We start from the raw sequence: 115,343 nt of genomic DNA, 5'->3' as shown, positions 1-115,343 counted from the left end.
TGGCAAACCTAATCATTGGTGATATTCATGGTTGTTATGATGAGTTTATGCGTTTGCTTGATAAAGCGAGTTTTTCATCATCTGATACTTTGTGGTTAACCGGTGATTTGGTTGCCAGAGGACCAAAATCGTTAGACGTGCTTAGATTTGTAAAAAATTTAAGTAGTCAAATTCGTTTAGTTTTAGGTAATCATGATTTACATTTATTATCGATTTATGCCAATGTAACATTAGCAAAAAAGAAAGATAATCTTGACAGTGTGATCAATGCGCCTGATTACGATGAATTAATGAATTGGTTACGTAAACAACCATTAGTTCAAATAGATGAAAAGTTAAAACTGATTATGACTCACGCGGGTATTTCACCTCAATGGGATCTTGATACATTAAAAAAATGTGCCAATGACTTAAATGTTATGTTATCGAGTGATTCATATCCACTTTTTCTCGACAAAATGTACGGTAATTTCCCTGATGAATGGTCTTGTGATTTACAAGGATTAGATCGGTTACGTTACATTGCTAATGCACTCACACGAATGCGGTTTTGTTATGAAGATGGCCGACTTGATTTTTATTTCAAAAAATCACCAGATCAAGCGCCTACAAAACTTAAACCTTGGTTTTTATTACCTTCAAAAATTCCAGCTCAATACAGTATCGCTTTTGGCCATTGGGCCGCTTTAAATGGTAAAGGTACTCCAGATAATATTTATGCTCTCGATACTGGCTGTTGTTGGGGCGGTAAATTAACATGCTTGCGTTTTGAAGATAAAAAATATTTCAAAAAACGAAATATAGAAGCGAAAAGCTAACATTACGACTAAAAGGGCTAATTATGATATCTGTATTATCAGTCATAAAATTAATTTGGAAAACCATCAACGTTTTTAGACAAATTTTTCTAAATATAATATTTTTTATTGCTATTATTCTTATTTTTAGTGGTATTGAACTGATAAAAGATTTGAAAAAACAGGATGTCGTTCCACAATATGGCACGCTTGTACTTGATTTAGAAGGTGTTATTGTTGATAGTACGCGATATGACGATGAGATTTATGCATTACAAAATAAAATATATGGCAAAAAAGTAAATACTTCTCGTGAAAATAGTTTATTTGAATTAACACAAAAAATAGCGCAAGCAACAACAGATCCTAATATTGATGGTATGGTTTTAAAATTGGATAATTTTGTTGGGGCAGATATGAGCTCATTACAATATGTGGGTAAATATTTATCCAAATTTAGAGAAGCCAATAAGCCAATTTATGCAATTGGTTCCAATTTTAATCAAAGCCAATATTATCTAGCCAGTTATGCCAATAAAATTTATTTAACACCATTAGGTGCAGTCAGTGTATACGGGTTATCAGCCAATAATCTGTATTATAAAACCTTATTAGATAACTTAAAAATTAATACTCATGTTTTCCGAGTAGGCACATACAAATCTGCAATTGAACCATTCATTCGAGACGATATGTCAGATGCAGCAAAAAGCAATACGACGCGCTGGCTTTCAGCCATGTGGGAAAATTATCTTAATGATATTTCAGCACAACGTAAAAAAGCCCCTAGTCAATTAGTTCCAAATCCTACTGATATGTTGTCAGAGTTAAAAGCAGCTAAAGGAAGTATGAGTCAATATGCTTTATCTACTGGTTTAGTTGACGTTGTTGCATCCAATTATCAATATGATCTCGATATTGTTCAGAATCAACATCAATTAAGTATTTATGACTATAAATTGACAGAAAAAGATGAACAAACTGACGATAAACCATTAATCGCTGTTGTTTTTGTCAATGGTACGATAACTGACAGTGAAAATAATACTGATATAGCGGGCAGCCAAGATATTGTTGAACAGCTTAGAAATATCCGTAACAACTTGGATAATCAAAATGTTCAAGCTGTTATATTACGAGTTAATAGTCCTGGCGGAAGTGTTGACGCCTCAGAGGCCATTCGCAGTGAATTAGAAGCACTACGCAGTTATCAAATTCCTGTAGTAGTTTCAATGGGCGGAATGGCCGCATCTGGTGGATATTGGATATCGACAGCATCAGACTACATTATTGCTAGTCCGAATACAATCACTGGCTCTATTGGTATTTTTGGTATCATTCCAACCTTTGAAAAATCATTATCTCACATTGGTGTTTACAATGATGGTGTAACAACATCACCACTTGCAAATAATAGTGTTACTCGAAATCTACCGGATGAAATGAGCCAACTAATACAAATGAATATTGATAATGGATACAATACCTTTATTTCATTGGTTGCTAAAGCAAGAAATATGTCAACAGAACAAGTGGATAAAATAGCTCAAGGTCAAGTTTGGTTAGGTTCAGAAGCAAGTAACATTGGTTTAGTTGATAAACTTGGTGATTTTGATGATGCTATCGAAACAGCCGCTACATTGGCCAATTTAACGGATTACAAAATTGACTGGCTTAAACCAGATGTCAGTTGGTTCAATAGTTTTTATTCTGAAATGCTAACAATGCTGCCAAAATCAACTGCCGAAATATTTTTTGATCAATTACCACAAGCAAAACAGTTAAAACAACAAGTGTCTTTATGGAATAAATTTCACGATAGCCAAAATCGCTATATTTATTGTTTAAACTGCGCTGATGTTCGTTAAGAATTCTTCTCTATCCTTTTAAATAAAAGGATAGAGAACTAACTAGTTCGAAGGTTGATAAAAATAACGCATATTGCCTATTGCCGCTTGGATATAGCTATAGTTAGGCGTTGCATCAATCTCATGATTGTGCGAATCCATATAATGACTAATACCTAGTCTGTTAACAAGATAAATATTATCCGGTGTGCGAACAGCATAGGAACTATAATTTGACATCAATAACCAGTTACGATTAGTGATTGGGTTAAATAAATCATACCCTGTTGAATAATCACTTATATCATTTTCCACATATAAATAATGTTTCATTAATGACGGTACTACATCTTCGTGACTAGTCAGTTTAGCGGCATTATCTTTTAACTGCTCTAAATTTTTAGCGCCAATAATGATAAACGGAACTTTGGTTTGAGCATCGGTATAATTACCATTGTGCCCCCAAAAACCAAGCTTATTATCATTCATTTCTTGACCATGGTCACCAGTAATAATAATTAACGTATTATCCAACGTTCCCGATCTAATTAGTTCATCATAAACATTTTGCAATAAATAATCATCATAATAGACGCTTTGTTTATAACGATTGAAAATTGGCACAGGATCAGTATTATTATTTAATGTCATATAATCAAGGTCACCAATTGGCTTAAATTTTACCTCAAAATCATCTGGAAAATCATAAGCGTGAGGTGCGTCATAAAATAAAAATGAGAAACTTGGTTTAGAGGTATCACGTTGTTTATACCATGCTAACCAATCGTTTGTGATCTGTTTATCGCGACTTGAAGCTGGGCCATCATGACTACTTATTCTTAAATTTTTAATTGTTGCAAATACGGTACGATCAAATTCAGGGGCAGTCACCTTAGCTGAGGTAAAAATACCAATATTAAAATTTTCTTTTTGTAATGTCGTAACGAACAAAGATGGAACACTATTACGCAAAAAGGCATCCCAGTAAGTACCAGGGATACCATAAAATAACCCAAAGATACCTGTCCGAGTAGCGTTACCCGTTGAATAATGATTATTGAAAATAACACCATTATTTTGTTGTGCAAAATGATAAGTATTAGGAGAAATTTGCTCACTAAATGTATCATAACGCCAAGAGTCTAATACAATAAACATAATATTTTGAGGTTTATTGTTATCAGAATTAATAATAAGCGTATGTTTAGGATAATGAATTCCTGTATGTTCATCATCTTTTTCATAAATAACTTTTCGTTGCCCTTGTTTATCAAAAAATTCCATTATTTTTTTTGATGTAAACGGACGATATAAGGGAATATATTCTTTTACTACCATAATTGGAGAATAAGCATAATAAAAAGCAATCATGTGCACAATATGGCTAATAAAAAAAGCAAAAATAAGAAAAATAGTAGATAAACGTAGAAATTTAGACTTAGTGTGTGCTATTGCAAATTTGTTATTAATCCAATAAAGAATAAAGCACTCTAGGCAAAGTGAAGCAATGATTAATGTCAACATCAAGCAATAAGTGAATAGCGAAAAATCCACCACTTGCCCAGAAAATACCATTGATATAACAGAGAGATTTATGTGAAATCGGTATTGTTGAAAAACAATAGTATCAATAAATAATCCAATTTGAAAAAAACCAAATAATACAATCAAAATGAGATTACGAAGACATGGTTTTATCCAAAGCAGCGGAATACAAATAATTAAAAGCAATAAATAAACTGAGAAAAAGTGTCCAGTTACTGCGAAAATTGAAAAGGTAATTCCGGCCCAATTAAATAACGCTCCAGGAACAACAAAATAACGAATGGCAATGATTGATGAAATAAAAATGTTTATTAGAACAAAGGAATATAATTTTTTCACAGTAATTCTCTAATATTGAACTTAATATTAAGTATATAAGAAATAAAAAACGATATTCTATATTAAAACACAGTATTTTCCGCGAAATTTTAATATAAAAGACTAAAAAACAAATTACTAATAAAAAACTAACAAAAAAGGCTCTTAATAGAGCCCTTTAAATCTATAAAAATACCATTATCGACGATCGCCAAAAATCCTTAGCAGCATAATGAACAAGTTAATGAAATCAAGATATAAAGTTAATGCACCTAAAATGACAAAGCGTCTAAATACATTTTGATCATCATAAGATATATTTTCGCCTAACTCTTTGAGTTTTTGATTATCATAAGCAGTTAATCCTGCAAAAACAAACACGCCAATGTAAGTTACAGCCCACATTAATGGCTCACTCTTTAAAAAGAGATTAACCAATGAGGCAATCACAATGCCAATTAGTCCCATAAATAAAAAGCGACCGAAGGCTGATAAATCACGTTTTGTGGTATAGCCATAAAAAGCCATCGCAGCAAACATGCCTGCTGTAATAAAAAATACACTCGCAATCGAAGACGAAGTATAAACTATAAAATAGATAGAAAACGTACAACCATTTAAAACAGAATAGAGCATAAACAATGTGGTTGCCGCTGCGCCAGATAAACGATTGATAAAACCAGAAATAACAAAAACTAGCCCTAGCTCAGCAATTAATAATACCCACATACCTCGATATAATAACTGTAATAATTGCAGATTAGTTGATGCATACCATGCAACTAAAGCTGTTAATAATAGTCCAACAGTCATCCAGCCGTAAACATGACTCATATAGGTTTGTACACGACTTGTCGATTTTTCGATTATTGAACTATTAGATGAATAATTTGCCATCCTTTACCTCTTATAAAATATTATGTAACATACTCAATCTATTATATATTAAATGGAGATTAAAGCCATTTTTTCAATGCTTGTATATCAGAATTTTTAGGCTCGACCCAATTATCCCCATTACCTGTACGTTCTTTTTTCCAAAAAGGCGCTTGTGTTTTTAATACATCCATTATAAATTCAGCCGCAGCAAAAGCATCCGCACGATGGGCACTACTGACTCCGACAAAAACGATTTGTTCATTATTACTTATTTCACCTACTCGGTGAATCACGGCCACACGACTTAATTGCCAACGCTCACGAGCTTGATTAACAATTTGACGTAGTACTTTTTCTGTCATGCCAGAATAGTGTTCTAAAAAAAGGCTAAGAGGCAGCTCGTCAACTGAACGAACTTTACCTATAAATGTTACAACCGCACCGTCTTGCGATAGTTCTGATAACCAAGCACTTAATTTGTTGGCATCTATTTGCTCATCACCAACTTGAATGATATCCATATTTTCAGCCGCCTGTCACAGGAGGAAAAAAAGCGATTTCATCATCAGGTTGTATTATATAATCAAAATCGACCAATGATTGATTAACAGCACATAATACAGTTTTCTCTGTTAATGCCATTGACCATTTATTGCCTCGCTGACTTAATTTTTGTAAAAGGTCAGAAATCGACAATTGACTAACATCTAATAAGATACTTTCAACACCAATGAGCTCTCTTATTTGAGCAAAAAAAATAATTCTATTCATACTTTGACTATTTTAGTATTAGATAGCAAAATCACCCGATTTACCACCCGTTTTAGTTAATAATCTTACTTGAGTGATAACCATGTCTTTTTGTACAGCTTTACACATATCATATATCGTTAAAGCCGCTACAGATGCAGCAACCAATGCTTCCATTTCAACACCTGTTTGACCTTGCAATCGACATACGGACTCAATTCTAACACAAGAATTAACAATATCAGCTTCAATATTAACTTCAACTTTACTCAGTAAAAGCGGATGACAAAGGGGAATAAGTTCCCAAGTTTTTTTAGCGGCTTGAATACCTGCAATTCTAGCAGTGGCAAAAACGTCACCTTTGTGATGTTTACCTTCAATAATCATGTTTAATGTTGCTGAGTTCATCATAACCTGTGACTCAGCTCTTGCTTCCCGTGCCGTTATTTGTTTATTGGACACATCAACCATATGTGCATCACCATTATGATTAATATGTGAAAAGTTTTCTGGCATTTTGTATTCCTTAAAAAATATCACTAATTCTAATCTGCCAAGATAACAAATTTTATAAAACGATACCATATTTCGATCAATGGGTTACCATTTAAATTTTAAAGTTTAATCGCAAACTTATTAGATAAAATCCATAAAAAACAAATGATGTCAGCTAGCTTTTGCGAGTTATATAAAAACTCAGTACAATATTGACCTTGATTAATTTTACTTGTGACACTTAATGCTGATCGCTCATGTAGCCTTACCGGTACCGCTTTACCAACTTTATGACTATTGCTTAACTTCACCTGCTCAAGTGGGTATGCGGGTAACAGTCCCTTTTGGTAAACGTTTTGCTATAGGTATTATTGTTAAAATAGATCAGCAAACCGACATTGAAATTGAACACTTAAAATCAATTGTCTCAATAATTGACGAGCAACCGTTGTTCACAAATTCAATTTGGAAATTATTAAATTGGGCAGCTAATTACTATCATTATCCCATTGGCGAAGTTTTGTTTCACGCTATGCCTATTTTGTTACGCCAAGGTCGCAAAGCTTGCCAAGATGAAATTAAACAATGGCAACTGACGCAATTAGGTCAACATATTGATTTAAATACATTATCAAGAGCACCAAAACAAAAATTGTTATTATCTTTATTTAGAAATAATCAGTTGCATGATTCAGATTTAAGCTTAACTGTATATCATCAGTTACAAAAAAAACAATTGATTACCCAAATCAGTCAACAACCAAATAACATTCCATGGCAATCTAGTTTTTCAACTAATCGCAATACTATTGTATTAAATAACGAACAAATCCAAGCTATTAATACCATCAATCAACAAAATGATCATTTTTCAGTATTTTTGTTAGAAGGGATCACTGGATCAGGTAAAACGGAAGTTTATTTAAATGTCCTTACTGGCATTTTAGCAAAAGGCAAGCAGGCTTTAGTATTAGTACCCGAAATTAGTTTAACGCCACAAACAATTAGACGTTTTGAACAACGCTTTAACGCACCGATTGATATTTTACATTCAGGATTAACCGATAAGCAACGGTTGAATGTTTGGTTAAGGAGTAAGAATGGTGAAAATGCCATTGTCGTTGGTACTCGCTCTTCAGTTTTTACACCGTTTAAAGACTTGGGCATAATTATTATTGATGAAGAACATGATAGCTCTTATAAACAACAAGAAGGATGGCGTTATAATGCAAGGGATTTAGCCATTATTCGTGCCAAATTCGATAATATCCCTATATTATTAGGTTCTGCAACACCGTCACTTGAAACCTTGAATAATGTCCAAAATCACCGTTATCAATTATTACAGTTAACTAAACGAGCAGGAAATGCACAACTAGCAAAACAATCTATCTTAGATATAAGAGGATTAGTCTTATCGGCTGGATTATCTCAGCCCCTTATTGAACAAATAAAAAAACATCTAAACAATAACAATCAAGTCATGTTATTCTTAAATCGACGAGGTTTTTCACCTTTATTGATATGCCATGATTGTGGTTGGATTGCTGAGTGCCCACGTTGTGATAGACCGTATACCTTTCACCAACAGCAAAATAAACTCAGTTGCCATTATTGCGATACCCCAAGAGGGCTACCTAAACAATGCCCTAAATGTGGTTCAACGCACTTAGTACCCGTTGGATTTGGTACCGAACAACTTGAAAAACAATTAGCAATATTATTTCCAGAAATAAAAATTAGCCGAATTGATCGTGATACTGTATCTAAAAAAGGTGCACTCGATACATATTTACAAACTATTGAGCAAGGTGGTGCTCACATTTTAGTTGGTACCCAAATTTTAGCTAAAGGCCATCACTTTCCGAATGTTACTTTAGTTGGTATTGTTGATGTTGATGGTGCATTGTTTTCAAGTGATTTTCGCGCAACAGAGCGATTTGCACAAATCTATACGCAAGTATCTGGTAGAGCAGGACGTGAGGCCAAAGCAGGTGAAGTCATTTTACAAACCTATCATCCAGATCATCCTTTATTAAATATTTTGCTTCATCAAGGATATCAAGAGTTTGCCAAACAGACGTTGCTAGAGCGTCAAAAAACCTTATTACCGCCATTTAGTTACCAGACATTAATTCGTGCAGCAGATCGTAATAATCAATATGCACCAGCATTTTTACAACGTATAGATGAGTGGTTAAAAATGCATTGTGACGATCCTGCTTTATGGTTACTTGGTCCAATGCCAGCAAATCAAGCCAAAAAAGCGGGGTACAACCGTTGGCAGTTATTAGTACAACATACTAATCGACAAAAGCTTCAAACTATTTTAGATCAATTAATTATAACAATAGAAAAATGGAATGAATCAAGCAAAGTTAGGTGGAGCATAGATGTTGATCCTATAGATAATTAATCGAAGCCATCTAGATAAACAGCCGACGAGGTTCTCAGTCGACTGCCTAATTACGTTATAATGCTATTTTACCAGCATTTTTATCCAATGTTGTTTGACCAATACCTGATACCTCTTTTAATTGTTCTACTGAAACAAAAGGCCCAAATTTTTCACGATACTCAACGATTTTTTTAGCTTTACTTGCACCTATTCCTGTTAATACTTTTGTGAGTTCCTCTGCCGAAGCGGTATTGATATTGACTTGAGTGATTTGTTGCTGATCTTGTTTAGCTACTTCATTAGGTAACTTATCAGCTAAACTTACATTAGAAAACGCTAGACTCGATAATAAAAGACAGATTAGGGAAAATAGTTTCATTTGATTAACCTCTTAAATATAGTTATGCAATTAATATGCTTTATTACTATGTCATTGAATAAAACTATATGGCGTTAATCATTTAAAAAATGAGAAAAGTCACCTAAGTGACTTTTCTAAATTAAACAAATTTTCTGTAATTTTACGAACTACATCACAAATTTGCATCCGGCATTATTTCGATTTTAGCTTTAGAACGGATATCTTCAGCTAAATAATAATAGGTATTATTCATGAATAATGGTAATAATTCTGATGATATATCTTTCGATTCGCTAGGGGTATTAACACCCGTTAACACAACAACTGTTGCGCTTTTATCATTCAAATATTCTACGCCATACACGCGTTTAGATGTTGTTGAAGGTACCAGATCAAACACCATATTTATAACACGCGCATCGAGATCATTGTCATTACGATGTAGGGTATAATTTTTGGAAAATTGCACATTTGCCGAACTACCTTTATTATTTAATTGTTCCATTGTGCTATTAACAGTAGCTTGAAAACGACTGTTAGCAATATCTTGATGTAATTTTTTATTAATTTCATCTTTAACTTCATCAAAAGGTGCAATACCTTCTGGTCGATAATCAACCACCTGAATGACAAAATCAGACAAATCTAAACCTTGTCCGACGGTTATCATTTCAGACACTTTACCTGTTACTTTACCATCAACTATCATTTCATCACTAAAAGCAACATCTCTAACTTCAGGATAACGTAAAATAGTTGATACATCATTAAAATAAGCCCAATCAGAATTAAATATTGGTAAATCAGATTCTTTAGCAATCAATTCTAATGAATTAGGATTTTTGTTAACTGCAGCTTGGATTTTCTGTTCTACAGTTTCAAATGCATTTTTTATTTTCGAATTCTTAAGTTTTGATTCGATAATAGACTTAGCATAATCAAAATCCATTGCTTTAGCGGGTTGAATATCATCTAATTTGACAATAAGATATCCTTCATCAACAGCAATAGGATTAGATATTTGCCCTATTGTATCCAAGTGTGCATCTTTAAATGCCTGTGGTAAAGAATCATCATCAACAAACCAACCTAATGAACCATTTTTACCATATGGAGATGCATTATCTTGATTAACAGTTTTAGCAATACTTTCAAAATTGCTACCTGATGCTAATTCATTAACAATATCATCAGCCTCATGTTTATCTTTGATATAAATTACACTATAAGATTTTTTTGCAGGAAAAGTATAATCTTTAATATTGTTATTAAATTCTTGTTTTACCTCATCACCACTGACATGAATTTTTTTATTATATTGATATTCTTCATTTAAAATATAATTAAATTTCACTCTCTCTTTTTTATAAAATTCACTTTGGTGTTCGTCATAATATTTTTGCTCATCCTCTAACGTAATTTTCACATCATCGAGATTAACAATATTGGGATTAATCTCTGCTGTATAAATGGTTCGAGTTTGCTCCTTCAATTTAGAAATTTCTGAGTCCACAGGTAAAACAAAACTCGAATTGATTAGAGCGTCTATGACTTGTTGTTGTTGTAAAGATGATCTTATACCTTCACCATAAGTATCTGGTGTGTAACCATTGGCAGCTAAGAGGTCTAAATATTTTTCATTACTAAATTTACCATTGTCAAAAAATACTCTTTGCTGTCTTATAAACTCTTTTACTTGGTCATTACTTATATTTGCACCAAGTTGTTGAGAAAATTTATAGGCTAAATAGTTGGTAATTTCAGAATAAAATACGTTCCGACGAAGTTGTTTAATAAATGCAGGATCACCCATTGACGTTGAGGTAACTTCTTTTGCGCGTGCTTCAAATTCAGCTCGACTAATACCTTCTCCATCAACTTTTGCAATATATAGTGTAGCATCGTTAGCTTTGTTACTACCACCAAACCCAAAAAAACCAATCCCTGTAAATATAAAAGATAAAATAATGATTGCAAAAATAATCTTAACGACAATATTATTTGCCGCTTTACGGATTGTATCCATCATTTCTTGCTTTTCTCCATACACCTTAAGTTTTAATTTGGCAAGTATAGCATATTTAGTTAAATTGGCTATTATCGGAATTATCCGAGATAAAAAAAAAGATCAACATCAGTTGATCTTTTTAATTTTAAGGATGATTAATTCAATCGGGCATGTGTAGGAATTTTAGTTTTCACTACTTTTGTAGCCTTTTTTGAAGAGGGTTTTAATTTAATGTTTTTTTTCAGTGGTTCAATACCAAATGGATTATTTTGTAATGCAATGGTGATCACGTCATCAATCCATTGAACAGGTCTAATATCAACTTCTGATTTTACATTATCAGGTATTTCCTCTAAATCTTTAACATTATCCTTTGGTATAATTACTGTTTTAATGCCACCGCGATGTGCTGCCAGTAATTTCTCTTTTAGTCCACCAATAGGTAACACTTCACCACGTAAAGTTATTTCACCTGTCATGGCAACATCTGACCGGACAGGGTTACCCGTTAGTGTCGAAATTAATGATGTACACATGGCAATACCAGCACTTGGTCCATCCTTTGGTGTCGCACCATCAGGAACATGTACATGTATATCGCGTTTTTCGTAAAAATCGCTATTAATACCTAATTTTTCTGCTCGAGAACGTACAACCGTCAATGCCGTTTGTATAGACTCTTGCATAACATCGCCTAACGAGCCTGTATATGTTAGTTTTCCTTTACCAGGGACACTTACCGATTCAATTGTCAATAAATCACCACCAACTTCTGTCCATGCGAGGCCAATAACTTGCCCTACGCGATTTTCATTGTCAGTTTTACCGTAATCAAACCGTTGAATACCTAAGAAATCTTTAAGGTTATCTTGAGTAATAGTTACTTTTTTCAACTTACTGTTTAAAGCTAGTTGCTTAACCACTTTACGGCAAATTTTTGCAATTTCTCGTTCTAAACTACGTACACCAGCCTCTCGAGTATAATAACGAATAATGCCGATAATCGCTGAATCATCAATCTCTATTTCTTTTGATTTTAATCCATTATTTTCAATCTGTTTCGAAATTAAATGCTGCTTTGCAATATTCAATTTTTCATCTTCGGTATAACCTGATAGACGAATGACTTCCATCCTATCTAATAAAGGAGCAGGAATATTCATTGAATTCGCCGTAGCAACAAACATCACATCCGATAAGTCATAATCAACTTCTAAGTAGTGATCACTAAATGCGTTATTTTGTTCTGGATCAAGCACTTCTAATAAAGCTGAAGCAGGATCGCCCCGCATATCTGATGCCATTTTATCAATTTCATCAAGTAAAAATAACGGATTTTTGACACCGACTTTAACCATACGTTGAATCAATTTACCTGGCATAGAACCAATATAAGTACGTCTATGACCACGAATCTCGGCTTCGTCACGAACACCACCAAGAGCCATACGTACATATTGACGACCTGTTGCTTTAGCAATAGATTGGCCTAACGATGTTTTACCTACCCCTGGAGGACCAACTAAACATAAAATTGGACCTTTGACTTTATTAACCCGTCCTTGTACGGCTAAGTACTCTAAAATACGGTCTTTAACTCGCTCTAAACCATAATGATCTTTATCCAAAACTTTCTGTGCAGCTTCAATATCTTTTTTGACTTTCGAACGTTTATGCCATGGAATTTGTATCATCCAATCAATATAACCACGGACCACTGTTGCCTCAGCAGACATTGCTGGCATCATTTTGAGTTTATTAAGCTCCGCTAATGCTTTTTCAGTCGCTTCTTGAGGCATCTTTGCCTTAGTAATTTTTTCTTTTAGTTCTTCATATTCATCAGGTTTATTATCGATATCACCTAATTCCTTATGAATTGCTTTGATTTGTTCGTTAAGATAATACTCTTTTTGCGCTTTTTCCATTTGTTGTTTAACGCGCTGGCGGATATTTTTTTCAACTTGCAATAAATCAATTTCCGCTTCCATCAATGAGATAAGCAATTCAAAACGCTTTTCTAAATTAGCGGTAACAAGTAACTCTTGTTTTTGTTCAACTTTCAAAAATAGCGTAGCTGCAATTGAATCAGCAAGTTGAGAAGGCTCTTTGATTAATCGAATTGAATCAACAACTTCTTGTGTGACTTTTTTATTCAGTTTTGCATAATCATCAAAATTAGAAAGTACTACCCGCATTAAAGCTTCATTCAAATCACTATCTTTATTTTTTTCATGCAATGGTTGAATACTAGCAACGAAAAAATCATCTTCTTTTTGTTCAACAATATCAACAATTTTTGCTCTTTCGACGCCTTCAACTAACACTTTTACAGTGCCATCAGGCAGTTGAAGTAATTGCAAAATATTTGCTACAGTACCAATTTCATATAAATCATCAATCTCAGGATCATCTTGTGAAGGATTTTTTTGGGTTACAAGAAAAACTTGTTTGTCCATTTCCATTGCACTTTCAAGACAACGTATTGATTTATTACGACCAACAAAGAGAGGGATTACCATATGTGGAAAAACAACGACATCACGTAATGGTAAAATAGGCATAATCATTTGGTTAGTTTGTTTTGTTTTCATTTTATTCTCTCTAATAGTACAAAACCTATTATATTGATATTGGGGTCGTTTTTAGATATTCAAGTCTATTATTTATGATTTAAATACATACTATTCCTGAAACATCTTGACAATATCTATACGATCTATACGTAATTATACCTAAACTATTTGAACTAATGCTTGTGAGTCAAAAACTAACAAGCATATCTAAAATTATGCTGAAAGCTCAACATTATCTCGGTATACTAAACTTGGCGTTTGAGACTGTTCAACTGTTTCTTTTTCAACTATCACTTTTTTAATATTTTTGTTTGATGGTAAGTCATACATAGTATCTAACAAAATATTTTCAACAATTGAACGCAAGCCTCGTGCTCCAGTTTTTCGTTTTAAAGCTTTAGTTGCAATAGCAGCTAATGCCTCTGGAGTAAATTCAAGTTCAACACCATCTAAATCAAAAAGTGTTTCAAACTGTTTTGTTAATGCATTTTTCGGTTCAGTCAATATACTAATTAAAGCCTCTTTATCCAGTTCAGACAATGTGCCAATCACTGGTAATCGTCCAATAAATTCTGGAATCAAACCAAATTTGACTAAATCTTCCGATTCGATTTGCGCCAATAATTCGGATTCTGTTGCTTTATTTTTAGTACTTTTAACATCAGCGCCAAAACCTATGCCGGTGTTAGTAGAAACTCGATTTTCGATAACTTTATCTAAACCACTAAATGCGCCACCACAAATGAATAAAATTTTAGAAGTATCAACTTGTAAAAATTCCTGCTGCGGATGTTTACGCCCACCTTTAGGTGGAACCGAAGCAATAGTTCCTTCAATAATTTTTAAAAGTGCTTGTTGAACGCCTTCACCAGATACATCTCGAGTGATAGATGGATTATCAGATTTTCGAGAAATCTTATCGATTTCATCAACATAAATAATTCCTCGTTGAGCTTTTTCAACATCATAGTCACAATTTTGTAATAACTTTTGAATGATATTTTCAACATCTTCACCGACATAACCAGCTTCAGTTAGCGTTGTTGCATCAGCCATAGCGAAAGGAACATCTAAAAAACGCGCTAACGTTTCAGCTAATAATGTTTTACCACTACCAGTTGGCCCGATTAATAGAATATTACTTTTACCTAATTCAACATCATTACGACTAGCATGATTACGTAAGCGCTTATAGTGATTATAAACAGCAACGGATAAAACCTTTTTCGCTCGATCTTGACCAATCACATATTCATCAAGATGTTTTCGAATTTCATGTGGAGTTGGTAAAGGTTTGCTAATAAACTCTTCATGAGAAAGGAAGCTTTTAGTTTCTTCTTTTAAGATATCATTACATAATCCTATGCATTCGTTACAAATATAAATAGATGATGGACCAGCAATTAATTTACGAACTTCATGTTCACTTTTCCCACAAAAAGTACAATAGAGTAATTTTTCAGAACTTTCTTTATTCACTTTTACCACCTAATTTATTTATTATGATCGTTTACTGTATATGGCATCAACTAATCCATATTCAACTGCTTTTTCGGCAGACATAAAGTTATCACGATCGGTATCTTTTTCTATCACGCTGATATCTTGACCGGTATGCTTGGCTAAAATACTATTCAACCGACTTTTTACCTGTAAAATTTCCTGAGCATGAATTTGAATATCAGAAGCTTGTCCTTGAAAACCACCTAATGGTTGATGAATCATAACCCGAGCATTAGGTAAGCAGTAACGTTTACCTTTAGTGCCAGCAGTCAGTAGTAGTGACCCCATTGAACATGCTTGTCCCAAACAAATAGTGCTTACATCTGGTTTGATAAATTGCATTGTATCGTAAATAGCCATGCCTGCTGTAACGACACCGCCAGGTGAATTAATATATAAATAAATATCTTTTTCGGGATTTTCAGCTTCTAGAAATAACATCTGAGCAATAATTAAATTCGCCATATTATCTTCAACTTGACCAGTTAAAAATATAACGCGTTCTTTCAATAATCGTGAGTATATGTCGTAAGCTCTTTCTCCTCGCGAGCTTTGTTCAACAACCATTGGAATAACGCTCATATATGGTTCTAAAGGCATTTTCATCTCCTAATTAAACAAAATAGCCCAAACAGACAATCCTTATTTGGGCTCTAAAGTGATCTTTTTGATTAAATGAAACAGATAATAAAAAAAATTAAGCTACTTGTTGATTCATTAATTCAGAAAATGAGTAATTTTTATCTGTTACTTTAGCGCTAGCTAATAATAAATCAACAACTTGATCTTCTAATGCTACAGAACGAAGGTTATCCATAGCTTTTTTATCTTTATGATAATATTCTATGACTTCTTTTGGATCTTCATAAGCTGTTGCAATTTCATCAATTAATGATTTCACTCGTGTTTCATCAGCTTTAAGTTTATTACTTTCAATGATTTCACCAAATAGTAATCCCACCGATACACGACGTTTCGCTTCTGCTTCAAAAAGTTCTTTAGGTAATTCCATTGCTTGTTTCACATTACCACCAAAGCGAGAGACTGCTTGTTGGCGTAATACATCAATTTCGCGCTCAATTAAGGCATTAGGAACATCAATTTCATTATTTTTAACTAAACCATCAATGACTTGAGCTTTTATTTTGTTACGAATAGTTGCATTAAGCTCACGTAACATATTTTTACGCACTTCTGCACGTAAACTTTCAACAGTACCATCAGCAATACCAAATCGTTTGATAACGTCTTTATTTAATTCAGGTAGTTCTAGCTCTTCAACTTTGTTTAAGGTCGCAGCAAAAACAGCCGGTTTACCTTTTAAGTTTTCAGCATGATAGTCTTGAGGGAAAGTGACGTTAATATCAAATTTATCACCAGCTTTATGACCAACAATTGCATCTTCAAAGCCAGGAATCATACGACCTTGACCTAAAACTAGAGTAAAATTATCCGCTTTTCCACCTTCAAATTCACTACCATCAACTTGACCAACAAAATCTAAAGTAACACGATTTTGTTCTTGTGCAGATTGATCTACCTCTTTCCAAGTGCCTTGTTGTTTACGTAAAGTCTCGATCATTGTATCAATATCAGCATCATTTACTTCAGCGACAGGTTTTTCAACTTCAATTTTATCTAAATCTTTAATTTTAACATCCGGATAAACTTCAAATTCAACCGTATAAGTATAATCTTGTCCTTCTTTAAACTGAGTAGGAGAATAAGTTGGTGCGCCAGCTGGATTGATTTTTTCTTGAATAATTGCATCAACAAAATTTCGTTGCATTAAATCACTTAATGCATCTTGTAAAATAGAAGCCCCATAACGCTGCTCAACAATTTTTAAAGGTACTTTTCCTTTACGAAAGCCATCAATACGTACTTTTTTTGCAGTATTAATGAGTTCTTTATCAACCGCTTTTTTAATGTCTTCTGCTTTAATTGTAATTGATAAACGTCGACCTAAACCTTGTGTTGTTTCTACCGAAACTTGCATCTTCATACCTCAAAATTATTAAATAATATCTGCTCAAAATTAGTTTAACTTAATAATTGAGCTAAAAAAATTGATAAAATAGGCAAGCATTATACCGACCGTAATCGCCTACGTCGAGACATTTAATAGTTTCTTCTCAAGCGCTTTCAAACGTTTATTCATTTCATCAATATGTAATACCAATGAAGCGGTTTTTCGCCATACTTTATTTTCTTGTAATGGGATCCCTGATGAGTAAACGCCAGGCTCTTTAATAGGGCGCATAACCATTCCCATTCCTGTTACGGTAACTTGATCACATATTTCCATATGCCCGTTAATGACGCTCGCTCCACCAATCATACAGTGACGACCAATAGTTAAACTTCCCGCCATAATAACGCCACCAGCGACCGCAGTATGATCACCGATTACATCATTATGCGCAATTTGGCATTGGTTATCGATAATCACGCCATCACCAATTACTGTATCATCGAGTGCGCCACGATCAATTGTTGTTGAAGCACCAATTTCTACATTGTTACCAATGATAACCCGACCTAATTGTGGGATTTTAATCCATTTACCGCGATCATTAGCGTATCCAAATCCATCTGCACCAATGACGGTACCGGATTGAATTAAACAATTATCACCAATTATACAATTATGATATACAGAGATATTAGCCCATAATTTCGTCCCTGAGCCAATCGTCGTATTTTTTCCTATAAAACAACCAGGACCAATAATGCAATTATCACCAAGTACAACACCACTTTCGATAACAGCATTTGCACCAATCGAAATATTAGTACCTAATTTTGCTGTTGGATCTATTACAGCAGTCGTTGCTATACCTTCAGCGGGTACAGGTGTACTGTCAAGTAACTGAGCTAATTTTGCATAAGCGAGATAGGGATTTTTGACAATTAGAGCAGCACCCTTCCAATATTCAAGACTATCCTCTGTCATCACAACAGCAGAAGCTTTACATTCTAATAAGTTACTTTGCAATTTTTTATCAGACAAAAAAGTAATTTGTCCTGATTTTGCACTTTGCATTGAAGCAATACCGGTGATGGATAATTCACCATCACCATGTAACTTCGCATCAAGCTGTTGAGCTAGTTGTTTTAAACAAAAAGCTGACATTATTTACTAACCTTTTCCAATACTTTATTTGTGATATCTACAGCATCTGATGCTGATAATGTCGCTTCAGCTTTTAAAATGATATCGTACTTTTCAGTAGTAACAATGTCTTTAACCGCTTCTTGAATTTTAGTTAATAATTTGCCGGCTTCTTCTGTTTCACGTTTACGATAATCAGCTGAAAATGCTTTAGCTTTGTTTTCAAAATCAGAAATTGTTTTGTTTAATTTAGTTTTTTCAGAAGCAGATAAAGTCAGACCATCTTTTTTGAGACGAGCAGCAGCATCTCCTGCTTTCTTTTCTTCGTCTTGCAGAGATTTAGCTCTTGCTTCAAATTCCTTATCTAATGCTTTACCTACTGTTTCTCGTTGTGGCATTTTTTGTAAAACTGACATAACATCAACCACACCAATTTTCACTTCTGCATTTGCCATACCTGTAAACAATAATGCAGCACTTATACCTAGAACTGAAATAATTTTTTTCACTTTTATCACCTATGTCTATTTATTAATTTTGACATGGCATTACCATGTCGATCCTATATTAAACTGGAACTGTTGAGCCGAGTCTCCATTATATTTTTTAAACGGCTGTGCATAAGAAAAGACTAATGGTCCTAAAGGGGACATCCATTGCACAGCTAAACCTGCTGACATTCTTATATCAGATGGAGAGCTATAATCCGGAATATTATGTCCTTTAAAGTCCCATTCAGTATCCCATACTGTACCAGCATCAAAAAATACAGAGGTACGAACATTATCTACATATTTTTCACCAATGAATGGTGTTGGCACTATTAATTCAGTACTAGCAAAAGCAATAGCATTACCACCAACCGCATCTTTAGACCTTGTACATGTACTTGTATCATCTAAACCGCTACAGCCTTTACTGTTATTAAAATATACAGCCTTAGGACCAACAGTATTTGATTTAAAACCACGAAGTACTGTTGAACCACCAGCATAGAAGTTCTCATAAAATGGTAATTCTTTACCGCCAAGACCATTACCATAACCTAAACGGCCACGAGTTAAAAAGACCCAATGATGTTCAGAATCAAATGGTAAATAATACGATGCATCAGTAACTAGCTTGTAAAAACGGTTATCAAATACTGGCGCAGAAATTTTAGCATTAGAGGTTATTTTTAAACCATCAGTCGGGAAGAAACCACGATCTAACGAATTATAAGTCCAATATGCATTTAATAATAAGTCATTGGTATCAAACGATATAGAGTGTTTATCTTTTGTTTTTTCGCCCATTTTATCAAAATATCGCCACATACCATATTGGGCTTTCATATCTGATAGTTTATGATTTGCGTATTCGGTACCAAAACGAACAAAATTATTCTCACTAATTGGAAAACCTAAATTAGCTGAGGCCCCCCATGTTTTACTCGAATATTCTGATTCATCTTTATCATCATCAGCTTTATAAGTATTATAATAAATACTTCCACCTAAACTGACACCATCCACCGTAAAATACGGGTCAACAATTGAGATAGATGCAGTTTTGTCAGTATCTGTAGTATTCACATCAAACGATACACTGTTACCTGTACCTAACCAGTTATCTTGTGAAATACCAGCATTGAAACTTATTCCACTATCTGAGCCAATACCAACACCAAATTTAATACTACCCGTATTGCGTTCACTCACTTTATAAATGATATCAACTTGATCATCAACGCCCGGAACGCGTTCAGTGTTTGCTTCGACTGTATCAAAAAAGCCAAGTCGATTTAATCGATCTTTACCTAGTTCCACTAAACCGTTACTTAACCAAGCCCCTTCCATTTGACGAAGTTCACGACGAACAACACTCTCACTAGTAACAGTGTTACCAACGATTTTAATATTACGAACATAATAACGTTGGCCTACATCAACCATGACAGTTAATTTGACCTGATGGTTGGCATCATCCATCTCTGGTTGGATAGCCACTCGAGGATAGGCATAACCAAAATTAGCAAGTAAACGTTTAATATTATCTTCAACATCGGTAATTTTTTTGCCGTTATACAGCTCACCAATTGTTACGTTTTCTTTTGCTATTTTAGCAATAGCATCTTTATGACCAGCGAAATTGCCTTTAAAATCAAGGCCTGATAGTTTGTACTGCTCACCTTCATGAATATTAATGGTGACGTAAATGCCTTTTTTATCTGGCGTTAAACTTACTTGAGTTGATTCAATATTAAATCGAGCATATCCACGATTGAGGTAAAAACTTTGTAATTCATCTAGATCGTTAGCTAATTTTTGTTTTTGATATTTACGATCACCAAGCATATTCCACCAAGGAACTTCATCTCGCAAAGAAAAACGGGCAATAAGCTCTTCAGAAGAAAAAGCTTTCGCACCGACAATATTGATTTGATCGATTAATGCGGATTTTCCTTCTGCAATAACTAATTTCAGATCAACACGATTTCGAGATAATGGTGTAACAACAGCTTTGATTTTTGCGTTATATTTACCGACACTATAATAAAAATCTTCTAGCCCTTTTTCTATTCCTGAAAGCATTGTACGATCCAACGCTTCACCTTCTCGAATTCCAGAACTATCTAAATTCTTTTTTAACATGTCATCTTTGACTGATTTATTACCAGAAAAAGTAATACTTGCAATAGTTGGCCGTTCTTGAACATGAACAATTAATCGATCACCATCACGAGAAACACTAATGTTTTCAAAATTGCCACTCGCATAAAGTGATTTGATGATACGCCCTAGATCGGCCTCATTCACATAATCACCAACTTGAACAGGCATTTCAAGCAATGCCGCTCCCGGAGTAACCCGTTGTAATCCTTCGAATTTAATATCCTTTACCACAAAATCATCAACACAAAATGCGTTAGAACTGTATACCGCTGTGGTACTAAACAGCAAAGATGCTATAAGTAATTTATTTATTTTCATTGTAAATGTTTATAACCTCATCCCATCACAATCGTAAAACATCATTAAATAGTGCAATTCCCATTATTACCATTAATAATAAAAACCCTATACGAAATAATCGTTCCTGAGTTATATTAGATAAAGCTTTTCCCTTAATCTTTTCACATAATAGTAAGACAAGGTGACCGCCATCTAGCATTGGTAATGGAACAAGATTGATAACCCCCAAACTTACACTGATAAAAGCAAGAAAGTATAAGTAAGGTGTGAAACCATAACTTGCTGTTTGCCCTGCGCTTTTTGCTATCGTTATTGGTCCAGATAAATGCTTAAGCCCAATAACACCTGTCACTAGCTGATAAAGTGAACCTACAGTTAATTTTGTTGTTAATACTGTTTGCTCAATGCCTTTACCTAATCCTTCAAAAAAACCATACTGCTTAACTACCGCGTTTGAAGAAGGATATAAACCCGCTACACCTTCTCCATTTTTTTGAATGGTCGGTGTAAGAAGCAGTTCAACATCATGATTCTTCCGTTCGACCTTCAATGTTAGTTTATTTGCTTTTTTTATCTCAGCTGAAAAATCATCCCAATTAGTATAAAGTTTATTATTATAACTGATAATTTTATCACCAATTTGTAATCCTGCTTTTTCTGCTGCAGATTCTGGCACAATTTTACTCACAATTGGATAAATTTCCAACGCTTTAGGAATAAAACCAAATGTTGTAATTGCTGATTCTTTCTCTACATCAAATCGCCAATGGCTAATATCGACAGTTTTTCTAATTTCGTCTGTACTATTTTTGGTTGATACTAAGTAAGTTAAAGACACATTATGTTGCCCCATAACCGACATCAGAGCTAGATTTACATCATTCCAACTGTCTATCTGAATATCATTTACTTTTTTCAACTCTGCATCGACCGGTAGATTTATTGTCGATGCTGGCGTATTGGGTATCGTTTCTTTAATTTTGACAGGATAAACTGTCACACCAAGTAAAAAAATACCCCAATAAATTACTGCCGCTAGAACAAAATTAGCTATAGGACCTGCAAATACGATTGCAGCTCTTTGCCATAGTTTTTTATTATCAAAAGCCGAGCTTTTATCAATGGTTGCTAATTCTTTCGATCTTCCATCTAGCATTCTAACATAACCACCAAGAGGAATCATAGCAATAACCAATTCAGTTCCACTTGAAAATTTATGCGACCATATTTTTTTTCCAAATCCAATGGAAAAACATTCAACACGAACTCCACATAAACGAGCTACAAAAAAGTGGCCGAATTCATGTATAGTCACTAATATACTGATAGTAATGATAAATAACAACAGTGACCAAAGCAAAATCTATAACCTTTTTATAGTAAATGCAAAGATAATACAGTAAAAATAGGCACCGCAGCTGTTAAACTATCTATTCGATCTAAAAGACCACCATGACCAGGTATCAGATTGCCACTATCTTTTATACCTGCTTCTCGTTTAAACATACTTTCAGTGAGATCACCTAATACTGAAACCAAAATTGCCAATAATGAACTAATAAAAAATACATTAAATTTAATATTAATAAGATTCGAAAAATAAGCAAGAACACTAATAACCACTGCCAGACTTACTCCACCAATAAATCCTTCTACTGTTTTACCGGGTGAAACTTTTGGTGCCAATTTTCTTTTTCCAAAACTTCGTCCAGCAAAATATGCGCCTGTATCGGTAGCCCATACAAGAACAAATACATATAACAACAAAGTCGCTCCTGTATAACAATTTGAACTATAATTGACAGACCTTAACCCCACCATACCAAGGAAAAAAGGCACTAATGTAAAAAAAGCAAACAGTAATTTTAATGTAATTGAATTGAACCAATAATGTGCAGTTTTGGGATAAGTCATAACTAAAATCAGTGCAATTAACCACCAAATAATGGATAATGATAATATTACGCTATAGAGTGTTATTTTTAATTCAATTGGAATTGGAATAAAATAAAGTACAGCCAATATCACTACAATTAGAAGAGCAAATAACAATTTATTTTGTTGGTTAGTAATATGTAAGAATTGAGCCCACTCCCATGCAGCGATACCACCAATTATCATCATAATAACAACAAAAACGGATAATGGAGCAAAAAAAAGTATAATTAACACAAGTGGAATGAGCGCAATTGCAGCCAATAATCGTTGAATTAACATGAATGTTCCTCTGCTTGAATACCACCAAAACGTCGTTCTCGGGTATTAAAAACATCAATTGCTTTATCAAATAAAGCTTGATCAAAATCCGGCCATAAAACATCAGTAAAATAAAATTCTGAATATGCTATTTGCCATAACAAAAAATTACTAATTCGATACTCACCGCCAGTGCGAATAACGAGATCGACATCGGGTAATTCGTTCATACTTATTTGTGAAGCAAAGTATGTTTCGGTAATATCATCTAAAGTGATTTTTCCATCTAAAACATGTTTAACCATTTTTTTCGTTGATTGAATAATATCCCATCGCCCACCATAATTAGCTGCAATATTCAATACTAACCCAGAATTGTCTTTTGTTAGTTGTTCCGCTTTAATGATCATAGTTTGCAATCGTTCATTAAATTGCGAAATATCACCAATAATATTTAACTTCACATTATTATTATGCAGACTTTTCATTTCACGATTTAACGCGTAAATAAAAAGTGAAAGTAATGCTGAAACTTCATTTTGAGGACGCTTCCAATTTTCACTACTAAATGCATATAAAGTCAAAGCTCTAACACCTAAGGTTGATGCATAACTGACAATTTTACGAACAGCTTTTAAACCAGCCCTATGCCCAACTGCGCGTAACTGCTCTCGTTGTTGGGCCCAACGACCATTACCGTCCATAATAATTGCTACATGATTGGGAATAGATCTTTGTTGAATCATGAGACATGCCAATCCATATATAGCTTTTTATAAATGTTTTGATCAAATATAGCCATCATCAATTAACGGGTTCCATAAACCACAATGGTTTTACCATGTGCTGAAATTAAATGTTGGTCTTCTAGCATTTTTAAAATTCGACCAACAGTTTCACGCGAACAGCCAACAATTTGACCTATTTCTTGACGGGTAATTTTGATTTGCATACCATCGGGATGAGTCATTGCATCGGGTTGTTTGGCTAGATTTAATAGCGTTTGCGCAATGCGACCAGCAACATCTAGAAAGGCTAAATTACTCACTTTTTCTGATGTTACTTGTAAACGGCTTGCCATTTGACTTGCAAGTCGCATTAAAATATCAGGATTGACTTGAACAAGTTGCTTAAATTTTTTGTAAGAAATTTCGGCCACTTCACAACTTGTTTTAGCTTTAACCCAAGCGCTTCGTTCTGTACCTTCTTCAAACAAGCCTAATTCGCCCAAAAATTGATTTTGATTCAAATAAGATAAAATCATCTCATTGCCTTCATCATCTTTAATTAATACCGCAACAGAGCCTTTTACAATGTAATAGAGAGTTTCTGCTTTTTCGCCTTGATGAATGAGAGTGCTTTTAGCGGGATACTTATGAATATGACAATGCGATAAAAACCATTCTAATGTTGTATCCGTGTGCTGTTTACCAATCATTATTCCTTCCTCTCAATCCAATTTCCAATTTACACACTATAACAAAGTTGAGCGATAAATTATATACTAAGCTATAAGGAATTTAGTGATTATTTAACAAGCTTGATGTCGATCGTTTGGTGCAGTTCAGACCAAAAAATTGCTGCTTTTCCCGCAATCAATTGAGATTTAACATTATCTACTTTTTCTATAAGTGATATTTCTTGCAAACCGTAATCCGTACCTTCACGTAACACAAAATATTCAATTAAATTATTCAGCGTATTTGAATCTAGTTCTTGCCAAGGAATGATCATAATATTATCAAATAAGTGATTGTGATATTTATTCTATAATAGAAATAGCATGCTATAAAGATAGTAACTTACAAAAAACTAATAAAAAAACCACTCATAAGAGTGGTTTTTAATCTGTTAAAAAACAGAACTATATTAATTCAATACGAATAATATTATCTGTCTGTTGCAACTTTCAACAAGTAACCTTGCGCACCAGCTTTGTATTTAGTGTTATAAAGCTCATTATTATTCTTGGCACCGTCTTCACTACCTAAATAGATTGTATCATTCGTACCTGTTGTAGTAGTGGTTCCGGTTAAAGCTTCAGTAGTTACAGCATCCTGATAATCAGCTGTTGCTGCTGGATCATTAGATAGCGTCCAAGTGTATGTATACGAAGATGTTTTCACTAACTCACCTGCATCAGGAATATTGTTTTTGTTTGCGTCGTCCCATACTACAGCACCATATTTTTCGCCATATTTAGGTGTTGGTGCATCGCCTGTCGCAGGTTTAACTGTATAGTTAACAGTTAAATCTAAACTACCGTCAGTACCATATTTGAAAATACCAACTCTATAGCCATCATCGATAATAGGACCTTTACTAGGAGGGGTATCACCAGGACCATGTTTTTCCTCTGAAGGTTTTGTTGGCTGATTATTATCAACTTCAGGTGGCACTTTTGACCAGATATCAGATACGTTCAACCATTTATTCGTATTTGGTAAACCAAATTCTGTCTGTTCTTGTAAGGTGAAACCAATTTCATCAGCACCACTAAATTCACTATTGATCTTGAATATAATTGTACCTTCAGACACACCATTTACATTTTTTGTTGCTGTTGATGTTAAACCTTCAAGTGTATTGATTTTTTTCCAATCACCAAAATTACCAGTAGCATCTTTTTGTCTGACGAAAAAAGTAACTGTTTTTTCAATGTTTTTATTATCAACATCACCATCTTTATCTTTCAAATTATATGAAATTTTAAAATACTGACCAACTTTAACCTGATCTGTATCTGCAATTGGTGTTAGACCTGCGGCATCAGTTGTAATTGTTAAGGACACAGTATGATCTACATCCGCACTTGTCTTTGAAAGTATTGGCGCATTACCGTGAATTGGCGCTGATGTCTCTGCTGTTAGTACAGCAGCAAATGCACTACTTGAAGCATAACCAGCTAATAATAAGCCGAATGCGACTTTTTTTAACGTTAAATTTTTCATGTTTAACTTCCTATTTTATTTCTAAATTAACATGTTGTATTTATATAAATACACCACTTTGGTTGGTGTTCCCAGTAATAGGCTGCCGATTAACTTCGACAACCTAAAATCTATTATTAATTAACAACGACTTGCAATTTAAACCCTTGATCCCCAGCACAAGCTAATGGCGATGCATTAAGTGTTGCTAAATTCAAATAAGTCGGCGCTCCTTCACTCTTTTCAATACTCATTCCAGAAGACGCATAACTTTGTGTTCTTAAACTTCTTAATGTGTAATGAGCATCAACACCCATAGCGACATTAAACCAAGGTCCATTAGGGTTCTTCACAAAATCTGGTAATGCACTTGTTGCCTTACTACCAGGACATGCAAGCTCATTTGAACCCACTAATGACCAAATTATAAATGGATTTTTAATTTCATGCGCTTCATCTTCGTAACCCATAGGATAAGCTTTTACATAATATTCAGAATCAACTTTCCACTCATTTGGACCGCTTGGATCAAATTGAAGAAGATGACCTTCGCTTCTTGCTACTAATACACCATCACTACGATAAACTTTTACTATTCCTGCTTTACCGCCAGAGAAATCTACGATCGCTTTATTGAACGATGTCCCAAACTGATCAATTGTGATAGAAAACTCAACAACACCTTCAATGTTAGAAGCAACATCTAAAAGATAACTATCACCTATGACCTCTGTACCTGCTGCTGTTGCTGACTTGGAAGAAGCTTTTTGTCCCATTTTTACTTTTTCAAACCCTTTAACAATAATACAAGGTTCTTGTGTCGGACAAGAGTTAACATTACCAGAAACACCATTAATTAAACTAATTTTTTTACCATTACTAGTCGCTGTCCAGCCTTTTAATACTGCATCAAAAGTTTCTGGAATACGATTCATTAAATCATCATCACTAAAACCTATTACATCTTGTGCAGAGGTAATTGAACCATTAATAACCTTTGGTTTAACTAACGTTGCTAATACGGTTATTGCACTTTGCCCATCTGCTGGATTCATTGCTAAAGCAGTTTTATTCCCACCTTTATCTACAGCCCAAACTCCAATTTTGCGCATTGAAGGATTAGGCAAAACTTCGAAAGTAACAGAGTTAGATGTCGCCGATTTACCTTTACCATCAGTCACTGTAACAGATAAAGTATATTTACCATTAGTACTGATTGGGTGACGCTGACCGTTTGCATCAACATAATTCGGCGCGACAATCTTCCAATTATTTGTATCAGCAGGAGGCGTCATCCAACTAGAAGCTGTACATATTCCAACAGTAGAGCATAGAAAGCCGCCTCCAGCATCAATTTCCATCATGTCACCAGACCATGAAAGGCTATTTAAACCTTTAGCATTATGTACACCAATAGTAACGCCGTAAGACTCACCTTCAAGTAACTGAAGTGCTTCAAGTCCTAGATCGACGCTCATTTTTTTATCTTTATATTCAAGTACAATATAGTTATTACGATCGACAAGATCATAACGGCTACCTTTAACTGAACGAGCAGCCTGAACCATATCAGGATCCAACTGATCTTTTAAAGGTGTACCAATACGATAGTTCATCGTCAATTCAGCTTTAGTTGCCTTTTTATTATCTTGTCCACGCTTATGTTCAGCTTTGATCGTAAAAAGCGGAACTGGCGTATAATCAATACTAGCCGTGATTGCTCTTGGGTCTTTTTGCAAATTATCTTTTCCAAACAATGCGACTTTATCACCATAGTATTGTTCATACATTAAAGAACCACCAAGATGTGGATATTGAGGTAAATAGCCTTGGAAACGGATATCAAATCCTCTAGCTGCACGTTCTAAATAATCATCAAAGTCTTTAGATTCTTTCCAATCTGATAATGGATGATAATAGTTAACAGCAAACTTCATGTAATCGGTCCAAGCTTCAGCACCTACCCCTAAACGGTTATGAGATCGTTGAAAATCATGGTCGAAAAATACGTTATAACCCAATAACCACTTTTTATCTGCTACATCCCAACGTTGACCTATACCAAAGTTACCAATACGCCGATTATGTTCATATTCTTGAAACGAAAGTTGAGTAAATATCAACGTATCTTCTGTATCCAACCAAGGGCTAAACAATTTAAGATTGACGTTATTAAACGTACCTTTATCGCTTAAATCGAATTGCAATTGCGCAGTACCAAAACGACCTAAAAAGTCTTGTGCTGCACTTTTGATTGGATCAACAACTTGGTTTCTAACACCACCGCGGACATAATCCTCAGCATAATCTTTAGCTTTACTCTTTATATGACCTGACAAACCACCATTATCTGGAGAGGTTATCTGTTTCCAATCTTGACTTGCTAAAGTTTGAATTGTTGATGCAACTTGGCTGGCTAAAGCACTTCTATCCACTTTAGGATCATATGTGTCATCGGATCCTAATTTAGGCAGATTAGCATATTTATTTTGGCTATCAGGATCCACTTTCTTTATTGCTGGTAATAATGGCGAATTTTCAGGAAGAACCAATCGTTCGCCAATCTCAACCACATCTTTCTTGTCATAACGACCAGCGTTCATTGCTCTTAATTCAGCAATAGATATACTACTTAGTAAAGCAATTTGATATAAGCTGCGTTGTTGGTTATTCACCATTTCACGAACTTTAGTACCATCTTTTAACTCAATTATCTTATTGCTATCAACAGCAGTTACTGGGCTAGAAGTGTTACTACCCGTAGCCCATGTTGTTTGACAACCTAGAGCTATAACAATTAGTGCAGAGATAACTTTTAAATTAAGATTGTTTCTCATCTTAATTATTCCTTATATTTCACCGGCAACATTGCTACAAAGTAACAAGTTATTTTTATTCTAAATAAGCATAGTTATAATTAAACCTTGTACACTTACAGTTCAAATTTATTGTTTTTCTATACTTAAATTTATTTAAAGATTGTGGATTTTTTTACAAAACCTCTTATTGGGTAGGATCATATTACAAAACTGTCATTTATCAAAATGATTTTATAATTTTTTTTTGATTTTTTTTTGTAAAAATATTAAATATTGTTTTTTTTCAAGTAATTAATATTATTTAATTATTAAAAGGCTCTTTTACATAAAATTATAATCAATTGATTTATATAAATATTATTTTTATGACTTTTTTGTTATTGAAAAAAATCGAGAGGGAATAATAGAAAATAAATAAAAAAAACAGACAAATTAGCAAAAATTTATCTGTTTTTGAGATGTCTTCAACTGATCAATTATACGATTGATCTTCATTATAAATTTCTAAATTTTCCGATTCCTTTTGGCAAAACACTTTTTTATCATCGTTGCGTTTTTTTTCTAAAAGTGACAAATAAGTATCATTTATACCTTGAGTAATATACTTGCCATCAAAGACCGAACATTCAAAATGAGTAATGTTAGGATTTAATTCTCGTATCGCAGCAATTAAATCATTAAGGTTTTGGAAAATAAGTTTATCTGCACCAATATCTTTAGCGATTTGATCAACGTTACGATTATAAGCAATAAGTTCTCTGGCAACGGGCATATCGATGCCATAAACATTAGGGTGTCTTATTTCTGGTGCAGCCGAAGCCAAATACACTTTTTTAGCACCACAAGAGCGTACCATTTGAAGTATCTTTTCTGACGTAGTGCCTCGTACAATTGAATCATCTACCAGAAGAACATTTTTTCCTTCAAATTCTATACGATTGGCGTTGAGCTTTCTTCTTACTGAAAGTTTACGTGCACTTTGCCCTGGCATAATAAATGTACGACCAATATAACGATTTTTAACAAATCCTTGTCGATAAGGTTTATTTAAAATGCGTGCAATTTCGAGCGCAGCATCACATGAGGTTTCAGGAATGGGAATAACGACATCAATATCGATATCTTTCCATTCTCTCGCTATTTTTTGACCTAACTTTTGCCCCATTAAAATGCGAGATTGATAAACAGATACCCCATTCATTAGCGAATCAGGTCGGGCAAAATAGACATATTCAAAAATACATGGATAATATTGGGGGTTATCTGCACATTGTTGTGCATAAAATTGGCCATCTTGGGTGATATAAATAGCTTCCCCTGGTTCAACATCACGCATCAATTCAAAATCAAGAATATCTAATGCAACGCTTTCTGACGCAACCATATATTCAGTTTTACCATTATCAAGTACGCGTTTTCCTATCACTAAAGGACGAATACCATATGGATCACGAAAAGCAACAAGTCCATGTCCAATAATCATAGCAACACAGGCATAAGCACCCTGAATAATATTATGTACTTGATGAACAGCCTGAAAGATATTATCAGCCGTTAACGGGTAAGTTGGAAATTTATCCAGTTCATTAGCTAAAATATTTAATAAGACTTCTGAATCCGAATTAGTATTGATATGGCGGCGTGCAAGTTCAAATACTTTATGGCGTAATTGGTCGGTATTAGTCAAATTTCCATTGTGCGCAAGCGCAATACCGTAAGGTGAATTAACATAAAAGGGTTGAGCTTCGGATGGACTAGAACTACCTGCTGTAGGGTAACGAATATGACCTATACCCAGTTTGCCTTGAAGTCGTTGCATATGATGTTCTTGAAAAACATCTTTAACCAAACCATTAGCCTTACGTAGACGAAAGCGATTTTGCTCATCAATAGTAACGATTCCGGCCGCATCTTGCCCTCGATGTTGTAACACCGTTAGAGCATCATAAATTGATTGATTAACTGTACTACATCCTACAATACCAACTACACCACACATATAACAATTACCTCAAATCTAATGCGCTAAAAAAGAAGACGAATTTTGGATATAATCAAAAAACCAACGAATAATAAAATGAAAATGTGGAATAAGCTGAGACTGAGTCCAATATTGAGATTGTGATAAAGGAGTAAAAGTATCAATAAAGAAAAGTACTGCAGCAACGACTAAAATACCACGTAACACACCAAAACAAATTCCTAAAACGCGGTCTGTACCTGATAACCCCGTTTTTTGAACCAATTGACCAATAATATAAGACACTATAGTACAAACTAATAATGTAGCAATAAACAAAATAGCAATAGCAACCGCAATTTTAACCACATCACTATCAAAATAGGTCAAATACTGGGTAATATGAGAATAAAATCGGCTAGCAATAAAAAAAGCAAGTATCCAACTGATAAGGGATAACGCTTCTCGAACAAAACCTCGAACAATGCTAATTAATGCAGAAAAAACAATGACCCCAATAATCGTAAAATCAACCCAATTCATCATCATAATCACTCACAATCTTATGTTAAGAATTTATTTTATTATAGTTACTGTATTTAGTTAGCCACTATAATACCTTTAAGTTTTGTCAAAGTATCTAGATCAACAATAACTTGTTCTGCTTGTTCTCTTTTAGCGTAAGGCCCAATCTGCAATTTAATAAGCTGGTTGGGTTCAGGATTTTTGGGAATTAGCCTAACGTTATAGTTATTTAATCGTAATAAAGCTACAAGCTCTTCTATTTTTTGTCTATTTTTTAACGCAGTAAGTTGAATCATGTAAGGTTTAGTTTCTTGACTTGATACAACTGACTTATTATTTACTGATGAAACACTATCATCACTTGTTGAAATATTATTTGAAGATAACGTATTTGAATTTTGCTCATCTTCCGGAATATAAGGAATATCAGCAACCTCATTATTTGGATTACCAAGTTGGCTTCCAGATTCAGTTGGTGATGTCATAACTTGATTTTGCTGGTTAACAATTTCAGGTTGTAAAATAGGCGTTGAAGAAATGGGTAAATTGGATTTATCGGTTAAAATCGATGGCGCTACTGCTGCTAAAATTAACAATAAAGTAGCAAAACCGACCCATCGATTTCGAACCCTATTTGGAGTGCTATTATTATTTTTTTTATTTTCCATAAAATTAATCATCAATTTCAGCTAAGACTGCAGATACCGTATGAAAAGATCCACATACCACAATAATATCATTTTTTTGAGCATCTTGAAGTGCTGCTCGGTAAGCATCACAAACATGATCAAATGTTAAAACGTTTTGGGCATTATTCTCGACTAAATATTGTTTTAATACATCACAACCACATCCTCGATCGCCATAAAGTGATGCACAATACCAAGCATCTCCATTTAATAACGACAATGTACCTTTGATATCCTTATCTTTCAACATGCCAATTACAAACAGGACTCGACCAATATCCTTATTTTCGGTTTTTAAAGAATTTAACTGATTAGCTAAATAATGAGCAGCATGAGGATTATGTGCAACGTCTAAAATAACAAGTGGATGAGTTTTTACAATTTGAAATCGTCCCGTTAGGCTTGCTTTACCTAATCCTTCATTTATTTGTTGCTCAGCAATCTTAAATGATGAATAATTTAGGGCTGCAATAGCAGTGGCTGCATTTGCTAACGGCACATGAGGAGTCACTAAAGATGAATATTGACATTTGTCAGAATAAAATTCCCAAACATTTTTATCTTTTTGCTCATAAGACCAATTTTGGTTTACCGCATATAAAGGACAATCGACAGCATTTGCCACATCAAAAATTGATTGAGGAATGTCTGGCTCCCCAACAATAGCAATACTTTTAGGCTTAAATATACCTGCTTTTTCTCGACCAATGCTTTCACGAGTATTACCTAAATAATCGACATGATCTATAGCTATCGAAGTAATAATAGCCACATCAGCATCAACAATATTAGTCGCATCAAAACGCCCACCTAACCCGACTTCTAAAATAACAACATCTAAATTGGCTTGCTTAAATTGATATAAAGCCGCAAGTGTTGCAAATTCAAAATAAGTCAGTGATATATCACCTCGAGCATTTTCAATTTCAATAAATGCATTTATTGTTTCTGTCTCGGTCGATTCTTGATTATTGATTCGTACGCGTTCAGTAAAACGTAAAAGGTGAGGAGAACTATACACACCTACTTGCATATTTGCTGCAAGCAATATCATTTCAAGTGTTTTACACGTTGTGCCTTTACCATTTGTTCCTGCAACAGTAAATACATAAGGAGCTGGCTGTAATAAGTTAAGCCTTTGAGCAACGGCTCTAACACGATCTAACCCCAAATCAATGGTCAATGGGTGTAGTTGCTCTAAATAACTAAGCCATGATTGTAAATCAGACTTAGCATTAGGTTTCGTATATTGTATGCTCACTTAATTTGTCTCGTTATTGGTGACATCATAAAAAGGGCTTGGTAATTTCATTAATTTAGCTAATAAACTGGCAATTTTAGAACGCATGTCTTTACGATGAATGATCATATCTAACGCGCCTTTTTCAAGTAAAAATTCGCTACGCTGAAAACCTTCAGGTAAGGTTTCACGTACAGTTTGCTGAATGACTCTGGGACCAGCAAAGCCAATTAATGCCTTAGGTTCAGCAATATTAATATCACCTAGCATAGCTAAACTTGCTGATACGCCGCCCATAGTAGGATCGGTCATCACCGAAATATAAGGTAAACCTTCATCTTGCATTTTAGCTAAAATTGCACTTGTTTTTGCCATTTGCATGAGTGAAAAAAGTGCTTCTTGCATGCGAGCACCACCACTAGTTGAAAAACAAATTAATGGGCATTTATCAGCAATGGCTTGTTCTGCTGCACGTGTAAATAAAGCTCCTACAACAGAAGACATTGACCCACCAATAAAAGCAAATTCAAAACAAGCTACCACAACAGGAATTCCCAATAAAGTGCCTTTCATTACAACCATAGCTTCTTTTTCGTGCGTTTCTTTTTGAGCCGCTAATAAGCGATCTTTATACTTTTTAGTATCTTTAAATTTTAGAATATCTTTAGGCGCTAATTCAGATCCAATTTCAACATCAGAACCTTCATCTAAAAACCGATATAATCTTACACGTGCAGGAATATGCATATGATGATCGCATTTAGGACATACCTCTAAGTTACGATCTAATTCAGCTTGATAAATAATTTGCTCACAGTTACTACATTTGGTCCAAACACCACCAGGAATATTCGCTTTTTTATGATCTGACGATATATTATTTTTACTTAGAATTTTCTCAATCCAGCTCATTATGATTCTCTCATTTGATACGCTTTTAGAAATATCGGGGTATTGTATAATATTTTGGAATAATTCTTAATAGTTGTTTTAACTTTTATCTTTTTAATCAATTTTTTTCGAAAATTATCTGCATTTAAATATAAAAATAATCAAAATAAAAGCTATAAAAAATAAATATATCTATAACAGCATAATGACGAAATAAAATCACCATACCATCGTGATAACATTAAAAATATAATTAATATGATCTTGAAAAATTATTAGTATATAATTGCCTTTAATATATTTTTCCATTTTTTTGAAATAAGGGGTTACAGATGGACAAGGAAAAAGCAAGCGCACCATCGTTTCAAGATGTTTTAGAGTACATTCGTCTATCACGTCGATTAAATAAATTAAAACGTGAAATAGCAGACAACGAGAAAAAGATTCGTGACAACCAAAAACGCGTTCTATTACTTGAAAACTTAAGTGAATATATTAAGCCTGATATGACATACGAAGAGCTTCAAGCGATTATTGCTAACATGAAAAGTGACTATGATGATCGTGTTGATGATTATATTATCAAAAATGCTGAAATTTCTAAAGAACGCCGTGATATTAGCAAAAAAATGCGAACATATCGCTCAAATTAATTGCAATTAAATAACTCCCACAATGGGAGTTATTTTTTTAGCTAATAACGTTAACCACCTGCTAGTTTTACCTTAAAACCTTTTTCTTCTAACAATGTTTTCAGTAAATCTCGTTTATCACCTTGAATCTCGATGATTTCATCTTTGATAGACCCGCCACAACCACAGCGTTTTTTAAGTTCTGCTGCTAACTTTGATAATTGGGCATCATCCAAATCAAAACCCGAAATCACACAAACACCCTTGCCTTTACGCCCCGAAGTTTGCCGTTGAATACGAATAATACCATCACCTTTATCACGAGATAATTGTGTCTCTTTCGGTTTTATTCGACCTTTATCGGTTGAATATACAACTAGATTATCAGACATGCTTTGCTTAGCTCTTAGTTAAATCAAGTGTAGTTAAAATAGACTGTAATGCCTTAGCAGGATCTTCAGCTTGAGTAATTGGTCGACCAATGACAAGATAATCAGCACCTGCAGCTTGAGCTCGTTGAGGCGTCATGATACGACGTTGATCATCTGGCGTCGAACCGGCTGGACGAATACCTGGAGTAACTAATTTAAAATCACTGCCAAGCCGAGTTCTAAAACTTTGAACTTCTTTCGCCGAACATACGACGCCATCAAGCCCACAATTCTTAGCTAGTATAGCTAATTTTGTCGCCTGTTCTAAAGGTGAAACATGAATACCAATTTCTTGAAGATCAGAAGACTCCATACTCGTCAATACTGTCACTGCAATTAATATTGGTGCTTGTTTACCATAAGGATAAAGTGCATCTTTTGCTGCTTGCATCATGCGAGCACCACCACTTGCGTGTACATTAGTCATCCAAACCCCTAAATCGGCAGCGGCAGAGACGGCTTTAGCTACCGTATTTGGAATATCATGAAATTTAAGATCTAAAAAAATATCAAAGCCTTTATTCATAATTTGTTTAATAAATTCAGGCCCGGCATGGGTAAATAACTCTTTGCCAATTTTAAGACGGCAATCTTTTGGATCAACACGATCAATAAAATTCCATGCTGATTTAACATCAGCAAAATCAACAGCAACAATAATTGGAGATGACATAACTTAGTTATTCCTTTTTAGTCTTAAATTTTGTCTATTTTTTTTGTACAAAGTCATTCAAATCAGCATAAAACATTCGAGCACTCTCTTTATAACCTTGTAATGTTTGATGAACTAAATCTGCACGAGCCAGTCCCCGCTGTCGCCACTCTTTAACTGCAAATTTACCCCCCATTGCCAGTTGCCAATCCCAAAATAATGTCTTTTCGGATTTAGCGACTTGTCTTTGAATATTTTTAATTGTTGAAAAAGATTTCGGGGTATCTTTTTCATTCGCCATGGTATCTGGAGGTGACATTAATAAAATCGTTGCATCAGGCAAAGATTTACGAATTTGTCTTATACTATTCACTAAATTTTTGCGATAAGCAGTAGGATCTAACGTTTCATCAAAACTCTCATTTGTTCCATATTCAAGAATCACTAAATCAGTTTTTGATAAAGCTAATTCTTTAAACCAATTAGGGCTCCATTTTTGCCATATGGTTTGCTTAGCGCCATTAGTGGCTATAGCCGATACAACTACGCCAGGTTGTTGATAACGCGTTAACCATATTCCACCGAGTTCAACATCATTTTGCCCTTTTATCATTAAAGGCATTTTCGACACAATAGAAGCCGTTTGCCACACATTCGCTTGAGGCACATAATTAAAATTAATCTTTTTATTATTAACATCATAAATTCCAAATACATTAGGCGTATTTTTTGATGTTTTAAAAGTGAATTTTACTTGCCAATCTTTATTGGCTAATGATTTTGGTGAAATTTGTATTACAGCAGAATCCTTCAACGGTTTGGCAATAAACCCCCCCATAGGAAAATCTAAATTGCTTAGTGTTCTACTACTTAATACATCCCAATTTTTATTTTTCCAGGTAACCGCTGCATGGCTTTGTCCTTTAATTGCAACAGGCGTTATCCAGCCAATACCCGCATCACCATATTTGCCTTGCATTAACGTTCTAAATTCACCAGTGAAAAAATCTGCTGCGGTATGCGAATCACCAAATTGGGTTATATTAACAACATCATCGCTATTTCTGTTCGCTGCTAACGATTTTAACCGTGTTGCAAATTGTTTAGCGTTGGGATCGCCAAAATCAATAATCCCCGATACAGTTGTTGTGGTCGTACTTTCTGCTACACTACATCCAACAGTGAATGTCACCGCAATAATAGCTAGAATATACTTTAAAAACTTAATCACTATGGGTACCCTCTAATTCTTTAAAAATTATTTTTTCCATAATGGCCTTTGCCAGAATTTTTTGGCCAGTTGGTGTAAAATGAACCCCATCATCCACCCTTACTTTTATTTTTTCATTATTTGTTTCAATAAAACTATTGAATTTTTCGTATGTACAACCAAGTAACTCATTGGTTGTTAAAAAATGCTGTTGCGTTTTGTCAATCTCAGATTTATATAATGTATTAAGGTAAACCATGCCATCATTTAATTTAGGTTTACGCATACATGGTGCAGCTAGCCAAAGCACTTGTATATGATGTTCACGAGCATTACTCAAAATATTGGCGATACGTAAACGGTATTGTTCTTCCCATAATTCAGATTTGAATTTCGCGTATTTAGCGTATCCTTTAACGGGAAAATCCCAAGGGTCATTAGGCCCTAAAAAAACCACAAGCAGCTTTATTGTAGGATCGTCGGCTAGTGTATCACTAATAGTTTTTGGCCAATCAAAAGCATTGGGATAAGCAAGTCCGGTGCTTTGTTTACTCAAATCTATACTTTCTATTTTATACTGTTTGAATAACATTTTTTTAACATATGGTGCAACACCTTGCATTAATGAGTCACCCGCAAAAAAAACCTTATCATTTTCAGTTAAAACAATTGGCAACGGTTGATGAATCAACGGGACATCATGTATTTGAACTTTTGGTAATTCATCTTTTTCTTTTGCTGGTAATAACGTTGGCGCTTTGTTAGATTTTTCAAGTGGTTTTTTAATACTACTTTCAACCTGTTTATTTTTATCTGATAATGATTTATCTTTTGGTAAGATTTCATCTTTAATCTTATCTTTACTTAATCGTTTAATCGCATCAGGTTGAATAATTATAGGTTTAACAGGATGGCTTTGCTCTATTGGATTTACATTTTTATCAACTTGTGGTTCATGTTTACTATCTTTTGTTATAGTTGAATCTTGGGTTTGAGCTATAGCATCTTCACTCGATTCTTCACCTTGTTCTTCTGGAAAAGAGTCTTGTATTAAAGTATTAGAATGAAATAGATCAGAATGGTAAGTTTGCTGCCAATAAATCAGTATTGATTTATAATAAAGCACCATTAAAGCTATTCCAGTTACAAACAATAAAATAAAAATATATCTTGCTGATAAACAAGTATTGATATTTACCGCAACATCTCTCTTTTTATAAGACTTATTAGCTACTTCTTTTTTATTGATCGTATTATGACGTCGCCGTTTCACATTCGATCTGTTTTTTTTCTTATTTTTAGAAAACGATTTCTTATATAGCATAATGAATTAACATCATAATTAAAAGTTAGCATAAATAAAGTTTGGCACACCTGATGGTGCAATATATATAGTAACCCACAATATCAAAATAAAAATGAAAGGCAAATACCATGGTTTTATTTTACCTAATTGCAAAGTAAACCAATCAGGAATATTTTTAAACAATGGATAAGTAAAAAATATAATACATATAAATAAAAAAGCACCAATATAATTGGGTTCAATAAAGAAGTTATGTGTTAATGCAGTTAAATAATCGATGGCATCAGGCAAACTTTCACTATTAAAAAATAGCCATGTAAAGCAGACATAATGCCAAGTAATTAACCTTGCTATTATTGGTGAACGTGCAGTTATCCAATTTCGACCGAAATAACGATCACCAATATTAAGGACAATAATACCTATGCCATGACACGCACCCCAAATGATAAAGTTAATGCCTGCTCCATGCCATAACCCAGATAATAACATCGCTAACAAGACATTTATTTGTGTGCGAATAAATCCTTTTCGACTACCACCTAGTGGTATATAAATATAATCACGAATCCAATGCGATAAACTGATGTGCCAACGATCCCAAAATTCACGTAAATTCAGAGCTAAATAAGGAAAGTTGAAGTTGATTGGTAAACGAAAACCTAATAATAAAGCTATTGCTGTCACTAAATCAGTATAACCAGAAAAATTCAAATAGATTTGCATTGCATAACCATAAAGACCCACTAACAAATCAATAACATTAAATTCCAATGGATTAGCAAAAATTGGTTTTACCCAGTTTTCACTAACTAAACCACCTAAACAATACACTTTAATCACGGCTAAAATTATTAAAGTAAAAGCTCGAAACGGTTGTAATATTTCACGAGGTTGACTCACCGCAATTTGAGGCAGGAAATCTTTAGCACGATTAATTGGACCGGCAATAATACTAGGAAAAAAAGACAAAAACAGAGCAAAATCCCAAAATTTAGCTACAGGTAACGCTTTTTTTTGCACCGATACTAAGTAACTTACAGAATGAAAAGTATAAAATGAAATTCCGATTGGAATCAGTACGGTGATAACGGGTAATAAAATAGGTAAATGGCAAAAATTCAGTAATGCTTGTAATTCATATCGGAAAAAATCAAAATATTTAAATAAAGCTAAATTAATTATCGATACACACAAAGCCAAAATTAGCCATCGCTTTGCATGACGTTGTGATGAGGCAATAGCAAGTGAAAATAGATAAATAATGCAGGTGTAAACAAGCAAAATTAGCGCGAACTGCCAACTATAACTAGCAACAATCAAATAGCTTGCTATTAATAGTAATTTATTTTGTAAATTAGGTGAAAAACAGCATCCCCAATACAAAGCAAAGAAAGCAATAAAAAGTAGGCCAAATTCAATAGATAAATAACTCACAGTTATCCTTTTAACTTAAACATACATCAAACTAAAATGTAGTTACAAAATATAATTAGCTTATCATTGACTAATTAATTCCGATTGAGCAAGCACATTATAAACCATTAATTCTTTATTCAAACCTGTAACCGATAATAATAATATTCTTGCCTGCAACCATAAATCATAAAGAGCTAGAATTTTTTCATTATCCATTCTCGCCAATAACCTTACCAATGGCACCTGATCGCGATTAATAATAAAACGTCCCGCTTTTTGCTGTGCTTTTAAAGCATCACTTAACAAACTTGAAAACCAGATTATATATTCAATCACTTGCTCATTATTAAGTGTTTTGGCCAATTGCCAATAATTATTTTGTGGTAAAACGTTTAATAACTGCTCACAAAAAAGTTTTCGTTGTTGCCATTTTTCAGGCGCTAATAACGCTTCAGCTGTTATTGGTGCATTTTCGCTCAATAACAATGCACAGGCAAGTTCATTATCATTATACGGCTGAATGTGTTGTTTTTTTAACCACAAAACAGATTGTTCTAATTCAGGAACAGGTAAAAAATAACGAAAACACCGACTATGTATAGTCGGTAATAAATGACTATTATGCTCACTACTTAAAATAAAATAAGTATTTTCAGGGGGTTCTTCTAGCGTTTTTAATAATGCATTTGCTGCGGCCTCTGTCATTAATGCCGCATTCTTAATCCAAATAACTTTATTACCACCCTGTTGCGATTTTTCATAAATTTTAGTGGTAAGCGTTCGTATTTGATCGATACCGATGGATTGCTTACCTTGCTCATTAGTGACTATATAAAAATCAGGATGATGCTGCGATAAAAATAATCGACAACTGTGACAGTTTAAACATGGTTCTAACTGATGTGACGATTGACACAACAAACGATTAGCAAGCAAACTAACAAACTTATCTTCGCCACTGCCTTGTACATAATTGATTAACCAAGCATGATGAGCTCGCTGATGTAAAATACTATCAGCTAATTGTTGATAAGGTAAAGAAAGCCAAGGATAATCATTAAAAATCATATATATATCAAACCTGTGTTGACAACCATTGAGTTAATACTGTTTCAATCTGTTTAGTCACTACTTCAATTGATTGTGAAGCATCAATTGTTACAATAGTATTATCTTGTGCCGCAAGTGTTAAATAACGCTCGCGTATTCTATCAAAAAAAGATAAAGACTGTTGTTCAATCCGATCGAGTTCACCTCTCGATCTTGCTCGTAATAAACCAATTTTAGGTTCAATATCCAAATATAGCGTCAAATCCGGTTTAAAATTGCCAAGCACCTGATCTTTTAATGTTTTAATAAAAACATCATCTAATTGACGACCACCACCTTGATAGGCTTGCGTCGACAAATCATGTCGATCACCTATCACCCAATTCCCCAATTTAAGTGCAGGCTTAATCACATTTTCAATAAGTTGAATGCGAGCAGCATATAACATCAATAATTCGGCTTTATCTGTCAAAGGTTCATTATCTAAACCATTTTTAATAATATTACGTAGTGCTTCTGCAATTGGCGTTCCACCAGGCTCACGAGTAAATTGAATATCGCCAACGTTATGCTGACTTAAAATATGAGCAACAGTATCAATTGCAGTGGTTTTACCTGCCCCTTCCAGTCCCTCGATGACAATAAATTTACCTGTCATATTCATTTCCTACTATATTAATGAACGTTTATTGAATAATGACTATTGTACGCTATTTTTTAATTTTCGTTGAATTCAATTATGATCGGTATCGGGTATGGCATCTGCAATATCCAGATCAGTTGTAATTCCCAACTGTGATTGCTCAATAAGTTGTTTTAACGTTTCACAGTCTGATTCATACTCGTTAGCAATCATTGGCACAAATTCAACTAATGTTAATGTTGGATCGATATCAAACATTTCAGCATCAGAGGTAAATTTCATTTTAATAAAAGAGTAAATAGCCAGCATTGGGCGATTGATAAAATTGACATCAACATTTCGTAATGTACGTTCAACAATAACATATAAACTATCTCCTCGTTGATCTTTTATTGAAGGATAGCGTGATGACAAATTCACTAAATTTTGTTGCTCCATTCTAGTTGCAATTAATTGTACATATTGTTCAACGTGCATGTCGACTTTAAAACCAATATTTAAATCGATACGAAAAACTTTATATGGTACTAAAACTTCAACTTGATACTCAAATTTATAGGGTTCATCCATGCGATTAATTGAAACAAACCAATATGTATCAGCACGTTTAGGTTTCCGTTCAAATAACGAGTAAGTGATTTTACTTTCAACTGCATGTAACCCTTGTGCTCGGGTTAAGTAAAAAAGATGGGTTGCGGTTTTATCAATAGTTTTATCATGGCTAATTGCTACAATTTTAGCTAAATATTCAGCATCTAATTTGACAAATGAATTATGCTCACGTTTCAAACGACGCCCAGTAAACCATGAGTACATAATAATAAATATAAAACCAGCAATTAAAATAGAGGCAAACCCACCATGGAAGAATTTTTGGATATTAGCGACAAAAAAACCAATTTCAATTACCATAAAAAATAATGTCAATGGGACACTATACCAAAGTGGCTTATTATTTTTCATAAAATAGAAGAATAACAATACAGTGGTCATCAACATGCTAAGAGTAATGGCTAATCCATAAGCCGCTTCTAAATTAATTGAGGATTGGAAGCTTATTACCATCAATGCAGAAAGGGTAAACAATATATAATTAATTGATCTTATATACATCTGGCCTTTAATCAAAGTTGGATATTTTACCCGCACATTTGGCCATAAATCCAATGAAATAGCTTCGCTAATTATGGTAAAGGCACCGCTGATTAAAGCTTGACACGCAATAAACGCAGCCAATGCCGACATAATAATTCCCGTTAATCTAAACCACTCTGGCATCATCATAAAAAATGGATTGACTTCAGGACCAATTATTTGCGGATGAGAAATCACCCACGCCGCTTGCCCCAAATAATTGATAATCAAGCAGCTCTTTACATATCCCCAAGAAATACGAATATTTTTCAGTCCGCAGTGGCCTAAATCAGAATAAAGTGCTTCAGCCCCTGTTGTGCACATAAAAATAGCACCTAAGATAACTAGTGCATCGGGCGCTTCAATAATAAATCTTATCGCATACATAGGATTAAAAGCGGCTAACACATTCAAATGCGGCAATAATCGATACAGTCCTAAAATACCCAATGTTGAAAACCAAATCAGCATGCCAACGCCAAAAAATCGTCCTAAGGAGCCCGTGCCAAAAGGTTGGATAAAAAATAGTACTGCAATTAAAAGTAAGGTGACTGGAATGATTGGAATACTAGAATAAATAACATTTAGTCCTTCAATTGCAGTGATAATGGTAATAGCAGGTGTGATAGCGCCATCGGCTAGTAACGCTGCTGCCCCAATAATTGCAATAATAAATGTCCACTGGTAACGCCGTCGAATTAAAGCATATAAGGATAAAATTCCTCCTTCACCTTTATTATCAGCTCGCAATGTGATAATCACATATTTTAAGGTAGTTTGAATAGTCAATGTCCAAATTACACAAGACACGGCGCCCAAAATATAGAAAGGGTTTGCCCATTGATTATTAGGTAAACCATGAATGATAGACTTTAGCACATATAGCGGCGATGTACCGATATCCCCATAGACAATACCAATGGCACTAATAATACCCACAATTCCGACCGGAATTTTATGACTTGAGTTGTTCATTTTCGTTTAAATCAAAACATCCTTGTTATAACTAGCATAATATCGAGGATGCAAATAATATCGCGTTAGTAAGTTTTGTTGCTATATTATTCAATTATCCAAAAAATACAAATAATAATTAACCGTTGCATAAAATTTGTGACAGTTAATACTAAATTACATCTATCCTTAAAATAATTAACTATATCTTTATGAAAATATTTGATATTTTCTAAATTATTAATTCTAATAATCATCATTAATACAGATATTTTATTGGTGCAACTATATGAATAATAATGGTTGTTTTTTTTACCTCTATTATATCTGTTTAGGAAAAAATTAAGTAAATCGAAATAGTTTAGTATTCTGCTCTGTGTCATCTGACAAGATGTTTTCCATCTAGCTTTTATCAAATGAATAAAAGAATCTGTGTTTTTAATAACACAAGGTAAACGCACGATTCAATAACTTGTATTTGCGGCACGATATGCAAAGCCTAATTATCGTGAAAATCGCTATGATAAATAAGCTTAAATTAACGACATGAATTGGATTTACGATTATAATGAATAATCCAACTTCAAATTACACCAACATAATAAATTACCTAATTTAAAATAGGCAATGTAAAAAAATTTATGAATAAAAAAAATAACAATCAATATCCTATAGAAAGTTATCTTAATAATCTATCACCAAAACCGAATTGGCTATTATCTATCATACAAAAATTGGTCCCCTTTTCTATGATTTGGGTAAGTCTTGTATTAATGTACGGGGTCATTTGTATGTACACCAATATGATGGGGCAAGATGAGTTTTATCGTTTTATCTTTTTTTTACAAAGTCCTTTTGTGATTGTACTTAATTGTATTGCCTTGCTAGGAGCAATTTACCATTCAATACACTGGTTTAATTTAGCCCCAAATGTAGTTTTTTCGGCTAATTCAACTAAAACAACCAAGTGTTACCTACTTACAGCAGGTTTATGGTTCGTTTCGATCATCATTACAATTTGCTTACTGTTATTTATTTTAAGATAAACGGTCTTTACATCATGAAAAATCAACAAATCCAAACACAGCACTTAGAACAAAAAAAGCAAGGAAAAGTAGCAAAAGGATTGTTTGCTTTAGGGGGAATATGGGCAGCAATTTTTTCGCCAGTGATTATTATCATAATGGCTTATATTATTCCTTTTGGTGATGCAACAACGCGTTCTTATATCTTAAAAATAGCAAATACAGAAGTAGGAAAACTATTCTTATTTTTGATGATATCTCTACCTATTTGGTGTGGATTACAACAGATATTAACGATATTACATCAATTTAATATTTACCCTAAACGTGAAAAAATACTAACTTATGGGCTAGCTCTTGCCTGGACTTTACATGCAATTTATATTCTTTTTATACGAATATAAATCAAATAAAAAAAAGGGTTATTTAATAAATAACCCTCAGTTAGAACGGTAAAGATCAGTAATAACTAATTTGCCTACTAATTTGAGTTTGTTTATCACTTTGATCGACTTTTACTTTACTGGCTGTAAGCCAATCGTTTTTATCATTAAACGTTAAAAAATGAGTCATATAATTTGCAACATTCTTACCACTTGACCAATAAGAAGTTTGTATTGAGCTTAAACGGTGATTATTATCAAACTGATATAAAAAATCATTTTCATTTTTCATATTGTTACTAAATTGATACAAAACTTTAGCCAATTGCTGTTGCTGGTAAGCAAAAGTATAAGATGAACCACCATTTTGATCTACACCAGTAAATTTTCCTTTTTCATCAACACCTTTAACTTTCCATTGTACATTTTTACTAATTAGACAATTATTCGCATCATACTGATAGCTGTCAGTTTCAATAAAGATAAAATCAACTGCTTTTTTGGCTTGTTGCGATTCAACAATTTTACCTTGGCTATCGGTTTTAAATTGAATGATACTATTTGTTCTATCTTCCACATCTTCAATAATATTTTCCCATCCAACATTGGTTTTTTGCAGATGTTCTGAATAAACGCGTTGATTTTCGTTTGAAAACAGCTCATATTGACTCTGTGTTATCAGTCCATTCGAGTCATAATCTAAGGTATGCTTAGCAGTAGAACTAATACTATTTCCCTTATCAAGTTTAGTTGCTATAGTGCGTATTTCTTGCTTAATACCTTTGGTTGGCAAATCAATATAATCTAAAATTTGAAAAATATAGTTATTGGCTGAAACCAAATTCTCAGCAGGATTATCGTTACAAGTCAAAGCGGTGGCATTTAACGAAATCAACGATAAGCATGGTGTGAATAAAAAAGGTAAAATATATTTATGCATGATTATCCTATAAAATGAATTAATTTATTAATCGTGTTATCAACTTGAAGTAATTTAATTATCGACATAGCGATGACTTTTTCCCATTAATAAAGCATCGGTCCAATCGACTTGTTCTTCTACTTTTGCCTCATTTTTATCTTTATTATTTACCATATCTGCATGAATAAATGTTTTATTTTTAGGTTTAAGTGGTTTATCTAAAAACGAAAGTAACGTTTTGGTATATTCATTTTGCGCAGAATAAAAGATCTTCTCTCGCGAGCCTTGCTCGACAATTTTACCCTCTTTCATCACAACCACTTGATGACACATTGAATAAACTAAGGCTAAATCATGACTAATAAATAGATAACTAAGCTGGTGCTTTTGCTGTAATGATTTGAGTAAATGAATTATTTGTTTTTGAATCGTATGATCTAAAGATGACGTAGGCTCATCTAGAATTAACAATTCAGGTTTTAAGATTAAAGCTCGCGCAATCGCTATTCGTTGACGTTGTCCCCCAGAAAACTCCGTTGGATAGCGGTATCGCATATTAGGATCAAGCCCGACTTCTTGCATTATATCGATTAATGCCTGCTCTTGTTCTGCTTTAGTCAATTTTTTATGAGTCGTTAAACCTTCACAAATAATCTGTTCTATATTAAAACGAGGATTGAGTGACGAAAATGGATCTTGGAATACCACTTGGATTCTGCTACGAAATGGCAGTAATTTTTTTCCCGTCAAATGTTGTATTGGATAACTATCAAATAAGATATCACCGTGTGATTTTATCAAACGCAACACCGCTAATGCGGTAGTTGTTTTACCCGAACCTGACTCCCCAACAATGCCAACTGTTTCACCTTGATGCACAGTAAAACCAACATTGTCGACAATTTTCTTTTTCTGGCTACTTAAAAGTCGTTTTTTAGTAGTCACTTCAACATCAAGATGATTAACATTCAATAATATTCCGGGTGTATCAGGTAATGGAACAGGATCGCCACTCGGTTCTGAATTAAGTAATGTTTGCGTATATGCATGTTCCGGCCGTAAAAAAATACGCTGCTTATTATTATATTCAACAATGTCACCTTGCTGCATAACAGCAACTTTATCGGCTAATTTTTTGACAATACCTAAATTATGAGAAATGAATAACATACTCATGTTTAACTCATTTTTTAGCTCTTTAAGTAACTGAATAATCTGTGCTTGTACTGATACATCTAATGCGGTTGTAGGTTCATCAGCAATCAATAATTTAGGATGAGTCAAAATTGCCATCGCAATCATCACTCGCTGCCGTTCGCCGCCAGACAATTGGTGGGGAAGAGCTGACAATTTATTTTTTGGATCTTTTATTCCAACTCGATCAAGGTATTGTAAAATTTCGCTTCGAGCAGCATTAGCGCGCATACCCCGGTGCAAAGATAACACTTCGTACAACTGTTTTTCTACCGTGTGTAGTGGGTTAAGCGATACCATGGGTTCTTGGAAAATCATACTGATTTGATTGCCGCGAATCTGACGAAGTACTTTATCAGGTGCATGTAGTAAAGATTGATCTTCAAACACAATATCACCGGTAGGGTAAGACACTAAGCTTTTAGGTAGCAAACGCAAAATAGACAAAGCGGTCACACTTTTACCCGAACCTGACTCACCGACTAATGCTAGGGTTTCTTGCTCGTGAATATCAAAACTTATATTATTTACCACTTGCAATAATGTGTTACTTTCATGTTTAAAAGCAATACTTAAATCCTCAACAGATAGTAAAGGAGAACTCATCGATACCCTCCTTTGTTAGGATCGAATGCATCTCTAACTGCTTCTCCAATAAAAATAAGCAGCGAAAGCAAAGTAGCAATAATCAAAAATGAACTAATACCAAGCCATGGAGCCTGCAAGTTATTTTTTCCTTGTAACAATAAACGCCCAAGTGAAGGGGAATCAATAGGCAAACCAAATCCCAAAAAATCAAGCGAGGTTAAAGTAGTAATTGAACCACATAAAATAAAAGGTAAAAATGTCAATGTTGCTACCATTGCATTCGGTAGAATATGACGAAACATAATTTTAACATCACCGACTCCCATGGCTTTAGCTGCACGTACATAGTCAAAATTACGTGTTCGTAAAAATTCAGTTCGTACAATACCCGATAAAGCCATCCAACCAAATAGTACCGTGATGGCCAATAACCACCAAAAATCAAGGGGCAAAATACTGGCAAGAAGAATAATGACAAACAACTCTGGTAATCCACACCAAATTTCAATAAAGCGTTGTCCGATTAAATCAATTTTACCACCGTAATAACCTTGTATAGCCCCAATAATTACCGCAATAATTGTGGTAAAAACGGTCAGTAAAATGGCAAAAAACATCGAAATACGAAAACCATATAAAATATTAGCAAGCACATCAAAACCTGCATCAGTTGTCCCTAACCAATGCGACGCTGAAGGTGGGGTTGGAAACGTCGTTGGCGTATCATAAATTAACGTATTATAACTATAGCGAAAAGGTGCCCATAAAATCCAACCATTAGATTCTATTTTTTGTTGTACTTTTGGATCTAAATAATTTGTTTGAGTGCTAAATTGTCCACCAAATTCAGTTTCGGGATAAAAGTGAAAAATAGGCGAATAATAGTTATCTTGGTATTTGATAAAAATCGGTCTATCATTGGCGATAAAATCAGAAAACAAGCTAATAACAAACAACAAAGAAAACAGCCAAAGCGAATAGTATCCACGTCGATTATGTGTAAATCGTTGCCAACGTTGCTGATTAATAGAATAATGGCTGTTCATCAGTTGCGTGCCTCAAAGTCAATGCGTGGATCGATTATCATATAAGATAAATCAGATAACAGTTTGGCAATTAGCCCAATTAACGTAAATATATATAGTGATCCAAAAATGACTGGGTAATCACGTTGAATAATGGCTTCATAACCTAATAGCCCAAGCCCATTGAGTGAAAAAATAATTTCGATCAATAACGAACCGGTAAATAAAATGCCAACAAAGGCAGCAGGAAAACCTGACACAATTAATAGTGTCGCATTACGAAACACATGTTTATATAAAATTTGTCGTTCACTTAAACCTTTTGCTCTTGCGGTAATCACATATTGTTTACGAATTTCATCTAAAAATGAATTCTTAGTTAGCATAGTCAATGAAGCAAAACCACTAATAACCATCGCAATAGTCGGTAGGCAAATATGCCATGCGTAATCTTTTACTTTTCCCCAAAAATCGAGTTGCTCAAAATGCGTTGAAACTAACCCACGCAATGGAAAAATATCCCAATAACTACCGCCCGCAAATAATATTATTAACAATACAGCGAGTAAAAAAGCAGGTATTGCATATCCTATAATGATTAATGTACTTGACCAAAAATCAAATACCGAGCCATCTTTAACAGCTTTTTTGATACCTAAAGGAATTGAAATAAGGTAAACAATCAACGTGCTCCAAAGACCAAGCGAAATCGAAACCGGTAAACTTTTAGCAATTAAACCTAATACCGATTCACTTTTAAAAAAGCTGTCACCAAAATCAAATAACACGTATTTTTTTAAAGTATCAAAATAACGTTCAATAATGGGTTTATCAAAGCCATACTGTTTTTCAATCATTGCAACAATTTGTGGATCAAGCCCGCGCGCCCCACGATAATTAGACTCATTTTTATGCTGTGATAATTTTACCGCTGCATTATCACCCCCCGGTAATAATGCTTGACCAGAATCTGGACCATTTTCAATCATCGCTAGTGCTTGATCGACCGGACCACCAGGTGCAATTTGTACAATAAAAAAGTTGATCGTTAAAATCACAAACAACGTTGGAATAATCAATAATAAACGACGAATAAGATAATTGAGCATATTAATGTTTCCGATTCTTTGTCAGGTTAGCTGCTTTGTCAGCATCGTACCACCAACTATCGACACCAATAGCGTAAGTTGGCTGAATCGCTGGCTGCCCAAATTTGTTCCAATAAGCATAATAGGTTTTACTGTTATACCACATTGGAATCATAGGATACTCTTGCGTTAAGATGCGATCTAGCGCTCGACCAAGCGAAATTAACTCAGCTTGATTACCAACATTCTTAGTTATTTCATCAATAATACTATCGATTGCTTGGTTATGTAGTCCTGAACCATTCCATGATGAATTGAGATACTCACTACCCCATAAAATCATCAAATCTGATGTTGGATAATTAAACGCATTATAAGTCCGTGGCATCATATCGTAATCGCGTTCACGTAAGCGACGAGTCACTTGAGTGTAATCAAGTGAAACAATCTTCATGGTAATACCTAAACGGGCTAAATTTTGCTGAAAAGGAATAGCATATTTAATATCATCGCCAAGATAGGTAACCAATTCAAACTCAAAAGGCTGATTGGTTGTTGTATTCACTAGTTGACCATTTTTGATAATCCATCCCGCTTGTTTTAATAATTCAGCTGCAGTTAATAAATTATTGCGATTAAAACCCTGACCATCACTTTTAGGCACATAATAAGCATCACCAAACACAGCATCGGGAATAATGTTTTTATACGGCATTAACCACTTTAATTCTTGTTCGCTTGGCTTACCAATCGCTGCATAAATGGTATTTTCGAAAAAACTATAAGGCCTTTTATAACTATCGTAATAAAAAGCGTGATTTAACCATTCAAAATCAAATGCCAGCGTAATGGCTTTACGTACATTAATATCTTTAAACAGATCTTTTTGCAAGTTAAACGCTAACCATTTGCTATCGGTTGCTGTTTGTACAGATTTTTCTTGTTTGATAATATCCTTGGCATCAAAATACTGCCCCTGATATTGGGTAAACCAATTTTTGGGTTGGCCTTCTCCACGAAAATCATACTCACCGGCTTTAAATGCTTCTAACGAAACACTGCTATCCATATAATACTCAATACGTTTTTCATCAAAATTATTCATTCCCCTATTTACCGGTAAATCCACAGCCCAATAATTAGGGTTACGTTTATACACAACAAATTGCCCCATTTTATAATCGCTAATAAAATAAGGACCACTGCCAACTGGAGGAATAGTTAATGGTTCTGAAAAATTACGATCTTGCCAAAAATGTTTTGGAATAACCGGCAGATTACCAACGAAGGATAGCAATTTTTCACGATCGCTTGCTGGTAGCTCAACGCGCAAATGATAATTATCAATAGCGTTAACACTAATGCCCTGATTATATACTCGATACTGTGGAACACCTTCTGTCATAAATTTATGAAAGGTAAATTCAACATCTTGTGCGGTTATAGGTTTTCCATCTTGAAAACGTGCCTTGGGGTTAATTGAAACTTCAGCCCAACGATATTTGTCGGAATAAGTAATCGAGGTAGCAATAAGCGGATAAAAACTTGTAATATCATCAGCTAAATTTGTGAACAAAGTATCATATAATGATCCTGAGTTTTTTTCGGGGGCTCCTCGACTAGCATAACGATTAAAATTATCAAAAGTACCAATTTCTGCTAATTTAATTATGCCACCTTTTGGCGCATAAGGATTAACGTAATTAACATATTGAAAACCATCGTGATATTTAGGTTCACCTAATAGCGAAAAAACAGTTTGGTGATAAATTTTTTCAGTTACTGGCTTTGGACCAACAAAATCTATTAAGTTATTGTCATTAGATTCATTTATTGAAAGTACATTCGGTGCAGCGTTGCTTTGGGGTATATTTTGTTGATTTTCTTGAGCATTAACCGCTAACGAACACATGACCAACCCACTCATACAACTTGATACAAGTATTGTAGATAATTTTTGTTTGATTTGGTTGATCATCCTAATGCTATTCCTATTCAATTAGCTTAATAAATAGTTTTAAGCTTAACACTTTTATCAAAATTATAGAGTTAATAGACTATTGATAATAATGTTATCTATTTTGCCAAACTTCCATTAAATGAGCAAAATTAAATTATTCAATTTAATCATAAATGCCGACAATAACATCAATCAATTTTCGTTATCATGATAACGTCGCTATATTAAGTTTATTTAGTAAACACTAAAATTAAATAGGGTGTTATATCTTGTGCTATAGCAGTATTTAAATCTCATTATCCATGATCAACCGTAATAATTGATAAAGTTAGCCATAGTACATAATAATTAAAATAACATTTGAAATTAAATAATATTATGGATACAGGTGAAAAGAGTATGTATTTGCCGGAGTCTATTTAGATTGTTAACAATATCAATTGAAATATGTTAATAAGAATAGACGAATCTTTAGTGCGCAAATAACAATAACATTTTGTGCAGTTATTTAACACTAATTTAGTGAGCAACCACAACAATGATAAAAATGATAAGATATTCTATGCAGCTAGATGCGTTATAAAATTTAACAATATGATCAAATACTCAATATAAAAAATTTTGATATCAAAAAATTTCGCGTAAGTTAATATAATTAAAGATTAAAAAATTAGATTTATTAAATTTCATCTACATTATATTAACTTAGCGACCAACCAATAAAATGAACCGGTAATATTATTAATAAAGACTTAAATCAGATTGCCAAAGAATATAAGGATCATAATCATCATCACCATTCGGTAAAGCACCTGTCAGTGGCGTTTGTAAAAAGTCAGTTTCATTTAATTGATTATTATCAATATATTCAATCTTCCATATCAGTAAATCTTTTCTATTTTCGGGTTTATCTAAATTACTTGTGATATGAGATAAAGCGTTGTGATAAATGATTTGCCGCCAACACTCATCAGTATTTTTAATACAATATTTAATACTAATTGGTTGGTATTTTTTACCCTCTTTGATTAAAACAGGAACCGCTTTTTGTTCTTGATCATCAACAAAAAAAGACAAAAATAAATCATTAGCTAATTGAGCTTTATATTCAGTAAATTTAGGATTACTGGAGGATGAAGGCTGTTTTTTAAAACTTTCTTGTAGTGAATCAGCATAACTATAACTAATACATGTCATAAACAAGAAAAATACTGATATGAATTTTTTCATAAGATATTCCTTTTGTTAGATTAGTAAAATAATTGAAGGTCAGCGAATAGATAATTAATGTCGTGAAATTATAACATAATTACACTTTACCAAGATTAAAATTTAAAAAGGTAGTTCACTAATTATAATCATTATAGAAAAACGACTAAATAATTTTTAAGCATTGTCCACTAAAATAAGCATTAAAATTTCACAAAATAATGAGCAACAAGATTAAATGCTATGAAATTGCTCGTGTACTGACTCTATGAATAAATCTACTCGCAAAAAAATAATTTTATCGAATAAGCTTTAATTTTTTTGATCCCAAAATAGGATTGAACGGTTACCGGTTAATTTCAAGCATACAACAATACATTCAATTCTATATAAATAACATTAAATATTTTATAACGTTATTTACTAAAATTAGTTATTGCAAATTCTTTTAAAAAAAGTAATTATTTACTTGGTTTAGATAATCACTATCGAATAATACTTAATAATAAGTGTATAAAAGGACCCAAAAATGGCGAACAAATTATTCCCACTTATCAATCAACTTGGTGAAGGGTTATTGAATGAATTAACGGGAGAGGTGAGCCACAATCGCTACACCTTAACGGTGGATAACCTAATTTCGCCTATTTCTGTTTTACGCGTTCAAGGGAATGAACAGCTTAATCAACCATGGCATTACACCATTGAATTCACTAGCATTGATAAAACCTTATCACCCGATACGTTACTTAACCAAAATGCGTCATTTTCTTTTAATCCTGCTATTAAAAACATGCTGGGAACAGCAATTCGTTCCTTAAGTGAGCTACCTGTTCAAAGTGACTTACGTAAAATTTATGGTGTTATTACCCTTTTTAGTTTGTTATCGGTAAGTAAAGAACAGGCACATTATCAGATAGTGTTGTCTCCCCGTTTAGCAAAATTAGCACTGAATCGTAATAATGCGATATACCAAAACCAAAGTGTGATTAGTGTGGTTGAAGAAGTGCTACACAGTCACGGTTTTACTGGCATTGATTATCGGCTAGAATTAAACAATCGCTATCCTGAACGTGAATTTATTACTCAATGGCAAGAGAGTGATTTAAGCTTTATACAACGTCTGTTAGCCGATGTTGGTGTTTGGTTTCGTTTTGAAACCCATGCCGAACACAATTGTGATGTGATAGTTATCGGTGATTACGAACAAGGTTATGAGCAAGTCAACAACATTGATTATCGATTACCCAATGGCACATTAGATGGCGGAACAGAAAGTATCTGGGATATTCAGTTACGCAGTCGGGTTGTGGAGTCATCGGTTAAGGTTCAAGATTACAACTACCGTGACGCCAAAGCCAATTTACTGGGTTATGTCAATACTCAACCCAATGACAGCACCACTTATGGAATTGATTACCGTTATGGTGAGCACTACAAAGGGTCAAGCCCGAATATTCAAGAAGATAAACAACGTGGCGATAAAGATAACGTCAAAAACCAAATCGAACAACACTATTTTATTGAAAGCGGGCAATGGTATGCCCAAATTCGACATGAACAGGCAATTAGTCAAAAAATAGTAATTAGCGGAAAAAGCAATCGTGCCAATTTGACACCGGGACAACGTATTCAGATTAACGGCAGTCCGCTAGTTGATATTGATGATGGTGTAATTATTTTAAGCGTGGAAGGTAAAGGCAATCGCACAGATGCTTACGAACTAAGTTTTACCGCCATACCATATCAGGTATTAAAACCATACCGCCCTGCGCCCTTAATGTGGCCACAAATCATGGGCTCTTTACCTGCACGGGTGACCAGCCCAGACAATGATACTTACGGCTGTATTGATACCCAAGGACGGTATCGGGTTAAATTTAATTATGACCTAAAAGAGTGGAAAAAAGGTTGCGAAAGTTTATGGGTCAGACTGGCAAAACCGTATGCAGGTGGCACCTATGGTTTCCACTTTCCGCTAATAGACGGCACGGAAGTTGCCATTGCGTTTATGGACGGTAATCCAGACCGCCCGTATATTGCCCATGCCATGCATGACAGTACGCACCCCGACCATGTAACTACCATAAACAAACATCGCAATGTGATTCGTACACCAACCAATAATAAATTACGCATGGATGACAAACGAGGGCAAGAGCATATCAAGCTGGCGACCGAATACGGCAAAACACAACTCAATATTGGACATCTTGTTAACAATAACAAAGAACAACGGGGTGAAGGGTTTGAGCTACGTACCGATGAATGGGGGGCAATTGCGGCGAACCGAGGATTGTATCTGACCAGTCAAACCGAGCCGAAAGCACACGGCAATCAACTAGACATGCAAGGTGCGATCACCCAACTAGAAAACGCCTTATCGATAGCCAAAGCACTGCAAAATGCTGCCAATCAATCCCAAGCACACGGTGCAGACACCGACAGTCAAGACCAGCTCAAGGCAAATTTAACCAACTTAACCCTCAGTGGCATTCTCGCATATGCACAAGAAGGCATTGCGTTAACTAGTCCAGAAAATATTCAATTATCGACGGATAACAGTGTGACGGTCACGACAGAAAACCAAACCGACATCACGGCATTAAAAAACATCACATTATCATCGGGTGAAGCGATAGGATTATTTGCCCACAAATCGGGGATGAAAGTATTTGCTAATCAAGGCGATATTAACGTACAAGCCCAAAATGCCAATCTAAATATGGCGGCTAAACAAGATATTAAAATTGATAGTGTTGACGGTAATGTTGAGTTTACAGCAACACAAGAAATGACATTAATTTGCGGTGGTTCGTACATAAAAATCAACGAAGCAGGTATTGAGTTAGGTTCGCCAGCTAATGCCTATTTTAAATGCAATGCGATGCAAAAAATGTCGCCAAATAGCATCAGTCACTCAAGTAAGTTAAGTGATTCAGTCAATTGCCAAGTGAAACAAACGCAACAAGTAAAAGATCAAAACGGTTGTTTCAATTTGGATTAATCAAAACAAAAGGATGTTATGAAAATGCTAAAGTGTGGACAAACACCGATTGATTTAACAGCAATATCAGATCAAGCGATTAATATTGCACAGCAACTGATAGATATTTCACTGGATTATAAAAACCGTTGCTTATTCATACTAGATCCATTTTTAAACTCGATTAACGAAGCATTTATGCAATATTATCAATTTCGAGTTCGTTTATTTCAAATTCCAATCTATCATCAAGCCGTTTTGCCAAAGAGGTATCCTTGGTTAATTGAACTTGATCTTTCCGATAAATATGAACACGCCGTATTAACATATATGGTAGATAAGGCATTAAAGCAGCTAACTCCTCAGTCTATTGCAGCGGGTCAAGGTCAACAATATTGTGCTTGGTTATTTAGTGCAGAAAGAACAAAATCCATAGTACATCAATTAAGTAACATGACTTTGCAACGAAATAACAAAATATTGTTACGTTATTACGATCCTGCTGTGTTTTTTCAGTTGTTACATCTACTCAATCCTGCTCAAAAAAGCCGGTTATTCGGCATCATAGAGATGTGGGCAGTATTAAATCGGCAGGGCGAATTAAACATTCACCAAAATGAAGGCCAAATTCATTCTAACTATAACGGCGAACTGCTTATTACCCATGAACAGTATCAACAACTACAATGTATTGGAATTAATAACATGCTTATCCAAGCAGAAAAGTTAACTGATCCTCAAAAAAATACAGATGAAATTGAAAATCTACAAACTATTATGCCTTGTCTGCTCCGCTTGAAGACAAAAAAAATTGAGGATAATGACTTTCATTTGGAGTGGGCAAAATTAGCGCTAAAATTTGGGAAGGATTTTGATATCGCTTCACACATTGATGAAATAATTAAAGATTTATCAACGGTAAGTGAATATATTCCAATATTAAAAAAATTACACGCTATAAGTCCTCAAGATTGGCAAACATTAGCGTTAAAAAACAAGGAAGAAAATGTATGACAGATTCGAATAAAACATCAAATTGTGGATGCCAAACACAGGGGATTGCAATATTACCGGTTAGATACACCGTTGTGCCTAAATACCTAAAAAGTACCCAACCCCATTGGGCAAACTCATCAAATGTAATCAATTTACCCTTAACTGAAGGTTATCAATATCATGTAAGAACATTGCGTGAAGGTTTTTTATACCTTTACATACCCGACAAACTGGGTAGTAAATGGCAAATCTATTCGATTGATAGTAAAGGACATATAATTAAACAGCCATCCAATAATACCGCTCAACCGATTGCTGATTCAGAACAAAATGCGGATTATCATTGTCCTACAATAACATCCAATCCGTGCCATGATGCGTTTATCACCTTAGCTTATCCTGAACACTTAACCAAAGTCTATTTTGCTTTTAGTGAAAACAGATGGTCTGAAAATACAATACAAAAATACGAAAAAAATCCCGAACAACGCATGCAAATGATTGATCTTTCACACTGGGAAGGTAACGCCGAAAGTGCAACCACGGCTAACCTTAGCAATATTCGAAGTATATTAGACTTTGATCCTAACGTGGACAGAGAACAACTTCCTTATGATGAAAATCGACAGCTCATTTTCAGCAAAGATAATAAAAATGGACAAAATGGGGTAAAATTTAATGATACATTTAGCCAAAATCGAGATAAACAATACCAATTTGACAAAACACTATTAGATAAAAATAGCACATGTGAACCGTGGGGACGATTAACATCGGATTCAAGCGAACACTTAGCAAAAACGCTAGCCAAATATAGCCCAAGCAAAAAACCCATGATTATTGCTATTGAAGATCCCATTGGCATCACAACCGAACTCAATGGTTATTATAACGACTCTTATGTAAGGGTTTTACAATTTCAACAAGAACGCCGACTAGAATATGAAGCTTTAGCCTGCATTGAACATGGAAAATATTTAGCAGGGTTAAAAAAATTTTCCGACGATTATTCTTTTCCACCTGAAGAATATTATCATATAAAACATATCCTGAAATCAGGAAAAATAGACGATAACCCTGATAGACCCATGACCAATACCCGTAATGGATTGGTAGCATTAATTCGTAATGAACTATACGGTAAAGCAGGGAGCTATGATTATTTCCATAAATTTGAAAGTTTTTGTGAGGCAAATTTAGATACCCCTTATCCCGAACTGACTATTTATGACATATATGTTAATAGAGAAGGACTTAATGCTTCAAGGGGACAGCAAGTCCCCCCAATACTAAGTGAAACTGAAAAAATCAAAGTACTTCAATCAAATTTAGTACAAAAGTACACAAACACCCTTAAAGACTTTTATAACCAAGAATCAGCGTTGAAAGCAAAACGCGAAAAAGATACCCAACAATATTTAAAAAAATATGACGAATTGGTCAATACTAAACCTTTTGAAGACAGGCAAAAAGAGTTACTCGAATTAGTCGACAAAAAATACCAAAGCCGTTCAAAACAGCTGATTACTTGGATTAAAGATAGCAATTTTTATTCCACCGTCTACCATGATCTTGACGGCAATCAACTCTATGACTTGGACGAAGATTTTCATCCTAAAATCAAAGAGTATAAACAAACATTTGAAAGCGTCCTTCAAGAATCCCTTAAGCACAAAGAAATTACACCAGACGATTTAGAAGAGCTTAGAAAAGTAAATATTGAAGGTATAATATTTTTTGTGACTATTACTCATGTTACTCAAGGGCTAGAATTATGTGAACAGGGTAAAACATTTTTAGATGCATTTAAAAATTTTGATTATGCCAAAACGACGAATGACAATATCAACGGCATGTTATGGCGTATGTTTGCTTATCATAATGATGACATGCAAAGCATGATCAACCAAGTTTTAGACGAAGCCGCTAAGCCAGAAAACAAATCCACTATTGAAACTCAAATTTATAAATTGATGGCTAAGCTAGATAACTTACCTTTTAATAAAATAGCCTTAAAATTTAAAAGAGTACAGGATGTACTTTTAACATTGGACGAACTTCGCCGTAATGATCCATTGGGTCGAATAAAAGAAAACTTGTTTTCAGTTAAACTGTTGGGTATTCCCATCACCCTTAAAATCAAAGGGTTGACTTTCGGTGAATCAAAATTGCTTGAAGCAACTAAACTACTGCAACCAATTTTTGACCGCATTGCTAACTCATTATACCATGCCAGTACCGTAATATATAAAGTATTATCATTAACTACCGCTGGAGTATTAAAAACGACCGCAAAAACTTACTTACATTTAGAATTTCAACTTATTGCCGCATTGATTAATTTAGACCCTGGGCCTAACTTTGGCACGGCAAAAATACCGCTGTATCATCCACGTTGGAAGCTTGCCACCCGGATGGCGGTGAACAAAGCCCGTACACTATTAAATGATGCTATCGTTAATTTAGATAGGCGTGTTAATATAACATTTAATCGCACGCTGTCACAAACTAAAGCCAACAAAGTGTTTCATTTTATTTTTAAAGCCAGCGATGCCGACCTAGGGATATCAAAAAACCTATCAACGTCACTTAAATCAATGCGCATGTCAGCCGTAGTTGCCATGTTCGAACTGTATAATTTTAATTCGATCAGTAAAACCAATCCTAATCTGGAAAAGGATGAATTTTATAGTAACTTAAAAACTTCAGCCGGTTTTGCCTTAGCGGCGGCTTCGGTTGAACTTATGGCAATGATCACCGCCGTGACGAAAGGCATGCGCAATGTATTTTTTAGTCTAGGTAAAGCATTATCAGGGGTATTAGGGGGGATTGCATCTTTTTTAATGATCCCAATAGCTTCTAATAAATTAAGTGAAAGTGAGAAAATATCTTTAACCACTTTATACTCTTTTAAAATATTCTTGCTGATTTTAATAGGCGGAGCTACTTTACTCATTGGATTATCTTATCGTTTTGTCTGGTGTCGAAGTTTTTTGACCTCAAAAATGATGTTAGCTATTTTTGAGAAGGTTGGAAAACATATCGGTGTTAAAAAAGTGGCTTCGATTGTCGCTGTACAATTGGTCTTGATGCGATCAGCGGGTTGGTTAGGACTGGCGCTTATGGTCTTTGATTTTGCCATTGATTATTTTAGCGATGATAATTTTGAAACCTGGTTAAAACGCTGTGCCCTGCGCACCGATAAATATTTAATGCCACATAATAAATTCAAAATTTATCAAACGCCCGAACAACAAAGCTCAGCTTATCAAAATGATGTATTAAAGGATATGTTTAATATTGACGATAAGCCACCAACTGATAACAATCAAGCCAATAAAGACAACACCAACAGTATTGATGTTGACGAAGCATTAGCACTAATAGAACAAGATTTACAGAAAAGGGGGTTTATACATGTCGAAACGGTATAGCCTGTTAAAAGGCACAGTCAGCCAGCTACAAATTATTGATGACCCAAAAGAGATTGGCTCGAATAATGTCGGCTTAATCGCCATGATTTTGGCGCTAATTACTGGGGCGTTTGGCGTGGCGGCCGCCTTATTGACCACGCTGTCAGTGGGCAGCATTACCTTAGAAGGCAAAAAATTCAGTTGCTATGTCGGGCGTAAATTTGTCGAAGGCAAATTAACCCATATTAGATTTAAAAATGGGGATTATGTGGAAATGGTCGTGGATAAAAGCGATGATGATAACAATTATCAATCTTATGCGGTTCGAATACCGAAAACCCATGCTTTATATTTTCCTCACGAAGTGGATACACCGGCTTTGCTTCGATTAAAATATTGTGCTATAGGGAGTGGCGTATTATGTTTATTAACTTATCTGATTGGTGTGGTTATTGTTTATTTTAGTATGGATAGCGAATTTTTTCAATTTCTATTATTTTATACTTTTACCGCTTTTTTTATGTTTTTTGTTCTTTTAATTATGTTTTTTTTACTAGCGGGTGGTCGTTACTCTTTTATCGGTAATCGCATTTTTGCCATATTAGGCTACCCCAAACCTTGGTCTCATGATACGTCAGCTGAACATGAGCGTTTTAAAAAATTAAACCGCTCGGGCGATCCTGAACTGTATGACGATCCACAAACCCCCGAATTTGAACGAATCAAAATACGAGACGCCAAAGCTACTTATTACTGCCGAACGCCAATCTTACCGGACTGGGTCGAAGTCATTGATGAACGGGGTTTTACGCCTGATATTGATAATCAACCGCCCAAATTAAATCACACAGAACAATAAAAGTATGGCTAAACGATATAGCTTATTAAAAGGCGCAGTCAGCCAGCTACAAATCATTGATGACACAAAAGAGCTAGGCTCTGATAATAATGTCGGCTTAATTGCCATGATCGGTCTGATAAATGTCGGGTCATTTGAAGTGGTTGCAGCCTTATTGATCACGCTGTCAGTAGGTAGTATTACCCTAGTCTTTTAAACTTATGATTTGATTTGATGTGTTTTGCTGGGTTTAAAAAGAATATTTCGAAATATTGAATTGGTGGAGCCAAGGGGGATCGAACCCCTGACCTCAACGCTGCCAGCGTTGCGCTCTCCCAGCTGAGCTATGGCCCCATATAGAAAGGGATAAAAACTGGTGGTAATGATATGCAACTAGACCATAGGTGTCAATCTATTTGATGTTAATTGTTAAAAAAACAATCAAATAAAGCCCTTTCACTATGTGAAAGAGCTTTATATAACTAACGTAAAATCGATGGTTGATCTGCGCCTTCAACTTCCACTTTTGGTGGCATAAAATGTTCGCGTTTTATACCTAATTTAAGTGACATATAAGCAGCAACATAAATTGATGAAATTGTCCCTAAAATAATACCAACGCCTAATGTTTCAGAAAAACCTTTTAACATTGAACCGCCAAAAATATACAGGATAATCACAACTGCAAGCGTTGTTCCTGAAGTCATCAGAGTGCGGTGTAAAGTCTGGGTTAACGAAATATTAATGACATCATAAGGAGAAGCTCGACGAATTTTTCTAAAGTTTTCACGAATTCGGTCAAATACAACAATGGTATCGTTAAGAGAATAGCCAATGATGGATAACATTGCAGCAATAATCGTTAGATCTAATTCACGTTGAAATAACGATAAATAACCAGCAGTTATCACAACATCATGCGCTAATGCAACTACTGCACCCGTACCAAATCGCCATTCAAAACGAAACGCGATATAGATCAAGATACAAATTAACGCAGCGCAAATCGCTAAGATACCATCTTGTGCTAATTCAGCACCAACAGTCGGACCTACAAATTCAATACGTTTAATCTGCGCATCAGCATCAATATCTTTATGGATTAAATTAGAAATTTTACTGCCTAACGCATTATCAATAACAGATGATACCGTACCGTTTTCTTGTTTAGCCGCAGCCAATCGAATGATAATATCTTTACTGCTACCATAGTATTGCACGACGGGCTCATGATAACCGGCGTCCCGTAAACTATTACGCAGATCATCAAGATTAACTGCTTTTGTCACCGTAATTTCAACGGTTGTACCGCCGGTGAAATCTTGTCCAAGATTAAAACCCTTAACAAAGATAACGACAACTGAAGCGACTACGAGTAGCATTGAAATCACAAAAGCGATAAAACCAAATTTTAAAAAGTCGAGCACTCTGCGTCCATGATTTAGTTCTCTAACATCATGATTTTCTTTTTTATCAACAGTCACAATAAACCTCTAAATTGATAACTTATTAACGCGACGACCGCCATAAATCAAATTAGCTAATGCTCGAGTACCTACGATCGATGTAAACATCGATGTTACAATACCGATACCCAAGGTGATAGCAAATCCTTTAATCGAGCCAGTACCCACAGCATAAAGAATAACCGCGGTAATTAATGTGGTAATATTCGCATCGAAAATACTACTCCAAGCCCCAGCATAACCTTCATTAATGGCATGTTGTACACCGCGACCATTACTGAGCTCTTCTTTAATTCGTTCATTGATAAGAACGTTAGCATCAACGGCCATACCTACTGTTAATACAATCCCTGCAATACCTGGCATACTTAATGTTGCGCCTGGTAATAATGACATAGCGCCCACAATTAGTATTAAGTTGGCAACCAACGCAAGGCTAGCAAACACACCAAATAGACGATAAACAATGAGCATAAAGAAGACAGAAATGAGTAGTCCCCAAACACAAGACTCTAAACCTTGTGTGATATTCTCTTGTCCCATTGATGGTCCAACTGTACGCTCTTCAATAATTTGAATCGGTGCAATTAAGGCGCCAGCTCGTAATAGTAGGGATAGATTTTTAGCTTCATCAACACTACTTATCCCTGTCACCTGAAAACGATCACTAAAAATACCTTGAATTGTCGCAACATTGATTACCCGCTCTTGTTTTTCAAGAATAGGTTTATCATTTTCGTCACGTTTTCCTGTATCTTTATATTCGACAAATAACGTTGCCATCGATTTTTTGAGATTTTTCTGAGTAAAATCTAGCATCGTTTTACCACCAGAACTATCAAGCGTAATAGCAACTTCTGGTTGGCTATATTCATTGACTCGGAATGAAGAATCAGTAATGTGATCACCAGTTAGTACTACACGTTTATAGAGCAAAACAGGGCGCCCGTTTTCCATATATTTGATTTCAGAACCATATGGTACGCGCATATCGCCTTTGATAATAGCGGGTAAATTAGGGGTATTATCTTCATTTACTTGTCTAAACTCAAGGGTGGCTGTTGCCCCCAAAATACGTTTAGCTAAAGCAGTATCTTGAATACCTGGTAATTCCACCACAATGCGATCTGAACCTTGACGCTGCACAATAGGCTCAGCAACACCTAATTGATTTACACGATTACGTAAAATAGTGGTATTTTGTTGAACAGCATCATTTTTGGCTTGTTGTAAACGCTGTTCACTGATATTGATAGTAATACTATTTTCAGTTTGTGAGGTAAGTTTGTAATCTGGTAAACCATTAATTTTAGTGATAGCTTTATTACGATCTTCAATATTCGCAAATTGCACAACAATTTGTTGATTGCCCTCTTTATTGATGGCTGCATAATTTAATTTGCTATTTGTTAACTCAAATTTTAAATTTTCAGTCGATTGTTCAATGAGCTTACTGAGTGCTGTTGTCATATCAACTTCCATTAAGAAGTGAACACCACCACGTAAATCAAGACCAAGTTTCATTGGTTCGGCACCTAAAGCCGTTAACCAAGCTGGAGTTGCTGGTGCTAAATTGAGTGCAACAATATAATCATTCCCTAACTCTTGTGAAATTAACTCTTTGGCTTTGAGCTGAGTATCATTATCACCTACACGAATTAAAATAGATTTATTTTCAAAGACAAATGATTTAGGTTCTATATGATTATCAGTCAAGAGTTTTTTAATTTTATCTTGGGTAGCAACATTAATTTCAGCAGTATTTGAACCGGAAATTTGTATAGCGGGATCTTCACCATAAATATTTGGAAGTGCATAAAGTAGGCCGGCGAGAATAACGACGACCAACATAATGTACTTCCACAAAGGATAGCGATTTAACACGACATATTCTCTTGTGGAATTAGCTAATTAACACAATGAACTATAACAGCTTTTGCTATTATAGTGACTTCATTGTCCCTTTTGGTAAAACAGATGTGATAAAGTCACGTTTGATAACAACCTCTGTTGTATCATTTAACTCTAACGCAATATAACCATTGTCGTTAACTTTAGATACACGACCAATAAGTCCACCATTGGTTAACACTTCGTCACCTTTTGAAATCGAAGCCATAAGTTCACGATGGGCTTTAGCACGTTTTTGTTGTGGGCGCATAATCATAAAATAGAAAAACAGACCAAACACAACCAACATGATAGGTAAAAAATAAGGATTGCTTTCAGCCGCAGCCCCTTCAGTTGCATAAGCATTAGAAATTAAAAAGTCCATATAGGTCCTCTTGATTCAAATAAAATATTAAAGGTCGGAATTATAACACAATAACTAAATCTATTATTAACTATTTCTTGTCAAAATGTTTAAGGTAACAGATATTTTCTAATATAAAAAAGACCCAAGTACATTTTTCAAATCAATTTCAATCTAACTGTAAAAACTTTTTAAGGCGAAAAACGCTTATTAAGTCGTCAGATATTGCGCCATACTCACTAAATTAAATAGCCATTTAGGATAAATACCACAAATGAGAATTAATAAGGCAGACAACGCAATAATGAGTTCGCTTATTTTAATATCCTGCCATTTTAGTTTGATAATAGCACTATTTAATATCTGATCGTCTCGACAAGAAGGCCTAATATAAAGATTAATAATTAAGCGTGCATAAAAATATAAACCTAGAGCGCTACCAATTACCACTGCAGCAATTAACCACCATAATTCAGCAGTTACCCCCAACAGTACTAATAGAAAACGACCAACAAACCCTGCTGTAAGGGGGACTCCAGCTAACGATAATAATCCAACGGCCATCGTTAATGCTAAGATAGGTCTACGCCAGAATAATCCCGATAAATCCACTTCGTTTTCATGATCTTGCAATTCATCAGAATGTGATTCTAAACTAATCACGCCTAATATGCAGATATTGGCTAAAATATAGCTAATTAAGTATACCCCAATTGTTTCTAAAGCTAATACTTGATATTGCACAGCAATTAAGGCAATGAGTAAATAACCAAAATGTGCAATGGAGGAATACGCTAATAGCCGTTTTAGACTACTTTGCATTAAAGCAATTAAATTTCCCCATAGTATTGATAATAGTGCCATGATAACAAGTATCATTCGAATGGTTTCATTATTAACAATCGGTGCCAATAAAAACAACCTTGCAATAGCACAAAATAGTGCGACCTTTCCTACTGTTGATAATAATAGAGCAACAACTGTCGGTGCACCTTGATAAACATCGGGCAACCATAACTGAAAAGGCACTAATGAAAGTTTAAAACCAATCCCAACTAACATTAAACAAACGCCCATTAGTAATAAATTACTTGGGTAAGACATAGTTGAAAGTTGGTAACTTAACCCGCTAAAAGTTAGCTCGCCAGTTGTTGCATAATAAAAGGCAATGCCCATCAATAAAAACACACTAGCCACAGCGGATAAAATCATATATTTAACGGCAGCTTCTAAGGAGTGAGTTTGTATATATTGATAGCCAATTAACCCAACAAATGGAATTGAAAGTAATTCAATGCCAACAAAAAAAGAGATCAAATGGCTAGCATAGACTAGTGTAACGCCGCCTAATGTCATAAAGAGTAAAATAACATAAAACAAACCATGAGCAATTCTTTCATGGACAAACCAACGATAGGCTAAGCAAGATACTGTAATTGCAATGATTAAAATTAAACTGGTATAAAGCAATCCATAACCATCACAAGTAAATAAGGCAGTAATTTGATGCGCTTTCCATTCTTCCATTGAAGGATCTGTGTTCGATTTATCTTCAATATTTCCATTATTAGTATCTGAGGTTGTGTTGGAATTAACATCAGTTTGATTGTTTTGTTGAGCGTTATCATCAGCCTTTGTTTCGGGCTCAGTGGGCACAGCATCAACAGCAATCGTTTCCTCATTATTTGGTACAGAGTCTGCTTTGGTTGTTACATCCGAATTTAAAGATATTTGCATATTATCGCTGCTTATATCTGTTATCATCTGAGTATTGAACGATATTTTGTAACCAATCATAGAAGAACATAGCAATGCACAAACTAAACCACACACGGTTAAAAAAGCACACCCTTTTGTGTTTATTTTCAGAAAAAATAGGGCAATAAGCAAAACAATGATAGTAAAGCTTAAAACAAATATCGGCGATAAGGCTATCATAAGTTATTACTCTCCCGCGCGCTCTGCTGTAATGTATTGTTGGGTTTGGTTGACAACAGAATATGACATATCCAACACTATTTGTGGGTATAAGCCAATAAAAACTAATACCATTAATACACTAGTTAATAATGAAATATCTTTTCTACTAAGGTGATATTTAGCTGAATGATTTCTTTCTACAACACCATAAAAAATTGGTTGCATGCGAATAATCAATGAAATTGACAATAAGAGTAAACCAATCACTAACAAAATAGTGTAATAAGAGAATGATGTATAGCTACCAAGTAACATCATATAGTTGCCAACAAAATTAGCAGTACCTGGAATACCTAAAATAGCCAAGATAAAAAATAAGGTAAATGTAGAAAGATAACGAACTTTCTGTTTAAGACCTGTAAATTGATTAATATTACGGGTTGAGTAACATTCAACTAACAGTCCACTAATTATAAACATGCCAACGATAACTAAATTAATGGCAATCATTTGTATCACAATACCTTGATAAGCAATCACTGAACCACTGTAGATAATTGCTGTCATATAGCCCATTAAAGCAATATGTACATAAGCAATTAACTTTTTGATATCAGTTTGATTAAACGCTAATAGCGCTGCATAAACCAAAGTAAATAATGCTAATATTAAGATTAATGGCATAATCATAACTGAAGCATTTGGAAACAGAGGAATCACAATTCTAAATAGCCCAAAAGTAGCTGTTGTCAGAAGTAAACCACTAATCATCATTGACCCCGAAGTGGATGATTCAATATGGGCATCAATAAACCAGCGATGAAATGGTACAAAAGGGATGCGTACAATAAAAGCGGCTAAAAAACCGAGCATTAGTAAAAATTCAGTATAGCTAGAAATGGGGGTTTTGGTTAAAACTTGATAATCAAAAGTCCAATGACCCGTTAAATTCCAATTAATTAACGCTAATGACACAATGGATATTAACATTAACAAACTACTAATTTGAGTATAAATCAAAAATTTGCTCGCACCATTAAAACGCAATTGGGAACTTGAGTCGCGACGCCCCCATAAAGAAATGATAAAATAAATAGGAATTGCTACCGCTTCCCAAAAAAAGAACATCAAAAACAGATCGGTGATAACAAATAACATCATAATAGCTGATGTCATAAATAAAATGCATAAATAAAACAAACCAAAATTATTCAAACTTTCTTTACTGGAATAAACAATTGTCAGTAATACAATAAAAAGTGTGGAAGCAATTATCACCAACGATAAGCCATCTAATACCAAATGGAAATGAATATTTAGCAAAGGAATCCATTCAATATTCACTTCTTCAAGCCAGTTATTACCTTGTTGTAATACCGTTAATCCATCTAACCATAAGATTAAAGCAAGCATTAACGTAATTAAAATTGTCAGAAATGCAATGACCATTGGTAACTTATACCAACGCGATGGTAGATAAGAAGTTCTAACAATTCGCAATAAAAAAACATGGCATAACCAACTAATAAATCCGCCTATTACAGGTAAGAATACAAGCGATAACAACATGAAAGATTACACCTTTATTAAATAAAAACGAGTAACATTAATATAATAATGCTTCCCATGACAATTGAAACCATATACCACCTTATATGCCCATTTTCTAAGCTGACAATATATGAGTTAACTTTCTTTATCCCTAACATTATCCAATTATCCCATAATGCTAAAGGATCTTGTTTAAGTAGGTTAGCTAAAAATAGATAAGGTTTAACAAATAGGTAACTGACAACATAATCAAAGCGCCAATCGCCATTACATAATCGCGCAAAGAATTTAATCATTGGTGTATTAAGTATTTCTTGCACTTCACTATTCGGATGTGCGTACAAAATATAGGCGATAAGAAAACTCAATAATGTTACAGCAGCGAGTAGTAATTGAAACGATAACTGACCGTTAGTATCAAGTTCAGCAATAGGAATAAGCCCTTGAACAGGTAGCGGGAAATAGATAAAAATTGCTGTTGTAAAAATCAATAGGATAAAGGCTGGACAATAACTTATCCACATAGTTCTATTAAAGTCAAAAATCTTTGGTTTATGATAAAATGCGGTAAAAATTAGTCGCCAAATACTTAAACTAGATAACAAAATACCTAATAAACCAATAGTACCAGCCATGAGATGATCTTTAGCCATTAGCCCCCAAATAATATCACCTTTGATATAAAAAGAGGCGGAGATCCAAGGCATGGCACTTAATGACAACATAACAAGCAAAAATATGGCATACAACATTGGGAATGATTTGACTAATCCACCAAGCTTGTTGATATCACGCTCACCATGACATTTTTTAATTAAAATCGCAGAGGCAAAAATGAGTAAAGAGCTGGTTACCGCATAATTGATTAAACAATTGAGTGATAAATTCCAACTTTGTGTGGAAAACGCATAAAATAAGTAACTAAGCTGAGCAAGGTTAGTAAAAGTGATTATACGCTTAATATCACTTTGAACTAGAGCAATTGAACTAGCAAATAATACGGTTAACGAAGAAATAATTGTCATAATGGCTAACGTATCACTCGACATCATAAACAAATTACTTAAACGTAGAACCAAATATACCCCTGCTAAAATAACCGTAGATGATTGCAGCAAAGCCACTGCTGGCATAGGTGCTAATGTTGTTTCAACAAACCATGAGTGCATAGGAAATAGTGCAGATTTACTTATTGCCCCTAAAAATAACATCAATGTTATCCAAAAAATAACATCTGAATCGATAGCTAGATTATCATGAGCTTGAGTTAAAATGTCACGAATATTTAACGTATCTAAAGTTTGATACAGTAAAAAAATACCAATAATAAGAAAGATATCGGTTAAATGCATGATAACAAAGGCTTTAACAGCAGCATAACCATTACGCACCTGCTTATAATAAATACCAATAAGTAAGTAAGTACTTAAACTTACCCCCTCCCAACCAATTAACATAACTAAGAGATTATCAACAAGTACAATAGTTAGCATACTAGCAATTAATAAATTACTATACGCATAAAAATTATAAATATCTTTTTTTGAGGTTAAATAACAGGCTGCAAAAAAATAAATTAACAGACCAAAAAAGGCAATTAACACCAGAAAAGTAAGCGATAAACCATCTAGCGTTAAAGATAAAGGAACAACAAAATCACCGACTGAAAACCAATTCCAAAGTGGTCGGCTATAGACTAACGTCATATCAGGTACAGTATTTTTACTAAAATCAATACATGAAAATAGCGTAATAAGAGCAACAATTAGCATTGTGCTAAAACCAATAATCATGACATTAATTGACCGAATATGTCTCCCTAGACAAACTAATAATAAAAAAGAGACTAAAGGAACAATAATAGTTAAATAAAGTAAGTTCATCCTTTCATTTCACTCAATGAGTCAATATTAAATATTTTACGGCGGTATATTAATTTCATCAGCAACGCAAGCCCAACACACGCTTGCGCTAATACAGTAATGACAGCTAAAATAGCCAGAATTTGTCCTTCTGGCTGTTGCCAATAACTACTAGCAGCAACCACAGCGACGATAGCGCCATTATTCATAATCATAAGGCTTAATAGTAGAAAGTAAAAATTACGTCGAATCATCACCCCTAATAAGCCAATTACAAATAATACAGACGCAAGAATAAGACAATGCATTAAAGGAATCATATTATTTCTCCGACAATAGCCGATGCATAAAATGATAAGCAATAACAACTGCACCTAACAACAAAAAAACAGCCAATTCAGACATTAAAATGTAAGCATATACTGACATTTCATGCATTAACTCATGTGACTCTTTAATCTGAGTATAGTCAGTACTCACTACTCCATAAATCAGTACGACTAATAAAATAAAAGCTAAAACTAATGGGCCTAGCCAAATTTTAGGACTGATGCCTCGCTTTTTATTCTCAACATTGTCGACACGAATTCGTAGAATAGTTGCAACAGATAAAAATAACATCACTGTGCCACCAATAAATAAAATAATGTATAAAACAGCAGAAAAATACGTATCGAGTAAAATAAATATTAAAGCTGAAGCGAAAAGCGCAATAATAAGGTATAAAATGGCTTTATCAACACGTAAGCAACTAATCACTTTTATACTGGCAATAACAGTAATAATCGACGCAATATAGAAAACAATAAGCATCAAATAACAATCCAATATACATTAATCATTGCCTTAGTATATACCCAAATCCTATTAAGATACAGTTTACAGACAATCTGTTAACAGAAAACAAGCATTTAAAAACATAATCTGACTAAAAAATACGCTTAATTAATTTTTTTATCTATTTAGATAATGATGAGAATATAATTAAAACAATTAAAACAATAAAGAATATAAAATTTTATGATTTAAATTCAATGTGGTATTGTTATAAAGTATATATCTTAAACAAATTAGCAATGACTTATATCTTAGCCTTTAAATTGTAATAATCGTTTTACAGTTTAAAGTTTAGTTAGCCATAATTATGAAAATGAGAACAGAATGAACAGTGAATATTCCTCAATGAGAAGCAACGTCAATATGCTAGGGACTTTACTCGGTGATGCAATTAAACGCGCCACTGGTAATGAAACATTTGATTTAGTGGAAGAAATAAGACAATTATCGAAATCAGCACAGCAAGGTAATAAACAAGCCCATAATGAATTACTTAAATTGATTGAAAATTTAAATGATGAAGATTTGTTACATGTTGCTCGAGCATTTAATCAATTTTTAAATTTGGTTAATACTGCCGCCGAATATTATGGTATTTCTCCTCATGGCGAAGCATCGAGCAGCCCTAAAAAAATGACGGAATTATTTAGTACATTAAAAAAACTCAATTTTTCAAATCAAACCATAACACAAGCTATTAATGATCTATCGATTGAACTCGTATTAACTGCTCATCCAACCGAAATTAACCGCAGAACAATGATCAATACCTATACGGCTATTAATAATTGTTTATCTCAATTAGATCATAGTGATTTAGCTGATTACGAAATAGAACGGATCATGCGCCGTCTTAAACAACTTGTCTGCCAAGCATGGTACACCGATGAAATCCGTAAAAAACGCCCTACACCGCTTGATGAAGCAAAATGGGGATTTTCAGTCATTGAAGATAGTTTATGGGAAGGGGTGCCACTGTTTTTACGTGAATTTAATGATCAATTAGTTGATGCATTTAACGAACAATTATCGGTTGATCATGTTCCAATTAAATTTACCTCATGGATGGGGGGCGACCGTGATGGCAACCCAAATGTAACAGCTAAAGTGACAGAAAAGGTCATGTTACAAGCTAGGTTAAAAGCAATTGAGTTATTTTTAGCTGACATTCAAATACTGGTTCGTGAATTATCGATGAGTGAATGTAGCCAAGCGGTTATCAACTTGTTAGATGAAAATAATAAATCTGCCTCTGAACCTTATCGAGCAGTGATGAAACAGTTACGAGCTCGACTAGTGAAAACCCATAGTTATATTGTTTCATTACTGAATAATGAACAAGTCATCCCGCCTACAGATATCTTAATTAAAAATGAACAACTGTGGACACCACTTTATACCTGCTATGAATCATTAATTGAAAATGGCATGTCAACAATAGCACATGGTCCACTACTTGATACGTTACGACGTATAAAAAGCTTCGGTTTACAATTAGTCAGGTTAGATATTCGCCAAGATAGCGCTGTCCATACTGAAGCACTAGATGCATTAACTAAAGAGCTGAACCTAGGCAGTTATGCCCAGTGGTCTGAAGATGAAAAACAGGCATTTTTATTAACAGAATTGCAATCAAATCGCCCTTTATTACCTTACCGCTGGCAACCACCAGAAATGGTACAAGAAGTTTTAGATACTTGCCGTGTTATCAAAAAGGCAGGACAAGAATCGATTGCATCTTATGTTATATCAATGGCCAAAGCGCCTTCAGATATTTTAGCGGTTTACCTACTCTTAAAAATGGTCGACTGTCAAAAAAATATCCCTGTTGCTCCATTATTTGAAACCTTAGATGATTTAAATAATGCCAAATCTGTCATGCAAAAACTTCTGGATATTCCTTGGTACCGTGAAAAGATTCAAGGTAAACAGATGGTCATGATTGGTTATTCTGACTCTGCTAAAGATGCAGGTACGCTCGCTGCATCGTGGGCACAATATCGTTCACAAGAAGAGTTGGTTCACCTATTTGAAAAATATAATATCAATCTTGTGCTCTTTCATGGGCGAGGTGGATCGATAGGTCGAGGCGGTGCACCCGCACATGCGGCATTACTTTCACAACCACCAGGATCGTTAAAAGGTGGTCTTCGCGTGACAGAACAAGGTGAAATGATCCGCTTTAAACTGGGTTTACCGGAAGTAGCTCTAAGCAGTTTGATGCTATACGCATCAGCCATTTTACAAGCTAACTTATTACCTCCACCAGAGCCTAAACAAGCATGGCGTGATATTATGGACGAAATGTCTGATATATCATGTCGTTGCTATCGAAGTTATGTACGTGAACGTGCCGAATTTGTCGATTATTTTAGAGCAGTAACGCCAGAAGCAGAACTTGGACGATTACCACTTGGTTCTCGTCCACAAAAACGACGAACAGGTGGCGGTATTGAAAGTTTACGCGCCATTCCGTGGATTTTTGCTTGGACACAAAACCGTTTGATGGTGCCATCTTGGTTAGGTGCCGGTAGTGCACTTAAACAAGTGATTGAAGAAGGAAAAAAAGATTTACTTAAAGACATGTATCATAATTGGCCGTTTTTTAATGCACGTTTAGGTATGTTAGAAATGGTATATGCTAAAGCTGCGCCAAATATTCATGAATATTATGAGCAAAGACTTGTCGATCCGATTTTATGGCCGTTAGGTGAAGAATTAAGAAATTTATTAACTCAAGACATTAACACCGTACTAACTATCACCGATGATATTAGCTTAATGGCTGACTTGCCTTGGATTGCTGAATCGGTTGCATTACGTAATACATATATCGAACCGTTAAACTTATTACAAGCTGAATTATTGAGACGTTCGCGTAATCGCAGTGAAGAAGAAAATACAACGGTTGAACAAGGATTAATGATTACTATATCCGGAATTGCTGCTGGTATGCGTAATTCAGGGTAACGGACCATCAAAAAATAAAAAGAGCAATTTGCTCTTTTTATTTTCCCGATAATAACTGATCTAAATAAGCTTTAGCATCTTTGTCACCTTGCTCGCTTGCTTTAGTAAACCAATAAATCGCCCGATTGGTATTTTTTTCAGTCCCTTCGCCTTCAAGGTACTTTATACCTAAATTATATTGCGCATCAACACTACCTTGTTCTGCGGCTTTAATGTACCATTCTACAGCCTTCTTGGTATCTTTTGGCACGCCGCCACCAACTTCATACATCACGCCAATATTGTATTGTGCATCAGCATTACCCGCTTCGGCCGCTTTAGTAAACCAGTATGCAGCTTTGGAATTATCAGATTTTGTGCCAGTTCCTGTTGCATACATAATGCCCAAGTTATACATCGCCAGTACATGCCCTCGTTCTGCGGCTTGAGTATAAAAATAAGTAGCAGCGACATAATCTTTAGTTAAACCATCACCATGTTCTGACATCAAACCTAAATAGTATTGCGCTTCTGGATTATTATCTTTAGCGGCCTTACTAAACCAATCTGCTGCAACCATTTTATCTTCTTTAACACCATCGCCAAAAAAATACATGATACCTAAATTAAGGTAAGCATCTAAAACACCTTGCTCGCCAGCTTGAGTAAAATAATCAATTGCACTTAACGTATTTTTAGTTGTCCCTTCACCATTTTTATACATTAACGCCAAATTATATTTAGCTAAGGCATAATTTTGGTCTGCTGCGCGTTTATAATATTGAAATGCCTGCACAAGATCAGCTGTGGTACCCAAACCATTTTGATACATATAAGCCAGATTATTTTGCGCTTTAGCTAATCCTTGATCCGCTGCTTTTTTATACCAAAAAAAAGCTCGAATATCACTAACATCAACACCTAAGCCTTGCTTATAAATAGTTCCCAATGAGAATTGAGCTTGGGCATCACCTTTTTCAGCTGAAACCCGTAAAGAAGGGATTAATGAACCAGGATCTGCAACCTTCAGTTCAGTATCTGCCTGAGTTTTCGTTTCACTTGCCAAGACACCATAAGAAAACCAAAACATAAGCGCCAATAAAATTCGAAATTTTTTCATAATTATTTAATTGCCATAACATGGGTAATAATTATACATAAATGCATAAAAAGGTGATAGTTTTTGTTTATTTTAAGTAAATTTATGTAAAAGATATTGTTTATCAAGCATGGTTATCAACTGGCTACACGCCAAGTTTATCCCAAATCTCATCAATATAAGCAACGACCTTAGGATCTTTTTTAATTATTTTGCCCCACTCTCGGTTAGTTTCTCCCGGCCATTTATTTGTGGCATCCAATCCCATTTTAGATCCTAAGCCCGAAACCGGAGAAGCAAAATCTAAATAATCAATCGGAGTATTATCAATGAATGTGGTGTCTCGATGAGGATCCATACGTGTTGAAATCGCCCACATAACATCTTTCCAATCGCGTGCATTAATATCATCATCACAAACAATGACAAACTTGGTATACATAAACTGTCGTAAGTAGGACCAAACCCCCATCATGATACGTTTAGCATGCCCAGGGTACTGCTTTTTGATAGTCACAACAGCTATTCGATATGAACATCCTTCTGGCGGTAAATAAAAGTCTACAATCTCGGGAAACTGCTTTTGTAAAATAGGAATAAATACCTCATTTAACGCGAGTCCCATAATAGCCGGTTCATCGGGTGGCCGTCCAGTATAAGTTGAATGATAAATAGCATCTTTGCGATGAGTTAAATGGGTCACAGTAAAAACAGCAAAATGTTCAACTTCATTATAATAACCGGTATGATCACCATAAGGTCCTTCCGGTACCACTTCATTCGGATCAATATAACCTTCTAAAATAATTTCTGCTGTGGCTGGTAAATCTAAGTCATTAGACAATGCTTTAACTACCTCGGTTCGACCTTGCCTTAATAACCCTGCAAATGCGTATTCTGGTAAAGTATCGGGTACGGGTGTAACTGCGGCTAAAATTGTTGCAGGATCTGCACCAATAGCCACTGCCACTGGAAATTTTTCGTGAGGATGAGCTTGTTGCCATTCGGCAAAATCAAGCGCACCACCTCGATGTGATAACCAGCGCATCACTAATTTATTTTTAGCTAATAATTGCAATCGATAAATACCCACATTTTGCCTTTCTTTATAAGGACCTTTAGTAATAGTTAATCCCCAAGAAAGTAACGGAGCTACATCCTCTGGCCAGCAATGCATAATAGGCAATTGTGTTAAATCAACGTGTTCATCTTTTAATACTACTTCTTGACAAGGGGCCGATGATCGGCGCTTGACCGGCATATTCAATATCTGCTTATATTTCGGTAAAACATTAAAAAATTGTCGAATACCTTTTGGCGGTTCAGGTTCACGTAAAAAAGCTAAAAGCTGCCCAATTTCACGTAATGCCGAGGGATCGTCTTGCCCCATTGCCATTGCAACTCGTTTTGTTGTACCAAATAAATTACATAGTACAGGCATCGTATAACCAATAGGGTTTTCAAATAATAATGCGGGACCTTGTGCACGTAAAACTCTATCGGCAATTTCGGTCATTTCAAGATAAGGACTAACAGGATAAGTAATGCGTTTTAATTCACCTTGTTGCTCAAGATAAGTTAAAAAATCACGAAAATTAGAAAAATTCATTCACTATTACTCCCTGTTACTTTGATACCCAATCCAAAGGGGTTTTGTTTATTAAATGAGGTTTGGCTTCTGTCTTGGATTAATCTTCATCAAAATTTTCACTATAAATGGGCGTTTGTTTATTCTGATTGCATTCAATAATTTTAGGTAATAAGGTTTGAAATTGTTTTTGATCAACTTCTATAAACTTTTCTGGTTCAACTTGAAAGAATAAATATTGCGTCGTGTTATCGTCAAATTGAAAAGAAGCTAACCAGTAATTTCGATTTTCACTATTATCATTAGCAAATATTTTAATAATACTACTTGCTCGTTTTTCAGGTTGATCATGTAATTTATAATCAATTATCTTCTCTGCAATTTGAGTATCATATTCATCAAAAATCATGTATTGATTTTGGTTAATCTGACACTTTGGTATGTTTATTTCAGCATAACTGTTTAGGGTAAAAAAAGATAAACAAATTGACATAATATAACGATTTAATTTCATGCCTGACCTCTTAACTGAATTTTAATAATTTACAATCTTCTTGATTGCCTCTCGATTATTAGGCGATAAGGTCAAATTAGCCGCATCTTGAATTGACATCCATTGATAGGCTAAATGTTCACTCAACATAGGTTTTACCTCTGTGGTCAGAGGCAGATAAAACCAATGTTCTTTATTTATCTTAACCTGTGGTGCATATCGATGTCTAAACTGTGGAAAAATTTCAAATTCAACAACATGTTTAGCATCGATTAACGACAAATTACTACCAACAATATCAATACCTGTTTCTTCATTCACTTCACGAATTGCCGTTTCAATTGGCAATTCGTTATTCTCTAAACTGCCTGTTACTGACTGCCAAAAATTAGGATCATCTTTGCGTTGCATCATCAAACAACGCAAAGTGATTTGGCAGTAAATAACAACTAACACCGATTCAGGTTTTTTAAATGTTTGCATTTAACATTTCGCTATTTTTTGCAAACTTCGATTCCTAGTTCTACTAATGCTGCTGGATTTGCCGGGCTCGGTGCATCAGTCAATAAACAGGTAGCAGCTGTGGTTTTCGGAAATGCAATCACATCTCGAATATTATCCGTGCCTGTTAATAGCATAGTTAAGCGATCTAATCCGAATGCCAGTCCAGCATGAGGCGGGGTTCCATATTTTAAGGCATCAAGTAAAAAACCAAATTTTTCACGTTGATCATGTTCATTAATACCTAAAATTGAAAATACCGCTTGTTGCATTTCACTGCGATGAATACGCACTGAGCCGCCCCCTACTTCATAACCATTAATGACCATATCATAGGCATTAGCAACCGCTGTTTCAGGACTGTCCATTAGCTGCTGAGGGGTAAAATCTTTTGGAGAGGTGAATGGATGGTGCATGGCACTAAGTCCTTCATCTGTTTCTTCAAACATTGGAAAATCCACAACCCAAAGAACAGCCCATCTATTTTCATCGGTTAAGGCTAAATCCTTACCAACTTTTAAGCGTAATGCACCTAGCGCATCACTAACAACTTTGTAGCTATCAGCACCAAATAATAATATATCGCCATCTTTAGCATTAGCTCGATTAAGTAATGCTTCCATTTGTGCCTGATTAAAGAATTTTGCAACAGGGCTTTGTACACCATCTAGTCCTTTGCTACGTTCATTAACTTTGATCCAAGCCATACCCTTGGCACCATAAACTGAAATAAATTGCGTATAATCATCGAGCTGTTTTCGGGTTAATTGCGCGCCATTAGGCACACAAAGTAATGCAACACGCCCTTTTGGATCATTAGCAGGCGTTGAAAATACTTTGAAATCGACATCTTTAACCAAATCCGCTACATCAATAATTTCAAGCGGATTACGTAAATCCGGCTTATCACTACCAAAACGTCGCATTGCTTCTGCAAAGGTCATAACAGGGAACTTGCCTAAATCAACATTTTTAACATGCAACCAAAGTTCACGAATCATTTGCTCCATGATTTCACGCACTTGCTCTGCTGTCATAAATGAAGTTTCAACATCAATTTGGGTAAATTCAGGTTGGCGATCTGCGCGTAAATCCTCATCACGAAAGCATTTAACAATTTGATAGTATCGGTCAAATCCTGACATCATTAAGAGTTGTTTAAATAGTTGTGGAGACTGAGGTAAAGCATAAAATTCACCGTTATGAATTCGGCTAGGCACTAAATAATCACGCGCACCTTCTGGTGTGGCTTTAGTTAACATAGGTGTTTCGATGTCTAAAAAACCATGTTCATTCATAAACGAACGCACAAAAGCAGTCACTTTAGCGCGTGTTTTGAAAATTGCCGTCATCTCCTGACGACGAAGATCAATGTATCGATATTTTAAACGCTGCTCTTCACTATTATTTTGATTAAAGTCTAATGGTAAAACATCACTTCGATTAAAAATAACAAGTTCAGTTGCTAAAACTTCAACTTCACCAGTTGCCATATCTTTATTGATTTGGCCTTCTGGTCTAGCCCTTACTTTACCTTTAATTTGAATACAAAACTCATTGCGTAGTTCACCCGCTAACTGATACGCCTGCAAATAATCAGGATCAAAAAAGACCTGTACAATTCCTTCGCGATCACGCATATCAATAAAAATCATACCACCTAAATCTCGGCGTTTATTAACCCAACCACATAAGGTAACTTCTTGATTAATATGAGATGAGTTTAACTGACCACAATAAATCGAACGCATAAAATATCCTGTTAAAATTTCAAGCTATAAAAATTGTCTGTATTATAAATCAAATAAAGGGCTTATAAAGGCATTTATTGATATTTATTATTGAATTGTTTTAATCAGCTCATCAAAAAGGTAATCTTAAGTATGATTTCAAATTAACAACAGTTGTTTATTGACGGTAATAATCAAGGTTATGTATATTAAATATGCAATGCAAATACTGACTATGATTCTAGATATCATGGATAGTGATTATTGATAAAAACTATTAGAGGTTTATAAGGATGGAAATTATTAAAGACTATAGAGTGCATTTGTTAGCACTGATAGTCGTTCTGATCTGTGAGTTTATTGGTAAACAATCTATTTGGATTATTACTTTATACCCCATGCTATATGCTATGATTATTGGCGGAATCATAAGCCTTCCTAAGCTCAAAATATTAAACATAAAAAATATGAATCATGCAAGTGCCGTTATGATTGTCACATTAATGCTACTTGTTGCCAAATTGGGCGTTGCCGTTGGTCCTAAAATCGATATGATTTTAAAAGATGCAAAATTGGCACTCATTTTTCAAGAACTCGGTCACTTTGCCGGTACCATTTTATTAGGATTACCTTTAGCAATGATGTTAGGTATGAAACGTGAAGCGGTTGGCGCCACTTACTCAGTTGCACGTGAACCTAATATTGCCATTGTTGCAGATAAATACGGTTTAGATTCAGCCGAAGGACGCGGTGTGATGGCTATGTACGTTTGCGGCACACTTTATGGTGCGATTTGGATGAGCATCTTAGCGAGTATTATGGCTAAATTAGATATTCTTCATCCCTATGCTTTAGCGATGGGCGCGGGTGTTGGTAGCGGAAGTATGATGGCTGCGTCACTAGCACCAATTAGCGATCTGTATCCAGATCTGGCAAGTGAAATTAAAGCCTATGCAACAACAGCAAATCTAATGTCCAGTATAGTTGGTATCTACATTTATACACTATTTTCATTACCTTTTGCTTCTTTTTTATATAACACTTTTGCTCGTTTTCGTCGTAATTAAGGAAGGATTGTTGTAATGAAAAGTTTAGAAACGCTATTTTTACTCATTTTAGTCGCTATCATTATGGCAGCAGGTAACACTGTCGGCTATAAAGTTGATTTTATGTTATCGTTACAAGCATTAGCCATTTTAGTGGTTATATCAATTGTTGGATACTTTGTTGGCAAAGTACCTTTACTCAATAAATTTCCAGTAATTTTATGGGTGTCAGTAGTTGCAGCCGTTGCCTCATCCCCTATATTTCCTTTCCACGAACAAGTTGTTTCAATTACGGACAATGTATCATTACTTGCAGTTTGTACACCGGTACTTGCCTACGCAGGGCTTGCTATTGGCAAAGATTTAGCATTATTTAAAAGTATCTCTTGGCGAATTATCCCTGTTTCGCTAGCGGTGTTTTCAGGTACGTTTATTTTTGCCGCAATCATTGCACAAATTACGTTACATTGGGAAGGTGTTATTTAACTGGAGTAGGAATTAACTCATGAATAAAGAAGAACTTAAACAACAGGTTTGCCTTGCTATTGCAAACCGAAAAGCAGACATAAAAGCCATTGCTGAAGCTATTTGGGCTGAACCCGAACTTGGTTACAAAGAACACAAAACCGCAAAAAAAGTAGAGCAAACATTTGAAAAATTGGGCGTACCCTATAAAAATAAATTAGCGTTAACCGGTGTTAAAGGCCGGTTAAAAGGCGGAAAAGGCAGTAAATATAGCATCGCAGTTATTGGTGAACTTGATGCCATAATTTGTGCAGATCACCCTGCTGCTGATGAAACCTCTGGCGCAGCTCATTGCTGTGGGCATAATGCACAAATTGCGAATATGATGGCTGTGACGATGGGACTAATCGATTCTGGCGCAATGCAATATTTAGCGGGTGATGTGGTTCCTTTTGCAGTACCAGCTGAAGAATATGTGGAAATCACTTATCGAAATCGGCTTATTGAAGAAGGTAAAATCAAATACATCGGGGGTAAGCCTGAACTCATTTCCCGAGGTGAATTTGATGATGTCGATATGGCGCTGCAAATCCACTTAACTAGTGTACCAAATGAACGTAAAGATGGTTTTATTGAAATATCAACAACCAGCAATGGATTTATTGGAAAACTAATCAAATATAAAGGTGAAGCAGCTCACGCAGCAGCAGCCCCACATGCAGGCGTTAACGCATTAAATGCAGCTATGATGGGATTGATGGGTGTTAATGCAATTCGTGACACATTTCAAGAAAAAGATTATATCCGATTCCACCCAATAATTACTCAAGGTGGCGATTTGGTCAACGTCGTACCCAGTGATGTAAGAATGGAAAGTTATGTGCGCGCAGGTAACGTTCCTGCAATGATTAAAGCCAATGAACGGATTAATCAAGCCTTACAAGCGGGGGCGATGGCTGTTGGGGCTAGTTGTGAAATCAAAGATTTACCAGGTTATCTACCTTTACATAATAATGCCACGTTAAATGAACTTTTGAAGCATAACGCTGAAAAATTAATTGGTGAAGAAAATGTTTCAGTTGCGCCACATATGACTGGTAGTACTGATACAGGTGATTTGTCGCACATTATGCCAGTAAGTCACCCATGGATCGGATCTGTGAGAGGCGTGTTGCATGGAAAAGATTATGTCGTATTTGATGAAGAAATGGCTTATATTCGCCCTGCACAAATGATGGCGTGTACAATTATCGATTTACTTTTTGATGATGCAAAATCAGCACAAACCCTCATATCAAATTACAAACCACTCATGACCAAAGAAGAATATCTCACCTTTTTATCTGGTTTTGACAAATAATCTTAACAGCTTGGCGCCGTAAGGCGTCAAGTGTCTGCTATAATATAGCAATTTACGATGAACAATTATCTATTATGCAAGCGCTAACTGATCAAGAATTATTTCGTTACGATAGGCAAATAACTTTGCATGGTTTTGATATTGAAAAACAGCAAGTGTTAAAAAATAGTGCGGCACTAATTATTGGTTTAGGCGGACTTGGCTGTGCAGCTTCGCTTTACCTCACAGCGGCTGGCGTTGGAAAGTTAACCTTAGTTGATTTTGATACCGTGACAAAATCAAATTTAAACCGGCAAATTTTATATACAGAAAAAACAATCAATCAATATAAAGTTGAAGTTGCAAAACACACGCTAAGTAAACGCAATGCAGATACTATCATAAATACAGTGAATCAAAAACTGGATGATAGTCGCTTACTTTCACTTATCAAACATCATCAAATTGTGATTGATTGTAGCGACAATCTAACCACTCGAGAACAAATTAATCGTTGCTGTTTTCAAACTAAAACACCACTAGTCTCTGGTGCAGCCATTCGTATGGAAGGTTTATTAACTGTATTTACTTATCAGCATGATGAACCTTGTTACCATTGCCTGAGTCGTTTATTTGGCGACGATCAATTGAGTTGCGTTGAAACTGGGGTAATGGCCCCTTTAGTGGGAATGTTTGGCTCAATGCAAGCATTAGAAGCAATAAAAGTGCTTACTCATTATGGCACACCGTTATCGGGTCGACTACTAATGGTTGATACAATGAGCATGCAATTTAATCAAGTTAAGCTGACAAAACAACCTAACTGCTCAATCTGTGGTAATGAACAAAATAAGCAGGCACGACAATGAAATTCAATCGTATCATCTTAGCACCGATGGAAGGCGTGTTAGATTATAATGTGAGAAAAATCTTAACTCAAATTAATCAATTTGATTATTGTGTGACAGAATTTGTCAGAGTGACTCATCATAAATTATCTAACCGAACATTTTACCGTCTATGCCCTGAACTTTACCATGATGGAAAAACAGCGTCCGGTACGCCTGTGCGTGTGCAAATTTTAGGGCAATCACCACAATGGATGGCAGAAAATGCGGTTAAAGCTATTGAGTTGGGTTCGTATGGAATAGATATCAATTTTGGTTGTCCTGCTAAAACAGTCGTGGGCAGCCACGGCGGCGCTTACTTATTACAATACCCAGAACAAATATTTAATATTGTTGAACAAACAAGACTCGCCATTGGCACAACGGCAAAACTATCAGCCAAAATTCGTTTAGGGTGGACAGACAAATCTTACTGTTTAGACATTGCTAACGCGATTGAACAGGCAGGAGCAAATGAAATTGTCATTCATGGAAGAACAAAAACTGACGGTTATCAAGCTGACAAAATCGATTGGCAAACAATAGGAAAAATTAAACAAAAATTAAATATTCCAGTTATTGCTAATGGCGAAATTTTTTCCGTTAAAGATGCGCAAAACTGTCTTATCCAAAGTCAAAGCCAAGACATTATGCTTGGACGTGGTATTTTAACGATCCCAAACTTAGCCAATATGATTCGTTTTAATGATGCAGAGTTACAGTGGCAACAAATTTTAGAAATTTTAATCAATTACGCTACAACAACTATCGAAGAGGTTAAACCGCTTTATCATTCAGCGCGCATCAAACAATGGCTAGCTTACTTAAAATCGCACTATTTTCAAGCGGCACAAGTATTACAAAATATTCGAACATTAAAAACACAACAGCACATTGCCGATTCACTTAAGCAACAACAAACAACACTATTATAACGTTAAGCTATACCCAGTGTTTCGATAAAAATAGTACTGGGTAACTTTACGCACAATCAAACAAGATAAAATAAACGAGATAGTTGCTAGTGCTATTTTTAATACTAACGCAGTGTAATCATGTAAAGTGATTTGGCTAACAGTCAAGTCAAATAAGCTTTCAGCAATGCTAAAAAGAGTAAAATTAAACACAAAAATAAACAGATTCGAATAAACCACACTTTTCACAATTCTATCAATCTGTAATACCATAAATACTTGAGTAAACATGTTTTTGCAAACAACTATAACAACACAGAAAGTCAACACATAACAGATAAAAGGGAAGGCAATATGGCGGCCAATCGAAATAAGATAGTGATCTTGTTGGATCAAAATATCTAAAATAAAAGACGGGAAACCAATCAAAGTAAAAAAGAAAAAGACTAAAAATAAAATAAAATGAATTTTACAGCTATTAAGCGTATTAAGTTCAAAAACTAACGCACTCTTTTCAAACTGATTATTTAATCCCCTAATGCAATAATAAGTCAGTAAACCTGCACACAAATAAAATAGACTATCAGGAATAATACTTAGCACTAAAATAAATAACCATGAATCAACATCGATATAATTGATGAATATTTCATCAAACATTAAATCGGCTATAACACTTAATAAATAACCAATAGCACAAACAATCAGTACATTTATTATAATAAGAATAATATTTTTTAAGGTCACTAAATGAACGTTAATTCGATAAAATGCAATTGCAGATACCCCAAATAACAATAGACATTCGGGAATTGAACGTAGCAATTGATAAGGGGTAAGTTTATACAGTGAAGACCATAAATTTTTATAGTCATGAAAAGTAGCAAGAAAAGTTATACCAAATCTAATGTTGAAAATAAAAGCACTTGAAATAAGAAATAGTGTTATAAAAATAAAGGGCAACTTAAAAAAGGATAATTTGTACATTAGTCTATCTAAAACCTGTTAATTCTCTATTTTTTTATAAAAATTTTAATGATAACAAATAGATGGTAAGTTAATTTAACAGATTAATTTGCACGTTAAACAAGCAATGATATCAAATTTGCAAAATCACCAAAATATTTGCACAAAATACCACAAGGTGGCGCCATTACCAACTAGAATATCATTCATCACAAGGTGAATCACAAAAATAAAATGAGAAAAGTGATTAAACCATAATTTAATATAGTTTCATTTTTTCAATAGGTTATATTTTTAAAAAATGCCTCATCACCCAAAAGGTGATGAGTTAAACATAAAATATCAATAGCGTTTTGATTTTAATCAAGTGAAGAAAAAAGCGGAAAATCAGCCTGCTGAGCAATAGCCTTTAATCGTTGCTGTGCTAGGATGATATTATCTTTCCAATGATCATCATTAGCCCACATTTCGATAACCAGTGGCGCACAATAATTCATTAATTTCAATGTGTTAAATACTGCAGCAAAATCAACTTCACCCTCACCAATAACTAAATCCCTAAATTGCCCGGCATAATTGGGTTTAACTTTATAGGTATCTTTTAGGTGTATTTGAACAATATGATTGCGACTGAGTAAAAGCTCAGTACTAATATCAAAGTTCCATCCCGATATATTACCCACATCAGGATAAGCCATAAAATAAGGTGAGTTGATTTCTGCCTTTAGGATTTCAAATTTACTTAACGAGTTAAGATAATTAGTATCCATAATTTCTACAGCTAACATCACGCCTGCTTTTTCTGCTTGTTTCGCGCACCATTGCATACCCGCAATAAATCGTTGATGGGTTTGTAAGTCAGCAGGTTCATAATACACATCATAACCCGCTAATTGAATTACTCTTACACCTAATTTATAAGCAAATGAAATTGCTTTAAGCATAATCATTTTGGCTTGTTCGCGGATCGTTGGATCCGCTGATCCAAACGGATACTTACGATGTGCACTTAGGCATATCGAATGAAAAAAAATGCCATTTTTTTCACATAAATGTCGTAAGGCATAAATGTCATCGTCACACCAATCTAGCCTTGCTTGACGCTCTTGAGATTCATCAATAGACAGTTCAATAAAATCAAAACCTAAAGACTTTGCTTCAGTCATTTTTTGTTGCCATGAAAGTTGATTAGGCAACGCTTTTTCATAAATACCAATACTAGGCGCGTGTTTAACAAAATTTATTGTTTGTTCAGTCATAATTTATGATCCAATAACATGAGGAAAAACAAAAACAGTCGATTACTCGACTGCAATGTAAAATTACCAATATTTAGCAATTTGCTCCCTCAACGCTTGGGCTGTTTGCTGTCCATTTTCATTGGCTAACGCACGACCAGCAATAAAAGCTTTAGTTTTTATTCCAGCAAACAGATGAATATCTTCAGGAACAATGCCGCCAGTGATGGAAAGTTCTAAACCTAAATCAGAAAGTTGACGCATTTTAATCAAATCTTCTTCACCCCAACCAACTCCAGCTAATTCGGCATCACGAGAACGATGATAGATAGCTTGTTTAATACCTAATTTACGCCATGCTTTAGCATCATCGAAAGTCCAATGACCATATAGTTCAATTTGAATTTCACCCCCAAATTCATCAGCCACTTTTTTACACGCCTCAATGGTGGCAATATGCGCTGCTGCCGATACTGTCAGCCAATCGGCGCCTGCTGAAAACGCCATCTTAGCTAAAATTGCACCGCCATCAGTGGTTTTTAAATCACACACTAAGATATGATTTGGATGCTTCTCTCGTAAAGTTTTTACCCCGTTAATTCCGGCACCAAAAGCCAAGATGGTACCCACTTCAATGATATCAACAAATCCAGCAACATTATTGGCGACAGCTAAAGCGGGTTGCAATTCAGTTTGATCTAATGCGATTTGTAGTTTTGGTTTTGTCATTTTATTTTCCTCTTATAAGAACTATTTTTGCCCATAATAAGCATTTGCACCATGCTTACGGAAATAGTGTTTATCTGACAACGCTTGTTGAATTTTAATTGTTTTATTGAGTTGACGAGTGGCAATAGCCATCATGGCGACTTCTTCAAGGACAACCGCATTATGTACAGCATCAAAAGCATTTTTACCCCAACAAAATGGAGCATGACCTGAAATCACAGCACCAGGCATTGCCATTGGATCGAGTCCTCGACGTTTAAACTCTTCAATAATAACCAGACCGGTATTTTTTTCGTAATCAGAGGTAATTTCGCTATCAGTAAGTCGACGGGTACACGGAACATCACCATAAAAGTAATCAGCATGAGTGGTCCCTAACGCTGGCACATCTAACTCAGCTTGAGCCCAGACGGTGGCATAACGAGAATGGGTATGGACAATACCACCAATATGTTCAAACGCTTTGTAAAGCTCAATATGTGTTGCAGTATCACTAGAAGGATTTAACTTACCTTCCACTGTTTCACCGGTTAATGACACCACCACAATATCCTCAACTGTCATATTGTGATATTCAACCCCAGAAGGTTTAATAGCAATGACACCTTTTGCTCGATCAATTTCTGAAACATTACCCCAAGTAAAGGTCACCAAATGATATTTGGGTAATGCTAAATTGGCCTGTAATACTCTCTCTTTTAAAGCTTGATACATAGAATTAACCTCCCAATAAAGCTTTATCAATCACAGCATAAACATCTTCTTTATTGTTACATGCTCGTAACTTATCTAGATCGATGCCGGTTGGGCTATTTTCATCTTCTAAAATTTGGGTGACCTCCATTAAGCCTTGCATATGTTCATCAGAAGTACTGCCTGCTAAGGTCACTAATACATCGACAGGTTCTTCTTCCCCTTGAAAATAGACTGGTTTATTTAGTGTGACTAATGCAAAAGCAGTTCGGTTAACCCCATCTTCAGGTCTGGCATGAGGCATAGCAAAATTAGGGGCAATAATGATGTAAGGTCCCATAGTGTTCACACAGCGAATAATCGCATCATAATAAGAGGGTTGAATTGCTTTAGATGCGACCAACATATCAGTACCTAATTTAACAGCTTCTTGCCAGGTTGCGGCATTTGCGTTAAGTAAAATAGAGTTGTTTTCTATCAATGATTCTTTCAAAGCCATGTTGTACTCCCTTTTTATTCAATAAATTATTTAGCAAGCACTTTGTTAATCAGTTCAATAAGTTCATCACCAAATGTTTGCGGATTTAACATATTTTGTACCCCCAAAGCGTGCTGACCTTCATTAACCTCAATTTCATTAATTAAGTGTTTAGAAGCCACAATAATGTCAACATTCGGCAATCGTGATTTGTAATCAGTTACCGCACACGAATCCATAACATTAGCAATGCCTTTTTTATCAAGATAATTGGCAATTTTCATTTTCATCATCATCGATGAACCTTGACCACTACCACATACCGCAAGAATACGTATTGGACGTCCTTCGCTAATTGCTACCTCATCCATTTTTTCAACGACTTGTTCATTAAAATCTTGCTGGGTATCATTTGTGTCGGCTTGTATTTTTTGATTGGCTTCATCGCGTCGTAATTGTTTAGCAGCAAAGAACATATACACTAAAGCCAAAGCAATAATGAGATAGATAAATAAGTGAGAAATTGATAGACCTTGTAAAATAGGTGGGAATAAAATTGCCCAGTCAGCCATGCCCATCCAAGAATCGATTGGCGTGCCATTTTGTGCAAAAATATGAATAACCCAAGCTGAACCAAATACTTCAACCATGCCCATGGCAAAACAAATCTTCATTACCGCTTTCCAACCGCCAAAGTGGTTTGCAAACACCCCAATAGTGGCATTAGAAAAGAACATCGGAATAAAACCTGGAATAATCATAATCGGCGATTTAAATACCAGTAATAAAGCAATTGCTAAAAATTGCCCTAATGCACCCCAAATAAAACCAAACACCATTGCATTAGGTGAAAAAGCATAAATTGCCGCACAATCGATCGCTAATACTGCATTAGGAATAAGTTTTTCAGATATTCCTTTAAACGCTTCAGACAATTCAGCAACAAACATTCTTACGCCACCAACAATAACTTGGATTGCTACCGCGAATTTAAGCCCTGTTTCTAAAATATAGATTGTCCAATGCGTTGAACCGGCCATGGTTTGTAAGTTATCTAAACCAAATGACAGTAAAATAATGCCAAAAAAGAAGGTCATCACAATAGCTGTAGCCGCGATACTATCGTGAAAAATATGTAACCATTTTGGTAATTTTAAATTATCAACAGAATCATTTTTATCCCCAAGCTTAGGGGCTAATTTAACGGCAATCCAAGAGCCTAACTGTTGCTGATGACCAATAGAAAACCCTGCCCCACCTGTTACTGCTTCAGTTGGCTTAAACATCATGTTGGAAAATATTCCCCAATATAAAGCGGTAATAATTGCGGAGTAGATGATGGTTTCCCACATACCGTAACCAAACAGAAAATAAAATAAGGTAATAAGTCCTACTTGTTGGAACATAATATGACCGGTTAACATAATGGTTCGAATACCGGTAATACGTCGAAAAATAACCAAAAGGATATTGATAGCCAGTGCCAGTAATACCGCATATCCGACCCAAGAGTAATGTTCTCCCATACCATTTTCAACAGCAACCATCGAAGCATAAGTATCAATAATCGATCCTTTAATGCCATGATATTCCGCTAACTTGGCAATAACGGGTTTAAATGTTGAAACCAATACACCCGAACCGACTTGCAATAACATAAAGCCGACAATTGTTTTGATGGTTCCTTTTAAAATTGTGGTAACGTCTTTACCTAATAGGCAGTACCCCAGCATCGTTACTAACCCTAGTAATAAAGGTGCTTTGGTCATGACTTGACTATAAAAAATATAAAATACGTTATAGATTACTTCCATATGCCCCTCTCATTGATTATGGGCATTTTTTAAATTGAAAGTTGATACTACGCTTACAATTTATAGATAAACTTTATCCTAATGCCCTTTATATGGTTGTTCACTATTAAGTGAATCTTTGAGCTTAATTAATACGGTACGTTGTTAATCAAATTTATTTAATTAACGCTTGCTATATTCCATAATCATAATGAATCACACAATGATTATTTATGATTATTTTGATTGAGATCACTTTTCCCAATAACCAACAGCAATATCTGTGATCAACTTCACATTACAATGAAAAATAATGACAATAAATTAAATCTATATCTATACTTATCAATATTAAATTTAGATTTAAACAAATAAATCAATGAAGATAATTGACAAGTTTTGCAATGATAATTATTATCAAAGTAATCAAATTTGATCAAATCATTAAGGAACATAAATGAATGAAATAACGCGACATAACGAAATCGTCGCTTTAGTTAATGAAAAAGGTGAAGTGAAAGTGACAGAATTAATTGATCACTTCGGTATATCACCGGCAACAGCTAGACGAGATATCACCAAGTTAGATCAGGAAGGTCGAGTTAAAAAAGTACGTAATGGTATTATGCGTTTAGAGGAGCAAAAGCCTATCTGGGCACCAATAGCCAACAACAATACTGATCATTATCACGAAAAAGCGCGAATTGCTATTCGAGCAGCCAAATTATGTGGTAACGATGAAAATGTCGTGATTAATTGTGGTTCAACCGCATTTTTATTAGGTCGGGAATTATGTGGAAAAAATGTCTCTATCATCACGAATTACTTTCCACTCGCTTGTTACTTAATAGAACATGATCATGAAAATGTCATTATTATGGGCGGTTTATATAACAAAACCCAAAACATTATTCTTAATCCAATCGCAAGCATTACCGATTCTTATGCAGCTAAATGGATGTTTACTAGCGGTAAAACATTAACACCCACCGGTCTTTACAAAAATGAAATTTTAAGTGCAGTAGCCGAGCAACAAATATTAGAAAAAGCCGAAAAATTAGTGGTTGTCGTTGATAGTTCAAAAATCGATACCAAAGCAAACTCTGGCATGCTTTTTTGCCCAGTAAACAAGATTGATATTTTAATTACAGGCACACAAGCGAATAAGGAAGTGATTGAATGCATTAAGAAGCAAGGAGTTGAAGTGATATTAGTCTAACTATTAAATAAGGAACATAGTATGAGTAAAGTAAACGAAATTACCCGTGACTCTTGGATTTTAAATACCTTCCCTGAATGGGGAACTTGGCTCAATGAAGAGATCGAAGCGACCGAAGTTAAGCCCAATACCTTTACCATGTGGTGGCTTGCCTGTACAGGAATTTGGTTAAAATCAGCAGGTAATACCAATATTTGTATCGATTTTTGGTGCGGTACGGGTAAAAAAACCCATGCTAATCCATTGATGAATAAGCAACATCAAATGATGCGAATGGGGGGAGTACGTGAATTACAACCTAACTTAAGAACCAGCCCATTTGTGTTGGATCCTTTTGCAATTAAAGAAATCGATGCAGTTATGGCAACGCATGATCATGCTGATCATATTGATGTTAATGTTGCAGCAGCCGTGATTCAAAATTGCTCACCTAAAGTTAAATTTATTGGGCCTAAAGCTTGTGTTGAGTTATGGAAAAGCTGGGGCGTGCCAGAAGATCGTTGTATTGTGGCTAAAGTGGGTGACACAATCACTGTAGGTGACATCACCATTAAAATACTAGATTCTTTTGATAGAACTTCACTTGTTACTCTTCCTAAGGGTGTTTCATCAACAGATAAAGCCATTTTAGATGGTATGAACGATCGCGCAGTTAACTACCTATTTGAAACATCAGGGGGCTCACTTTATCACTCTGGTGATTCACACTACTCTAACTATTATGCTAAACATGGTAATGATCATAAAATTGATGTTGCCTTACTCTCGTATGGTGAAAATCCTCGTGGTGTTACTGATAAGATGACATCTGCTGATATTTTACGTGCAGCAGAATCGCTTAACACCAAAGTTGTGATTCCTTTTCATCATGATATTTGGTCAAACTTCCAAAGTGATCCGCGAGAAATTGAAGTGCTTTGGCAAATGAAAAAAGATCGACTTGAATATCAATTTACACCATTCTTTTGGCAAGTTGGTGGTAAATATACTTACCCGACCGATAAAAATAAAATGCATTATCAACACTATCGTGGATTTAGGGATATCTTTACTGATGAACCAGAATTACCTTATCGTTCCTTCTTATAAGCAAGGTAATTTAAAATTATAGTTATTACGATTATAACTAAAAAAATTTTTAATTAGTTTTTAGGTTGGACGTTTAGTGATTTATAACTTCTGTTTTGCCACACTGACGTCCAAATTTTTTAAAATTGATTATTCATATTGCTCAAATAACTATTTAGCAAACAAATAAAATCGATATTTAATGCTGTGTATACCTGATTTGTTGTGGTTATTTACTACGTCTAAATTCGTAAAATCTATCCAGATAAAGCCAATTTAATTCCCAGCTTAATTTACTTTGTCAACCTACTGTATAAATAACAATCAAAAGTAAAATTGGCATAAATACGATTAAGAATTTAGCCCAAATCACAACATCATAGGCTAAATTCTAAATAATGATGATGAAAGTATAACGGCATTTAGCTCATGTTCACGCAATATTTAAAGCTAACTTCGCCGATAATAGTTTATGTTCAACGACTAATATAATTTAGTAAATTATCTTTTATTAATCAGTCAATACGTTTAATAAAATGCTTTAATTTAAAACCCATTGCAATAAGTGATGCAAAATAGACAAAAACGCCAACAATAACCAGTAAAAATAACCGTGCCAAACGCAGTAGCATTGAACCCGTTGACCAATCTGGTAATAGTTGTGCGCCAAGCCATAATACTATAGACATAAAAATGACTGCGATAATAACTTTAGTTAAAAATTTATACCATCCTGGTTGTGGTTGATATAGTTGTTTTTTACGTAACTGCCAGAACAGTAATCCTGCATTAAAACATGCCGCTAAACCAATTGATAACGATAAACCAGCATGTTGTAGTGGACCAATAAACACTAAATTCATCAACTGCGTTAAGATAAGCGTAATAATGGCTATTTTAACTGGCGTTTTAATATCTTGTCTGGAATAGAATGCGGGGGCTAACACTTTAATTAAAATTAGACCAAGTAAACCAATGGAATAAGCAACTAATGCACGTTGTGTCATTAACGTATCATTTAAAGTAAATTGTCCATATTCAAAGAGTGTTGAAATCAACGGTCGTGAAATAACCCCAAGCGCCACAGTACTTGGCAATGCCAATAAAAAACATAATCTTAATCCCCAATCCAACAATTCTGAATATTGTTGATGATGACCTTTCGAAAAGCTTTTAGCTAATGAAGGTAACAAAATTGTACCAAGAGCAACGCCAAGTACACCTGCTGGAAATTCCATTAAGCGGTCAGCATAATACATCCAAGAAACCGAACCAGAAATTAAAAATGAGGCGAAAATAGTATTAATAATTAACGAAATTTGTCCAACAGAAACCCCTAAAATTGCCGGCCCCATTTGTTTTAATACACGCCAAACACCGCTATCTTTAAAATTAATACGCGGTAAAACTAGCATGCCAATTTTTTTTAAAGCAGGAAGTTGATAAAGTAATTGTAAGATGCCACCAACGACTACCGATACAGCTAATGCTAACACCGGTGGATTAAAATAAGGCGTTAAAAATAGCGTAAATATGATCATGCTAACATTGAGTAAAGTTGGCACAAAAGCGGGGACAGAAAAGCGATTCCAAGTATTAAGTATTGCACCAACAAGTGACGCAAGCGAAATAAAAAAGATATAAGGGAAAGTAATTTGTAATAAGCTGGTGGCCAGTTCAAATTTTTCGGTAGATTCTTGCATAAAACCAGGTGCGGTTAACATAATGACAAAAGGTGCAGTTACTATGCCGATTAATGTCACTATAGCTAATACTAATGTTAGTAATCCTGCAACATAAGCAACAAATGTACGAGTAGCGTCAACACCTTGTTGGTTTTTATATTCAGCTAAAATTGGTACAAAAGCTTGTGAAAAAGCACCTTCAGCAAAAATACGTCGAAGTAAATTAGGCAATTTGAAAGCAACAAAAAACGCATCGGTTGCCATTCCTGCCCCAAAATAACGGGCAATAATAGCATCACGTACAAATCCTAATACACGCGATACCATTGTCATAGAGCTTACTGCAGCTAAAGATTTTAAAAGATTCATATTCGATTTATATACAAAGTATATAACTTAACACTGACAATGAAACATAGTCTACAAACTATTCGTTTAAAGCACCATGCTTTTTTCAATAAACTTAGTTTTGAAGAAAATGCTATTTTTGCAAACAATGACGAAGTTAATTTATAAAAAAGTCGAAGTAACATCATACTTATGTAAAAGTGATTAAGGTTAACATAATGTTTAAGTATAAAAACCATACGTTTTTGCTTATTTGCCTGCACTATAAATATGTGATAAATTGACGCCCCGAACAACATTTACACTAATTTTTTTATGAATCAAACAACAAATCCGTCACCTATAAAAACGGGCGGCTTTTTAAATACTATTGAACGAATAGGCAACAAAATCCCCGATGTAACAACACTTTTCTTTTATGCTTTAATTATCTGCTTTATTGCCTCTTTATTACTTTCTTTTGTCAGTTTCGATTACATCAACCCTGTTACCAAAGAAAAACTAGTTGTCGCTAATATGCTAGCACCCGATCATTTAGTAACTTTTTTTACTAAAATGGTCCCAAATTTTGTTAGCTTTCCACCTCTTGGTATTACTATCGTTGCCACATTAGGTATTGGTATTGCTGAAAGTAGCGGCTATATTCATGTGTTACTCAAAAAGTTATTGGCAGTTACACCTAAAAAATTGGTCACTCCATCAGTCATTTTTGTTAGCATGGTTTGTCATATTGCGTCAGACTCAGCTTATGTTATTTTAATGCCGGTATCAGCCATGATGTTTTATGCCACTGGTCGTCATCCTCTTGCGGGCATTGCTGCCGCTTTTGCAGGATTAGCCGGTGGTTTTAGCTCTAGTTATACACCCTCAATTATCGATCCTATCATGCAAGGCTTTACCCAAAGTGCTGCACAGATCATCGATCCATCTTATCAAGTTAATGTGCTTTGTAACTATTTTTTAAGTTTTGGCGGTACTTTTTTTGTTCTACTAGCTTGTTGGTTTGTTACCGATAAAATCGTTGAGCCCCGCTTAAAGGCCAATATGCCTATAAATACTGATTTACAGTTAGATAACCTTGCTGACTCACCAGCAATCACCCCTATTGAAAATCGAGCATTTAAAGTTGCATCAATCGTATTTTTAGTCATCGCTGCTGGTTTGGTACTTTTATTATTACCACAAGACTCTTTATTACGTGCACCTGATGGCAGCTTAACAAGTAATAAAGCACCAATTATGCAAATTATTGTGCCATTATTATTTGTGTTTTTTGCAATTCCGGGCTTGATTCACGGCTTTATTACTGGGGCATTTAAGTCTTCTCGCGATATTGTTAAATCGATGGAAAATATCACTAAATCACTTATTCCTTTTATTGTTTTTGCTTTCTTTTGTGCGCAATTTTTATATGTGTTTTCCAATTCTCAAATAGGCACATTGATTGCAATTGGTGGCGCTGAGTTTTTGAAAGCGTTACATTTACCTTCGGTGGTAACAATATTTGGTGTGATCATTTTAACCAGTATGTTAAATGTGTTAATTACCTCTGCTTCATCTAAATGGGCTATTTTGGCACCAATTTTTGTGCCTATGTTAATGTCTGTGGGTATTTCGCCTGAATTAACGCAAGCCGCTTACCGTATCAGTTCGGCAGTGAACGTAAGCACACCTATGTTTGCGTTTTACCCGCTAATTATTGCCTATTGCCAGCAATACTGCAAAAACACAGGAGTGGGCACATTAAGTTCTATGATGATTCCTTATACTGCCGCGCTGCTTATTGCATTAACTGTAAACTTGTTACTCTTTTGGTTCTTAGGTCTACCAATTGGGTTTGATAGTGGTTACGTTTATCCACCAGTAAATAATTAGTACCAATAAGAGGTCATTTTATTATGAATATTACTGAACAATTAGTTGAACGTTTTTTGCGTTATGTTAGTGTTCCAAGTCAAAGTGTAGTTGGATCTGCGCAAGTACCTTCTACTCCTGGACAAACCGAATTAGCTAAATTACTTAAGCAAGAATTGATTGAACTGAATTTGCAAGATGTACATCTTGATGAGCACAGTATTGTTACGGCTAAATTACCGGGCAATAATCCACATGCCCCTAACATTGGTTATGTTGCTCATTTAGATACGGTGGATGTAGCCTTATCAGATAAAATTCACCCTCAACGCGTTACCTTTAATGGTGAGGATATTTTATTAAATAAAGATAAAGACATCTGGTTTAAAGTTAATGAACACCCTGAATTAAATAAATACCTTAATCAAGAGTTGATTGTCACTGATGGCACAAGTGTTCTAGGTGCAGATAACAAAGCCGCAATTGCAATAGTTATGACGATGTTAGATCAGTTACAAAAGCAAAATTGTACTCATGGTGATATCTATGTGGCTTTTGTACCTGATGAAGAAGTCGGTTTAAATGGCGCTAAAAAACTTGATTTGAACCGTTTCAAACCTGACTTTGCTTATACTATTGATTGTTGTGAGTTGGGTGAAGTGGTGTACGAAACATTTAATGCTGGTTCAGCAATCATTGATATTACAGGGGTATCTGCCCACCCAATGTCAGCTAAAAATGTATTAATCAATCCTATACGCGTTGCAAATGATATTATTAATTGTTTTGATAGTTTCGAAACGCCTGAACACACAGAAGGTAAAGAAGGCTATTTTTGGTTTAATGATATCGTTGGTAACCAAAGTACTACGACACTAAAAATGAGTATTCGTGACTTTGATTTAGCAAAATATCAAGCTCGTAAAGCATATATTCAAGACGTAGTAGACTTTATTAGTCGTAAATATCCAAGAGCTAAAATTGAATGTAAAATTACAGATACTTACAGTAATATTGCCAACTATTTAGGTGATGATCGTCGCTGTATCGATTTAATTTATCAATCATTTGAACAATTGAATATTGAGCCTAATACTATTGCTATGCGTGGTGGTACTGATGGTTCGGCACTATCAGCAAGAGGATTAACCACACCTAATTATTTTACAGGTGCTCATAACTTTCACTCTTGCTTTGAATTTTTACCATTATCATCGTTCCTTAAATCGTTTGAAGTAACAATGAAAATCATCGAATTAGCAAATAAAGTTTGATCATCTAATGAAAGAGGGAAATTATTCCCTCTATTTAAATTATACATTGTATCAATGAGTTACAGCTTTCTGCTTTCAACTTTAATTTGAATTGAAATCTATCATACATTTAGCAAGCTACGGCACTCTAGATTTATAACTTACCGTCATAACAAAGGTGCACGGCTTACCAGACATACGACTTCACCGCCAATATTCTTTATATAACAAATTAGTTAAAGCAAACAAGGCTTATAAAAATTGCGATAAATAAATCTACCACTCTCATTTTACACTGTAAATCCAGAGCATTTAGATTGATTATTATCATTTTTATTTATCAATCTTTATTATTAATTTCTAATTCTGTAAACCAATTGGCATGAGCTAGATAACAAATACCAAAGTAACCTCAATTTTTAGTGACATCAAATAAGTATTTATCTTTATTAATAGTTTTTTATCGTTATAAAGATGAATTAAGATCATAGAAAAATAGGTCATGAGGTTTAGTTAGGTGATTACTCAAAAAATACTATTTTTAGTAATTTTTTAGCTTGCAGGATAATTTCATTAAATAAAAATGTTTGCTTTAGCTATTCAAGTCTAATACTAAGTAAAGTTGAAATCTATTCTAAACTAATTAATATCGAACTAACTTACTTGAGTTTAATATCTTTTAAATTGGTCTGTTTTGATATTTGAAATATGAAGATAAGGATGGTGGGTCGTGAGCGATTCGAACGCTCGACAAACGGATTAAAAGTCCGCTGCTCTACCGACTGAGCTAACAACCCATTTTAGATAAGAATTGCAATGTCCTTAAGAATTAAAGTTACAAGCAATTTCGGGTTGCTATATTACTTACTATTATCAAGCAGTGCAACCCTTTTCTTGCTTTTTGCATCCAATAGCTGGTTATTTATACATTTTACTAAAGTGATGCTAATTTTTTATTAGCAAGATCAACGGTATTTTTATCTTTAGGATATTTACTGACAACTTGTTGAAAAACGGTTTTAGCAGTTTTTTTATCGCCTTTGTCCAATAAGATTATACCAACCTTATAAAGGCTGTCTGCTGCTTTAGGAGAAGCTGAAAAATCTTTTACGACTGTCGCATAATAAAACGATGCTTTATCTTTTTTCCCTTCTTTATAGTAAAGTTGACCTAGCCAATAATTTGCATTAGCTAGGTAACTTGACTTTGGGTAAGCTTCAATGAACTTTTGAAAAGCAGCGATAGAATCACTGTTTTGTTTACCCTCAGAGACATGCTGCATGATAAAGTTATAATCTGCTTTATCGTTACCTGATGTTGTCCAACTTGATAAGTCTGAAGATGGCGTAGCTGATTGAGAATCAGTAGATGGAGCAGGTGCAGGTGAAGACGAATTATCTTGTGAAGAATTAGTATTTGATGAGAATCCTGAACCACCAACCATTTGTTGAAGAATCATCTTTTGACGTTCTATAGTTTGGTTGAGTTGGTATTTAGTTTCTTCCAATTGACCACGAAGTGTATCCAAATCTGATTGTAAATCACTAATTTGTTGCTGATTTTGTATTAATAATTGACCTTGAGCTTGAACTGTTCTATCGAGCTCAGAACTACCAGCGGCACAACCATAACCGGTAAACAAAAGAAATAAGAACAATATGAGTGTTTTTTTATACATATTATATACTCGGCGTGAACTTTAAAATAAAACGGCTGAATTATCAGCCGTTATCACAAGCTATTAATAACCAGGGTAGGTTACTACAGCACGACGGTTTTTAGCATAAGCTGCTTCGTCATGACCTAATACAGCTGGTTTTTCTTTACCATATGATACTACTTGTACTTGTGAGCCAGAAACACCATTACCTTGTAGGTATGATTTAACTGCGTCAGCACGACGTTCACCTAAAGCGATATTGTATTCTGGTGTACCACGTTCATCGGCATGACCTTCAACAACTACGTTTACAGAAGAATTTGCACGCATAAATTCTGCATGTGCATTTAATAATGTAGTATATTCAGATTTAACATTATATTTATCAAAATCAAAATATACAGTATTAGTTTGTTGTAATCTGTGAAGTTGTTCTAAAGCTTCTTTTGACAAAGAACCGTTTGCACTACCGCCAGCATTGCTGCTTTTGCTTGATGAACATGCAGTAAGTGCGATTAATGGTAAAGCAACCGCAGCTACTTTAAGAAATTTAGAAAATTGCATTGTATTAACTCCTTTGTGTTTGAATAAATTATTATTTATATTTTATTTATCTGACTACTCAGTAACAATTATTACTAATTAGTCAGATTAGCGCTATATATTATAACGACCTAACATTTTGTACAATTTTAATATTCATAATATCGATTAAATTTTAATCTCTTCTTATAAATAAGGTGACCAAGCAGGGAATTTCACCTGTCCGTCAGTCGCTGGTAATTTAGCTTTGAAGTTACCATCAGTTGAAACTAAATTCAAAATTGTACCTAATCCTTGTGTTGAACTATAGATGATCATAGTACCATTTGGTGCAATACTTGGTGTTTCATCTAAGAATGTATCGGTTAAACGTTGATAAGTACTTGTTGACATATCATAACGAGTAATATGTTGTTCACCATTGTTAGTTGAAATCATTGCAATGAAAGAACCATCTGGTGCAACGCGCGCATTTTGATTTTGGGTATTATCCCATGTTAAGCGTTGTGATGTTCCACCATTAATATTGATACTATAAAGTTGAGGTCTACCTGCCTGATCTGATGTATAAACAATAGTTTGGCTATCTGGCATCCATGATGGTTCAGTATCATTACTGCGACCTGATGTAATTTGTGTGATTTTTTTAGAGCCCAAATTCATAACATACAAATTCAAACTCCCATCTTTAGATAAGGCGAACGCTAATTTACTACCATCAGGAGAAAATGCAGGCGCACCGTTATGTTTAGGGAAAGAAGCAACAGTTTCAGAAGCTCCACTATCTAGCGTTCTGATTACTAATGATGAATGACCACCCTCAAAAGTTACATACGCTAATTTTTTTCCATCTGGTGACCAAGCTGGTGACATTAATGGTTCCTTAGAACGATGTACTGTCATTTGATCAAAGCCATCATAATCAGATACTCGCAATTCGTGAGTAAACGGTCCTTTAGTTGTTTTTACAACATAAGCTATACGCGTTCTAAATGCACCTTTGATACCAGTTAGTGATTCGAAAATTTCATCACTAGCTGTATGTGCAGCATAACGTAACCAACGTTTTTCGATAGCGTATTGATTTTGAGCTAATACCGCACCCGGGCGAGTTACGGTATCGATTAATTGGTAACTGATAAGATATTTTCCAGAGGCATCAGGTTGAATAGTGCCCACAACGACAGCAGAAACACCTAGTTTACTCCATAATGCAGGGTTAACTTCTGAAGGTGATGTTGGTCTTTGTGGCATGCTGCTCACATCAATAGGATTAAATTTACCACTATTACGCAAATCTGAAGCAACGATGTCTTCTATAAATTGTGGAGGCTCGCCCGAACCCGTCCATTTAAAAGGCACCACAGCTATTGGTTTAGCAGTACTAACACCATCGGTAATAATAATGCGAACTTCTGCATTCGCAATCATTGTATAAAATAACACAAAAAAAGTTATCAAAAAGCGAGAAGCAAATTTGATCATCTTAGATTCCTTAATAAAAACAAAATAAATTGCGTTAAAAATAAATGCAAATAAGAAATAACGCGCAAGAAAAATCCGTGATTTTTTAATATATTACAATCATTTAGTACTATATATTAAACTTTATAAAAGATTAAAACTTTTACAGTCAGAAAGATAGCCGATATCGCGTAACAAGTCCATACTCTTCAAAATAAAAAGATTTTCAAAATATTAACTTTTTACCTACTCGCTATTATCAATACATTTAAGATTAACAATTATGACTAAGTGATTAGTTGTATATACTAATCCGATTTTATTAAGGTTGAAAGAGGAATAATATACAATATTTAGACAAAATTATTTGATTATCCAGTACAAATATATCAGTTGTTACATACAAACAACAAAAACATAACATTATGATTTATTTTTATAAAATTATTATTTTTGGCATATCTCACAATAAAATGTATTACGTTGCCCTATTTTTTGTGATTTTATTTCGGTTTGGCAAAGATAACATTTTTCGCCATCTCGACCATACACTTGCAGTTTTTGAGCAAAATAGCCAGGTTTACCATCTGATTGAAGAAAATCTTTAAGGGTTGTACCACCTTGTTCAATCGATTTAGCCAAAACATGTTTAATAGCTATCACTAACTGTTCAAATTCGAATAAAGATAAAGTATTTACTTTACGATTAGGGTTTATTTTTGCCATAAACAGTGATTCTGATGCATAAATGTTACCAACCCCCACTACTATAGGGTTATCCATAATGAACGTTTTAATTGGCACATGACGATTTTGAGCTTTTGAGAATAAATATTTGGCAGTCAATTCATCACTTAATGGTTCAGGCCCTAGATGCTGTAACTGAGTAACGTGGTCAAGGTTTTTTGCCCAAAGCCAAGAACCAAAACGCCTTGGATCGGTATAACGTAATATCACACCATTTTCAAGAATTAAGTCTACGTGATCATGTTTAGCGGCTTGTTGAGGATTTAATAATACCCTTAAACTACCAGACATACCTAAATGAATAATAATCCAATTATTAGGTAACTGGAGCAACAAATACTTTGCCCGTCGTTTTACATCTAAAATTTCTTGGCCATGAGCGTTGAAAATAGCTTCACTGATAGGCCAACGCAATTTAGATTGCCGAACAATAATTTGCTTAATGGTTTGTCCTTTAAGATAAGGCAGAATCCCTCTTTTGGTTGTTTCAACTTCAGGTAATTCAGGCATATTTAGTTACTCAATTATTTAACATATCAGTGACCCAAGTGGGTGCTTGCTGTCCTTGCATGGATTGATTATTACCCGAACACAAACTCTGAGGGTTGATAGTCCAAGCAGGTAATGTTCTACTACCACTGCCGTCACATTGCCATTTGCCATTACTATCAATAGGTATCATAAAAATATTTTGTGGCATAGGTAATACCAATTTTTTCGGAGGATTATTTTGTAAATACTCACTATAAATCTTCAATGCACCCGTTGCGCCGGTTAATTTCATCGGGGAATGATCATCAAGTCCAATCCAAATGACAGCAACATTTTTACCATCAATACCAGTAAACCAGCTATCACGCGAATCATTACTTGTCCCTGTTTTTGCAGCTAACTTAAATCCACTATATTTTGTTTTTAGCGATCGCGCAGTACCGGATTCAACAACTTGTTGCATAGCATAAGTTGTAAGAAACGCTGATTGTTGAGAAACCGCTTGTAACTGTTGAGGGTAACTTTGATAGACCAATTCACCTTTATCAGTTAATACGTATCTTAAAATAGTAAGCGGAGAACGTTGTCCATTGTTAGCAATAGTTTGAAACATCTGCGCTGTTTCTAAGGGAGTTAACTCCAAAGCACCAAGTAATCGTGATGGTAGATTAGGAATACGATCTGACGGTATACCTAAGGCTTCTAATGTATTTTTACTTGCATCTAATCCCAAGGCCATCCCTAAATTAACAGTGGGCACATTAAGTGAGAGCGCTAATGCATCAACTAACATCACTCTATCACGGAATTTACGATCATAATTTTTAGGTTCCCAATACGTGCCATTATCAAGTTTAATTGATATTGGTGTGTCATTGAGCCAACTATTTAGTTGATAGCGATCAGGTTGACCTAGTGCTGTTAAATAAGTGGAAGGTTTAGCTAAAGAACCAATTGCTCGCCTTGTTAACCAAGCGCGATTATAACCTGGGTAACGAGGCTCTGCACTACCAATAATGGAACGAATTTCGCCGGTTTCTCGACTCACAACGACCATCGCTGTTTGTAAATCTTTATTCGTTGATTTACGCAAAGCATCTATTTCGTTAGTAACAGCTTGCTCCGCAGCAGCTTGAGCAACAGGATCAAAGGTGGTAAAAATCTTCATGCCTGATAGGTGATCAGCTTTATCACCTAATTGTTTTCGTAATTCGCTACGAACGACTTGCATAAATGCAGGTTGAGGAGAAATAACCCCGCCCTTAGGTAAAACTGAAAGTGGACGCTGACTTAATAAATTATAAAGCTCATCATCTATAATTCCTTGTTGTTCAGTCAGTTTTAAAACAACATTTCGACGTTCAATCACTTGCTGTGGCTGTGTCCATGGATTATACAGTGATGCACCTTTTACCATACCCACTAAAACAGCTTGTTGATCTAAGGTTAATTCATTAACGGGGCGACCAAAATAGTAAAGACTTGCTAACGGAAAACCATGAATCTCTTCACTGCCAGCTTGCCCAAAATAGACCTCATTTAAATAGAGTTCTAATATGCGTTCTTTACTGTAGCGAGCATCTAAAATTAGTGCCATATACGCTTCTCGTATTTTTCGAGATAAACTGCGTTCATTAGTCAAAAAAAGATTTTTAACCGTCTGCTGGGTTAAAGTACTTCCGCCTTCAGTACGTCCTGTAGTGAGGTTAACAAAAATTGCTCGTCCAATCGAATACAAGCTAACACCGTGATGATCATAAAAACGTTTATCTTCTGTGGCGATTAATGTTTGCAGCAAAGAATCAGGAAATTCTTTTAATGGAACAAACAATCGCTGTTCTCCATTTGGAGAGTGCATCATGGTAATTAATTTTGGATCAATGCGTAGTAAGCCAAAATCACGCCCTGTATCTAAATTAATAATACGATCAACGCGGTTTTCATAAAACGTTATTTTGACACGAAATGCTTGTTCTTCACCATCTGGAAAAGTAAAAGGTCGACGGTAAATTTCAATAGAATCATTACTAACAATAAATTCACCTGGGCGGGTGGCTTTAGTATCTTGCTGACGATACTGCGCGCCCACTAACATACTAACGACATCACTTAAACTATATTCACTATCAGGTTCAAGATCAATGATCTGACCATAAACTGCCGCTGGTAATTCCCATACGTTACCATCAATTCTCTCTTTTATTTGTTGATCAAGATAGATACCGTAAAGAACGGTCACTGCAGCAAAAATAAGAAAAAGTTTAAACAATAACGACCAAAGTCTTCGCTTTAGTGTCATCTTATTTTTTTTAGCTTTTTTATTGGCTCGTTTTTGAGTTGATGTATTCAAACTGCACCTAAAATTTAGATTTTATGAAACTCGTCATATAATAACATATTTTTTAGCCGATATTATGGCATTGTTTGTGTAAAGAGTTTGAAGTAAGTATTCAGTTTAGTAGTTAAAAAATCACAAGCTTTAAAAAACAAGTTGGGATTTAATATCTTTAACTTTTTCTATGAATGCTTTTTTAGATTTACCAGTCAATCCTTCCGAAATTGGTAAACTTGCAGTTAACGGATTAACGGGTTTGTTATTAATATGTAATTCAAAATGTAAATGTGGACCTGTTGAACGACCAGTATTACCAGATAATGCTATCTTTTCACCTTGTTTTACTTGTTGACCTGGTTTGACTAAAATCTTGTCTAAATGCATATAAGTGGTCATATATTGCCGACCATGACGGATAGCCACATAATTACCTGCTGAACCACTATATTTGGCAATCACGACCTCACCATTACCAACAGATAAAACAGGCGTACCGCGAGAGACAGCAAAATCAACACCATTATGAGGCGTAACAATACCTGTAACAGGATGTAAACGACGAGGATTAAAATTGGACGATACCCGCGCTTGCTTAGCTAAAGGATACCGAAAAAAGCTTTGTGATAAACTGCCACCAGTTATATCATAATACTTACCATCATCAGCTAATACGGCATAATAATCTTTACTACCATTTTTAATTCTAACGCCTAATAGTTGACTGTTAGATAAACGTTTACCATGCATTTCTCTCGATAATACTACCGAAAATTTATCACCGACTTGCAATCGTCTAAAATCTAACCGCCATTGTAACGCTCGGGTTATAATGCCTATTTCACTACTGGTTAAACCACTTTTACGCGCATCGGCGACAAAATTAGCTTTAATTTCACCTTTAACAACCACATTTTCTGGAACGGCTTCTGCCGTTTCAGAACTCTCAATAAATTTATCGCCTGATTTTTCATATATACGAATATTATTACTAGAAATGGTCCAAGTAAAACTTTGTAGATTATGATCATCATCAGTTGTCCAACTAACTTGTTGACCTATTCTTAAATTTGCTAGTTGTTTGAATTTAGTGGTTAATTGATAAACATCATTTTTATTAACATTATAGCGTTGCAAAATATCATGCAAAGTATCGCCGCGCGCAATAGTATATTGCACGGTGTTGTCTTTATCATCAATAATGTCATCTAATTCATCTTTAACAATCTCATCTTCGGGAACATCTGATGATTCAGTAACCTCTTCATTTTTAGATTTTCCACCGACCACTTCTATTCGACCATCACCTACAACAACAGGAGAATTTACGTCATCGGTGACAGTCGTTTCTGCTTGAGGAGTTAAAGGAACATATTCCGTACGATCCAAATTAAGTGGTCGCCATAATATGGTAAATAAAATAACAATAAGAAGGACGCCTAATACTGAAAAATAGGGAGTTTTAAATTTATTTTTTTCAATACTAGGGGATTCAATCTTTCGTGCCAAAATTAACCTTAACTATTTATTATCTAAACTAATTCTTATCTAAACAATCCAACAGTTGCTGTGTTAATCTCAATAAAAATTGTGAATAGGCATTTTTTGATAAAGCGATATCTGTACCTAAGGGATTCAATTCCCCAATTCGAACATCAGTTCCATTCACTAATTTTTGAATAACTGCAGGGCTAAACTGTGGCTCTCTAAATACACATACTGCTTGATGTTCTTTCAACTCTTGTTTAATCGCATAAACCGTTTGAACACCGGGCTGTACTGCTGGATTTATGGTAAAACTTCCTAGGTTTTTTAATCCGAACTGTGACTCAAAATACCCGTAAGCATCATGAAACACAAAATATCCGCTATTTTGTACGTTAATCAGTTTTTTTGCAATGTTTTGTTCCGTTTCTGCTAGTTTAATAGTGAATTCGTTTAGATTTTCATCAATTAAATCTCTTTTATCAGGATATAAGTCGATAAGCTTATCGTGCACAGTCTTTGCAATGATTTTCGCTATCTGTGGAGAAAGCCATATATGCTCATCATATGAACCATGATGGTCATGGTCATGTTCATCATCTAAATCTAATTTTCCATATTCATGATTTTGAGTACCCGTTCTAAGTAGTTTTTTGATGTCTGGTATCGCCATTAATTCTATCTGTTTGTCTTTATCTATACCTTTTAAAACGGTCGGCATAAAAGCTTCTAAATCCTCACCGACCCAAACTATTAATTGTGCTTGTTTGATTTTAACTAAATCAGAAGGTTTTAAAGAATAAGTATGAGGGGAAGCACCATCGGGTAATAAAATATCTGTCTCGGTTACACCATAAGTTATAGCTTGAGTTATAAAACCAATAGGTTTGACTGAAGTTAAGACATTGGCATTGGCACGAATAGTAATACTTTGTGTGATAAATACCAAACTTAGTAGTATCAAAATCCGCCATAACTGTTTAAAATTTAGTGATATATATTTTTTCACATTATTACCTTATATTCATAAAATATGATATTATAGATGCATTAATTGTTATAATATAACATAACATGTCAGTGAGCAAGGATTTACACTAATATGACACAGCTAATTTCACTTGATAGGGTTTCGGTTGAACTTAACCAACAAAAGATATTAGATAATGTTTCATTTACTATCAGTACGAATCAAATCGTCACCTTACTAGGACCAAATGGCGCAGGTAAATCAACATTAGTCAAAGTTATCCTTGGACTAACCCCTTATTCTTCAGGAAGAATCAATCGTTCCGACAATTTAACAATTGGGTATGTTCCTCAATCCATTAAATTAAATCCAACTTTACCCATTACTGTAAAACGGTTTATGCGGCTAAATAAACGACTTAATAATGAGGATATCCTAAAAGTCTTAACAATGGTTAAAGCAGAATATTTAATCGATAAATCAATGCACCAGCTATCAGGTGGCGAATTACAACGCGTTTTACTTGCGCAAGCCTTAGCTAAACGTCCACAATTATTAATTCTGGATGAACCTACGCAAGGCGTAGATGTTAACGGACAAGTGCTATTATATGATCTCATTATTAATGCCAAAAATGAGTTTAATTGTGGTGTATTAATGGTTTCCCATGATTTGCATATTGTTATGGCAAAGACAGATGAAGTGATTTGTTTAAATCACCATGTTTGTTGTTCAGGAACGCCTGCTATTGTTTCTAACGATCCTGAATTTATTTCTCTTTTTGGTCAACATGGCGCATCACAAATTGCCGTTTACAAGCATCATCACAACCATCAACATGATCTTTGTAAGCAAGATGATGATCATCATAATAATTGCGTTACATGCTCTAATTAGGACATAAAACTATGATTGAGTTATTATTACCTTCATTGTTAGCTGGTTTGTGTCTGACAACAGTAACCGGACCATTGGGTACTTTTGTTGTTTGGCGCAGAATGTCATATTTTGGTGATACTTTATCCCATGCAGCTTTACTTGGTATCGCTTTTGGCTTTTTACTGCATATTAATTTATTCTATTCTGTTATTTTCATTACGCTTATTCTAGCTTTAGGTTTACTTTGGTTAGAAGCACAAAAACAATTACCAATAGATACATTGCTAGGAATATTAGCCCACAGCGCACTTTCTCTAGGCTTAGTCGTAATTAGTTTAATGGATAATATCCGTATCGATTTAATGGGATACTTATTTGGCGATCTTTTATCAGTGACGTTTATTGACGTCTATCAAATTATAATTTGTGTTGCATTAATAGGCATTTTATTATTATGGCGTTGGAATGATTTTCTCTTTATTACCGTTAGTGAAGAATTGGCATTTAGTCATGGTATTAACATTCAATTTACAAAACTGCTTTTAACGTTATTACTAGCTTTAACAATCGGTATTGCAATGAAGTTTGTTGGGGCGCTAATTATTACATCTTTACTGATAATTCCTGCTGCAACAGCAAAATACTATTCTAAAACACCGGAATCAATGGCACTAATTGCCATTATCATTGGAATGTTATCGATCATTTGTGGGTTATTATTCTCATTAATTTATGACACACCAACAGGACCATCAGTTGTATTAAGTAATACTTGTTTATTTTTTATATCATTGCTTATTTCAAAATTATTTTTAGGTGAAAAAACGAGTAAAATTTGAAAAAATTAAACATTTTTTGTGACTAAAAACGAATTAATTAAATTGGTTAATTTAAATATTACGCATAGTAATTAAGGTAATAACACAAATTAATTATTTAATTAAAGTAAATACTATGTCACTTGCAATTATTTATACTCGAGCATCAATAGGCATACAAGCACCTCAAATTAATGTCGAAATTCATATCAGTAATGGATTACCTGGATTTGTCTTAGTTGGTCTTCCTGAAGCAACGGTTAAAGAAGCAAAAGATCGCGTTAGAAGTGCAATTATTAATAGTGGTTTTACTTTTCCTTCCAAAAAGATCACAGTTAACCTGTCCCCTGCGGATCTTCCAAAAGAAGGCAGTCGCTTTGATTTACCTATTGCTATCGCAATTCTTGCAGCTACCGCACAAATTCCAACCGATAAATTGCTACATTATGAGTTTTTAGGTGAACTTGCTTTAACTGGCGATATTCGAGCAGTAAAAGGCGCGATTCCAGCGGCCATTTCATCACAAAAGAAAAAACGCACACTAATTATATCCGCAGAGAATCAATCTGAAATCTCGTTGATACATCAAAGCAACACCTTAATTACAAATAATTTGATAGAAGTCTGCCAACATTTATCAAATCAAACTAGTTTATCTTCAGTAGAATATCGGGAATATGAGAGTAATTATAACACCGATAGGAATTTAGAGGATATTATTGGACAAGAGCATGCTAAAAGAGCACTAGAAATAGCAGCAGCTGGTGGGCACAATCTCTTGTTTATAGGACCGCCAGGAACAGGTAAAACAATGCTAGCAACAAGGCTTACATCACTATTACCGCCACTCTCAGATGAAGAAGCCTTAGAAAGTGCAGCCATAACAAGTTTAGTTAGTGCAAATGGAACAATTAAAAACTGGCGTCAAAGGCCTTTCAGAGCGCCTCATCATAGTGCTTCAACAGCGGCTTTAGTTGGTGGTGGTTCAATTCCTAAACCAGGTGAAGTGTCTTTAGCACATAACGGCGTGCTATTTCTAGATGAATTACCTGAATTTAATCGAAAAGTTCTAGATGCGTTAAGAGAACCAATTGAATCAGGAGAAATTATTATTTCTAGAGCTAATGCTAAAATCAAATTTCCAGCAAGGTTTCAACTTATTGCTGCGATGAATCCAAGTCCTACCGGTCATTATCAGGGAACGCATAATCGTACAACACCACAACAAATTATTCGTTATCTGAATCGTCTTTCAGGACCTTTTTTAGATAGATTTGATATTTCAATAGAAGTACCGCTTTTACCTAAAGGAACCTTAAGTAAGAAAGTAACAACAACGGAAACAACCGAAATTGTCAAAAAAAGAGTGTTAGAAACCAGAAACAGGCAATTAAAAAGAAGTCATAAATTAAATAATCAACTAAACCCTAACGAAATTCAATGCTATTGCCAGTTATCGGAAGAAGATAATGAGTTTTTAGAACAAGCTTTAATAAAATTAGGACTATCAGCAAGAGCGTGGCATAGAATTTTGAAAGTATCACGTACAATTGCTGATTTAGATTTGTCTGATACCATAAAACGAAAACACATTTCAGAAGCACTGAGTTATCGTTCTATGGACAGGTTATTAATTCAATTACATAAAAACATTGGCTAATGATATTAATCATCAGTATCAACAAAATCATCAGTGACATCTACTTGTGGTTTGCCACCTGATAATGTGTGAAAACGTTTTGGCTTATTAATACGGGATAGATATTTTAACCAAGCTTTTTCAAATTCAGTGGAAGGTTCTTTTTTTCCTTTACAGACAGCAACAAATGATTTTTCTTCAGCTGTAACAGGCTTTCTGATTTCTGTATCTAGATCTTTAAAAGCACAGCCATGCTTTTCTAAAATTTGAGCCTCTTTAATTGTAAAATCTCCGTGGCGAGAAAATCCTCTAGGATAATTTTTATTATCAAAAAAACGTTGTTGACTTATAAAACTTTCAGCCATCTTATATCCTCTAAGTTGTAAAAGTAGTTGGGCGGGAATTATAATTAACTAAGTTAATCTGTAAACAAAATTTTTTTATTTATACTTGTAAAAACGACTGAACGGCTAAAATTAAGGCAAAACAATTATTTTGGCAGGGGCGGAGAGTCTCGAACTCCCAACACCCGGTTTTGGAGACCGGTGCTCTACCAATTGAACTACGCCCCTAAATAAGGTGGCGGAACGGACGGGGCTCGAACCCGCGACCCCCTGCGTGACAGGCAGGTATTCTAACCAACTGAACTACCGCTCCACCGTATTTGGTGTGTCTATAAAGCTAAAATTTAAAAGTCTGGCGGCACCCTACTCTCACATGGGTAATACCCACACTACCATCGGCACTACGGCGTTTCACTTCTGAGTTCGGCATGGGGTCAGGTGGGACCACCGCGCTATTACCGCCAGACATATTCTGTCTTCTCTTTCTCTCAATTGATGAACATTATCACATATCTTCACCAATCGCTCAATCCGGAACAAACTGTTTTATTAATCTTTAACCATCTTTCGATGACTTCTTACTCTCAACTTCGCGTATCCAAAACAACTCCGAGTTGTAAGGTTAAGACTCTCGGTTCATTAGTATCAGTTAGCTCAATGTATCACTACACTTACACACCTGACCTATCTACGTCTTAGTCTCAAACGGACCTTACTGAATCTCTTCAGGGAAAACTCATCTCGAGGCTAGTTTCGTGCTTAGATGCTTTCAGCACTTATCTATTCCGCACGTAGCTACCGGGCAATGCAATTGGCATCACAACCCGAACACCAGCGGTGCGTTCACTTCGGTCCTCTCGTACTAGAAGCAAACCCTCTCAATTTTCCTACGCCCATGGCAGATAGGGACCGAACTGTCTCACGACGTTCTAAACCCAGCTCGCGTACCACTTTAAACGGCGAACAGCCGTACCCTTGGGACCTACTTCAGCCCCAGGATGTGATGAGCCGACATCGAGGTGCCAAACACCGCCGTCGATATGAACTCTTGGGCGGTATCAGCCTGTTATCCCCGGAGTACCTTTTATCCGTTGAGCGATGGCCCTTCCATTCAGAACCACCGGATCACTATGACCTACTTTCGTACCTGCTCGAGCCGTCACTCTCGCAGTCAAGCTAGCTTTTGCCATTGCACTAACCTCCTGATGTCCGACCAGGATTAGCTAACCTTCGTGCTCCTCCGTTACTCTTTGGGAGGAGACCGCCCCAGTCAAACTACCCACCAGACAGTGTCCCTTACCTCGATTCAGAAGTATAGGTTAGAACATCAAACATTAAAGGGTGGTATTTCAAGGTCGACTCCATGCATACTGGCGTACACACTTCATAGTCTCCCACCTATCCTACACATTAAGGCTCAATGTTCACTGTCAAGCTATAGTAAAGGTTCACGGGGTCTTTCCGTCTTGCCACGGGTACACCGCATCTTCACGGCAATTTCAATTTCACTGAGTCTCGGGTGGAGACAGCCTGGCCATCATTACGCCATTCGTGCAGGTCGGAACTTACCCGACAAGGAATTTCGCTACCTTAGGACCGTTATAGTTACGGCCGCCGTTTACTGGGGCTTCGATCAAGAGCTTCTGCTTACGCATAACCCCATCAATTAACCTTCCAGCACCGGGCAGGCGTCACACCGTATACGTCCACTTTCGTGTTTGCACAGTGCTGTGTTTTTATTAAACAGTTGCAGCCAGCTGGTATCTTCGACTGATTTCACCTCCATCCGCATGGGACTTCAATTAACATCAGCGTGCCTTCTCCCGAAGTTACGGCACCATTTTGCCTAGTTCCTTCACCCGAGTTCTCTCAAGCGCCTGAGTATTCTCTACCTGACCACCTGTGTCGGTTTCGGGTACGATTAACTATAACCTGAAGCTTAGAGGATTTTCCTGGAAGCAGGGCATCAATTACTTCACTACCTTAGTAGCTCGTCATCACGCCTCAGAGTTTCAGTGACCGGATTTGCCTAATCACACCCCTACACGCTTAACCCACCATCCAATAGGTGGTAAACCTAGCCTTCTTCGTCCCCCCATCGCAGTTATAGCCAGTACGGGAATATTAACCCGTTTCCCATCAGATACGCCCTTCGGCCTCTCCTTAGGGGTCGACTCACCCTGCCCCGATTAACGTTGGACAGGAACCCTTGGTCTTCCGGCGAGCGGGCTTTTCACCCGCTTTATCGTTACTTATGTCAGCATTCGCACTTCTGATACCTCCAGCATGCCTCACAACACACCTTCGACGGCTTACAGAACGCTCCCCTACCCAATACACTTACGTGCACTGCCGCAGCTTCGGTGCATAGTTTTAGCCCCGTTACATCTTCCGCGCAGGCCGACTCGACTAGTGAGCTATTACGCTTTCTTTAAATGATGGCTGCTTCTAAGCCAACATCCTAGCTGTCTAAGCCTTCCCACTTCGTTTCCCACTTAACTATGACTTTGGGACCTTAGCTGGCGGTCTGGGTTGTTTCCCTCTTCACGACGAACGTTAGCACCCGCCGTGTGTCTCCCATGATTAAACTTGTCAGTATTCGGAGTTTGCATCGGGTTGGTAAGCCGGGATGGCCCCCTAGCCGAAACAGTGCTCTACCCCCAACAGTTACTCATGAGGCGCTACCTAAATAGCTTTCGGGGAGAACCAGCTATCTCCCGGTTTGATTGGCCTTTCACCCCCAGCCACAGGTCATCCGCTAATTTTTCAACATTAGTCGGTTCGGTCCTCCAGTTAGTGTTAACCAACCTTCAACCTGCCCATGGCTAGATCACCGGGTTTCGGGTCTATACCCTGCAACTTAACGCACAGTTAATACTCGGTTTCCCTTCGGCTCCCCTATTCGGTTAACCTTGCTACAGAATATAAGTCGCTGACCCATTATACAAAAGGTACGCAGTCACACATACCCAACGGTACATGCTCCCACTGATTGTACGTACACGGTTTCAGGGTCTATTTCACTCCCCTCCCGGGGTTCTTTTCGCCTTTCCCTCACGGTACTGGTTCACTATCGGTCAATCAGGAGTATTTAGCCTTGGAGGATGGTCCCCCCATCTTCAGACAGGATATCACGTGTCCCGCCCTACTCTATAAGCTTCCACATAATCCACTTTCATGTACGGGACTTTCACCCTCTATCGTGCGACTTTCCAGACGCTTCCACTAATACATTATGCTACCCGCTTGGGCTACTCCCATTTCGCTCGCCGCTACTTTGGGAATCTCGGTTGATTTCTTTTCCTCGGGGTACTTAGATGTTTCAGTTCTCCCGGTTCGCCTCACCTAACTATGTATTCATTAGGTGATAGTGCAGTCGCCTGCACTGGGTTTCCCCATTCGGACATCAACGGTTATAGCGCCTTTTATCGGCTCACCGTCGCTTTTCGCAGATTAACACGTCCTTCATCGCCTCTGATTGCCTAGGCATCCACCGTGTACGCTTAATTTCTTAACCTTACAACTCACAGTTGTCTTGGTTTCAATTACGCTTTTTTCTCTTTTCTACTTCGCAACATTCATACTTGCATATCAATGTCTTCCGTAAAAACGAGAACTCGTTTCTTTCAGCTTGTTCCTAATTGTTAAAGAGCGTTATCTTTCTATTTACTCTTTCAAGTAAATACAAACATAATAGTTTTAAGAAATAATTACGTCACGTTGTATGGCGTCCCCTAGGGGATTCGAACCCCTGTTACCGCCGTGAAAGGGCGATGTCCTAGGCCTCTAGACGAAGGGGACTTAATTATCTCTTTCTAAACAAACAATCTGTGTGAACACTTACGAGCACTTCGTAAGGAGGTGATCCAACCGCAGGTTCCCCTACGGTTACCT

General features: G+C 35.2%; 91 protein-coding genes, 5 tRNA genes, 2 rRNA genes and 1 pseudogene (1 of these 99 running past the window's edge). 24 read left to right on the top strand and 75 right to left on the bottom strand.

Features of this window, described 5'->3' with window-relative positions:
- A protein-coding gene (gene apaH, locus J3U66_RS00495; RefSeq protein WP_267343975.1) for a bis(5'-nucleosyl)-tetraphosphatase (symmetrical) ApaH crosses the window boundary here: on the top strand, positions 1 to 818 show its 3' portion. 1 nt of this gene lie to the left of the window's left edge; only the last 818 of its 819 coding nucleotides appear in the window; the start codon is cut by the window's left edge — 2 of its three bases fall inside, at positions 1 to 2; the stop codon is at positions 816 to 818.
- Between the two features lie 23 nt (positions 819 to 841).
- Positions 842 to 2,665: a signal peptide peptidase SppA gene (sppA, locus tag J3U66_RS00490; RefSeq protein WP_267347548.1), complete on the top strand. Its 1,824-nt coding sequence runs from the start codon at positions 842 to 844 to the stop codon at positions 2,663 to 2,665.
- A 42-nt stretch (positions 2,666 to 2,707) separates the two neighbouring features.
- Here sppA and J3U66_RS00485 read toward each other — a convergent pair whose 3' ends face one another.
- The 5 genes from J3U66_RS00485 to moaC all read right to left on the bottom strand — a co-directional run bounded on the left by J3U66_RS00485 (position 2,708) and on the right by moaC (position 6,652).
- A complete protein-coding gene (locus J3U66_RS00485) occupies positions 2,708 to 4,528 on the bottom strand; it encodes a sulfatase-like hydrolase/transferase (RefSeq protein ID WP_267347547.1) in 1,821 nt (606 codons plus the stop codon).
- Between the two features lie 177 nt (positions 4,529 to 4,705).
- On the bottom strand, positions 4,706 to 5,404 hold the full coding sequence (locus J3U66_RS00480; protein WP_267333607.1) for a Bax inhibitor-1 family protein: 699 nt from the start codon (positions 5,402 to 5,404) through the stop codon (positions 4,706 to 4,708).
- 59 nt (positions 5,405 to 5,463) lie between these two features.
- Entirely contained in the window at positions 5,464 to 5,907 is a 444-nt protein-coding gene (gene moaE, locus J3U66_RS00475; protein WP_267347546.1) for a molybdopterin synthase catalytic subunit MoaE, read from the bottom strand.
- Positions 5,908 to 5,911: 4 nt separating this feature from the next.
- On the bottom strand, positions 5,912 to 6,157 hold the full coding sequence (gene moaD, locus J3U66_RS00470; protein ID WP_267343980.1) for a molybdopterin synthase sulfur carrier subunit: 246 nt from the start codon (positions 6,155 to 6,157) through the stop codon (positions 5,912 to 5,914).
- An 18-nt stretch (positions 6,158 to 6,175) separates the two neighbouring features.
- Positions 6,176 to 6,652 (bottom strand): cyclic pyranopterin monophosphate synthase MoaC, encoded by a 477-nt coding sequence (moaC, locus tag J3U66_RS00465; RefSeq protein WP_267333609.1) that lies wholly within the window; start codon positions 6,650 to 6,652, stop codon positions 6,176 to 6,178.
- Between the two features lie 223 nt (positions 6,653 to 6,875).
- Between moaC and priA the strand changes: the two genes are divergently transcribed.
- Complete coding sequence (priA, locus tag J3U66_RS00460) at positions 6,876 to 9,047, top strand: primosomal protein N' (protein WP_267347544.1); 2,172 nt, start codon at positions 6,876 to 6,878, stop codon at positions 9,045 to 9,047.
- A gap of 55 nt (positions 9,048 to 9,102) precedes the next feature.
- Here priA and J3U66_RS00455 read toward each other — a convergent pair whose 3' ends face one another.
- The 21 genes from J3U66_RS00455 to accD all read right to left on the bottom strand — a co-directional run bounded on the left by J3U66_RS00455 (position 9,103) and on the right by accD (position 34,814).
- The gene (locus J3U66_RS00455) at positions 9,103 to 9,408 is read right to left on the bottom strand and encodes a ComEA family DNA-binding protein (RefSeq protein ID WP_267347542.1); all 306 of its coding nucleotides are present in this window, start codon (positions 9,406 to 9,408) and stop codon (positions 9,103 to 9,105) included.
- A gap of 154 nt (positions 9,409 to 9,562) precedes the next feature.
- Positions 9,563 to 11,419, bottom strand: coding sequence for a SurA N-terminal domain-containing protein (locus tag J3U66_RS00450; RefSeq protein ID WP_267347541.1), 1,857 nt, complete (start codon positions 11,417 to 11,419; stop codon positions 9,563 to 9,565).
- Between the two features lie 134 nt (positions 11,420 to 11,553).
- Positions 11,554 to 13,989 carry an endopeptidase La gene (lon, locus tag J3U66_RS00445; protein WP_267333613.1) on the bottom strand — a complete coding sequence of 812 codons (2,436 nt, stop codon included), beginning with the start codon at positions 13,987 to 13,989 and terminating at the stop codon, positions 11,554 to 11,556.
- A gap of 195 nt (positions 13,990 to 14,184) precedes the next feature.
- On the bottom strand, positions 14,185 to 15,450 hold the full coding sequence (gene clpX, locus J3U66_RS00440) for an ATP-dependent protease ATP-binding subunit ClpX (protein WP_267333614.1): 1,266 nt from the start codon (positions 15,448 to 15,450) through the stop codon (positions 14,185 to 14,187).
- Positions 15,451 to 15,471: 21 nt separating this feature from the next.
- Complete coding sequence (gene clpP, locus J3U66_RS00435; RefSeq protein ID WP_304364024.1) at positions 15,472 to 16,074, bottom strand: ATP-dependent Clp endopeptidase proteolytic subunit ClpP; 603 nt, start codon at positions 16,072 to 16,074, stop codon at positions 15,472 to 15,474.
- A gap of 97 nt (positions 16,075 to 16,171) precedes the next feature.
- A complete protein-coding gene (gene tig, locus J3U66_RS00430; RefSeq protein WP_267333615.1) occupies positions 16,172 to 17,473 on the bottom strand; it encodes a trigger factor in 1,302 nt (433 codons plus the stop codon).
- Positions 17,474 to 17,581: 108 nt separating this feature from the next.
- The gene (lpxD, locus tag J3U66_RS00425) at positions 17,582 to 18,610 is read right to left on the bottom strand and encodes a UDP-3-O-(3-hydroxymyristoyl)glucosamine N-acyltransferase (RefSeq protein ID WP_267333616.1); all 1,029 of its coding nucleotides are present in this window, start codon (positions 18,608 to 18,610) and stop codon (positions 17,582 to 17,584) included.
- Positions 18,610 to 19,098: an OmpH family outer membrane protein gene (locus tag J3U66_RS00420; RefSeq protein WP_267333617.1), complete on the bottom strand. Its 489-nt coding sequence runs from the start codon at positions 19,096 to 19,098 to the stop codon at positions 18,610 to 18,612. The genes lpxD and J3U66_RS00420 overlap by 1 nt, the downstream gene beginning before the upstream one ends.
- Positions 19,099 to 19,137: 39 nt before the next feature.
- Positions 19,138 to 21,561 (bottom strand): outer membrane protein assembly factor BamA, encoded by a 2,424-nt coding sequence (gene bamA / locus J3U66_RS00415; RefSeq protein WP_267333618.1) that lies wholly within the window; start codon positions 21,559 to 21,561, stop codon positions 19,138 to 19,140.
- 25 nt (positions 21,562 to 21,586) lie between these two features.
- Positions 21,587 to 22,903 (bottom strand): RIP metalloprotease RseP, encoded by a 1,317-nt coding sequence (gene rseP, locus J3U66_RS00410; protein WP_323849531.1) that lies wholly within the window; start codon positions 22,901 to 22,903, stop codon positions 21,587 to 21,589.
- A gap of 14 nt (positions 22,904 to 22,917) precedes the next feature.
- Positions 22,918 to 23,760, bottom strand: a complete 843-nt coding sequence (locus J3U66_RS00405; RefSeq protein ID WP_267343987.1) for a phosphatidate cytidylyltransferase — start codon at positions 23,758 to 23,760, stop codon at positions 22,918 to 22,920.
- The gene (locus tag J3U66_RS00400) at positions 23,754 to 24,485 is read right to left on the bottom strand and encodes an isoprenyl transferase (protein ID WP_267333620.1); all 732 of its coding nucleotides are present in this window, start codon (positions 24,483 to 24,485) and stop codon (positions 23,754 to 23,756) included. The genes J3U66_RS00405 and J3U66_RS00400 overlap by 7 nt, the downstream gene beginning before the upstream one ends.
- A gap of 62 nt (positions 24,486 to 24,547) precedes the next feature.
- Positions 24,548 to 25,177 (bottom strand): cAMP-activated global transcriptional regulator CRP, encoded by a 630-nt coding sequence (crp, locus tag J3U66_RS00395; RefSeq protein ID WP_416379580.1) that lies wholly within the window; start codon positions 25,175 to 25,177, stop codon positions 24,548 to 24,550.
- Between the two features lie 89 nt (positions 25,178 to 25,266).
- Positions 25,267 to 25,473, bottom strand: coding sequence for a YheU family protein (locus J3U66_RS00390; protein ID WP_065634209.1), 207 nt, complete (start codon positions 25,471 to 25,473; stop codon positions 25,267 to 25,269).
- A 155-nt stretch (positions 25,474 to 25,628) separates the two neighbouring features.
- Positions 25,629 to 26,690 carry a hypothetical protein gene (locus J3U66_RS00385; RefSeq protein ID WP_267343988.1) on the bottom strand — a complete coding sequence of 354 codons (1,062 nt, stop codon included), beginning with the start codon at positions 26,688 to 26,690 and terminating at the stop codon, positions 25,629 to 25,631.
- A gap of 116 nt (positions 26,691 to 26,806) precedes the next feature.
- Positions 26,807 to 29,506 carry an inverse autotransporter beta domain-containing protein gene (locus tag J3U66_RS00380; RefSeq protein WP_267347539.1) on the bottom strand — a complete coding sequence of 900 codons (2,700 nt, stop codon included), beginning with the start codon at positions 29,504 to 29,506 and terminating at the stop codon, positions 26,807 to 26,809.
- Between the two features lie 454 nt (positions 29,507 to 29,960).
- Complete coding sequence (gene purF, locus J3U66_RS00375; protein WP_267333623.1) at positions 29,961 to 31,487, bottom strand: amidophosphoribosyltransferase; 1,527 nt, start codon at positions 31,485 to 31,487, stop codon at positions 29,961 to 29,963.
- 18 nt (positions 31,488 to 31,505) lie between these two features.
- Positions 31,506 to 31,991, bottom strand: a complete 486-nt coding sequence (locus J3U66_RS00370; protein ID WP_065634277.1) for a CvpA family protein — start codon at positions 31,989 to 31,991, stop codon at positions 31,506 to 31,508.
- A 56-nt stretch (positions 31,992 to 32,047) separates the two neighbouring features.
- Complete coding sequence (locus tag J3U66_RS00365) at positions 32,048 to 32,641, bottom strand: SPOR domain-containing protein (protein WP_267347538.1); 594 nt, start codon at positions 32,639 to 32,641, stop codon at positions 32,048 to 32,050.
- 4 nt (positions 32,642 to 32,645) lie between these two features.
- Complete coding sequence (gene folC / locus J3U66_RS00360) at positions 32,646 to 33,923, bottom strand: bifunctional tetrahydrofolate synthase/dihydrofolate synthase (RefSeq protein WP_267347536.1); 1,278 nt, start codon at positions 33,921 to 33,923, stop codon at positions 32,646 to 32,648.
- Entirely contained in the window at positions 33,924 to 34,814 is an 891-nt protein-coding gene (accD, locus tag J3U66_RS00355; protein ID WP_065634214.1) for an acetyl-CoA carboxylase, carboxyltransferase subunit beta, read from the bottom strand.
- 311 nt (positions 34,815 to 35,125) lie between these two features.
- On the opposite strand from accD, the gene tmaR reads away from it, so the two are divergent.
- On the top strand, positions 35,126 to 35,446 hold the full coding sequence (gene tmaR, locus J3U66_RS00350; protein WP_065634215.1) for a PTS system regulator TmaR: 321 nt from the start codon (positions 35,126 to 35,128) through the stop codon (positions 35,444 to 35,446).
- 50 nt (positions 35,447 to 35,496) lie between these two features.
- Here the strand turns inward: tmaR and yciH are convergent, their stop codons facing one another.
- From yciH to J3U66_RS00310, 8 genes are all read right to left on the bottom strand, one after another.
- A complete protein-coding gene (yciH, locus tag J3U66_RS00345) occupies positions 35,497 to 35,817 on the bottom strand; it encodes a stress response translation initiation inhibitor YciH (protein WP_267347534.1) in 321 nt (106 codons plus the stop codon).
- A gap of 7 nt (positions 35,818 to 35,824) precedes the next feature.
- Complete coding sequence (gene pyrF, locus J3U66_RS00340) at positions 35,825 to 36,529, bottom strand: orotidine-5'-phosphate decarboxylase (protein ID WP_065634217.1); 705 nt, start codon at positions 36,527 to 36,529, stop codon at positions 35,825 to 35,827.
- 34 nt (positions 36,530 to 36,563) lie between these two features.
- Entirely contained in the window at positions 36,564 to 37,739 is a 1,176-nt protein-coding gene (locus J3U66_RS00335; RefSeq protein ID WP_267333627.1) for a GDSL-type esterase/lipase family protein, read from the bottom strand.
- Positions 37,732 to 38,991 (bottom strand): DUF459 domain-containing protein, encoded by a 1,260-nt coding sequence (locus tag J3U66_RS00330; protein WP_267347533.1) that lies wholly within the window; start codon positions 38,989 to 38,991, stop codon positions 37,732 to 37,734. Before J3U66_RS00330 ends, J3U66_RS00335 begins: the two co-directional genes overlap by 8 nt.
- Positions 38,992 to 39,060: 69 nt before the next feature.
- Entirely contained in the window at positions 39,061 to 40,461 is a 1,401-nt protein-coding gene (locus J3U66_RS00325) for an MBOAT family O-acyltransferase (RefSeq protein ID WP_267343994.1), read from the bottom strand.
- Positions 40,462 to 40,524: 63 nt separating this feature from the next.
- Positions 40,525 to 41,511 (bottom strand): DNA polymerase III subunit delta', encoded by a 987-nt coding sequence (gene holB, locus J3U66_RS00320; RefSeq protein ID WP_267347532.1) that lies wholly within the window; start codon positions 41,509 to 41,511, stop codon positions 40,525 to 40,527.
- Between the two features lie 7 nt (positions 41,512 to 41,518).
- Positions 41,519 to 42,151, bottom strand: coding sequence for a dTMP kinase (tmk, locus tag J3U66_RS00315; RefSeq protein ID WP_065634222.1), 633 nt, complete (start codon positions 42,149 to 42,151; stop codon positions 41,519 to 41,521).
- Between the two features lie 75 nt (positions 42,152 to 42,226).
- Positions 42,227 to 44,245 carry a KUP/HAK/KT family potassium transporter gene (locus J3U66_RS00310; RefSeq protein ID WP_267347531.1) on the bottom strand — a complete coding sequence of 673 codons (2,019 nt, stop codon included), beginning with the start codon at positions 44,243 to 44,245 and terminating at the stop codon, positions 42,227 to 42,229.
- Positions 44,246 to 44,865: 620 nt separating this feature from the next.
- On the opposite strand from J3U66_RS00310, the gene J3U66_RS00305 reads away from it, so the two are divergent.
- Positions 44,866 to 45,270 (top strand): hypothetical protein, encoded by a 405-nt coding sequence (locus tag J3U66_RS00305; protein ID WP_267333632.1) that lies wholly within the window; start codon positions 44,866 to 44,868, stop codon positions 45,268 to 45,270.
- A 14-nt stretch (positions 45,271 to 45,284) separates the two neighbouring features.
- A complete protein-coding gene (gene frdD / locus J3U66_RS00300; RefSeq protein WP_267333633.1) occupies positions 45,285 to 45,653 on the top strand; it encodes a fumarate reductase subunit FrdD in 369 nt (122 codons plus the stop codon).
- A gap of 55 nt (positions 45,654 to 45,708) precedes the next feature.
- Here frdD and J3U66_RS00295 read toward each other — a convergent pair whose 3' ends face one another.
- From J3U66_RS00295 to J3U66_RS00270, 6 genes and pseudogenes are all read right to left on the bottom strand, one after another.
- Entirely contained in the window at positions 45,709 to 46,572 is an 864-nt protein-coding gene (locus tag J3U66_RS00295) for a hypothetical protein (protein ID WP_267343999.1), read from the bottom strand.
- 207 nt (positions 46,573 to 46,779) lie between these two features.
- Positions 46,780 to 48,354 (bottom strand): annotated as a pseudogene (gene yejF / locus J3U66_RS00290) (microcin C ABC transporter ATP-binding protein YejF); the annotation flags it as partial.
- Complete coding sequence (locus J3U66_RS00285) at positions 48,351 to 49,382, bottom strand: ABC transporter permease (RefSeq protein ID WP_267347530.1); 1,032 nt, start codon at positions 49,380 to 49,382, stop codon at positions 48,351 to 48,353. The gene J3U66_RS00285 and the pseudogene yejF, both read right to left, overlap by 4 nt.
- Positions 49,382 to 50,470: a microcin C ABC transporter permease YejB gene (locus J3U66_RS00280; RefSeq protein WP_267347529.1), complete on the bottom strand. Its 1,089-nt coding sequence runs from the start codon at positions 50,468 to 50,470 to the stop codon at positions 49,382 to 49,384. The genes J3U66_RS00285 and J3U66_RS00280 overlap by 1 nt, the downstream gene beginning before the upstream one ends.
- A gap of 1 nt (position 50,471) precedes the next feature.
- The gene (locus J3U66_RS00275; RefSeq protein ID WP_267333638.1) at positions 50,472 to 52,427 is read right to left on the bottom strand and encodes an extracellular solute-binding protein; all 1,956 of its coding nucleotides are present in this window, start codon (positions 52,425 to 52,427) and stop codon (positions 50,472 to 50,474) included.
- A gap of 723 nt (positions 52,428 to 53,150) precedes the next feature.
- Positions 53,151 to 53,639, bottom strand: coding sequence for a hypothetical protein (locus J3U66_RS00270; RefSeq protein WP_267344001.1), 489 nt, complete (start codon positions 53,637 to 53,639; stop codon positions 53,151 to 53,153).
- Between the two features lie 508 nt (positions 53,640 to 54,147).
- Here J3U66_RS00270 and J3U66_RS00265 point away from each other — a divergent pair.
- From J3U66_RS00265 to J3U66_RS00245, 5 genes are read left to right on the top strand one after another with little or no spacing between them, the layout of a single operon-like run.
- A complete protein-coding gene (locus J3U66_RS00265) occupies positions 54,148 to 56,625 on the top strand; it encodes a type VI secretion system Vgr family protein (RefSeq protein ID WP_267347527.1) in 2,478 nt (825 codons plus the stop codon).
- A gap of 18 nt (positions 56,626 to 56,643) precedes the next feature.
- A complete protein-coding gene (locus J3U66_RS00260; RefSeq protein WP_267347525.1) occupies positions 56,644 to 57,618 on the top strand; it encodes a DUF4123 domain-containing protein in 975 nt (324 codons plus the stop codon).
- Positions 57,615 to 61,034 carry a T6SS effector BTH_I2691 family protein gene (locus tag J3U66_RS00255; protein WP_267347523.1) on the top strand — a complete coding sequence of 1,140 codons (3,420 nt, stop codon included), beginning with the start codon at positions 57,615 to 57,617 and terminating at the stop codon, positions 61,032 to 61,034. Before J3U66_RS00260 ends, J3U66_RS00255 begins: the two co-directional genes overlap by 4 nt.
- On the top strand, positions 61,018 to 61,872 hold the full coding sequence (locus J3U66_RS00250) for a putative type VI secretion system effector (RefSeq protein ID WP_267347521.1): 855 nt from the start codon (positions 61,018 to 61,020) through the stop codon (positions 61,870 to 61,872). The genes J3U66_RS00255 and J3U66_RS00250 overlap by 17 nt, the downstream gene beginning before the upstream one ends.
- 4 nt (positions 61,873 to 61,876) lie before the next feature.
- On the top strand, positions 61,877 to 62,068 hold the full coding sequence (locus J3U66_RS00245) for a hypothetical protein (protein ID WP_267347519.1): 192 nt from the start codon (positions 61,877 to 61,879) through the stop codon (positions 62,066 to 62,068).
- A 61-nt stretch (positions 62,069 to 62,129) separates the two neighbouring features.
- Here J3U66_RS00245 and J3U66_RS00240 read toward each other — a convergent pair.
- The 9 genes from J3U66_RS00240 to J3U66_RS00200 form a co-directional block, all read right to left on the bottom strand.
- A tRNA-Ala gene (locus tag J3U66_RS00240) sits at positions 62,130 to 62,205 on the bottom strand.
- Between the two features lie 128 nt (positions 62,206 to 62,333).
- Complete coding sequence (gene secF / locus J3U66_RS00235; protein WP_267334435.1) at positions 62,334 to 63,335, bottom strand: protein translocase subunit SecF; 1,002 nt, start codon at positions 63,333 to 63,335, stop codon at positions 62,334 to 62,336.
- 9 nt (positions 63,336 to 63,344) lie between these two features.
- Positions 63,345 to 65,201 carry a protein translocase subunit SecD gene (secD, locus tag J3U66_RS00230; RefSeq protein WP_267334437.1) on the bottom strand — a complete coding sequence of 619 codons (1,857 nt, stop codon included), beginning with the start codon at positions 65,199 to 65,201 and terminating at the stop codon, positions 63,345 to 63,347.
- A 58-nt stretch (positions 65,202 to 65,259) separates the two neighbouring features.
- Complete coding sequence (gene yajC, locus J3U66_RS00225; RefSeq protein ID WP_267334439.1) at positions 65,260 to 65,592, bottom strand: preprotein translocase subunit YajC; 333 nt, start codon at positions 65,590 to 65,592, stop codon at positions 65,260 to 65,262.
- A 189-nt stretch (positions 65,593 to 65,781) separates the two neighbouring features.
- Positions 65,782 to 67,308 (bottom strand): NADH-quinone oxidoreductase subunit N, encoded by a 1,527-nt coding sequence (locus J3U66_RS00220; RefSeq protein ID WP_267334441.1) that lies wholly within the window; start codon positions 67,306 to 67,308, stop codon positions 65,782 to 65,784.
- Between the two features lie 207 nt (positions 67,309 to 67,515).
- Complete coding sequence (locus J3U66_RS00215; protein WP_267334443.1) at positions 67,516 to 69,060, bottom strand: complex I subunit 4 family protein; 1,545 nt, start codon at positions 69,058 to 69,060, stop codon at positions 67,516 to 67,518.
- A gap of 17 nt (positions 69,061 to 69,077) precedes the next feature.
- Complete coding sequence (locus J3U66_RS00210; RefSeq protein WP_267334445.1) at positions 69,078 to 70,925, bottom strand: NADH-quinone oxidoreductase subunit L; 1,848 nt, start codon at positions 70,923 to 70,925, stop codon at positions 69,078 to 69,080.
- A complete protein-coding gene (nuoK, locus tag J3U66_RS00205; protein WP_267344003.1) occupies positions 70,922 to 71,224 on the bottom strand; it encodes an NADH-quinone oxidoreductase subunit NuoK in 303 nt (100 codons plus the stop codon). Before nuoK ends, J3U66_RS00210 begins: the two co-directional genes overlap by 4 nt.
- 1 nt (position 71,225) lies before the next feature.
- Complete coding sequence (locus J3U66_RS00200; protein ID WP_267347518.1) at positions 71,226 to 71,717, bottom strand: NADH-quinone oxidoreductase subunit J; 492 nt, start codon at positions 71,715 to 71,717, stop codon at positions 71,226 to 71,228.
- Between the two features lie 348 nt (positions 71,718 to 72,065).
- Here J3U66_RS00200 and ppc point away from each other — a divergent pair, with 348 nt between their 5' ends.
- Positions 72,066 to 74,711: a phosphoenolpyruvate carboxylase gene (ppc, locus tag J3U66_RS00195; protein WP_267344004.1), complete on the top strand. Its 2,646-nt coding sequence runs from the start codon at positions 72,066 to 72,068 to the stop codon at positions 74,709 to 74,711.
- Positions 74,712 to 74,748: 37 nt separating this feature from the next.
- Here the strand turns inward: ppc and J3U66_RS00190 are convergent, their stop codons facing one another.
- The 5 genes from J3U66_RS00190 to aspS all read right to left on the bottom strand — a co-directional run bounded on the left by J3U66_RS00190 (position 74,749) and on the right by aspS (position 80,122).
- A complete protein-coding gene (locus tag J3U66_RS00190) occupies positions 74,749 to 75,810 on the bottom strand; it encodes an SEL1-like repeat protein (protein ID WP_267347517.1) in 1,062 nt (353 codons plus the stop codon).
- A gap of 124 nt (positions 75,811 to 75,934) precedes the next feature.
- Positions 75,935 to 77,398 carry a 4-hydroxy-3-polyprenylbenzoate decarboxylase gene (gene ubiD / locus J3U66_RS00185; RefSeq protein ID WP_267334455.1) on the bottom strand — a complete coding sequence of 488 codons (1,464 nt, stop codon included), beginning with the start codon at positions 77,396 to 77,398 and terminating at the stop codon, positions 75,935 to 75,937.
- A gap of 79 nt (positions 77,399 to 77,477) precedes the next feature.
- Positions 77,478 to 77,891, bottom strand: a complete 414-nt coding sequence (locus tag J3U66_RS00180) for a hypothetical protein (RefSeq protein WP_267334457.1) — start codon at positions 77,889 to 77,891, stop codon at positions 77,478 to 77,480.
- A gap of 21 nt (positions 77,892 to 77,912) precedes the next feature.
- Positions 77,913 to 78,353 (bottom strand): dihydroneopterin triphosphate diphosphatase, encoded by a 441-nt coding sequence (nudB, locus tag J3U66_RS00175; protein ID WP_267347515.1) that lies wholly within the window; start codon positions 78,351 to 78,353, stop codon positions 77,913 to 77,915.
- An 11-nt stretch (positions 78,354 to 78,364) separates the two neighbouring features.
- Positions 78,365 to 80,122: an aspartate--tRNA ligase gene (gene aspS, locus J3U66_RS00170; RefSeq protein WP_267344007.1), complete on the bottom strand. Its 1,758-nt coding sequence runs from the start codon at positions 80,120 to 80,122 to the stop codon at positions 78,365 to 78,367.
- A gap of 272 nt (positions 80,123 to 80,394) precedes the next feature.
- Between aspS and J3U66_RS00165 the strand changes: the two genes are divergently transcribed.
- The 5 genes from J3U66_RS00165 to dusC all read left to right on the top strand — a co-directional run bounded on the left by J3U66_RS00165 (position 80,395) and on the right by dusC (position 84,773).
- Positions 80,395 to 81,168: a DUF3100 domain-containing protein gene (locus tag J3U66_RS00165; protein ID WP_267334463.1), complete on the top strand. Its 774-nt coding sequence runs from the start codon at positions 80,395 to 80,397 to the stop codon at positions 81,166 to 81,168.
- A 15-nt stretch (positions 81,169 to 81,183) separates the two neighbouring features.
- Complete coding sequence (locus J3U66_RS00160) at positions 81,184 to 81,633, top strand: hypothetical protein (protein ID WP_267334465.1); 450 nt, start codon at positions 81,184 to 81,186, stop codon at positions 81,631 to 81,633.
- Between the two features lie 19 nt (positions 81,634 to 81,652).
- Positions 81,653 to 82,972 (top strand): amidohydrolase, encoded by a 1,320-nt coding sequence (locus J3U66_RS00155; protein ID WP_267334467.1) that lies wholly within the window; start codon positions 81,653 to 81,655, stop codon positions 82,970 to 82,972.
- Between the two features lie 74 nt (positions 82,973 to 83,046).
- Positions 83,047 to 83,820: a molybdopterin-synthase adenylyltransferase MoeB gene (locus tag J3U66_RS00150; RefSeq protein WP_267334469.1), complete on the top strand. Its 774-nt coding sequence runs from the start codon at positions 83,047 to 83,049 to the stop codon at positions 83,818 to 83,820.
- Positions 83,817 to 84,773, top strand: coding sequence for a tRNA dihydrouridine(16) synthase DusC (dusC, locus tag J3U66_RS00145; RefSeq protein ID WP_267334471.1), 957 nt, complete (start codon positions 83,817 to 83,819; stop codon positions 84,771 to 84,773). Before J3U66_RS00150 ends, dusC begins: the two co-directional genes overlap by 4 nt.
- Here dusC and J3U66_RS00140 read toward each other — a convergent pair.
- From J3U66_RS00140 to J3U66_RS00115, 6 genes are all read right to left on the bottom strand, one after another.
- On the bottom strand, positions 84,768 to 85,739 hold the full coding sequence (locus tag J3U66_RS00140; protein WP_267347513.1) for a hypothetical protein: 972 nt from the start codon (positions 85,737 to 85,739) through the stop codon (positions 84,768 to 84,770). The genes dusC and J3U66_RS00140 overlap by 6 nt on opposite strands.
- 338 nt (positions 85,740 to 86,077) lie before the next feature.
- On the bottom strand, positions 86,078 to 86,977 hold the full coding sequence (locus J3U66_RS00135; RefSeq protein ID WP_267347511.1) for an L-ribulose-5-phosphate 3-epimerase: 900 nt from the start codon (positions 86,975 to 86,977) through the stop codon (positions 86,078 to 86,080).
- 63 nt (positions 86,978 to 87,040) lie between these two features.
- Positions 87,041 to 87,685 (bottom strand): 3-keto-L-gulonate-6-phosphate decarboxylase UlaD, encoded by a 645-nt coding sequence (locus J3U66_RS00130; RefSeq protein ID WP_267334477.1) that lies wholly within the window; start codon positions 87,683 to 87,685, stop codon positions 87,041 to 87,043.
- Between the two features lie 21 nt (positions 87,686 to 87,706).
- The gene (locus J3U66_RS00125; protein WP_267334479.1) at positions 87,707 to 88,399 is read right to left on the bottom strand and encodes an L-ribulose-5-phosphate 4-epimerase; all 693 of its coding nucleotides are present in this window, start codon (positions 88,397 to 88,399) and stop codon (positions 87,707 to 87,709) included.
- Positions 88,400 to 88,403: 4 nt separating this feature from the next.
- Positions 88,404 to 88,877 carry a PTS sugar transporter subunit IIA gene (locus tag J3U66_RS00120; RefSeq protein ID WP_267334481.1) on the bottom strand — a complete coding sequence of 158 codons (474 nt, stop codon included), beginning with the start codon at positions 88,875 to 88,877 and terminating at the stop codon, positions 88,404 to 88,406.
- Positions 88,878 to 88,903: 26 nt separating this feature from the next.
- A complete protein-coding gene (locus tag J3U66_RS00115) occupies positions 88,904 to 90,625 on the bottom strand; it encodes a PTS ascorbate-specific subunit IIBC (RefSeq protein ID WP_416379701.1) in 1,722 nt (573 codons plus the stop codon).
- Between the two features lie 481 nt (positions 90,626 to 91,106).
- Here J3U66_RS00115 and ulaR point away from each other — a divergent pair, with 481 nt between their 5' ends.
- Together ulaR and ulaG are read left to right on the top strand one after the other, a co-directional pair.
- Positions 91,107 to 91,868, top strand: a complete 762-nt coding sequence (gene ulaR, locus J3U66_RS00110; RefSeq protein WP_267334485.1) for an HTH-type transcriptional regulator UlaR — start codon at positions 91,107 to 91,109, stop codon at positions 91,866 to 91,868.
- A 21-nt stretch (positions 91,869 to 91,889) separates the two neighbouring features.
- Positions 91,890 to 92,957 carry an L-ascorbate 6-phosphate lactonase gene (gene ulaG / locus J3U66_RS00105; protein WP_065634263.1) on the top strand — a complete coding sequence of 356 codons (1,068 nt, stop codon included), beginning with the start codon at positions 91,890 to 91,892 and terminating at the stop codon, positions 92,955 to 92,957.
- A 494-nt stretch (positions 92,958 to 93,451) separates the two neighbouring features.
- Here ulaG and murJ read toward each other — a convergent pair whose 3' ends face one another.
- A complete protein-coding gene (murJ, locus tag J3U66_RS00100) occupies positions 93,452 to 94,990 on the bottom strand; it encodes a murein biosynthesis integral membrane protein MurJ (protein WP_267347507.1) in 1,539 nt (512 codons plus the stop codon).
- 294 nt (positions 94,991 to 95,284) lie between these two features.
- Here murJ and J3U66_RS00095 point away from each other — a divergent pair, with 294 nt between their 5' ends.
- Together J3U66_RS00095 and pepT are read left to right on the top strand one after the other, a co-directional pair.
- Entirely contained in the window at positions 95,285 to 96,844 is a 1,560-nt protein-coding gene (locus J3U66_RS00095) for an AbgT family transporter (RefSeq protein WP_267344012.1), read from the top strand.
- A 23-nt stretch (positions 96,845 to 96,867) separates the two neighbouring features.
- Positions 96,868 to 98,097, top strand: a complete 1,230-nt coding sequence (gene pepT, locus J3U66_RS00090) for a peptidase T (RefSeq protein ID WP_267334492.1) — start codon at positions 96,868 to 96,870, stop codon at positions 98,095 to 98,097.
- A 700-nt stretch (positions 98,098 to 98,797) separates the two neighbouring features.
- Here the strand turns inward: pepT and J3U66_RS00085 are convergent.
- The 8 genes from J3U66_RS00085 to znuA form a co-directional block, all read right to left on the bottom strand.
- Positions 98,798 to 98,873: transfer RNA gene (locus tag J3U66_RS00085), tRNA-Lys, on the bottom strand.
- Between the two features lie 137 nt (positions 98,874 to 99,010).
- Positions 99,011 to 99,754: a tol-pal system protein YbgF gene (ybgF, locus tag J3U66_RS00080; protein ID WP_267344014.1), complete on the bottom strand. Its 744-nt coding sequence runs from the start codon at positions 99,752 to 99,754 to the stop codon at positions 99,011 to 99,013.
- Positions 99,755 to 99,817: 63 nt separating this feature from the next.
- On the bottom strand, positions 99,818 to 100,300 hold the full coding sequence (gene pal, locus J3U66_RS00075) for a peptidoglycan-associated lipoprotein Pal (RefSeq protein ID WP_065634268.1): 483 nt from the start codon (positions 100,298 to 100,300) through the stop codon (positions 99,818 to 99,820).
- A gap of 165 nt (positions 100,301 to 100,465) precedes the next feature.
- Complete coding sequence (gene tolB, locus J3U66_RS00070; RefSeq protein WP_416379616.1) at positions 100,466 to 101,761, bottom strand: Tol-Pal system beta propeller repeat protein TolB; 1,296 nt, start codon at positions 101,759 to 101,761, stop codon at positions 100,466 to 100,468.
- 429 nt (positions 101,762 to 102,190) lie between these two features.
- Entirely contained in the window at positions 102,191 to 103,000 is an 810-nt protein-coding gene (gene mutM / locus J3U66_RS00065) for a bifunctional DNA-formamidopyrimidine glycosylase/DNA-(apurinic or apyrimidinic site) lyase (RefSeq protein WP_267334498.1), read from the bottom strand.
- Between the two features lie 10 nt (positions 103,001 to 103,010).
- Positions 103,011 to 105,332, bottom strand: coding sequence for a bifunctional glycosyl transferase/transpeptidase (gene mrcB, locus J3U66_RS00060; RefSeq protein ID WP_267334500.1), 2,322 nt, complete (start codon positions 105,330 to 105,332; stop codon positions 103,011 to 103,013).
- Positions 105,333 to 105,461: 129 nt separating this feature from the next.
- Positions 105,462 to 106,823: a murein DD-endopeptidase MepM gene (mepM, locus tag J3U66_RS00055; RefSeq protein ID WP_267347505.1), complete on the bottom strand. Its 1,362-nt coding sequence runs from the start codon at positions 106,821 to 106,823 to the stop codon at positions 105,462 to 105,464.
- A 28-nt stretch (positions 106,824 to 106,851) separates the two neighbouring features.
- Complete coding sequence (gene znuA / locus J3U66_RS00050) at positions 106,852 to 107,808, bottom strand: zinc ABC transporter substrate-binding protein ZnuA (RefSeq protein ID WP_267347503.1); 957 nt, start codon at positions 107,806 to 107,808, stop codon at positions 106,852 to 106,854.
- A gap of 93 nt (positions 107,809 to 107,901) precedes the next feature.
- Here znuA and znuC point away from each other — a divergent pair, with 93 nt between their 5' ends.
- The 3 genes from znuC (at position 107,902) to J3U66_RS00035 (ending at position 111,126) form a co-directional block, all read left to right on the top strand.
- Positions 107,902 to 108,666, top strand: a complete 765-nt coding sequence (gene znuC / locus J3U66_RS00045; protein WP_267334506.1) for a zinc ABC transporter ATP-binding protein ZnuC — start codon at positions 107,902 to 107,904, stop codon at positions 108,664 to 108,666.
- Positions 108,667 to 108,677: 11 nt separating this feature from the next.
- The gene (gene znuB / locus J3U66_RS00040; protein ID WP_267334508.1) at positions 108,678 to 109,487 is read left to right on the top strand and encodes a zinc ABC transporter permease subunit ZnuB; all 810 of its coding nucleotides are present in this window, start codon (positions 108,678 to 108,680) and stop codon (positions 109,485 to 109,487) included.
- Positions 109,488 to 109,602: 115 nt separating this feature from the next.
- Positions 109,603 to 111,126: a YifB family Mg chelatase-like AAA ATPase gene (locus tag J3U66_RS00035; RefSeq protein ID WP_267334510.1), complete on the top strand. Its 1,524-nt coding sequence runs from the start codon at positions 109,603 to 109,605 to the stop codon at positions 111,124 to 111,126.
- A gap of 5 nt (positions 111,127 to 111,131) precedes the next feature.
- On the opposite strand, the gene J3U66_RS00030 is transcribed toward J3U66_RS00035, so the two are convergent.
- From J3U66_RS00030 to J3U66_RS00005, 6 genes are all read right to left on the bottom strand, one after another.
- Positions 111,132 to 111,470, bottom strand: coding sequence for a DUF413 domain-containing protein (locus J3U66_RS00030; protein WP_267334512.1), 339 nt, complete (start codon positions 111,468 to 111,470; stop codon positions 111,132 to 111,134).
- Positions 111,471 to 111,601: 131 nt separating this feature from the next.
- Positions 111,602 to 111,677 (bottom strand) — tRNA-Trp (locus J3U66_RS00025).
- 8 nt (positions 111,678 to 111,685) lie between these two features.
- Positions 111,686 to 111,762, bottom strand: a tRNA-Asp gene (locus J3U66_RS00020).
- Between the two features lie 37 nt (positions 111,763 to 111,799).
- A 5S ribosomal RNA gene (gene rrf, locus J3U66_RS00015) occupies positions 111,800 to 111,915 on the bottom strand.
- A 152-nt stretch (positions 111,916 to 112,067) separates the two neighbouring features.
- Positions 112,068 to 114,966 (bottom strand): 23S ribosomal RNA (locus J3U66_RS00010).
- Between the two features lie 208 nt (positions 114,967 to 115,174).
- Positions 115,175 to 115,250 (bottom strand) — tRNA-Glu (locus J3U66_RS00005).
- Positions 115,251 to 115,343 lie beyond the last annotated feature (93 nt).

The organism is Gilliamella sp. B2969 (assembly GCF_026536195.1).
Taxonomy (GTDB): Bacteria; Pseudomonadota; Gammaproteobacteria; order Enterobacterales; family Orbaceae; genus Gilliamella.
This window is presented reverse-complemented; position numbering and strand designations above follow the sequence as displayed.

Bases quoted from the DNA above. Each gene is read 5' to 3' on its own strand.
- sppA (WP_267347548.1), top strand. From the start codon at position 842: ATGATATCTGTATTATCAGTCATAAAATTAATTTGGAAAACCATCAAC.
- J3U66_RS00480 (WP_267333607.1), bottom strand. From the start codon at position 5,404: ATGGCAAATTATTCATCTAATAGTTCAATAATCGAAAAATCGACAAGT.
- moaE (WP_267347546.1), bottom strand. From the start codon at position 5,907: ATGGATATCATTCAAGTTGGTGATGAGCAAATAGATGCCAACAAATTA.
- moaD (WP_267343980.1), bottom strand. From the start codon at position 6,157: ATGAATAGAATTATTTTTTTTGCTCAAATAAGAGAGCTCATTGGTGTT.
- moaC (WP_267333609.1), bottom strand. From the start codon at position 6,652: ATGCCAGAAAACTTTTCACATATTAATCATAATGGTGATGCACATATG.
- priA (WP_267347544.1), top strand. From the start codon at position 6,876: ATGCTGATCGCTCATGTAGCCTTACCGGTACCGCTTTACCAACTTTAT.
- J3U66_RS00455 (WP_267347542.1), bottom strand. From the start codon at position 9,408: ATGAAACTATTTTCCCTAATCTGTCTTTTATTATCGAGTCTAGCGTTT.
- J3U66_RS00450 (WP_267347541.1), bottom strand. From the start codon at position 11,419: ATGATGGATACAATCCGTAAAGCGGCAAATAATATTGTCGTTAAGATT.
- lon (WP_267333613.1), bottom strand. From the start codon at position 13,989: ATGAAAACAAAACAAACTAACCAAATGATTATGCCTATTTTACCATTA.
- clpP (WP_304364024.1), bottom strand. From the start codon at position 16,074: ATGCCTTTAGAACCATATATGAGCGTTATTCCAATGGTTGTTGAACAA.
- tig (WP_267333615.1), bottom strand. From the start codon at position 17,473: ATGCAAGTTTCGGTAGAAACAACACAAGGTTTAGGTCGACGTTTATCA.
- lpxD (WP_267333616.1), bottom strand. From the start codon at position 18,610: ATGTCAGCTTTTTGTTTAAAACAACTAGCTCAACAGCTTGATGCGAAG.
- bamA (WP_267333618.1), bottom strand. From the start codon at position 21,561: ATGAAAATAAATAAATTACTTATAGCATCTTTGCTGTTTAGTACCACA.
- J3U66_RS00405 (WP_267343987.1), bottom strand. From the start codon at position 23,760: ATGTTAATTCAACGATTATTGGCTGCAATTGCGCTCATTCCACTTGTG.
- J3U66_RS00400 (WP_267333620.1), bottom strand. From the start codon at position 24,485: ATGATTCAACAAAGATCTATTCCCAATCATGTAGCAATTATTATGGAC.
- crp (WP_416379580.1), bottom strand. From the start codon at position 25,177: ATGATTGGTAAACAGCACACGGATACAACATTAGAATGGTTTTTATCG.
- J3U66_RS00390 (WP_065634209.1), bottom strand. From the start codon at position 25,473: ATGATCATTCCTTGGCAAGAACTAGATTCAAATACGCTGAATAATTTA.
- J3U66_RS00385 (WP_267343988.1), bottom strand. From the start codon at position 26,690: ATGAAAAATTTAACGTTAAAAAAAGTCGCATTCGGCTTATTATTAGCT.
- J3U66_RS00380 (WP_267347539.1), bottom strand. From the start codon at position 29,506: ATGAGAAACAATCTTAATTTAAAAGTTATCTCTGCACTAATTGTTATA.
- purF (WP_267333623.1), bottom strand. From the start codon at position 31,487: ATGTGTGGTGTAGTTGGTATTGTAGGATGTAGTACAGTTAATCAATCA.
- J3U66_RS00370 (WP_065634277.1), bottom strand. From the start codon at position 31,991: ATGAATTGGGTTGATTTTACGATTATTGGGGTCATTGTTTTTTCTGCA.
- J3U66_RS00365 (WP_267347538.1), bottom strand. From the start codon at position 32,641: ATGGAAAATAAAAAAAATAATAATAGCACTCCAAATAGGGTTCGAAAT.
- accD (WP_065634214.1), bottom strand. From the start codon at position 34,814: ATGAGCTGGATTGAGAAAATTCTAAGTAAAAATAATATATCGTCAGAT.
- tmaR (WP_065634215.1), top strand. From the start codon at position 35,126: ATGGACAAGGAAAAAGCAAGCGCACCATCGTTTCAAGATGTTTTAGAG.
- yciH (WP_267347534.1), bottom strand. From the start codon at position 35,817: ATGTCTGATAATCTAGTTGTATATTCAACCGATAAAGGTCGAATAAAA.
- pyrF (WP_065634217.1), bottom strand. From the start codon at position 36,529: ATGTCATCTCCAATTATTGTTGCTGTTGATTTTGCTGATGTTAAATCA.
- holB (WP_267347532.1), bottom strand. From the start codon at position 41,511: ATGATTTTTAATGATTATCCTTGGCTTTCTTTACCTTATCAACAATTA.
- tmk (WP_065634222.1), bottom strand. From the start codon at position 42,151: ATGACAGGTAAATTTATTGTCATCGAGGGACTGGAAGGGGCAGGTAAA.
- J3U66_RS00310 (WP_267347531.1), bottom strand. From the start codon at position 44,245: ATGAACAACTCAAGTCATAAAATTCCGGTCGGAATTGTGGGTATTATT.
- J3U66_RS00305 (WP_267333632.1), top strand. From the start codon at position 44,866: ATGAATAAAAAAAATAACAATCAATATCCTATAGAAAGTTATCTTAAT.
- frdD (WP_267333633.1), top strand. From the start codon at position 45,285: ATGAAAAATCAACAAATCCAAACACAGCACTTAGAACAAAAAAAGCAA.
- J3U66_RS00295 (WP_267343999.1), bottom strand. From the start codon at position 46,572: ATGCATAAATATATTTTACCTTTTTTATTCACACCATGCTTATCGTTG.
- J3U66_RS00285 (WP_267347530.1), bottom strand. From the start codon at position 49,382: ATGAACAGCCATTATTCTATTAATCAGCAACGTTGGCAACGATTTACA.
- J3U66_RS00280 (WP_267347529.1), bottom strand. From the start codon at position 50,470: ATGCTCAATTATCTTATTCGTCGTTTATTATTGATTATTCCAACGTTG.
- J3U66_RS00275 (WP_267333638.1), bottom strand. From the start codon at position 52,427: ATGATCAACCAAATCAAACAAAAATTATCTACAATACTTGTATCAAGT.
- J3U66_RS00270 (WP_267344001.1), bottom strand. From the start codon at position 53,639: ATGAAAAAATTCATATCAGTATTTTTCTTGTTTATGACATGTATTAGT.
- J3U66_RS00265 (WP_267347527.1), top strand. From the start codon at position 54,148: ATGGCGAACAAATTATTCCCACTTATCAATCAACTTGGTGAAGGGTTA.
- J3U66_RS00260 (WP_267347525.1), top strand. From the start codon at position 56,644: ATGAAAATGCTAAAGTGTGGACAAACACCGATTGATTTAACAGCAATA.
- J3U66_RS00255 (WP_267347523.1), top strand. From the start codon at position 57,615: ATGACAGATTCGAATAAAACATCAAATTGTGGATGCCAAACACAGGGG.
- J3U66_RS00250 (WP_267347521.1), top strand. From the start codon at position 61,018: ATGTCGAAACGGTATAGCCTGTTAAAAGGCACAGTCAGCCAGCTACAA.
- J3U66_RS00245 (WP_267347519.1), top strand. From the start codon at position 61,877: ATGGCTAAACGATATAGCTTATTAAAAGGCGCAGTCAGCCAGCTACAA.
- yajC (WP_267334439.1), bottom strand. From the start codon at position 65,592: ATGGACTTTTTAATTTCTAATGCTTATGCAACTGAAGGGGCTGCGGCT.
- J3U66_RS00220 (WP_267334441.1), bottom strand. From the start codon at position 67,308: ATGCAAATATCTTTAAATTCGGATGTAACAACCAAAGCAGACTCTGTA.
- J3U66_RS00215 (WP_267334443.1), bottom strand. From the start codon at position 69,060: ATGTTGTTATCGCTTGTATTCTTACCTGTAATAGGCGGATTTATTAGT.
- J3U66_RS00210 (WP_267334445.1), bottom strand. From the start codon at position 70,925: ATGAACTTACTTTATTTAACTATTATTGTTCCTTTAGTCTCTTTTTTA.
- nuoK (WP_267344003.1), bottom strand. From the start codon at position 71,224: ATGATTCCTTTAATGCATTGTCTTATTCTTGCGTCTGTATTATTTGTA.
- J3U66_RS00200 (WP_267347518.1), bottom strand. From the start codon at position 71,717: ATGCTTATTGTTTTCTATATTGCGTCGATTATTACTGTTATTGCCAGT.
- ppc (WP_267344004.1), top strand. From the start codon at position 72,066: ATGAACAGTGAATATTCCTCAATGAGAAGCAACGTCAATATGCTAGGG.
- J3U66_RS00190 (WP_267347517.1), bottom strand. From the start codon at position 75,810: ATGAAAAAATTTCGAATTTTATTGGCGCTTATGTTTTGGTTTTCTTAT.
- ubiD (WP_267334455.1), bottom strand. From the start codon at position 77,398: ATGAATTTTTCTAATTTTCGTGATTTTTTAACTTATCTTGAGCAACAA.
- J3U66_RS00180 (WP_267334457.1), bottom strand. From the start codon at position 77,891: ATGAAATTAAATCGTTATATTATGTCAATTTGTTTATCTTTTTTTACC.
- nudB (WP_267347515.1), bottom strand. From the start codon at position 78,353: ATGCAAACATTTAAAAAACCTGAATCGGTGTTAGTTGTTATTTACTGC.
- aspS (WP_267344007.1), bottom strand. From the start codon at position 80,122: ATGCGTTCGATTTATTGTGGTCAGTTAAACTCATCTCATATTAATCAA.
- J3U66_RS00165 (WP_267334463.1), top strand. From the start codon at position 80,395: ATGGAAATTATTAAAGACTATAGAGTGCATTTGTTAGCACTGATAGTC.
- J3U66_RS00160 (WP_267334465.1), top strand. From the start codon at position 81,184: ATGAAAAGTTTAGAAACGCTATTTTTACTCATTTTAGTCGCTATCATT.
- J3U66_RS00155 (WP_267334467.1), top strand. From the start codon at position 81,653: ATGAATAAAGAAGAACTTAAACAACAGGTTTGCCTTGCTATTGCAAAC.
- J3U66_RS00150 (WP_267334469.1), top strand. From the start codon at position 83,047: ATGCAAGCGCTAACTGATCAAGAATTATTTCGTTACGATAGGCAAATA.
- dusC (WP_267334471.1), top strand. From the start codon at position 83,817: ATGAAATTCAATCGTATCATCTTAGCACCGATGGAAGGCGTGTTAGAT.
- J3U66_RS00140 (WP_267347513.1), bottom strand. From the start codon at position 85,739: ATGTACAAATTATCCTTTTTTAAGTTGCCCTTTATTTTTATAACACTA.
- J3U66_RS00135 (WP_267347511.1), bottom strand. From the start codon at position 86,977: ATGACTGAACAAACAATAAATTTTGTTAAACACGCGCCTAGTATTGGT.
- J3U66_RS00130 (WP_267334477.1), bottom strand. From the start codon at position 87,685: ATGACAAAACCAAAACTACAAATCGCATTAGATCAAACTGAATTGCAA.
- J3U66_RS00125 (WP_267334479.1), bottom strand. From the start codon at position 88,399: ATGTATCAAGCTTTAAAAGAGAGAGTATTACAGGCCAATTTAGCATTA.
- J3U66_RS00120 (WP_267334481.1), bottom strand. From the start codon at position 88,877: ATGGCTTTGAAAGAATCATTGATAGAAAACAACTCTATTTTACTTAAC.
- J3U66_RS00115 (WP_416379701.1), bottom strand. From the start codon at position 90,625: ATGACCAAAGCACCTTTATTACTAGGGTTAGTAACGATGCTGGGGTAC.
- ulaR (WP_267334485.1), top strand. From the start codon at position 91,107: ATGAATGAAATAACGCGACATAACGAAATCGTCGCTTTAGTTAATGAA.
- ulaG (WP_065634263.1), top strand. From the start codon at position 91,890: ATGAGTAAAGTAAACGAAATTACCCGTGACTCTTGGATTTTAAATACC.
- murJ (WP_267347507.1), bottom strand. From the start codon at position 94,990: ATGAATCTTTTAAAATCTTTAGCTGCAGTAAGCTCTATGACAATGGTA.
- J3U66_RS00095 (WP_267344012.1), top strand. From the start codon at position 95,285: ATGAATCAAACAACAAATCCGTCACCTATAAAAACGGGCGGCTTTTTA.
- pepT (WP_267334492.1), top strand. From the start codon at position 96,868: ATGAATATTACTGAACAATTAGTTGAACGTTTTTTGCGTTATGTTAGT.
- ybgF (WP_267344014.1), bottom strand. From the start codon at position 99,754: ATGTATAAAAAAACACTCATATTGTTCTTATTTCTTTTGTTTACCGGT.
- pal (WP_065634268.1), bottom strand. From the start codon at position 100,300: ATGCAATTTTCTAAATTTCTTAAAGTAGCTGCGGTTGCTTTACCATTA.
- mutM (WP_267334498.1), bottom strand. From the start codon at position 103,000: ATGCCTGAATTACCTGAAGTTGAAACAACCAAAAGAGGGATTCTGCCT.
- znuC (WP_267334506.1), top strand. From the start codon at position 107,902: ATGACACAGCTAATTTCACTTGATAGGGTTTCGGTTGAACTTAACCAA.
- znuB (WP_267334508.1), top strand. From the start codon at position 108,678: ATGATTGAGTTATTATTACCTTCATTGTTAGCTGGTTTGTGTCTGACA.
- J3U66_RS00035 (WP_267334510.1), top strand. From the start codon at position 109,603: ATGTCACTTGCAATTATTTATACTCGAGCATCAATAGGCATACAAGCA.
- J3U66_RS00030 (WP_267334512.1), bottom strand. From the start codon at position 111,470: ATGGCTGAAAGTTTTATAAGTCAACAACGTTTTTTTGATAATAAAAAT.